We start from the raw sequence: 89,418 nt of genomic DNA, 5'->3' as shown, positions 1-89,418 counted from the left end.
CGGGATCCCCCACGGGCCATTTGCAGGTTTTCTCGGTCAGTTCCATCAGCGTCAGCTTCTTGGCCTTCTTCTCGACCTCGTTGACCTTGGCCGGCGCCTCGGGGCTGATCTCATTGGCCGAAGGTTGCGGGGGTAGAGGCTGACCGGCGGGGATGATCGGACGGCGGGCCGGGGTGACCGGTTTGGCCTCGGGCGCGGGGGCCGGGCGGGCCGGTTCGGTCTTGGGCGCGGGTTTTGGCTTGGCCTCAGCCTTGGGCGCGGGGGCCGGTTTTTCCTTGGGCTCGGCCTTGGCGGGGCTCGCGCCGGTGGCGCGGTTCGACAGGCCCAGACGGTGCACCTTGCCGATCACCGCGTTGCGGGTTACGCCGCCCAGTTCTTTTGCGATCTGGCTGGCCGACTGGCCCTCGCCCCACATCTTTTTCAGCAGCTCTACACGCTCGTCAGTCCAGGACATCATTTGCCTTTCAAAAGCGGAAAGCGGCCCCGGATTCGGGCCGCCTTGGGAAATCGTCTCAGCCCCCTATTTTAATCACTGCGGGCCGAGTTACAAGCGGTCTTCGAATCAGGTATGGGGCAGATCATGCAGAATCTCTCGAATCAGGACTCGCGCCGCTTCGGAGCGGTCAACTGGATGGGCCTCTATACGCTGGCGCAGCGCGAAACCCTGCGCTTTCTGGCGGTGTGGACACAGACCCTGCTGGCCCCTCTGGTCACGGCGGGGCTGTTCCTGCTGATCTTCAACATTGCCATCGGGCCGGGCCGCCCGGACGTGATGGGCGTGCCGTTCCTGACCTTTCTGGCGCCGGGCATCATGATGATGACCGTGATTCAGAACGCCTTTGCCAATACCTCGTCTTCGATGGTCATTGCCAAGGTACAGGGGAATATCGTGGACACGCTGATGCCGCCGTTGTCACCGCTTGAGATATTGCTGGGTTATCTTGCCGGAGGCGTCGTCCGGGGCGTCCTGATCGCCTTGGTTGTCGCTGCTGCCTTTGCGCTGGTTCTGGGTCTGCTGCCGCAGAACCCTTTGGTCGCGGTTGTGTTTGTGATCATGGGCGGCGCGTTCATGGGTGCGCTGGGCCTTCTGGCCGGGATATTTGCCAACAAGTTCGACCAGATGGCGGCGATCACCAATTTCATCGTCACGCCCCTGGCGTTCCTGTCGGGCACGTTCTACTCGGTCGAGGCGCTGCCACCCCTGTTGAACCGTCTCAGCCATGTGAACCCGGTCTTCTATCTGATCGATGGGCTGCGATATGGTATGATTGGTGTCTCAGACAGTTCTCCGCTGTTGGGCCTTGCGGTCTGCGGTGCGGCAACCGTGCTGATTTGTGGCCTGATCTGGCAGATGTTGCGCACCGGCTACAGGTTAAAGGCCTGAACGTAATCTCATGTTAACGTTCTTATCCGAAACGATTATTGCACCGGCTTTCGTCGGGTTCGTTTCCACAAGCCCGAACATGTGCAGTTTTCAAAGGACCTGAACATGCCCGCGATCGAACTCATAGCTGGCGGCGACTTTCAATCGCCCGGCGTGACAGGCGGTTACATTGTCGCGGACTCTTATGGTGCCTGGTCCGGCACCGAGGTCGAGGTTGGCGAGGAATCGCTATATTTCTCGGGTGGGGACGGGTCGAACCTTGTGATCGAGTTGGATGGCAATTCCGGCGTTACCTCGGTTGTCGAGCAGAGCTTTTTTGTCGCTGGTGATGACAAAAGCGCGACGCTGAGCTTTGATATCGGGGCGCGGAACACCAGCGGCACCACCGCAGATCCGGTGCTGGTTCAGGTGCTGGATGCCGGCAACAATGTCGTCTTCGCGCAAACGGTAAACCCAACCACCGTGGGCAGCTTCGACCGGGTCGAGTTTGAGTTCGATTTCGGCGCCGAGGGAACGTATACCCTGCGGTTCACCGAGCAGGGTAACAATAACAGTCTGGGGACAATCCTCGACAACGTGTCGCTGATGGTCTGTTTCACCTCGGGCACCAGAATCCTCACACCTGAGGGCGAGGTTGAAATAGACGATCTTGAGGTCGGTGACCTTGTCACAACGCTGGACGGCGCGCCCCAGCCGATTCAATGGATCGGATCAAAGAAGCTGGATCGCATTGACCTGTTGGCCAATCCGAAAATGCGCCCGGTAATGGTGCGCAAGGATGCGCTGGGTCCGGGGATGCCGAATGCGGATCTGCTGGTCTCACCTCAGCACCGTTTAATGGTGCGCTCGAAAGTGGCACAGCGGGTTCTGGGTGATTTCGAAGCACTTATACCGGCGCGGAAACTCACGCGGCTGCCGGGTGTTGATGTCGTCGAAACCTGCGAGGAGGTCGCGTATTTCCACTTTGCACTGGAACAGCATTCAATCGTGGTGGCACAGCAGGCCTATACAGAATCTCTTTATTTCGGGCCCGAGGCCCTGAAAGTGCTTGGGTCCGAGGCGATGGAAGAACTGACGCTCCTGTTCCCGGAACTTTTTGACGATCACGCCCACCCCGTGCCTGCGCGCGCCCTGCATTCCCACCGGAAGCAAATTGATCGGCTGTGCGAACGCCTGGTGCAGAATAGCAAACCGGCAGTGGAGCTTTCGGCATGACTGAAGATCCGATTGTCGAGATTGCGGAACCACTGGTTCTGGAAGCTGACAGAAGCTTGCTGGCGCTGGCAGGGGCCATATCGAAAGAACAAGGCATTCCTCAAGAAGTCGCGATCCGGGAAGTCGAAGCCTCGTATGTCCGCGCCGCCGAGGCTGAATATGGGCCAGAATATGAGTTCTGGGCGCAGATAAAAGCCGATGGAACGGTCCAGCTTGCGCAGGTTCTGAAAGTCGTGAAAGCGATGCGAAACGAGTATCGCGAGGTGGCGCTTGACGATCTGCGCAAGTCGCATCCGGAAGCTCGGCCCGGCCAGTATGTCGTGAACGCGCTTGCCCCGATTCATCCGCACAGGATTTCCGAATGGATGCAGCCCAGACAGACCCGGGTTGAGAACCTGAAAATCACCAGCCGGTGAGTTTCAGACCCTACTGCGCCTTCCGTGCCCGCGCCTCACGCCAGACCAGGATCAGCCCGCCTGTCAGGATGATGGCCGACCCGATCAGGCTGACGTTGTCCGGGACCACATCGAATACGGCAAAGTCGTAGAGGGCTGCAAAGATCAGCGTTGCATAGCTGATAGGCGCCACGAACGAAGCATCCGCCCGCGCCATCCCGTTCACGAAACAGGCCTGTGCGCAGGCCATCAGTACACCAATACCTGCCAGAGCGGTCCATTGCGCCGGTGTGGGCATCTGGAACACAAAACTCACCGCGACCGAGGCGATGGTCAGCCCCATCGCATTGTTCACCAGCAGAATCTGGATCGGAATTTCGCGGCCCGAGAGTTTCTTGATGAAAATCAGCTCCATTCCGATCACCACAGCCGCAGTCAGGGCCAGCAAGGCGGCGGGCTGAAAGCTTTCGGGTGTCGGCCGAAGCAGAATCAACGCGCCAGTCAGCGCTACGGCGGCCGCCAGCCAGCGCCACGGTCCGACACCCTCTTTCAGCAATGGAATCGCGAGAACCATCGCAAAAACCGGATTCAGAAAGGAAATGGCAGTCGCGTCCGCCATAGGGATGAACGCGACCGAGGCGAACATCAGCGTAATCCCCAGCCATCCGAAACTCGTCCGCCCGATGTGAAGCCCCCAATGGGGGCGGCGCAGTTGCGGGCGCAAAATACCGACCGCAGTGACAATCACCAGAAACGCAAACAGAAAACGCCCGTGGCTGATCTGCATTGGATGCAGTGGTGGCCCCAACGCGTCGGTGCCCAGCGCTTTGGCCAACAGGGTCGTCGCGGCTAGAAATGCGCTTGCAATAAAGATCAACAACGCCGCCAGCGGCGGATTATGGGGCTTGGCGATGAACATGCCCCAGCGGTGCGGCAGCAGGCAGGGAATAGCAAGCGCGAAATGCGCAAGCGACAGCGATCAGAGCGAAATTTCACACCCAATGATATTCGGTCTTTTCAGATGCGACGCGCCCCGCTATACGGCGAGCATGATCAAACACGCACATATCCTGCGCCTCCGACGCCGACGCCTGACCGCGTAACCGGCCCGTTTGATCCATTGCGGCCTGCAAATTGGCGTAAATCCCACCAAATCAGTTGACGAACCCGCACTTCGTGTATCACTCACGAGGTCTAATCTTTCGAAAAGGATGATCCGATGATCCCGTCCGTTCTGCCGACCTATAACCGCGCGCCCCTGACATTCGTGAAGGGCGAGGGCGCCTGGCTGACCGAGGCGGATGGCCGACGTTTTCTGGACCTCGGCGCGGGGATAGCGGTGAATGCGCTGGGCCACGCGCATCCGGCACTGGTTGCGGCCCTGACGGAACAGGCCCATGCGCTTTGGCATGTCTCGAACCTCTACAACATCCCGCAGCAGCAGGCGCTGGCTGACAAGTTGGTGGAGCATACCTTTGCCGATACAGTGTTCTTCACCAATTCCGGTACGGAATCCTGCGAACTGGCGGTCAAAATGGCCCGCAAGTATTTCTATGACAAAGGCCAGCCCGAACGGGTTGAGATCATCACATTCGATGGCTCCTTCCACGGGCGTTCCTCGGCTGGCATCGCCGCCGCCGGGTCCGAAAAGATGACCCAGGGCTTCGGTCCGCTGCTGCCCGGCTTTGTGCATGTGATGTTCGGCGACCTCGACGGCGTCACCAACGCAATCACCGACAAGACCGCGGCCATCATGATCGAGCCGATTCAAGGTGAAGGTGGCATTCGCCCTGTGCCTGACGCAGAACTCAAGGCCCTGCGTCAGATCTGCGATGACAACGACCTACTGCTGATCCTTGATGAGGTTCAATGCGGCGTGGGCCGGACCGGCAAGCTTTTCGCGCATGAATGGGCAGGCATCACGCCTGACATCATGATGGTCGCCAAAGGCATCGGTGGCGGCTTCCCGCTGGGTGCGGTTCTGGCGACCGAAGAGGCCGCCAGCGGTATGACCGCAGGCACCCACGGCTCGACCTATGGCGGCAACCCGCTCGGCTGCGCGGTGGGCTGCGCCGTGATCGATCAGGTTGCCACGCCCGCATTCCTTGAAGGCGTCAACCGCAAGGCCGGCCTGCTACGCCAGAAACTCGAAGGCCTGATCGCCGATCATCCCGAGGTTTTTGAAGAGGTCCGCGGGGCGGGGCTGATGCTGGGCATCAAATGCAAGGCACCCAATATCGATGTGGTCAACGCAGGCTATGACAATGAAGTCATCACTGTTCCCGCCGCAGATAACGTCATACGCCTGCTGCCCCCACTTACGCTATCCGAGGACGATATCGCCCAAGCCATGATCCGCCTCGACAAAACTGCCGAACAGATCGAATCCCAGCTCGCGACCGCCTGAGCTGCATCTTTTCCAAAATACTCCGGGGGTCCGGGGGCAGTGCCCCCGACCGTCGACAGACAAAAGCGACAAAATATGAACCACTTCCTTGATATCCACAAAACTGACGCAACCGCCCTGCGGGGCATGATCGATCAAGCGGGTGCCATGAAACAGGCCCGTCTCGGCCGCCCCAAAGCCGCGCCCGATGACGAGCAGCCGCTGAAGGATCGCATGGTCGCGCTGATCTTCGAAAAACCCTCGACCCGTACACGCGTATCTTTCGACGTGGGTGTCCGCCAGATGGGCGGGCAGACCATGGTGCTGTCGGGCAAGGATATGCAGCTGGGCCACGGTGAAACTATCGCCGACACCGCCCGCGTGCTGTCACGCTATGTCGACATGATCATGATCCGGACCTTTGATGAAACCATCCTGACCGAGATGGCCGAGTATTCCGACGTGCCCGTAATTAACGGCCTGACAGATCGCACGCATCCCTGCCAGATCATGGCCGACGTGCTGACCTTCGAAGAACATCGCGGCCCCATCGCCGGTAAAAAGGTCGTCTGGACTGGCGATGGCAATAATGTCTGCGCTTCATTCCTGCACGCTGCCGGTCAGTTCGGATTCGATTTTACCTTCACCGGTCCGGCCCAGCTGGACCCGGAAGAAGAGTTCATGGGGCTTGCCCGCCAGCAAGGGTCAAAAATCGTCATCGAACGCGATCCGCACAAAGCCGTCGAAGGCGCTGATCTGGTGGTTGCCGATACCTGGGTGTCGATGCACGATTCCCAGTCCGCCAAGGAACGCCGCCACAACATGCTGCGCCCTTATCAGGTCAATGCTGAACTGATGTCTCATGCCAAACCTGATGCACTGTTCATGCACTGCCTGCCTGCCCATCGCGAGGAAGAGGCGACATCCGAGGTCATGGATGGCCCCAACTCGGTCATCTTCGATGAGGCTGAAAACCGGTTGCACGCGCAAAAGGCGGTGATGCGCTGGTGTCTGGGCGTGTAAGAGGGCAGCACCATGCCTCATGTGAAACTGGAATTCTCGAAAGGTATCGAACAGATCCATGATGTTCAGGCTACCTGCGACCGGCTGTTCTCGGTGCTGGCAGATCATCGGGAATTCGACGCCAACACGATCAAAATCCGCGCCACGCCCGTTGCGTATTATCGCATCGGTTCAGAGCCTCAGAGCTTTGTCCACGCCACGCTGATGCTTATGCAAGGGCGCGACGAGGCGACGCGCACGGCGCTTAACGCCCTCATTCTGGATGTGCTGGCCGAAGCGATGCCCGAGGTCGGCAGTATCACGGTGCAAGACGTTCAGATGAACCGCGCGTCCTATGCCAAACGGCTGGCCGGGCCATAGTCGGTGCCCGGCTTCCGGCGGCGCATCCGCGTTCAGTTGCGCCGCCTGATATCCCAGACTCGGAGCTTTGCCAGCGTCGCCGCCCCCGCCAGCACCACAAGCGCACAAAGCGCCGTCTTGGTCATGACCTCCATCGTGCCTTCGATCAACATGGCGTGCACCACGCTGCCAAGGATAGTCACGCTGGCCAAGGCAGTGTGACCCAATCTCCAGACGCGGAACCGCAGGTTCAGACGATGCCGGAAAATCCCCAGCAGGGCCGCCCCAAACGCGGCCCACATTGCGACAACACCCCAGGCAGAGAATGGTGTTGGGGACACGAACAACAACGCGTCCACCACGTCCGGGGGGCTTGTTACCCATAGGCCACCGACATGGATGAGGATGGCGGCGACCAAACTCAAACCAATCAATCTGTGCAAGCGCCGGCTTGCCATCGGGGATAACCCCGGCAGGTCTCGTCCAGCCAGAAGCGGTTGCAGCAACAAAAACCCCATGCTGATAATCCCCGCAAACCCGGCAATGATGTATACCGGGTCACGCCATGCCAGCAGCGGGCTTGTTGCCGCCGCGATCAACGGGACTGTCAGCGCGGCGAACAGACCCGCCCAGGCGAAATAGGCGCGGCGCACTGGTGTCAGACAGGTCGCAAGACGAAATGAGCGGCTAGGGTCTTATCCTTTGAACGCGCCATGACGGGGCGTAGAAACACCGTCTCGAACTCACCGCTATCATAGGCAAGATGTCCGTGTGCCTGACCAAAGGCTGGCACGATTTGGGGCATCTCCAACCGGAACTCGCCATTCGCATCGGTCAGAGTTGCGCCATGGCTGCGTTGGTCGCGTTCATGCCCTTCGGTCGTATGCGCCCATATCTGGATGCGTTGACCGGGCAATGGGGCGCCATCCCCCGCACGCCGTACGGTGCCCGTCATCCAGAAACCACCGCCTCCGATCCGGTCGACGATGGGCGCGCCGGGCCGGTAGTTGTTGGACCCGCCCCGCATAGAAGGTGTCGGTTCAAGACCCGCGGCGCGGGCGGGTACAATCAGGCCAGATATCCCGGTTGCGATCGTTCCGACCCCGGTTGAGATAAACGAACGCCGCGTCATCTGTAGTCGTGTCATCGCATACATTCCCGTCAATCGAACCCTGTCTGAAGCCAGTCTTTGCGAACCGGCGAAACCCGATAACAAAGGATAGCACGATTGCCCGAGAATCCGAGGACCAGCAGACAGAGTATAGTGCGATCCGCTTCACGGCTGTGTGAGGAATTTATTAAGTCGCAGGCAATGCAAGGAGCAGATCGCACGATCACTGTGCGAATTTGCGCTTTTCTGAATTCGATCCAGCCATATATCGTTCAATGGCGAACAGAGCGCCGCCCGACTTGATCGAGCAAAGGGAGATCAGGAATGAGTTGGAACCCCACCCATAACCCCGAATGCGCCTCTGAAAACGATGCGCTTGAGACTTTGATCATCCCGCGCGCCCGTGACTTGGGTGGGTTTGAGGTACGCCGCGCGCTTCCATCGGTTAAGCGACAACTGGTCGGTCCTTTCATATTCTTCGATCAGATGGGCCCGGCAGAGTTCATCACCGAAGGCGGGATCGATGTTCGCCCGCATCCTCACATTGGGTTGGGCACCGTCACCTACCTGTATCAGGGTGAGTTTGAACATCGTGACAGTCTCGGCACGCACCAGATGATTTATCCCGGTGAGGTCAACTGGATGGTCGCCGGCCGTGGCGTGACACATTCCGAGCGCACAAGCGACGAAACCCGCGCACGACAAAACAAGCTGTTCGGTATCCAGACATGGCTCGCCCTGCCGGAAGCGCATGAAGACATGGCTCCCGATTTCGAACACCATAAGCAGGGTGCACTGCCTCAAATCGAAGACCATGGCGTCGACGCTCGCCTGATCCTCGGCTCGGCCTATGGCGAAACGAGCCCGGTGACGATGCTGTCCGAGACCTTCTATGTCGACGTGCAACTCGCCCCCGGCGCGTCGTTCCCTTTGCCTGACGATCACGAAGATCGCGGCGTCTATGTCACGCAAGGTTCGATCGAAGTGGCCGGTGACAAATTCGACGAAGGGCGCATGATGGTGTTTCGACCCGGTGACAAACTGTCAGTCAAGGCAGGAGCCTTTGGCGCACGGCTGATGCTGCTGGGCGGCGCAACCCTGAATGAGGATCGCTATATCTGGTGGAATTTCGTTTCCTCCTCGAAGGAAAAGATCGACACTGCGACGCGCGAATGGAACACCGCCGATTGGGCTAAAGGAGCCTTCCAGTTGCCGCCCGGCGACGATCAGGAGTTCATTCCCATCCCGGAAGAGCTTGAACGTACCCGGCCAAGGCTAGCCCGCGTATGACCTGACGTCACATTTGCCCCGCTGAATAATCCCGGTGATCCTTGAGCGTATAGCGGAGGATCGCCATGAATATTGTCGTCGCGGGCGCAGGTAGCATAGGTTGCTATTGCGGAGCATTGCTGGCCGATGCGGGTCATGCGGTCACTCTGCTGGGCCGCGCCCGAGTGTTGGACCCGATCCGCGAACAAGGTCTGACGGTGACCGACTTTTCGGGTTTACATGTCACCGTCCCGGCCAATCAACTGAGACTGAGCGACGATCCCGCCTGCCTCGGCGACGCAGAACTGGTCATCGTGACCGTGAAATCCGGGGCGACGGCTGAGATGGCTAGACTGATTGCAACTAACGCGCCAGCCACAGCCCCGGTTCTGTCCTGGCAGAACGGTCTTGAGAATGCCCGCACCCTGCGCGCCGCGCTTTCCGGGCGTGATGTGCGGGCCGGTATGGTCCCCTTCAACGTGGTGCCATCTGACACAGCTACTTATCATCGTGCCACTTCGGGTGAGATCGTCATCGAACACGGTCCGGGTGCGCTGGCCGATCACCTCAGCTCCCCTAATCTGCCTGTCACTGAAAGCGGCAGGATTGAGGCGGTACAATGGGGGAAGCTGGTGATCAACCTCAACAACGCGCTGAACGCCCTGTCAGGGCTAACCTTGCAAAACCAACTGCTTGACCGGGACTGGCGGCGTCTGATGGCTGATCAGATGGCGGAAGCGCTGAGCGTTCTGAAAGCGGCAGGCATCGATGTAGCTTCCACTACGCCGCTGCCAGCATGGATGACACCACACATCCTGCGGCTTCCAACGCCGATATTCTCGCGCATCGCAGCGCGGATGCTGACCATTGATCCCGATGCGCGAACCTCGATGGCCTATGACCTTATGGCAGGCCGCCCGACGGAAATTGACAGCCTGCAGGGTGAGATCATCAAGCTCAGCCAATTGCACGCGATCGAGACACCGATCAACAGCCGCGTCTACAAACTGATTGCGCAAGCCCCGGGCACATCTCTCTCAGCCTATCAGATTGCACCCTGACCCGCCGCTTCATCTGGCCAAAAATATCTCGGAGCGCGAGGCGGAGCCTCGCAAAACAACCGGATCAACTGAACGCGGTCAAAAGCCAGAAGATCGCCGCCGACATGATCGCTGCCGCAGGAACAGTGATCACCCAGGCCGCCACGATGGTCATGAAATGCGACCGGCGCACCAGCTTGCGCCGCCGACGCTCCTCGCGCGCCAGCCGCAGCTCGGCAGGCCTCTGACGGTTCGAGTACTTCCAACGCCGCTCGGCGTGCCACTCCCGGTAGAACCCGACGCCAAAGACTGCCCCGACGGCGATATGAGTCGAGCTGACGGGCAAACCCAGCCAACTGGCCACGATAACGGTGATGGCTGCCGACAGCGCCACGCAGAACGCTCGCATCGGGTTCAGTTTGGTGATCTGGCTGCCCACCATGCGGATCAGCTTGGGGCCGAACAGGAACAGGCCAAAGGAAATGCCGAACGCTCCGATCACCATGACCCAGGTCGGGATCGACACTTTCGAGGCAAAATCTCCGAACTCGGCCGCGTGAACGATCGCAGCCAGCGGGCCCACCGCGTTGGCCACGTCGTTGGCCCCATGTGCAAAGCTCAGGAACGCTGCCGAGATCACCAGCGGCAGGCCGAACAGCGTTTTCAATGACCGTGTCCGGTTCTCCAGCCCTTCGGATTTTCGCCGCACCCACGGTACCGTCGCGGCCCAAACAAGACCTCCCCCAGCCAGCCCGATCAGCACCGCATACTCCAGATCGATCTTGACGATCCGCTTCAGGCCCTTGACTGACAGATAGGTGGCAAAGGCTCCGGCCATCACCGCGACCAGAATGGGAACCCAACGGCGCGCGGCAGCGATCTTGTCGTCCTGATACTGAATCCTGTGTTTGATCAGCGCCAGAAATCCTGCGGCGATCACGCCACCCAGCACGGGTGAGATCACCCAGCTGGCCGCAATTGCGCTCATCGTGCCCCAACTTACGGCGCTGAAACCTGCCGCGGCGATGCCCGCACCCATCACGCCGCCCACAACTGAATGCGTGGTTGATACAGGCGCCCCGACCCAGGTGGCCAGATTGACCCACAGCGCTGATGAGATCAGAGCCGACATCATCGCCCAAATGAAGACGTTGCTATTCTGAACCGAGGCAGGGTCGATGATCCCCTTCGAGATCGTCGAGACCACATCGCCCCCCGCCAGCAGCGCCCCTGCGCTTTCGGCAATGGCGGCGATCAGGATGGCACCGCCCATGGTCAGCGCGTTTGCACCCACCGCCGGCCCCATGTTGTTGGCCACGTCATTGGCGCCGATATTGATCGCCATATAGGCCCCGAACGCGGCCGCCGCGACAACGATTAGCCCGCCATCTGCCTGTCCGAACAGAACCGCTGCGGCCAGTCCTGCCAGAGCGATAAAGGCCAATGCAATTCCGGGCGCCAGCAGGGGGCGTGCGACATGGGCATTGGCATACTCAATGCGCGAGATACGATGAAGGTCGCTGTCCAGCGCATGCCAGCGGGCTTTTTTGGGTAGATTTGACATCAGTACACAAGGGCCGTTTTGTTTGACGCCCGCCGCTATCTGTTTCCGGTGCCAGCGGCAACCGCGATGTCATCAAATAATCGTAGATTCGCTACATCTGCAGCAACAGATCGCGCAATTCAGGCTCCTGCACCCGTTCGGCGGCTACTTTGGGGGACACCCAGCAGCGCTTGCGCTGATCGGCTTCGGGATAGTCGTCGGCCAAATCCGTCACCTGAATGCGGTAAACGCTGGTGACAACCTGTTGCGCCGTCCCGTCGTCCAATCGCTTGTCGTAGGAGTAATGGCCTACCGGATCTTTCTGCACATCACTTGCCCGCACACCAGCTTCTTCCCAGGCTTCCTGCAAGGCGGTTTCAGGCCCGTTGAGCCCATCGATCGGCCAGCCCTTGGGGATGATCCATCGACCGGTCCCGCGGCTGGTAATCAGTAAAACATCATCCCCCGGGCCCGCGCTGCGCGTGCACAGGGCTGCCACCTGCACCCGTCTTGGGCGCTGGATCAGCGGGCGCGCGACCTCTTCCCAGATGCTGCGTATCCATTTCGTCATGTTCAATCTGCTCGGGCTTGAGTTTTTTTATACGTTGGAAAAGTTACATAATCATGTATTGCGGAGTTAACAATACACCCGCCGGATAACAGGGGAATGTGGTCGAATTTCATCGAAATTCGCATGTTTCTGCAACATTATGAGCAGTTTACGCCACGCCTTTCTGCCGCAATAAACGCAATCAAGGGGTGATTTCAGATTTTTCGACGTTTCGCGCGCAGGGTTGGATCGGCCTGTGTCGGGTCCTCGGGCCAGGGGTGTTTGGGGTATTGCGCCCGCATGTCCTTGCGTACATCCGCGTAAGACCCGGCCCAGAACCCCGGCAGATCGCGCGTGATCTGGATCGGTCGCTGAGCGGGGGACAAAAGTGTAATCTTCAAAGGTTCGCCACCAACCACCGGATGCCGCGTCACGCCAAAAAGCTCCTGCAGACGGATCGAGATTTCGGGCACCGCCCCGCCATAGTCGATCGGCACCTTGTGGCCCAATGGTGTCACGAACGAGCCCGGAGCACGACGATCCAACTCCTGCGTCTGGGCCCAGTCCAGCCGGGCGCGCAGGGCCGGCAGCAGATCGAAACGCTTCCAGCCGTCTGCGTTTCGGATGCCGGTCAGCATCGGCAGCAGCCATTCCTCAAGCGTCTCCATCAGCCCGGGTTCCGAGAAATCCGGCAGGTCTGCGCCTTCGGCCCGCACCAGTTCGACCCGGGCCGCCAACCGTGCAGAGGCGCCCTCAAGCCGTAGACCCAGGTCGCGCACCCCGTCCAGCATCGCCCGCGCTACGGCGTCCTCTGGCACATCCTTCCAGACGCGGTCATCCAGCGTGATCGCCCCGAACCGCTCCTGCCGCCGGGCCACCACCCGGCGCTCGCGTTTCGACCAGTCGCAGCTGTCGACCCATTCGACCTGATCGCCGAACAGGTCGCGGATATCGCGCTCCGAGATTTCCGCCGCCATCCGCACCCGCGCCTCGCGCGGGTTTCCGTCTGTATCGCTCACCACCAGATAACGCGCTGCCGCCAGCGTGTCGTCACTTTCCAGTACGACACCTTTTCCCCCGGACAGAACGTAGCGCGGCACGTCGCCCTTGCGCCGCTGCCCGATCCGATCAGGGTAGGCCAGCGCCGCCATCGCCGCCGGGCTCAGATCGCCCGCGTCGCGGGCTTGTGCACGCAGCCGTTTTACCTCACCCTTGATCCGATCCAGCGCGGCCATGTTGACCTGCCAGACGCGGTTGCGCTGAAACCTACGCACATCGCGCAGAGCTTCGAGCCGCAGCGACAAATCGACCGGCGCCCCCTTCAGCGGGTCCCGTTCAGCCATCAGTGCCGCCAAAGGTGCTGCTTCACCCCCCGCGCGCACCAGCATGTGCCCCAGACGCGGATGCAGCGGCAGTGCGGCCAGAGCACGCCCATGTTCGGTGATCCGCCCTTTGCCATCCAGCGCACCCAGCATCGTCAGCAAAGACCGCGCCTCGGTCAGTGCACCCTCGGGCGGAGGGGTCAGAAACGCCAGATCGCCCGGTTCAGCACCCCAGAGCGCCAGTTCCAGTGCCAGCCCGGTCAGGTCGGCGGCTTCGATCTCGGCAGGCGGGTAGGCGGCCAGCGCGCCCTCTTCGCCTTTGGACCACAGCCGGTAGCACACGCCTTCCGCCACGCGCCCGGCACGGCCCGCGCGTTGGGTTGCCTCGGCCCGCGTCACCCGCTCGGTCACCAGCCGCGACATGCCCGAACCCGGATCGAATCGCGCCCGCCGGGCTTGCCCCATGTCCACCACCACACGGATGTCCGGTATGGTCAGCGAGGTTTCGGCGATCGAGGTTGCCAGAACGACTTTTCGGCCTGCTTTCACCGGTGCAATAGCGGCGCGCTGGGCGGCGAAAGGCAATGCGCCGAACAAGGGCCGTAAGGTGCAATCGCCGGGCAGGCGGCTGGCCAAAGCGGCCTCGGCGCGTCTGATTTCCCCTTCGCCCGGCAGAAACACCAGCATTCCGCCCTTTGTTTCCCGCTCGGCCTGAACCACCAGATCGATCAGCGCATCCAACCGCTGCGCCTGCGCGCCCAGCGGTCGATCCAGCCACCGTGTCTCGACCGGATAGCTGCGCCCTTCCGAGGTGATCAGAGGCGCGTCCATCAATTGACCCACCGGATCGGCATCCAGAGTCGCGGACATCGCCAGCAGGATCAGATCGTCGCGCAGCGCGCCGGTGACCTCAAGGCACAGCGCAAGGCCCAAATCGGCATTCAGGGATCGTTCGTGAAACTCATCGAAGATCACGGCTCCAACGCCCGGAAGATCAGGCTCGGATTGCAGCATTCGGGTCAGAATCCCCTCGGTCACGACTTCAATCTGCGTGGTCTTCGATACCTTTGCATCACCGCGCACACGATAGCCGACGGTCTGGCCGACCGGCTCGCCCAGCGTTTCGGCCATACGCTCGGCTGCGGCCCGCGCCGCCAGCCGTCGCGGCTCAAGCATCACGATTCGGCCTTTGCACAGCCCGGCCTGCAGCATCGCGAGTGGTACGCGTGTTGTCTTGCCCGCGCCCGGAGGGGCCTGCAGCACGGCCCGGCCCGAGGTCTTCAGGGCTTCCAGCAATTCGGGAAGGGCATCATCTATCGGCAGCCGTGGTGTCATCAGGGCTTTATCAGCGAACTGGGGGCGGAGGTCCAGTTCCCCTGATCCCGAGGCAGCTTGGCTCTGGACAAATCCCCCGCGAGGGCGGCAAGTAGTCGTGCCGCAGAAGAATGGTTTCGGAATGCAGACAGACAGCCTTGCTGACAGGATATTGAACGGAGATCGCCGGGCGCTGGCCCGTGCCATCACGCTGGTTGAAAGCGGGCGGGCCGATCACCGCGCGCAGGCCACGGCGTTGCTGGATGAACTGGCCGGGGCCGGGCGACAAGCCTTGCGGATTGGGCTGTCGGGTACGCCGGGTGTGGGCAAATCCACATTTATCGAAAGCTTTGGCATGATGCTGACGGGGCAGGGGTTACGCGTCGCGGTTCTGGCGGTCGATCCCAGCTCGGCCAGGTCCGGGGGCTCAATCCTCGGTGACAAAACCCGGATGGAGCGGCTGAGCCGCGAGAAAAACGCTTTTATCCGTCCCTCTCCCAGCCAAAGCCATCTGGGCGGCGTTGCCCGCCGCACGCGCGAGGCGATCGCGCTGTGTGAAGCTGCCGGGTTCGACGTGGTGCTGATTGAAACCGTTGGCGTCGGTCAATCGGAAACCGTGGTTGCCGAGATGTCCGATCTGTTCCTGCTGCTTCTGGCCCCGGCAGGCGGGGATGAATTGCAGGGCGTCAAGCGCGGTATCATGGAAATGGCCGACATGGTGCTGATCAACAAGGCCGATGGCGATCTGAAGGCCACCGCCACCCGCACCTGCGCTGACTACGCCGGCGCGCTGCGCCTGCTGCGCAAACGCCCCCAAGACCCAGATGGGTTCCCCAAAGCGATGACTGTCTCGGCGGTTGAAGAACACGGGCTGGAACAGGCATGGGCCGAGATGCAGACCCTCACCGCCTGGCGGCGCGAGGCCGGGCATTGGGCAACCAGCCGGGCGACGCAGGCGCAATACTGGTTCGAGCAGGAAGTCCGCCATGCCTTGCTGGCGCGGTTGTCAACACCGCAGATGCGTGATCGGATGGATGAACTCGGCGCAAAGGTCAGCTCGGGCAATATCAGCCCTTCGGCAGCCGCCGAGCAGATGCTTTCCGACCTTTCCGGGCATTGACAACCTGACGGGGCGGTAAGGGTAAGGCGGCTGGCTGCGGTTCCAATGGTGTATTTTCTCTACATCTATTGCTATGCTTTCATGACGGGTTGCCGAGTTTTAAGTTGCGTCAAGCAGAGTTCGCAGTGCTCTGATATGTCACCGGATGGCCAGATGAACGGGACATTTCAAGATGCCCAATATCAACGGAACGAACGGCAATGACGATATCGATGTCACAAATGACAACGGTACGCTGAACGGCACGCCGCAAGGTACTCCGATCGATAACATCCGGGGCCGTGGCGGCAACGATGACATCGACATCACCGACAGCACCATCGCCAACAATGTTCTGGGGAACGCGGGCACCGACACGATTACAATCACCGGCAGTACCGTGGGCGGGCGTGTCGCAAGCGGGTCGGATGCCGACACAGTTGATATCAGCGGCTCGACCGTGGGTAACATCCGGTTGGGTGGTGGTGATGACACGCTGAATTTCATCAGCACATCTGTCTCGGGCGACATTCGTGGCGGCAGCGGCACCGATACGCTGAACCTGCCCGTTGGTACCGTGATCACGGATGATACATTCGGGACGATCACGGTTGAAGACGGGGTTGCCTATTCGGTCTCCAGCGGCACCTTTACGCTGCCTTCTGGCACGACGGTTACGTATTCGGCTTTCGAAAATGGCACCGGAATGCCCTGTTTTACGCGCGATACGCGGATCACGACGCAGCTTGGGCCGGAGGTGATCCAGACGTTGCGCCCCGGCGATCTGATCCCCACCCTGGGGCGGGGGCTGTGCCCGATCCGCTGGATCGGGAATCGAAGCTTTGATCGCAAGGCATTGCAGGACAATCCCCGGCTCTGGCCGGTGCGCATCCCGGCAGGTACGCTCGGAGGCGGGCTACCCGGTCGCGACCTGCTGGTCTCGCGCCAGCACCGGATGCTGGTGCAATCCAGAATCGCTCAGCGCATGTTTGGCGCAACCGAGGTCCTGATTCCGGCCATCAAACTTACCGCGATGCCGGGTATCTATGTCGATGAAAGCGTCGATCGCGTTGAGTACTTTCATCTGCTGTTCGACCGCCATCAGGTAATCTATGCCGAGAACGCCCCGACCGAAAGCCTCTATACCGGCCCCGAGGCGCTGAAGGCACTCAGCGCTGAGTCCCGCCGCGAGATATTCGAGATTTTTCCCGAGTTGGCCGATCTTGATTACCGTGCCGATCCAGCGCGCCCGATCCCCCGTGGGCGGCTGCAGGCGCAGTTGATCACGCGGCATTTGAAGAATAACAAGCCGCTGTTGCGGATACCCCCGAATTGAACTTCCAGGGAATTCGACTCGGGTGCAAAGATTTCGCCGCAGCCGTCTTGACCCTATGCGCGATTCCCACTAAACGCATCCAACCAGTTTTCGGGCGCGACTTCGGGTTGTGCCCCTTGTGATTTGGCCGAGGGTCTTGTACCCGGCCTCCAGAAACAAAGGAAGAAACCATGTCGCGCCGTTGCGAACTGACCGGAAAAGGCCCGATGACTGGCAACAATGTCAGCCACGCCAAAAACAGAACTCGTCGTCGTTTTCTGCCCAACCTGAACGACGTCACCCTGCAGTCGGAAACCCTGGGTCGTGGCGTCAAGCTGCGTATCTCGGCGGCTGCCCTGCGCTCGGTTGATCACCGCGGTGGTCTGGACGCGTTCCTGGCGAAAGCCAAGGATGACGAACTGTCCGCCAACGCGCTGAAAGTGAAGAAGGAAATCGCCAAGGCACAAGCCTCGGCCTGATCCTTCCTTACACGCAAGTTCCCGGCCCTGTACCCTGCGGTACGGGGCTTTTTTTGGTGCTGGTGCGAAGCTCCTCTCCCTGATTGTTTTCAATTCGAACATTAAATTTCACTTTCCGTGATTTTGTTCACAGACCGATCAGGGCACGCTTCATATGTTTGTGCATATTATCTTTGAGGAGGGGGACCTCATGCCATTAAAAGTAAAGAGTTTTCTGTCTATATTGCCCGCTTCGATTGCAGCTGTATTGGCACGTTGCACACAGATGCAACGGCGGGTGAACCGTCTGCATACCGGAATAAACGCCACAACGGTCAAACCGCCCAAACCCTAGGTTGGGCATACTGTCTCAGGCCCGCCTTTCCGCTTGAAGCAGACTGGCGGGCGGACGTATACCCGGGCTGCAATGACAGGTTTTTTCCGCAGCTTACTGCCTTTTGCGTTATCTCTGCTCGTGGCCTTCACTGGGCTGGGGATAGCCGAGTCGCGCGGGATTGACCGTGCGGTCGGGCAGATGGTGCTGTGTACCGGTAGCGGGCCTGTCGTGGTCTACATGGACGAAGACGGCCAGCCGACACGGGCGCCCCATTACTGCCCTGACTACGCGCTGAGTCTGCTGGGGGCGGTTCATCAGGCGCAGATTGATGTGCCTCTGGCCCCACCCCTGACGCAACCCGTATTTCTGCGCCGTTCCGAAAGCCAGATTTCTGCCCCGCTGCCGCAACGACCCGCGCGTGCGCCGCCTGTAACTGCCTGATCCAATCCTAAAGATAATCAGACAGTTAAATAAGGAGAGGCGCAATGACCCTCAAATCCACCCTGCTTGCAACCCTGACCACCCTGTCTCTGGCTTCAGGCGCGCTGGCCGCTGATGCCATCGTTGTTGAAGATGCTTATGCACGATCCTCGGGCAAATCCGCCAAGGCCGGTGCGGCGTTCATGATGATCGAGAACCACAGCGACAATGATGACCGGTTGATCGGGGTCACGTCGGATGTGGCAGGCCGCGTCGAGTTGCACACGCATAAGATCGATGAAAACGGCGTTGCCAAGATGATGCAGGTCGAAGAAGGCTTTGCCATCCCCGCCGGCGAAACTCACATGTTGAAGCGCGGCGGCGATCACGTCATGTTCATGGGGCTTAAAGCACCGTTCGAGCAGGGGGCGACGGTGCCCGTCACGTTGATCTTCGAACAGGCTGGTGAGATCGTTGTTGAAATTCCGGTCGATCTGGAGCGCAAGGACGACGGCGGCCACGGGTCGCACGGACACTCGCACTCGGACTAACGCCTGTCTTCGGGCCACCGTTCCGGTGGCCGTCATCCATGCGTCAGGCCGGGCATTGCCCGGCCTGTTGCGTCAGTGGTTGATGGTACGCATCCCCAGCCGGTCTGCGGCTTTCTTGAACCGTGCCGCCAGAAAGAACATCACCACCGCCGAGGTCAGCGCGAAGAAGGCGATTGCCCAGCCCAATGCCACCATCCCGCTGCCGGGCCAGAAGATCAGGACCAGACCGATGATCAGGGCAACAATGCCCGAGTTGCGCACCGTCGCGCGCTCGGGGGCCTGCGGATGCATCTGAGGCAGCGCCATCAATGAGCCAATGGCCACGAAAAGCGCCATCGCTCCCATCAGGGTGAACGCCAGCCATGCCACGCCCTGTGGCCAGATCAGCAGGATGAGTCCGATCAGTGCGGCGCCGATTCCGAATCCGCCAATCACACCACGCCGCCCAAAGCCCAACCAGGTCAGCGCGCCATCCAGTATCAGCAGCGCGCCCACCAGCCGCAGAAGCAACGAGATGCTGCCGGTCGGCCAGAACAGGGCCGCTATACCAACCAGTCCGGCCAGCACGCCACGCAGAAGAAAAGTCCACCAGAGGCTGGCCAGATTGGTGCTCAATGCGTCGCGGGCGTTGATACTGTCGTCGTCGAGGATTTCACTCTGCCGGGGAGGTTGATCGGTCATCTGTTTCTCACGGGTTGTGGTTTTTCAACAGCATAGACGAGGAAACCATCCGGTGTCTGCTCTAATCAACCACCGCGCTCCCCCAAAAGTTCCTCGACCCAGCGCGGCACTGTCCCGGTTGCGGGCCCCAGACGTGTTTCGTCAAAGCTCGACACCCCTGCCGAAGGCGCGAGATTCAGTTCCACCGTTCGCGCCCCTGCGGCCTGCGCCTCATGCACAAAGGCCGCCGCCGGATAGACCTGACCCGAGGTTCCGATGGCGGCAAACAGCGCAGCGCCCGCCAGATGGTCATAGATCTCATCCATTTGGTAAGGCATCTCGCCGAACCAGACGACATCAGGCCGGGCGGTCGGGCTGCGGCAGGCGGGGCAGGGTTCGCCAACCTCCATCTCGGGTGGGGATGGCCACCGATGCCCGCAGGTGGCGCATAACGCGCCGGCCAGAACCCCATGCATATGGATCACGTTCTCAGCGCCGCCGGCCTCATGCAGGCCGTCTACGTTTTGCGTAACGATGACCACCTCTCCGGGCCAGTCCTTCTGCAGTCGCGCCAGCGCCTTGTGCGCGGCATTGGGCTGCGCCTTGGCTGCCTGCACCCGCCTGGCGTTGTAGAACCGATGAACCAACGCGGGATTGCGGGCAAAGCCTTCGGGCGTGGCCACGTCCTCGATCCGGTGTTGCGCCCACAGCCCCCCTTCGTCGCGGAACGTGCCCAACCCGCTTTCGGCGGAAATTCCGGCCCCGGTCAGAATGACGATCTTTTCCATATCCGCCTCACGCGCTACACCCGTTCCCATGACACACCGTATTCTTTTCGTCTGTCTGGGCAACATCTGCCGCTCTCCGGCGGCCGAGGGCGTTTTTCGCGCCCGCGCCCCGCATCACCGAACCGACAGTGCCGGAACTTCGGGCTGGCATATCGGAGATCCGCCCTATGGCCCGATGCAAAAGGCCGCCCGCGCCCGCAATATCGACCTCAGCGACCTGCGCGCACGTCAATTTATGGCCGAGGACTTCCAGCGTTTCGACCTGATCATCGGCATGGATGCAGACAACATTGCGGGAATCGAGGCCCTGCGCCCCGAGGGCAACCACACCCCCGTCTGCTTGCTGACCGATTTTGCGCCTGATACAGGGGCCGATCACGTGCCCGACCCGTATTACACTCGCGATTTCGTCGGCGCACTGGATCTGATTGAGGCAGCGGTGGAGGGGTTGGAGGCGCACCTGCGAGGGCGGCAGTAAGTGCTCGGTTAGAACGACCTTTTCTCCCAGTTCGGGCGCGTGGCGGCTTTGAACCTATATCGATCGACGCTGCGCTCGGCACGAAAGTCCGGTCTTCAACCGACCGTCCCAACACTACGAGAACGAGTTCTGTTTGCCGGAGCTTTGTATTAACACCCAGAAATCGATAGGTTCCATTGAACTTCGAGTCATCGGTCACGGATGGGGGTTTGATATAGAACGCATACTGGTTTCCTCTTGCCTGCTCGGTCAGCCGGTTCGCTACAACGGAACCGATAAGCCAAATGAACACGCGGACGTTCTCACTCGATGGGCGCGCGAAGAGCGCCTCATACCGTTTTGCCCGGAGGTGGCTGTAGGATTCCCGACCCCTCGTCCGCCCGCTGAAATAGTTGGAAACACCCAAAGCTCTCACATTCGCTCGCAAGGCAAAGACGTCTTGAGTGGAGATGCCCGTGTTCTCGAAAAGTCCGGTGCGGACGTGACACATTTATATCTCAAGGCAGCCGACAAAACAGTGGCGCTGGCAAGGCAGCATGGATGCTCTCATGCCGTTTTGACCGACGGGTCACCCTCATGCGGATCAAGCTTCATCTATGACGGCACATTCTCAGGGACTGGGGTTCCCGGAATGGGGACGACTGCGACAGCGTTGTGCAATGCAGGAATCCATGTTTGGTCACAGGCGCAGATTGCTAAGCTGGACGCTATGCTGCGAACAAGTGCTTGAACGGCCCGATGTAAACGCCAATCCCTGGGAAAAGGACGAGGTCATTGAAACAAGCGGTGCTGATCGTCGATGTTCAACCCTGTTTTGATCCGCCGACCTGGCTTGTTGAGCGCGCGAGCCTTCTTTCAGCCGCTTTCCCGTCGGTCGCGACTGTCGAGCGCCATGACGAGGATATCGTCCCGTTTCAGAGACAACTCGGCTGGCATCCAGCGAAAGACGATCAGTCTCTGGTCGAGGCAAATCATGTGGTGATCAAACATGGATACGGACCGACCACCGAAGCCATAGATTTACTCAAGAGTTTCAACCCGGCGCGCGTTCTTGTTTGCGGCATCCAGGCGGAAACCTGCGTATTGGCGGCGGGGTTTGCGTTGTTCGATTCCGGTTTGCATCCGACTATCGTTGCAGATGCTGTCGTAGGCTCCAGTCTGGATAGGTCTGGCCAACTTGGTATAAAGCTCTGGGAACATCACTTTGGACAAGTGGTTCGCTCTTACAGAGAACTGCTTGATTGAGGGTTTAGCATGGGGCCTTTCAAGCGGTAGAGTACTTGCTTGCCGCTGCCAGAAGCCGACATTCGAGCGAACGCAGTGAAGGCGTACCTTTCCCCCGCTAGACGCAGGCATTCGTTACCCCATCACCTTCAACTGCCCACTGAGCCAGGGCAGCTGCGCAATCGCGGGGTCGACGATCTGGCTTTGCATCAGTCGCCGGGTCATGTCTGCAACCTCCTGTGGCACCTGATCCGACCAATCTGAGCGGGTGAACAGTGAGATCGTACGCGCGAATGCACCAAACGGGGCGGGGTGCGCCTCCATCCCGTCATGAAACCGTGCGGCGCGCATGTAACCCAGCGGCGTGGTGATCGCCCAGCCCAAGCCCCGCGCGACCATCGCCATCAGCGCGAGGTGCGAGCCGATTTCGAACCGTTCCTCGAACTCCATCTGATGGCGCGCCAGATGGCCTTCGATCTGACGGCTGATCAGCTGGTCGCGGGCATAGCGCAGAAAGGGTAGCTCCTGCATCGGTTGCTCGGCCCCGCTGGGCGCGACCAGAATGAAGGGATCTTGTACCAGAGGATACTCGATCACACCTTCCAGCACCTCGCCGGAATGGGCCGAAACGGCCATGTGCAGGCGTTGGGCTTCCAGCGCCTCAAACAGATCGAGGCTCGACAGGGTGATCAGCTTGAATTTCGACCGGGTGAGACTGTCGGCCAGCAGCGTCGCCAGCCGTGGAGTCAGGTCATTGTCGAAATCGTCGATCAGGCCGATGGACAGCGTGGTCAGATGCCCCAGATCCATCACTGCCAGCTCGCTCTGGGCCACTTGCAGCTCGCCCAACACCGCCTGCGTGCGCGCTAGAAAACTGCGCCCGGCCTGCGTCAGCCGCATCGGCCGCCGCCCGTGATCCACCAGATCGGTGCCCAGAGCCTTTTCTAGATTGCGCAATTGCTGAGACACCGAGGGCTGGCTGAGCCCCGTGATCTCGGCGGCCTGCGCCACCGATCCCGTCCGTGCCAGCGCCTCGAATACCTCAAGGCCCCGCAGGGTCAGCCCTTTCATCACCATCGCACACACCTTTCGCTGCGCCATTTCTGAGGCGCAGCGTGCATCAGGTCAAGGATTGCCTCGGACTTAGCTACAGATCGCCTGCGCCATCTGACCAAAGTTCTGATACCGATCCCACAGCGCATCATCGCGCGAAGATTGCGACATCTTCAGCTCTTGCGCCTGGTGGGGGTCGGTGAACCATTTTGCCACGGTCTTCTGATCACCACGCGTCAACGCCTGATCCGCCACGCGCTGAATGCAAGAACACCGCGCCCGCGTCGCCGCCTCACGGTCTGACGCCAAACACGCCCGCTTGATCTGCGCTGCGTCCACGACCGGAGCCACCGCCGTCAGCGATGCCGCACAAAATGCGATAAGGAGGAACTGTTTCATACTCGAGCCTCGTTTTTTGCCTGCCCGGACGGGTCTTCTGCCCCTCTCGGTCTGCGGCGGAGTATGAATCAAACTGGATTCGGGATCAATTGGGTGGTGCGAAAAAGTGAATACACGAGTCGGAAACACCCCACCCCGTAGGCCGGGCTTCAGCCCGGCACCTGTCAGGCCAGAAAAGGCAGCCACCGCTCCAAGGCTTCAATTAAAGCTTCAATCTTCTCTGGATGTTTGGCGACATAAGTATCCACAACGAGGGTGGAGCCCTTGGTGGTTCCAACTACGACCGCGGTGCCAATAGCCAGATTGACCTTCCCCGCACACCATTTGAGAAGACACGCCAAGCCTGACTTGAGCTTGCCTAAGATTGCCTCAATCCATTCTTTAGTAGGGCTTTCCTGTTCCAGCGCGTTCGAGAGCTCTTCTTCGGCTTCCCAAATGAGCGTGATCGCGCCCGATAGACGCTCATCTTCAATGCTCTCGGGAGGGTTATTCCCTCCGATGCCGTGGCGCGCAGTGGTTTGGACTATTAGTCCATTTTTTAGGCCAGATAGTGCTCTTTCGACCTCCCATCGAGCTTGAATTTGTTCAATTTCATCCGCAACTGCGTCGGCTCCAACGTTCCAAATACCATCATCGATCAGCGCGATCCGTCGTTGAAGCTCCCATTCAACCGGCCGTCCATCAATGAAACCCTGGCGCCACTCTCTCCAGAATGCAAAACTTGGACCTCGAAAAAACTCTGCAAAATTGCCCCGCTCTTCAAGGGGGACGACTGGTTCAAACCGCTCACTCCAAAGTGGTTTATCAAAAGCGCGATCCGACGGGGTTTTGAAATCTTCCAAACTGTTTCTATACAGCAGGCTGAAGGCACTGTCGTAGGCGAGCCGTGTTGACCTAAAATGAGAAGCCTCGTCATACAGCGTCTCTTCTGTGTCGGCAGCTGATGCAAAAGAGACCATGGATTTCTCGGTCGCCTGCTGCGCAAGTTGGCTACTACGGCTGTAGGCGCTTTGTGCAGCTATGTGAGCGGAGTTGCCGCGCAAGAGGATATTGTTTTGTTTGATGTTTTGTAGTCCACGCTCCAATGCATCGTGCGTTTCATCGCGATCAAAGTGCCAATGAGTAATAGCTCTTATGAGTAATCGAGCACTTGGGAACAATAATTCTCTGGTTGCGTCGCGATTGCCTTGCAAGTTGACCGTCGGAAAGTCTCTCAATGCCGCTCGAAGCGCCGCGCTAATACACTTCTGAGTACTCTGTGTCTCAAATTCGGCATCCAGCAGCTCATCATAATCAACTTGCGTCATAATAGTCCTAATTGGGTTGGCTCAGGCTTTAAATCACTAAACGTGCCACCTTGACCAACCCACGATTCCTCTACATATCCCCAACCCATGACAGACCTCGCTCATATCCGCAATTTCTCCATCGTCGCGCATATCGACCATGGCAAATCCACCCTTGCTGACCGGCTCATTCAAGAGACCGGAACGGTCAAGGATCGCGACATGAAGGAACAGCTGCTCGACAGCATGGATATCGAGCGCGAACGCGGCATCACCATCAAGGCCAACACCGTCCGCATCGACTATACCGCCGATAATGGCGAGGCATACGTGCTGAACCTGATCGACACCCCCGGCCATGTGGACTTTGCCTATGAGGTCAGCCGGTCCATGCGCGCGGTCGAGGGGTCGCTGCTGGTTGTGGACTCGACCCAGGGGGTCGAGGCGCAGACGCTGGCGAATGTGTACCAAGCCATCGACGCAGATCATGAGATCGTGCCGGTGCTGAACAAGATCGACCTGCCCGCGTCGGATTGTGACCGCGTGGCCGAACAGATCGAGGATGTGATCGGTATCGATGCCACCGATGCCATCCAGGTCTCCGCCAAGACGGGGCAAGGCATCCACGAGACGCTTGAGGCTATCGTGCAGCAACTGCCCGCGCCGCAGGGCAATCTGGACGCGCCGCTCAAGGCGATGCTGGTGGATTCCTGGTACGACGCCTATCTCGGCGTTATCGTTCTGGTCCGCATCATGGACGGTACGCTGAAAAAGGGGATGCGGGTCAAGTTCATGTCGAACAACACCCTGCATCATGTCGACCGCGTCGGTGTCTTCCGCCCTGAGATGGAGATGGTCGACTCGCTTGGCCCCGGTGAGATCGGCTTTCTGACTGCGTCGATCAAACAGGTCCGTGACACCCGCGTCGGTGACACCATCACCAACGACCGCAACGGCACCGAAGACGCTCTGGACGGGTTCAAACCCGCGCAGCCGGTGGTGTTCTGTGGCCTCTTCCCCGTCGACAGTTCCGAATTCGAAGACCTGCGCGACGCGATCGACAAGCTGGCCCTGAACGACGCCAGCTTCAGCTTTGAAATGGAAACCTCGGCCGCGCTGGGCTTTGGCTTCCGCTGCGGCTTCCTCGGGCTATTGCACCTTGAGGTCATCCGCGACCGCATCGAACGCGAGTATGATATCGAGCTTATCACCACCGCGCCCTCGGTGATCTATCACGTCTACATGAAAGACGGCGAGATGATCGAGCTGCACAACCCCGCCGACATGCCCGACCCCTCCAAGGTCGACCATATCGAAGAGCCGCGCATCAAGGCGACCATTCTGGTGCCGGATGAATACCTCGGCGATGTGCTGAAACTCTGCCAGGACCGCCGCGGCATCCAACTGGACCTGACCTATGCCGGCACCCGCGCCATGGTCGTCTATGACCTGCCGCTGAACGAAGTTGTCTTTGACTTCTACGACCGCCTGAAATCGGTGACCAAGGGCTATGCCTCGTTCGACTATCAGATGACCGGCTATACGCAGGACAATCTGGTCAAGATGTCGGTGCTGGTGAATGACGAACCGGTCGACGCGCTGTCGACCATGGTTCACCGCGACCGGGCCGAGATGCGGGGCCGGGCGATGTGCGAAAAGCTCAAGGACTTGATCCCGCGCCACATGTTCAAAATCCCGATCCAGGCCGCCATCGGAGGCAAGGTCATCGCCCGCGAGACCCTCTCGGCCCTGCGCAAGGACGTGACCGCCAAATGCTACGGAGGCGACGCCACGCGGAAACGCAAACTGCTGGACAAGCAGAAGGCGGGTAAGAAGAAGATGCGCCAGTTCGGGAAGGTAGATATCCCGCAGGAGGCGTTTATTTCAGCGTTGAAGATGGATAGCTGAAGGCTGTCCATTCTTATTACCGATTGTCAAAGGTACGATGCGTGTTGCTGATCGCTGGGGCTAACTATCTGACCACTATTGAAAATGGGTTGGTGACAGGGCAAAGATGTCACCATGAGTACATTGTATTTTTCTCACGAATTGCGTGAGTTCCGGCAAGCTGCTGGCTTAACGCGTAAAGATATGGCTCAAATACTCGCTATTAGCGACTACACTGTCCGCAGTTGGGAGAACGGTAAAGCCAATCCGCAAAGCAAGACGTTGTGGGGAATACTGGATCATCTAGCTTCCCCCGACTTGGGCCGTTTAGCCCGTGGAATTGATATCGATAGACTTAGAAGTATCATCGAAGACTACGCTAGGTCCCTTCAGCTATCACCTGTTGAAAGTGATCAATCAAAACTGCTCAGTATTGAGCGAACTCTTTCAGGTTCGGTGCTGAAAGCGGCCCAAACTGACTTTCGCTATGATGGTGACACGCGTGCGCTCGTAACCGCACCGTTCTATTCTGACTTAGCTCTTTTCGAAGCGGCAGATGGCGCTGCAGTAAAGGGTCTTCTGGATGATGCAATCGATGCGGCGGAGACGATTGTCTCGAAGTTGGAAGATGTGAATATAGAGCAGAGGTACCTTTCGGATACCCTGAAAGACTACGCAAGACAGTGTAAGGAAGCGATCCCCAATCCCAGAATTCTCGAACGTAAGGGCGGTCTAACACGCTATGTCTATGCTAGTGAGGACATCTCGAATTCAGTGAATCCGTTCCTTTTGAAAGAGATCGAACAGTTTCTTGACATCCACAATGAACTAATGAGAGGCCTCTTCGGCGAGGCATTGTCAGCTGCGCGGCAAATCAGTTCAGAGAAGGTCTCCGACGATGTTCTCGATGTGGCGTCCAGCCCGTTCGATGATGCGGTAGCCCAATTGGAGCGCATACGCGCCGACTGGAGGAAATTCGGGGCAGGTTCAGCATCTATCGATCCAAATGTAGTGGCGATCGTATCTGATGTTGGGAAGGAAGTCACAGAGCTTGAACTTGCAGCATCTCAAGCAAATGACCCCAATACCCGTTCGATGAGAGTCGCAAGACTGAAAGTTGCCGCTTTTCATGGCGCGCTCTTGATCGGTAGGCTATTGCTGCGAACAACAGGTGCCATATTGACCCATGGTTCAAACGTAGCTGCTATAGCTGGGATCGTCGAAATCGCGTCACCCGGTTCTATTAGGGCGGCTTATGAATTGTTGCGATCAGTGATACCTGACCTGCCACCTCTACCGGTGTTGTGACTACACTAACAATTTGCGAAGGGTTTTGTCGGCGTTCTCACGTCTTCAAGATTACGCAACTCGCCCGGCGGCACCGCCGGGCCGCGCCGACCCGCCCCCGTCAAACCGTAGGTTTGCCTCCGGCAAAACGGGCGGCGCGTTTGCGCCTCCCCTCGGGCCGGCGCTGCCCTCCGTTCTGTTGATCAGCCGTTGCAGACGCGTTTGCGCCCCGGGGCTTCGCCCGTTCGCGGCTGAATTCGTCCACTGGACGAATTCCGGGACGCCGCTCACCCCCTCGGGTCGGCGGGACCTTTTTGTTCTGCTTGGCAAGTGCAGTGCGTTCTTTGAATGGCCCATGACCCAGCCCAATCATCCGGGCCGTTTGGATGTAGAATCCGTCCTGCTTCTTTCTTTTGATTAGGTTGCGGTCAAGGCCTGCTGAGCGGAGCCTTTGCGTAGCTCAACCGAGCGTATTTCTGGTTGACCGCGGCTATAACACCGATAGCACTCGCAAAACCATAAAAAGTACAACGTGTTGCCAGCCATCCCCATTCGCAATTCAAGCAAGAAGCGTGATGGTGCCGGCCGCTTGCGCTATCACCTTCGCAGATTGGCGGAACGATGTTTCAATAAGATGAAGAAGAATGCCCGCCGTGTCGCCACCCACAATGATGGGATCGCCGAATATCACCTCGGATTCATCGATAACACATCAATCCGACTCTGATAACGCCATTTGTAGACATGACCTTGTTACAATTTTTTTCCTTGTAGAACTAACCAACAGGTAGGCTTGCGCGCTAATGGAGATATAAAATGAGTTTGAGACAAAGATCTCGAGGACTAGCAGGCAAAGTGGGAAACAAGCTAACGATTGGTTTCAAAAGCAAAGCTAGATCAGAACGTTTGAAATACCAACCGGAAGAAACTTCAAAGACGCCACCGCGCCAAGAAAGCAGTCGCCAGCAGACCGTCACCTACCCACATAAGGTTCTCGAACGCTATGGACTGCAGCCAAACGAAAATGGAACGCATTCGCTCGGGACGCGAGCCGCTATTCAGATCTTAACTAGCACCATTGCGAATGATCCTCGAGACCGCGAAGCCCAATCAAAGCTCATAGAAGTATTCAAACAGCTTGGTCGTCATACTGAAGCAATTGGTACCGCGAAAAAAGCACTAGCTCACTTTCCTGAATCATCAGAGTTCGTATTTGAGTTGCTGCACTGTCTGTTGCTTTTACCCGATCTCGACGAAGCCCAACGGATTGCGGAGGAATATGAACGGGTCTTACCTGAGATTTTGTCAGATTCTTTCAGACGCAAAAGTTTAGTCGCTGCGTTAGCCATTTCCGGGGCGATTGGAAGGGTTTCTAGAGGTCAATTGAACAAGTTCTTTCTGGTGCCCAGTCTTTCTGTAAATGCGGCGCTCACACGAGAAGCTGCTGAGACACTGGAAGACTACCTTTATGCAGAACTCCTTGAACTAGCAAAGAACTATGTAGAATCTCAAGGCGGTCAGTTCATTTTGGTTCATTTTGATCGCCTTGCGCAAGGCGGTGAGAAATCTGAAATCGAAAAGCAGATTGTTGAGGCTCACCTTCGTAGTCTGACTGGTGAGCTGGACTACAAAGAGTGGCTGATGTCTTGCCCTGACTACATTACTCAGATGTATTCCGAACTACCGCAATTCGATAATCGCTACTGGAATGAAATTCTGTTTGGCCCAAAAAACGTAGTCAAGAACTCGAGGATTACACTCAAGAGCTACTCTAGTGAATACGTCAATGTAAAGAACGGTCGCCGCGTTACTCCAAACGCTCCGAATAAATTCGACAACCGGTTGTTTCTATTCGGTACATCAGATGTCTTTTGTACGGGCGTTGAAGATGCTCATACATTGCCGAGCCGCGTTCAGGAATTGTTCGCCCAAGAGGACTTTGGCAGGATATTTCGCGTTGAAAACTGCGGAATAAGAGGTGCGTCAACAACTGATATTATCCTCAATTTACTTGCGACCACTATCGAGCGAGGCGATGTCGTAGTATTTGTCGGAACACATCGACTGGACGCTGGAGAAGTGCCAGGATTGTCCCCTCAAGTCATTGGCTTTCCCAGGCCACACGACTTGGGTGAAATCTATATGGATGAAAACCATTTCAATTGGCGTGGAACCAAGTTTGCCGCACGCGAAATCTTGTCGCGTGTTCACGCTTTGGGTGCTTTCGAAGTAAAAGATAATCTATCTGAGCGCCCAGGACATGAACGGACTGAGGCTGCTCAAGGTGCAGTAGAACTCGTCAAGTATCTACACTACTATCGCACTGCGACAAAAACGGAGTGCGGAAACCTAGAGAGCTATGAAGAATATCTGAGAGAGAATGCCGTAGATTGCGAAGGGACAGTTGGCAGTGTGGCGGTTAACTGCAATCCGATTACTCTGGGCCACCTCCACCTTCTTGAGTATGCAGCGCGGTCGGTTGATCAGCTCTATGTCTTCGTCATCGAAGAGGACAAATCCTTTTTTAGCTTCGCTGACAGATTGGAGCTTGTAACGCAGTCGGTCGCACACCTCAAAAACGTCAAGGTACTAAAGGGTGGTCGTTTTATTTGTACCGAACTGACTTACCCAGAGTACTACACCAAAGAAACAGAAAATGATGCCAAGGCTGATGCCGCGGAAGAGGCAAGTTATTTCTGCGAATACATCGCACCGGTCCTCGGAATTAAAACTTGTTTCCTAGGCAATGAACCTCACTGCATGATTACCAGGCAGTACAATGATCAGATGGCAGAAATATTGCCAACCTATGGCATCAAGCTGGATGTGATAGAGCGGATCAGCATCGACGACAGGATCGTGAGCGCGTCATACGTTCGCAAGCTTCTAAAGGAAAAAGACTTCGAAGGTATACGTAAGATTGTTCCAAAGCCTGTTTATGATTTTTTGATTGATACCTACATGCATTGTTAGCGCCGCGCGGCTAACAGCCAACTGCGAAACTTGCGCTGTCTCGCCGTTGGCTGCCGCATATCGTGGCCATGACTTGCATCCAGAGCAACAAGCTGCGACCGCGCCAATTTGCTGGACTTCAAGCAGTTTGGCTTACGTTCAAAGCTTGCTTGCCCAACTCGCCCATTGCCGCACACGCACGGGGCGCGATCGCGAGCGCATGATATTGCGCCGTTTGCCCGGTGCCACAGGAGAGGCACCATGAGCGACATCGGTCACAAACAGGAAAAATGTGCCCGCTGGACCGCCCGTTGACACAACAGGAAACCCACCCTCTTCAACCTGATTGACGATTTTTCCGTATGGGATGCCGTCGAACATGGCGTCCTCACGAATATAGCGCATCCAGGCCGCAGTACCGGCGCCAGCGCGCATTGCACCATACCCTTCGGTACCGTCAGTGACATACAGCCATGACTTGAGCGTCAGCTGTTTGTCCCAATGCAGCTTGCCGGAGGCCGGCACGTCAGTGTGATCAGTCCACTGAACAAACAGGTCCGAGTTGAATTCAAACTCCTGACCAGCAAAATACTTCTCGGATATCTGTTTGATCGTAGGCGAGCCGAAGAGCGCCATTGTTTCTGGAAAACGGTTGCGGTCAAGATTGTCCCGCACTAGGGACAAGGCATAGCTGTTGGCCGGCGTATCTTCGCGCGCGGAAACCGTGCTGGCCATGGTCTCGCCGTTTTCGATTAGATCATCATATTCTTTGGTAATCCGCGAAAGTCTGTCTGAGTCATAGATGGCCGGGAAAATCGCAAGTCCAAATGTGCGCAAGCTTTCAAGCACTTTTGCCTGAGAAACAGGTTGGTGGAATGTGAATGCTTCGAGAAACGCCTCCTCGTCCATACCGATCGACTTTGCACGCTCAATGCGGGCCGAAATCTCGGCCATAAGCTCAGTATCATTGCTGGCAATTGAAGCACTCTTGTCAGCAGAAATTTCTGCCGGATCATTGTCGCCGCCGGGATTGGAAATCACGCGTCCCGCGAGCGGATCTGAGACTTCATGAGCGTTATCCAGTTCCCTGGTGGCTATGATCGATTTCGGTTCGGGGTCAACACGTTTAGATTTTTTTCGAAAGATGCTTAACGCCATTTCTTTTCCTTTAACCTATTCTGTCTGATGAAGCGCAGATCACACTGCCTGCTCAATGCCGAGTAGTCGCTTTATCCATGCCTAAGTAAGTGAAAAAACTTCGACTTAGAGACGTTCGTCTTCATCCCATACATGATCAGTCTATTCGGTTTCGTTCTGTCAGAAGCTTACTCTTAGAATTGATGCAATCCTGTCAGCGTTGATCCAGTTCCCGCCTTTTTACGCGACGAGCATGTTCTAAATCGTCCGGCGTATCAATGTCGATTGCCCTCCAAGGTGGAATGACATGAGATTTCAGGCGGGTGGGGTAGAAACCGGGAGACTCAACAAAACTGCTGGTTCTACCCCAATAGAACGTGCCGTTTGACCCAAGTGTTCGTGGGTAATGCTGCGATTGCTTAAGGTTTAGCTCGGGCCACAGAGCTGTCAGGTAACCGTCCTTTTCGACCAATGCCTTGTAGGGGTGGATCGAAAAGTCCGACACACCCAGCACCCCATCGCAGCCATCCAGCTTGTCCAAACTTTCAACCAGATCAGCGGGTTCAAGAAATATGGCCATCGCGTAGATCATGCAGAAACGGTCGGGCCGGTTGTCCTCTTCGTAGCGGTGCAACAGCAAGTCCCTGCACGCCAGTGACGCAGGCGCGGTGTCCTGTGCTAACTCGGCAGGGCGCAGCTCGATGCTTGCGCCATACTGGCGCGCAACATCGGCAATCTCTTCGTCTTCTGTCGAAACGACCACTTCTGAGAACAGGCCAGAGGCGAGGCATGTCTCGACCGGATAGGCTAACAGAGGTTTTCCGTTTACATCCGCTATGTTTTTCCGCGGTATCCTTTTTGAACCACCACGTGCGGGGATTATGGCAATCGGCTTGCGTTCGAACGGCATCTGCTCAAAGCCTAGAACTGTTCAAGCATCTCACCCGACCTGTAGTCGCGGAGGTAGGGGCGTCCAAGGTAATTTTCACTGACCAGCCAAGAGCTTACACCTGTGCCGGGACGCTTAAAAACAAAGTCACTTTGTTGGATCGGATCACCGCGTTTTACATCCCGAACAAGATAGGCAGACTTGTAGTATTTTTTGGCGTCTTGCTGATCTCGGGCCGTAGGTTCTACGACCGGGTTACCCATCGCACGCTCACATCGCCTGATGCGTTCGACCCACTCGGCAAACTCGTCTGGCTCATGTGCTTTCCAGTGCCCGTTGGCAGGGATATCCCGCGACGTGGTCAGCCGCTTCTCTAATATCGCTGCGCCCATGCCAACGCTCATGAAATCCAGCCAATCGCTGCGCCCCTGCGGTGTGTAGCCAGCCACCATCCCAAGCTGGCGATACACGTCCATTGCCCGGAAGTTCATCTCGGCTTCGACGTCGGTATGGAAATCGTGCAGAACGATCAATTCCCCACCGCCCGCTTTCTTGTAGACATCTTCAAGTGCGATAAGATCAGCTCGCGTTATGGTACCTGTGTCGAAAATGAGCGGCTTGCCGTTTGCAGCCAATTGCTCGATCATTCGGCGGTGGCTGAGACTCCAGGTGCAGATTTTATTCGTTATCAGATTCAGCCGGTTTGTACGCTCGACCCCGCCCTCATAGTGGCACGTCACGATCATATCGAGGCCTCGGCCTTCAGCCGTTTGCTTGAGCTCGGCCCACTGATCGTCTGAGTATTCAAGGCCCTTAAACATTTCGACCATATTCTCTGTTCGAGGGCCGTTTTTCATCGTCGGATAAGTGTATTCGATGCTGTGATCCCCAAGCAGCTTCTCTGCCTCAAGCATCTGAAATTTTACCGCCTCCACGCCGCTATCGGCGGCGATATGGATCAGCTCTTTTGCGCGACCCATATCGCCGCCATTGGTCAATCCCAAGTCCGCCATCAAATAGATGGGCTGTGCGTCTCCAATGAGGCGACTTCCAAGCTTGACTGAGGGCATACTGATCTCCTTTATCTGCGGTGCTTCCTATCAGAGCGCTAGCGCGACTTCCAACGACTTCACCACATGGTCCTGCTGTTTTTCAGTCAGGTCCGGGTAGAGCGGTATGCTGATTGCGCGATGGTAATAATCTTCCGCGACCGGAAAATCGCCAGAAGCAAATCCAAGTCGCTGGTAATAGGGCTGAAGATGAACTGGGATATAGTGGAGGTTCACGCCGATGCCCGACGCACGCAGAGATTCGAATACTGATCTGTGGCGCTTGGGGTCAGCTTTAGGCAACCGTACTACGTATAGATGAAAGGACGATCTCGCCAAAGGATCGCGGCCAGGCAGAACGATCTCGGAATTCTTCAATAGCTGATCATATTCCGTGGCCAGCGCGTTACGTCTTTCGACAAACCGCTCCAAGCGAGTTAGCTGACTGCGCCCAAGCGCTGCCTGGATATCTGTAATGCGATAATTCCAGCCCAGTTCTATCTGCTGATAATACCACGGGCCATCGGATGCGCCGGTCATAAGGTCAGAATTGCGGGTGATCCCGTGGCTGCGCAACAACTCGAACCGGGACGCTATTTCAGGATCATTTGTAACCGCAACGCCACCTTCACCGGAGGTAACAATCTTTACCGGATGAAAGCTGAACACGGTGATGTCGGAATACTGGGACGATCCGACCGGGGCAGCATCATAGGAAGCACCAATTGCGTGGCTTGCGTCTTCAACGATCTTTATCCCATAGCTCCGCGCCAGCTTACTTATCTGCCTCATGTCCGGTGATTGACCGCACATGTGTACAGGCACGATAATCTTTGGGAGCGATCCTGATTTCTCGGCCTCAATAAGTTTTTGCTCGAGCGCTTTCGGGCACATATTGAAAGTGTCGGGGTCGATATCGACAAAATCCACATCGGCACCACAATAACGTGCGCAATTGGCCGAAGCGACAAACGTGACCGGCGAGGTCCACAGAATATCACCGGGCCCAAGCCCCAGTGCAGCAACAGAAATGTGCAAGGCTGATGTAGCCGAATTCACAGCAGACACGTATCGCGCATCAACCTTCTTGGCCACCGCCTCCTCAAAGGCGGGAATAGCTGGTCCTTGGGTCAGAAAATCAGACCTGAGGACCTCGACGACAGCATCTATGTCGTCCTTGTCGATATTCTGTCGCCCGTAAGGGATCATAAGGGTTTCTCTAACTCGGCTCGGTTTTGTTCAATCCAGGTGGCAAGTTCGGACTTTTCCATCCATTCCGTGTTCAGATCGCTGGAATACACAAAATCCTCTGCGACCCGAACACCATCTTTGATGCGATCCGCGGTCTGTGACCAGTTGTGCAGTGAAGGCAGGATCTTGAAGTGTTCGTCGTATTCATACGTAAACGGGGCGTCTTCGGCGCCAACCATTTGCTCGTGAATTTTCTCACCGGGCCGTATCCCAACAACTTCCGTGCCTGCGTTCGGCGCGATCACATTTGCGATATCTGTTACTTTCATCGATGGGATCTTTTTGACATAGATTTCGCCACCCACCATGTCCTCGAACGCGTGCCAAACCAGCTCTACACCCTGATCCAGAGTGATCATAAACCGCGTCATCCTTGTATCGGTGATCGGCAGAGAGTTTTCGTTACGCAATTTCATGAAGAATGGAATGACTGATCCGCGAGACCCCATAACGTTGCCGTATCGCACGACTGAGAACCGAGTCACGTGGCTGCCGGAATAGGAATTTCCAGCGACAAACAATTTGTCGGATGCGAGCTTTGACGCTCCATACAGGTTTATCGGACTCGACGCCTTGTCTGTCGAAAGCGCTACAACGCCTTTGACCCGCTTATCGATTGCCGCGTCGATGACATTCATTGCTCCATTAACGTTGGTCTTGATGCATTCAAACGGATTATATTCCGCAGTGGGGACGATTTTTGTTGCCGCAGCGTGCACGACATAGTCAACCGAGTCGAAGGCACGGTACAGCCGCTCACGATCCCTAACGTCGCCAATGAAAAACCGAACACGGGGATCGCCCTGGAACTTGCGGGCCATCTCCCACTGTTTCATCTCATCTCTTGAAAAAATTATGATCTTTGCAACATCGGTTTTTGCCAGGGTCATCGGCACAAAGGCGTTGCCAAAGGAACCCGTACCACCGGTAACCAGAATGGTGCTGCCGTCAAAATGGTTCAACATAGAATTTTTCCTTCAGCTGTTTGCATCACTTGGTTTTTCTCAAATCCAATGCAACGAATTTGCAATCCGAAAGTCACTGAACACTGTCCCACAGCTTTGCTTAGTCTTGTCCACATGGTTCTGGAAGCCATGAAATTGTTCGCTTCTTCACTATGAAACGCCCCATATTGATAATTCCAGTGACTAGTCCAGTACCTGAGACGTGATAGGACAAAAAAAAATCGTACACCACCATCTTCATCTGCAGTATCCCGGGTGCGAAATCTGCGGTATGGCAACGTCTGAGATCAAGCGATGCATAGTGAAGTCTAATTTAAAGAAATGATCCATGAAGCCGATATCGATACCCACAGTTTTCGAGCCCATTGGCACCCGCGAGAAGACTGTTCTTTTTTTGGGATATGACAGGGACCACACCACGTTAATTGACGCTCTGCTTGTCGCCAATTGCGAAGTCCACCATACAGAGGACGAAATTCCAGATACTCAGTACGACCTAGTGATAAGCTTCGGTTATCGGCACCTGATCCGGCAATCGAAGATTGAGAGCCTCGGATGCCCGATCATCAATCTGCATATTTCTTACCTTCCCTATAATAGAGGTGCGCATCCCAACTTTTGGTCATTCTTTGATGGAACACCGGCAGGAGTGACGATCCATCTGATTGACGAGGGTATCGATACCGGCCCAATCCTGTTCCAAAAACGCGTTGTGTTCACCGCGAATGAGATCACCTTTGCTCAGACTTATGACAGGCTCTTTAAAGAGATTGAGGCCCTCTTTATCGGCAGGCTTCCTGCGATCATCGCAGGCAACTGGACTGAACAAGAACAGGTTGGAGTTGGAACTCAACACAACTTATGCGACTTGCCTGTCGAATTCGCTGGCTGGAATTCTGTAATCGTTGATGAGATAAAGCGACTGCGTCAGATTACCGGGAACCACAATGCTTAACCCTATCTCAATCAATGGTCGACAGATCAGTGCAGAGCATCCACCTTATGTGATTGCCGAAGTTTCAGCGAACCACAACGGGTCGATTGATCGGGCCCTGGAAACCATCAAGGCAGCCAGCAAAGCCGGCGTCGATGCTGTCAAGATCCAGACCTATACGCCTGATACTATGACGATCAATTCGACGGCCAAGGACTTCATGATCGAAGATGGATTGTGGAAAGGTCGTACGCTTTATGATCTTTATGGTGAAGCACACACACCATTTGAATGGCACGCACGGATATTCGAATATGCCCGGTCTTTGAACCTGACCCTTTTCTCGTCTCCGTTCGATGAGACAGCTGTGGATTTGCTCGCGAGCCTGGACGCACCGGCGTACAAGGTTGCCTCATTCGAGTTGGTTGACCTGCCGCTGATTGCCTACATTGCAAAACAAAGAAAACCAATGCTGATGTCAACCGGTATGGCGTCCCTATCTGAAGTTGGTGAAGCCATCGAAACGGCCAGACAAAATGGCTGTAACGAAATTGCATTGTTTCATTGCATAAGCAGTTATCCAGCGCCGCTAGATCAAGCCAACGTTAGTGCCATCAAACTGCTCAGACGCGAGTTTGACGTCGAAGTGGGCCTATCCGATCATACAATGGGCAACCTTGCGAGCGTTGTTGCGACCTCGATCGGTGCGACGCTGATCGAGAAACATTTCACGCTTTCGCGTGCAGACGGGGGTGTGGACAGTACATTTTCTCTGGAACCAGATGAGATGAGTTCATTGATGGAAGATACGCGGTCGGCGTTCTCTGCGCTGGGAGACGGTGACTTCTCGAGATCGCCTGCAGAACACTCGAACAAAATATTTCGACGCTCTTTGTACTTTGTCGAAGATCTGGCAGCGGGTGAGACAATTTCAAGCAAACATATCAGGCGGATACGACCCGGATTTGGTATGCCTCCAAAGTTTTTTGAACAGATAATCGGTCAGAGAGTGTCCCATGCCGTCAAGCGAGGTGACCGCGTCACCGAAGATGTGCTAGTCAAAACGTAAGGCGCCGAAGCGATTACCGACATGAGAGCAGTAGCAATCCTGGCGCATCACATGGATGCGGATGCAAATTTGGGCTCCGAGTCCCGGGCACGTTTAGAGCGGGCAGCCGCATTGCATCATGAAAGTCCCTTCGATTTATTCCTCACTTCTGGATGGGCCTATCGGGAAGACTGCACTCAGAAGATCGGAGCCGTAATGGCCGACGAACTGCAGACTACTTATGCAATCGACCGTAGCAAAATCGTCGTAGACACTAACTCGCGTGACACTGTTGGGGACGCATACTTTTTACGAAGGAATGCGATCATACCCATGCGTATTCGCGATCTGGTGGTCGTGACATCAGATTATCACGTTGAAAGAACAGGTTTCATATTTCGATCATTTTTTCCGACTGGTGTGGAACTCAAAGTCGTGGGCGCGGTTTCTGGTTCGCTCGGGGACGAAGCTGTTTTGCTCAACGAACAGAAATCTTTAACGGCCTTCGAAAAGACCTTCGCGACGGTGGATTTCGCGGATGATAGACAGGTTTGTAAAGCCCTCAGCACGAAACACCCGTTCTATAACGGACAGATCTATGATCAGATACGCTGTTCGACTTAGGGCATCTAATTCGGCAATGGGCCAAGACACTTGGAATTGCCGTTTGAGTGTGAGTTTCCATTTGGTCGTGACTGAAAGTTTAAACCTCTGATCATGATGGCGACTTATGCGCCGAATGAAATGCATGAACTGCCTTGCTAAGACCTGTTACAACGCGCTATGCGGTGGCAAAGTTCGTCAGCGCCTTGTACAAATCCCGCCTGCACGTACTAAGGATTACCACTGCCTGAGGAGAGTCGCGTGACGAAGAGCAGCAAGTATTCGACACCGCAAGAAGCGTTTTGGGCCGGTGAATTCGGAAATGAATACATTCAACGCAACCAAGCCGAACGTCTGCTCGTTCCTAAGATAGCCGCATGGTCGCAGATGCTTAGAACTTGCGCGCAGCTAAATTCGGCAGCTGAATTGGGTTGTAATATTGGATTGAACCTTCTGGCGCTCAGCAAGCTGAAAACCGGGATTAAATTGCAAGGCGTTGAGATCAATGAGGCCGCGGCGGCGGAAGCACAGAAGATAGAAGGGGCGGAGGTGAGGGTGGGAACAATCACCGATCCCTTGGGGCTATCGCCCTCAGATTTGACGTTCACGGCCGGTGTACTTATTCATATCAACCCTGACAAGCTGCCTACCGTATATGAGAATTTGGTTCGAAACAGCAATCGATACGTGCTTGTAGCCGAGTACTTTGATCCAAATCCTGTCGCGATTCCCTATCGGGGTCACACGGACCGTCTGTTCAAGCGCGATTTTGCGGGTGAGTTGATCGATAGATTCGATATGAAACTGGTGGACTACGGTTTCTTCTACAAACGTGACCAGTTGGTTCCGCAGGACAATATCACATGGTTCCTGCTTGAAAAGTAATCTTAATAATGACGTCGTCTCAACTGCAACAGGAAGCGCTACCTGAAAGCAATGGCTTTATCCCCGAGGGGGCCGAGTTCGTTAAGCTGCTGAATAAGATTGAAAAAGAGATCCAGCCTTCCACCTGCAGGATCATGGGCTTCAACTATTGGCCAATTCTCCGTTTCCAAATTAACGCCAAGCGAAGAAACGGATTTATTGCAGGTGAGCGTGATCTACCAGAAGTAAAGAAGCCTAAGTCCAAGAAACTCAAGGGTCTATGGTCTGATTGGTTGTCACAGTTTTGGATCTATGCTGATGAATTGCGCTGGCTAGATGAAACGCTTGACGCGTTTCCCAGCGATATTTTCGATGATGTTCCTCAGTCTGATATTCTATACCTGAATCGTGAAGCCCAATACCGCAGGTTCGGCGATACGGCCCTGCAACCACTTACCGATGGTCTGAGATGGATTATCCAATCGGAAAAGTCTCAGCTGACATTGACTAGGCAAGACCCGCGAGAACAAGGTGAAAAGTTCCTAATCCCAACTCAGGTTCAACCTGAGACTAAACGCATTCGTCCTTTTGCTTTAGTGAAACCCAAGATCAGGCGGGATTATAGAGCGCGCCAAAATGTCTTGGTGAAGCTTAAGGAAATCAACAATATACTAGAGCAAGCAGCGCCAGATTTGCAGCTGAATGAGTTCTCAATCCTTGATCGCCTCGAACGTACGGCTTTTGAGATGGTCTATTATACGGCATTGTTCAAAAGAGTTCGCCCAAAAACCGTGTTCTTAAGCAGCTACTCTGGTGCAAACTATGTATGCGCAGCCGCGCGTCGTCTGGGAGTGACCGTCGTCGATATCCAGCACGGAGGCATGTACCCTGACCATCCTCTGGCAGCAAATTGGGCTCACACTCCTAAGCGGGGTTATGAGCTATTGCCAGATGTGTTCTGGTGTTGGTCCGAGGATAGTTCGCAATGGATCTCATCTACGATTGCAAATTATCATCGCACAATAGTTGGGGGAAATCCGAAAAGCGCCATAGAAGGCGCTTTGCAGGATCCAGCATCTGCTCCTGATTTGCCACCCAGGTCCACTGATGGAAGACCAAGGGTACTGGTCGCACTTCAATATGGAAAGAACGAGCTGATACCGACACATGTAAGAGAGGCTTACGAAACAACCAAAACAAGCGTGGCTTGGTATTTTCGGCTGCATCCTGCGGGCAGAGATCGCATGGCGGAGGCAATGCAAGCGCTCGATATCAGCGCTGAAGAGATTCTCAGGTTTAGCGATTGCACCGAATATCAGGCCATGGCACCGATGGACATATTGCTTACAGACGCATCCACGATAGTCTACCGGTCGCAGGATATAGGGTTGAAAACTGCGGTATGGTCAGAAATGGGGGCAGCCTATTTCTCTCATTTGATTCAGAATGGGACACTTAAAGCACTTGTCAGCAGCGACGAAATTGTAGAGTTTGTGTCCGGCCCCTTGAGACCGCGATCTGCGCCAAACTTATCGGATAGTAGCGAACGCCATTCACAAGAAGTTATTTTAGAGGCCTTTAACGCTCTAACCTGACACAAATGTAGCTCCAGAAGATACAGTAATGTGAGCGCGGAATTCACATCGTTCGTTGGAGCTAAAGCATTTCGGTATGAACTTGAACCGCGGCGGGGCTCGTGAAAATTCAGAGCTTGTTCATCCTTTTGGGGAGGGTGGGATACACGTTGGGTAGCCTCATCTGGCTGATCCAAGTTGAATGTTAGCACATCAACGGACTACGAACTATCGGGATGATGGTTTCGGGCGCTGGCGGATGATAGGCTGCAATGTGTTTAATTTCGATGCACCTGACTGATAAAAACTGCGGGGGCAACCGAGCAGTCGGGTCTCACTAATTTAAGGAATCAGTGCGCTTTAAAGACATTCGGGACCTATGTTTGCATTCGCGAAGCGAAGCCGACTTTGCAAAGTCCGCTTTCTGCGCTTGGCTGACTTTTCCAGTGCCCTCAACGCGAGCAGCTATTCAATCTTTGCACAGTTAATGTTTTAACGCAGTATTGAATTAAAATATCGGCCGGTCAGCCGTTCACTACGCCGAACCTATCCGTCTCGGGCGTACCGGCTGCTGCGGGGTAAGGCACGTTCGACTGCTTTCAATCACGTCGCTCGGCGACAAATTCCACCATGGCGCGGACACCGTCTGCGGTTGCAGTAGGTCTCGGTTCATAGCGCGCTTTGTCGTCCAGTTGGTGTTTTCCAGTGCGAACCAATATGGCCGCATCCAAGCCCGCCTTCAAAGCGCCCGCGATATCACATTCTGCATCATCGCCAATCATTGTTACGTCAGAAGGCTCCAGCCCCATGCTTTGCGCGGCAGAATGGAAGAACGTTGGCGAAGGCTTCCCAAACAGAAGAGTTTTCGTTCCACTTGAATAGCCAAGCGCTCGGACGAAAGCGCCAACATCAAGGCTCAATTCGCCGTCTGTATCGCGAAATATCATGCTCGACGCCAATGCAAGAAAGGGAGCTCCGTCTTCGATCAGTCGAAAGGCTGCGTTCAACCGTTCATACGTAAAATAGCGGCCGGCATCTCCAACGATAACCGCTCTTGGCGCCGGACTCCGAGCACGCTGCAAAATCCTCTTCTAGATCCGGATGGATCAGCAGATGTGGCTCAAATCCGTTTTCCTCCAACCAAGCACAGGAGGCCGCAGCTGGTGTCAGGAATTCGGTGGCATCTGCGTCTATTCCGAAGCCTTGTAGCTTATCGAGAATAGCGCGTTTCGGTCGTCGGGTTGAGTTCGTTAGAAAGCGAACCGGAAGCTCTGTGTTTCGAAGGGCTGAGACCGCCTCCGCAGCACCCGGTCGCGGCTCGCCACACTGATACAGAACACCTGCGATATCAAGCAGAACACCTTTGATCACACCTACCCGGCAAACATCAGAAACTCCTTTCTTTCAGGTCAACTTACCCAAGTGATGGTTCGCTCTTGACGCCCACTTAGCCATCACATAGGAAGGCGAAACATTGAGCGGGTATAGCTTAATGGTAAAGCCCCTGCCTTCCAAGCAGGCTATGTCGGTTCGATTCCGTCTACCCGCTCCAAAATAATCTTCTCGGACACATTGCCAGCAAAGTGGTTTCCTGCATCACGTTAAATCACTAATAATATTAAATAATTAATACTTTTTACACTTGCCTTCCAAGCTAATGACGTCGGTTCGATTCCCGCCACTCTCTCCAGCTTGTCCCCCATGTCAGTTGCGTCAAATGGCCTTAATCGGCTGCAAAGCCGTGCCTGCAGCTTGACCCCAACCGCCTGTGACGCCAAGAAGCTGTGATTGACGTCCGATCAGGGCGACCGACCAAGACACAAGGGCCAGACATGGCAAGAACAAGCTCCGCCAGCCCAGCGAATAAACCGGCTCCGGGTACTCAGGAAGAGCGTGCAAGCTCCAGAAAAATAGGTGTTCTGGCGTCGCTTTGGCCATTTATGAAGCCCTATCGGCTGTTGATGGCAGGCGCGACACTGGCGCTTATCCTGACGGCGAGCATGACTTTGACCTTGCCGCTGGCGGTGCGTCGCGTGGTCGACAATTTTCGCATCGAAGACGGCGAATTGCTGGATTGGTACTTTCTGGCCGCTCTTGGAATTGCGGGCATTCTCGCGATCGGAACCGGTATCCGGTATGCGCTGGTGACCCGGCTGGGGGAACGTGTTGTCGCGGACATCCGGAAGGCCGTGTTCGACCGTGTCATCGGCATGAGCCCCGAGTTTTATGAACGGATCATGACCGGTGAGGTTCTTAGCCGTATCACAACCGACACGACGCTGATTCAATCGGTTCTTGGGTCTTCGGTCTCGATCGCACTGCGCAATTTGCTGATGTTCGTTGGCGGGCTTGTTCTTATGCTGCTGACATCGGCGAAGCTGACCGGGATGGTGCTGTTGCTCATCCCGGCGGTGATTGTTCCCATACTGGTGTTGGGGCGCAGGTTGCGGACCATCAGCCGGGAAAATCAAGATTGGATCGCAGCTTCTTCAGGTAATGCGGGCGAGGCGCTTGGAGCGGTTCAGACTGTTCAGGCATTCACCCACGAAACCGCCAGCCGCGCGCAATTTGGCGAAATGACCGAAACATCGTATGCGGTATCTCTGCTCCGTATTCAGACTCGTGCGATCCTGACGGTTATCGTAATCTTCCTGGTGTTTTCGGGCATCGTCGGTGTGTTGTGGATGGGCGCGAATGACGTGCGCAACGGGATCATGACCGAAGGGGTTCTGATCCAGTTCGTGATCTATTCGGTCATCATGGCTGGGTCGGTCGCGGCCTTGTCCGAAATCTGGAGCGAGCTGCAACGCGCCGCCGGCGCGACCGAGCGGCTGGTCGAACTGCTGAACGCAGAAGATACCGTGAATGACCCAAAACAGGCGCAAGCGCTGCCCACCCCTTTGCGCGGGGAAATTCGTTTCGACGACGTGACTTTCCGCTATCCCGCGCGGCCGGACATAATTGCGTTGGACAACCTCTCATTGCTGGTCAAACCGGGGGAAACGGTGGCTTTCGTCGGGCCGTCCGGTGCCGGTAAGACAACTCTGATCCAAATGATCCAGCGGTTCTACGACCCGGATGCGGGGCAGGTCAGTCTGGATGGCGTGGATCTGCGTAAGATGGATCGTTCGGATTTCCGTCAACACATGGCATTGGTCCCGCAGGACCCGGTGATTTTTGCTGCTTCGGCGCGCGAAAACATCCGCTTTGGCCGGCTGGATGCAACGGATGCCGAGGTTGAGGCCGCCGCCCGCGCGGCTGCGGCGCACGAGTTCATCTCGGCACTACCTGAAGGATATGACAGCTTCGTTGGTGAGCGGGGCGTGATGCTATCCGGCGGTCAGAAACAGCGCATTGCCATCGCACGTGCTATCCTGCGCGACGCGCCGGTGCTGTTGCTGGACGAGGCGACCTCGGCGCTGGATGCGGAAAGCGAGCGCGCTGTACAGGGTGCCGTCGACAAGATGCGGGCGGGGCGGACGACACTGATCGTGGCGCACCGATTGGCAACCGTGAAGAAAGCGGACCGGATTGTGGTGCTTGAGGCGGGACGCATTGTGGCGCAGGGCACGCATGAGGATCTGGTGTCGCAGGACGGTCTCTATGCCCGTTTGGCGCGCCTGCAATTCACCGACGGTGTCGCCGCGGAATAAAGTGACGCTCCGGCACATCTCGTTTCGCCGTAGCGTCATTCTACATTTTCTCTGACCTGACAGCTAAGCCCTTGCTTGCGTGCGGTGTGTTTTGCTTCCATCTTGGAGGCGACAACAAACCCGCGCATGACACGGGAGAGAACAGGGGAGGAGCCACATGGCCTTTGTGGGACTTGAAGACAAGGCACGTATGGAGCAGGAGATGCCGTGGGAGGATCGGGATGTTCCTGTCACCTTTCATCAGCTTTTGTCGCGGACCGCAGGCAGGTTCCCGAACCACAAGGCGATCAGCTTTCAGTTGCTCTCGGGACCCAAGGACAAGGCCGAGACGCTGACGTGGTCGGAATTGTTGGGCAAGGTTAATCAGGCGGCGAACCTGTTTCGCTCGCTGGGCATCGGCGAAAATGACGTGGTCGCCTATGTTCTGCCGAACTGTAACGAGACGCTGGTTACCATGATGGGGGGCGCCGTCGCGGGGATCGTGAACCCGATCAATCCATTGCTCGAGCCGGAACAGATCGCCGCGATCCTGCGTGAGACCAGGGCGAAGGTTGTGGTCACGCTGAAATCCTTTCCGAAGACCGATGTGGCCCAGAAAGTGGAAGAGGCCGTACGGCACGCGCCAAGCGTCAACACGATTCTCGAAATCGACCTGAACCGCTATCTGACGCCACCCAAATCCTGGCTGGTGCCGTTCCTGCGCCCAAAGATGGGTGACAAGGAAAAGCTGGCTCACGCGACATACAAGAATTTCAATGCCGAGCTGAACAAACACCCGAAAACGTTGACCTTCGAGGACAGCAAGGAAGATCGCGTTGCCTGTTATTTCCACACCGGCGGCACCACGGGTATGCCGAAGGTGGCGCAGCACAAGTATTCGGGCCTGATCTACAACGGGTGGCTGGGGCAGACGCTGCTGTTTGATGAAAACGATGTCATCATGTGCCCTCTGCCGATGTTCCATGTCTTTGCGGTGCATGTGATCGTGATGGCTGCGGTGTCCTCGGGGGCGCATGTGATCTTCCCGACACCTGCCGGATATCGCGGGGACGGAGTGTTCGATAATTTCTGGAAGCTGATCGAGCGCTGGAAGGTTTCGTTCATTATCACGGTTCCGACCGCGATTTCAGCCAAGATGCAACGTCCGGTCGATGCCGATATTTCAAGCGTGAAAACGGCCTTTTCGGGCTCTGCCCCGCTGCCGGTTGAATTGTTCCGCCGCTTCGAAGAAGCCACAGGCGTGACCATCGTCGAAGGTTACGGTTTGACCGAAGCAACCTGTCTGGTTTCGTGCAACCCCGTGGACGGAGAGAAAAAGATCGGCTCGATCGGTATTCCCTTCCCCTACACGGATGTCAAAATCCTGCAGGACGGGCCGGACGGTCCGACCGAATGCGGCGCTGATCAGGTCGGTGAAATCTGCATCTCGAACCCCGGGGTTTGCGCGGGAAACACCTATACCGAGGCCGATAAGAACACGAATCTCTACCACTTCGACAGATATCTGCGCACAGGTGATCTGGGCCGGTTTGACGAAGATGGCTATCTGTGGATCACCGGTCGGGCCAAGGACCTGATCATCCGGGGCGGGCATAATATTGACCCTGCCGAAATCGAAGAGGCGTTGCTGGGCCATGAGGCGGTCGCTTTTGCCGGGGCGATTGGGCAGCCGGATGCACATGCGGGCGAGCTGCCTTGTGCCTTTGTCGAACTGGTCGACGGGGCCTCGGCCACGGAAAAAGAGCTGATGGACTACTGCAAGGTACACGTCCACGAACGCGCGGCTCAGCCGAAGCATCTAACCATTCTGGACGAGTTGCCAAAAACCGCTGTCGGCAAGGTGTTCAAGCCCGATCTGCGCAAACATGCGATCACCCGCATCTACAATGGCGCGCTTGAAACCGCTGGTGTGTCGGCGCGGGTTGTCTCGGTCACTGACGACAAGAAACGCGGGCTTGTCGCGCAGCTTGACGCGAACGGCTCCTCCGGGGACGATGTCTCAAAGGTGCTGGATTCGTTTACCCGGCCGTGGGAGTGGTCTGAATAATCCGGAGGGATAATGGACTATGAACGTCTGATCGACGAAGAGACCTGGGATTTTATCCGGCGCACGACCGAGAGCTATCCCGATGATACGGTCGAAATGTCCATTGCCGACCAGCGTCGTGTATACGACGCAATGTGTCAGGACTTCCGGCAGCCGCGCCCACCGGGCATCGATGTACAGGACAGGTCCGCCGATGGCGTGCCTGTTCGTATTTATACAGCCGGAGATCCCACGCGAACTGTGATCTATTTCCACGGCGGCGGTTTCGTCGTTGGCGGATTGGACAGTCATGACGATGTCTGTGCGGAACTGTGCGCGCAGACGGGCTATCGGGTCGTTTCCATAGACTATCGGTTGTGCCCCGAATACGCGCACCCTGCGCAGTTTCAGGACAGTTGGGCCGCCACGAACTGGGTGGTCAGGGAATACGACGATCCGATCGTGCTGGCCGGGGACAGCGCGGGCGGCAATCTGGCGGCAGCCGTTGCGCATTATGGCCGGGGACGACTGGATAAGGTGCTGGGTCAGGTGCTCATCTATCCCGGTTTGGGCGGAGATATGTCTCGGGGATCGTATCTTGAACATGCCAATGCACCCTTGCTGACACTGGACGATATCCGGTTCTATCAGACGGTCCGCTGCGAAGGCTCCGCGCCCGATGGCGACCCGACCTTCGCTCCGTTGCAGGATGATGACTTCTCGGGCCTTCCGCCGACAGTCGTGGTAACCGCAGATTGTGACCCGCTTCGGGATGATGGAGCCGCCTATTGCGACCGGATCGTGGCCGCAGGTGGACAAGCACATTCAATCAACGAGCCGGGGCTGGTCCACGGGTATTTGCGCGCCCGAACCTCGGTCAGGCGCGCCGCTGACAGCTTTGAGCGCATCTCGGTGGCGATTGAGGCGCTGGGGCAGGGGATCTGGTCTTACGACTGATCAGATCACACCAGAAACGGTTTGCCCTTCATGGTGTCGGCTACGGGCGCGCCCATCCGATGAAGGATGGTGGGTGCCAGTTGTAGCTGGTCGATCACGGTATCCGCCGCAGGACCCTGAGCGTTGCCAAAATAGTAAAGCGCTGTTTCCTGCTGCAATGGGCTACGTCCGCCATGGTGGCCACGTTCGTCCTGACCGTGATCGGCAGTCACTATGACGTCATAGCCAAGCTGCTGCCAGCGCGGGATGAAAGGGGCCAGCATTTCGTCCATGACGAAACAGGCGTGGTCCATTTCTTCACAATCGTGGAAGAACCGATGCCCCATACTGTCCAGCGTGCAGGTGTGCAGTATGCCGTAGTCCAGTCCAAACCGCAGGCAGAGATTTGTCAGTGAGGCAAACAAATCCACGTCGGATGGCGTCATCTGATTGGCTTTGCCGTACCCTGTCATCGAGTGGAACCGACCGTGGTTGATGGTCATGCTGTCGGGCTCGTCATATTCGACGTCACGAACGTAGTCGAAGGGGTGGCGATTGAAGAACTGCGACCAGTAGCTGTGTGTGACAGCGCCGGTCACGCCGCCTGCCTCACGCACCTGGCTGAAGACGTCTTTGTGACTTAGCCGGAACACGTTGCCGTTTCCGGTGCAGCCATGCTCCTGAGGCGTCACGCCCGTATGGATCGAGGCATAGCAACTGGCAGACGTTGATGGCAGCACAGCGCGCAGCTTCCACACCTGCGCGTCACCGCTATCTACCCAGCCTTCGAGATTGCCGAACAGTCGGCGAAAATTGCGCCAGGGGACGCCGTCCAGAATGATCAATAGCAGTTTGCGGTCCATATTCCGGCCCTTGTTACAGAGTGTTGTTGCAGGCGACCCTATGAGATTCGTCTATTCATGGCTGCACGTTTGCGCCCTAAATAGTAAAATCCCGACACCTGTCATCAGACAACATGCCGGGATCTCTGGACTTCACCTAAGTGCCGGATCAGTTCCCGGCACTCTCCATCTTGCGATGTGCGACGACTTCTTCCAGCCAGCCGAGATGCATCTCGGGCACCGAGCTCAGCAGCAGGTCGGTGTAGTCGTCGAAGGGGGGGCTCAGCACCTGAGATTTGGCGCCATAGCGGACCACGCGGCCCTGATACATCACCGCGATGCTGTCGCTGATGGCCCGGACCGTCGCCAGATCGTGTGTGATGAACAGGTACGCCACATCCTCAATTTTCTGCAGATCCAACAGAAGTTTCAGGATGCCATCCGCCACAAGCGGGTCGAGCGCCGATGTCACCTCGTCGCAGATGATCATCTTGGGCTTGGCCGCCAGTGACCGTGCGATACAGACACGCTGCTTCTGACCACCGGACAATTCCGCCGGATAACGGTCGATGAACTTTTCACCAAGCTCGATCTCATCCAGCAACTCAATGACCCGCTTGCGTTTCTCGGCGCCTCGCATGTTGAAGTAGAATTCCAGCGGACGACCAATGATCGTGCCGACCGTTTGGCGCGGGTTCATTGCCACATCCGCCATCTGGTAGATCATCTGCAATTCGCGCAGATCTTCTCGCGTACGCCCTTTCAGGTCGGGGCTGAGCTTGCGGCCTGCAAAGGTGATCTCGCCATCGCGCGGTGGCAGCAAGCCGGTGATCACCCGCGCAAGCGTGGATTTACCCGAGCCGGATTCCCCCACAACCGCCAGCGTCTGCCCCGGGTGAAGCTCGACATTGACATTGTGCAGCACGTCGAAATTCAGCCCCTTGTAGCGCGCGGTGATGCCGTCAACGCTCAGCACCGCTTCTGGTGTGGGCTTTTTCTCTTCATGCTCAATTGAGCGCACCGAGACCAGAGCCTGAGTATACTCTTCTTGCGGGTTGTTGATGATCTGATCGGTGCTGCCATACTCGACCGTATCGCCCATCCGCAGAACCATGATGTCGTCGCTGACCTGTGCAACAACGGCCAGATCGTGGGTGATATACAAAGCTGCGACGCCGGAATCGGCGATGGCCTCTTTGATCGCCATCAAAACATCGATCTGCGTGGTCACGTCCAGCGCCGTGGTGGGTTCATCGAACACCACCAGATCGGGTTCAGGACACAGTGCCAGCGCGGTCATGCAGCGCTGCAGCTGACCCCCTGACACCTGATGCGGATAGCGTTCTCCGATATTGTCCGGATCGGGCAGGCCGAGTTTGGCGAACAGTTCCCGCGCGCGGGCTTCGGCCTCTTTGCGCGAAAACTTCTTGTGCTCGACCGCTGCTTCGACCACCTGATCCATGATCTTCTTGGCAGGGTTGAACGACGCGGCGGCGGATTGCGAGACATAGGTTACCTCCCCCCCGCGCAGGTTGCGGATATCGCCAAAGGAAGACTTTAGGATATCACGTCCGTTCAGCCAAATCTCGCCACCGGTGATCTCGACGCCGCCACGGCCATAAGCCATCGAAGCCAGGCCAATGGTGGATTTGCCCGCACCGGATTCGCCGATCAGCCCCAGCACCTTGCCGGGCGCGAGGTCGAAATCGATCCCGTGCACGATCTCGATGTCGTGGGGCTTTTCGCCCGGAGGATATACCGTCGCGCCGATTTTCAGCCCGCGAACTTTGAGAAGCGGTTCACTCATCCCCGGCCTCCTTTCAGCGAAGTGGTTCGGTTCAGGACCCAGTCAGCCACAAGGTTGACCGAGATCGCCAGGGTTGCGATGGCCACAGCGGGATAAAGCGCCGCGCCGATGCCATAGACGATGCCGTCCTTGTTTTCCTTCACAATGCCGCCCCAGTCAGCCAGTGGTGGCTGAACGCCCAGACCTAGGAACGACAGGGTCGAAATGAACAACACCATAAAGATGAAACGCAGCCCGAACTCGGCCACCAGCGGTGACAGAGCGTTGGGCAGGATTTCCCGGAAGATGACCCAGCCACGTCCTTCGCCGCGCAGTTTGGCGGCTTCGACGTAGTCCATCACATTGATGTCCACAGCGACGGATCGCGACAGGCGATAGGGACGTGTGGCATCCAGCAGGCCCATCACGAGGATCAGGATCGGAACGGTCACGGGGACAATCGCCAGAATGACCAGCGCCAGAATCAGCGTCGGGATTGACATGACGAGGTCGACCGCGCGGCTGAGGGCCTGATCAGCCCATCCACCAAGAACCGCGGCAAGCAGACCAAGCGAGGTTCCGGTCAGGAAGCTAAGCAATGTCGCAGCAGCGGCGATGAAGATCGTCGTGCGCCCGCCATAGATCATGCGCGTCAACAGATCGCGACCGATATTGTCGGTACCCAACAGATGCTCGGGGCTGGGGGGTTCCCAGACATCACCGACAATTTCGGCCATTCCATATGGCGCAATCAATGGGGCTGCGATCGCCACAAAGAAATAAGCGCCGGTGAACATCAGGCCAATCAGTGCCGAAACAGGAATGTTCTTTATCATTTCGGATGCCTCAGTCTTGGATTGGCAAGGATTGACACGATATCTGCGACCATGTTCAGGCCGATATAGACGGCTGCGAACACCACGCCACAGGCCAGAACAACTGGAACGTCGCGCTTGGTCACGGCATCCACCAGATACTGGCCCATACCGGGATAGACGAAGACAACCTCGACCACGACAACACCTACGACCAGATAGGCCAGATTCAGCATCACGACGTTTACGATCGGTGAGATGGCGTTGGGAAACGCGTGCCGGGCAATGACCTGAAACGTGCTCAGGCCCTTCAGTTCAGCGGTTTCGATATAGGCCGATTGCATCAGGTTCAGAATGGCCGCACGCGTCATCCGCATCATCTGTGCCAGCACGACCAGCGTCAGCACGAAGGCAGGAAGCGCGACAGCGTACAGTTTTTGCCCCAAGGACATCGAGCTGTTGATGATCGCCAGCGACGAGAACCATCCCAGTTTCACCGAGATGAAGTAAATCAGTATGTAGCCAATCAGGAATTCGGGGACCGAGACCGTTGTCAGCGTGACAGCGGAAATCAGTTTGTCGGGCCAGCGATTGCGAAACCGAACGGCCAGCAGACCCAGAAAGATCGCCAGCGGAACCGAGACGACTGCGGCCACACAGGCAAGGAACAGTGTGTTCCCAAGGCGCTTTCCGATGCTCTCTGAAATATCAAGCTTGTTGGTCAGGGATTGACCCAGATCGCCTTGAAAAATTCCGCCCAGCCATTCGAAATAGCGGGTCAGGGCCGGGCGGTTCAGGCCCATTTCTTCACGGAGGTTGGCAAGAGATTCAGCAGTGGCGGACTGCCCCAGGACGGCTTGCGCTGCGTCTCCGGGAAGTGCTTCGGTCAGACCAAATATAAGGGCCGAAGCACCAAGCAGCAGGAGAATTCCCAGCGCGAGGCGCTGGGAAACCAGTTTAAGGATGGGGTGCATGTTTGTCCTTTACGCATCCAGCCAGCATTTGATCGGTGCCCACGAGTACATCAGGAACCCATTGGGGTCGTTCTTGTAGCCCTGAACCTGGGTGGAGACACCGTCAACGAAGTCATTGAACATCGGGGCGATCAGACCGCCCTTATCCCGAATGATTCGTGCCATTTTGGAGTATAGCTCGACGCGCTTTTCGACATTCAGTTCACCACGGGCTTCGAACAACAGCTTGTCGAATTCGGGATCGTTGAACCGTGTGTCGTTCCAATCTGCAGATGACAGATAAGCGGTCGTGTACATTTGATCCTGAACCGGGCGACCTGACCAGTAGGAGGCACAGAACGGTTTGTTGTTCCAGACCTCGGACCAATAGCCATCGGACGGGGTGCGTTCGATCTGGAGGTTGATCCCGGCAGCCGCTGCGGATTGCTGGAACAGCTGTGCCGCATCAACGGCACCCGCGAAGGCGGCATCCGACACATAGAGAACAATCGGAGATCCATCATGCCCGGACTTCTTATAGTGTTCGGCTGCTTTTTCCGGATCATATTTGCGCTGTTCAATCGTGTTGTCGAACAGAGGATACGATTCGTTGACCGGAATATCGTTGCCGACCGAACCAAAGCCGCGCAGGATTTTCTCGACCATCTCTTCGCGGTTGACGGCGTATTTCAGCGCAAGCCGCAGGTCATTGTTGTCAAACGGAGCTGTGTTCGTGTGCATCGGGAACACATAGTGCGCACGGCCTGATACTGATTTGATCTCAAGATTCGGAGCACGCTCCAGCAGGCTGGCCACCTTGGGGTCGACACTGTTGACCATGTGTACCTGGCCGGATTGAAGCGCCGCCATACGGGCCGTGGCATCGTTGATGACCAGAACCTCGACCTCGTCCACGTGACCCAGACTATCGTCCCAATAGTTCGGGTTCTTTTTGAATGTGTGGCGCACACCCGGTTCGTCGACTTCGATGATATAAGGCCCGGTGCCGATGCCGGCGTTGGGGTTGTCGAACCCGCCGTCGGGCTGAACGACCAGGTGCCAATCCGCCATAAGATAGGGAAGGTCAGCAGTGGGGTTTTCCATCTCAACCGTGAAAACATCCCCCTCGGCTTTCATCGACTTAATACCTTTGAGAACACCCAAGGCACCGGATTTGGAGTCTTCGTTGGCGTGGCGTTCGACCGTACGCAGGAAATCCTGGGCAGTAACGGTTTTGCCGTTCTGGAATTCCACGCCCGGACGAACTTTGAAATTCCAGGTTTTGGCATCGGCAGAACCCTCGACGCTTTCAGCCAGTCGATAGTCGATCTCGCCTTCGGCTGTGACGTCTACGATTTGTTCCCCATACAGACGCAGAACCATGCCGGGGACCTGCGTTGCAGCCACTGCCGGGTCCAGTGTGTTGGTGCTCTCGCCGCCCAGCATACCAATTTTCATTGTGCCGCCCTTGACGGGACCGGCCGCGCGTGCGGCATCCGCGAACATTGTGCTGGCCATCGCAGCGGAAACACCCAGGGCCGCCGCTTTTCCCATGAATTCACGACGGGTCAGTTTTCCGGCCGTGACCTGCTTTGACATGTGAGTGAGTTGTTCGTTCATCCAGAATTCTCCCAGTTGTTTGGATAGTCAGCCCGTTGAAGGGCTTTTTATTGACGCACGAGTCAAAGTAGGAGCATTTCAGGGTGACGGGCAAGTGAAAATCTCTTGGAAAAAGAAGGGAATCCTACAATTGACTGTGTTGGGTGGCATCCTCAGAGGCCTTAGGAAAACCCAAAAGCTCGTTTTCATAGCCACTTACTCTGGACCGAACGAAAAATTTGACTGGCGTCAGATCATCTTGCGCAAAACCCTGCATGGCACGGGTAAACTGCACCGAATTGCTGTTTATTGATTCTATTGGTGAGGCATCTGTAACGAAAGCACGAGCCGGCCTCGTGGATCGTCTCTGTCACGTATACGGTGGCGGTCGAGACCAGCTTGCCGAACTCGGCTGCATAGATGCGATGGGCTTGGCAGTCGCGTGTTGGGCTTGCTGCAGGCGACATTGATTGGGTCAGGACATAGGGTCAGCTTCGGATCGCGATCATCAAATCCATCACGTTCGTGCCCGTCGGCCCCGTGATCAGTAGTGCGCCTGCCTTGTCTAGGAAACTGCCGCTATCTGCGGTGTTCAGGTAAACCTGTGCTTTTTCCGACCATGTTTCACCGGTAACGATTGCCCCGGCCGCGTCGGTGGGTCCGTCTGTGCCATCGGTCCCGCCAACGATCACGGTTAAATCCGGTTGCCCTGCAATCTCGTGCGCCAGTGCAAGCGCCAGGGCCTGATTGCGTCCGCCGCGTCCTGGCGTGTCGGGCAGAACAACGGTGGGTTCTCCGCCAAACACCATGGCGCCCTTGGGCATGTTTCGCAGGCGTTTGCCGATTTGCGCTGCGACCGAGAGGTAATCATCGTGCATCGTTTCTTCGTTCGCAAGGACATCGAACCCGGCTTGCTCGGCCGCCAATGCCGCAGCGTTCCGGGCATGTGCATTTGATGCGATGATCGAGGTCCGGGCGGCGAAGCCCGGCTTGTCGGGCAGCGACCCGATTCCTGATCCGATCACGCCCAGCTCATCTCCGGGGACATCCGAGATCGCCAGAACGGTCACGTTTGCTCCGGGGAAAAGCGACAACAATCCGCCACCTTTGATCCGAGACAGCTTGCGCCGTTCGGCATTCATTGCGCCGATATCCAGCCCTTCGCCGAGCAATCGATGGTTGAGGGCAGCAAGATCATCCAGTGTTTTGCCCAGCACAAGATCCTCGGCCAGCGAAGAAGCTCCGCCTGAAACCAGCAGCAACAGATTGCTGTCGTGTTTCATGCCCTCAACCGCTTCGCGCAAAGCCCGGCCTCCCGCCAGACTGCGGGCATCGGGCACCGGGTGTGATGCTTCGATGACCATCACATGCCGGGGCAGGTCGTCGCCATGGCCATCTTTGGTAACAACCAAAGTGGGCAGAGCTCCGAAGCGTTCGGTCGCTGCGCGGGCCATGGCACCTGCGGCCTTTCCAACGGCCAGAATCTGGTCTGGCCGTTCAACCGCTTGGATCGCCTCCAACGTTGCGCGATAGCCATCAACCGCCGCGACACCTGCGCGCCAAATATCCTGAACCTGTCGAGAACCCTGCATCAGCTTTCCATCCAAATTGTCACTGGCCCGTCATTGACCAGCTCTACGGCCATGTCGGCTCCGAACGAACCGGTTTCGACCGGAATGCCCTGATCCGACAGTTTGCGTGCAAACGCCTCATAGAGCTGTTCGCCCTCCGCCGCAGGGGCTGCCTCGGAGAAGCCGGGTCGGTTTCCGCGGGATGTATCGGCCGCCAGTGTGAACTGGCTGACGACCAGCGCCGAGCCCCCGATATCCAGTATCGACCGGTTCATTTTTCCCGCATCGTCTTTGAAGATACGAAGCTTTGCGATCTTTTCGGCCAGTTGCGCGACCTGAGTTTCTCCATCGCCTTGCATCGCGCAAACCAGGATCATCAATCCAGGACCGGATCGCCCGATCACCGTTCCAGCGACTGTGACCGAGGCATTGGAGATTCTCTGAAGCAGCGCTCGCATATACTGTTCCTGTTTCGCTTTTTCGCGTGTTTGCTGGCCTATCCGCACCAGTCGACGACATCATCCAATAGGGCACGTTCTGTCCGGAAAGCGCGGCACGAATGGTGCTCGGTCAGCAGAGTGTTCAGAGCGTTAAGGTGCAATTCGCCATCTCCCTTCTGGCACGCCGCGCAGGATGCGCCCGCGTACGGGCATGTGCAAGAGGGCGCGAGGTGCCCTGTCAATACTCATGAACGCTATTGCTGTCCGGTGGCGACCAGATATCCGACACCAGCCGCTACGAGTAGCCCCAGAACCACCGCGATTGCAATCTTGATTGCGGACCAGGGTCGTTCACCCTGCACGCGGCCGGTCCGTCCATTGACTACGAAGCGATAGGTCTGGCCACGGTATTTATAGGCAGCCATCCAAACCGGCAGGAGGATGTGTTTGAATGTGACGTCGCGCACTTCGGTATCGACGGCGTGGATGCGTTGCCGGTCGCCACCGATATCAAACCGCACATCTCGTTCGATCACCCGCGCCATATGTGCGCGGGCCTCTTGATATCCTTGCTGCAGTTCGATCGTGTAGGCCTCAGCACGGAAGCCGGCGAGATATTCGGGCTGATAGGGCTCAAGCGCAGGTAAATCCCATGGTTCCAGCGCGTCAGTATATGATTTGGGCAAGGATTGAGACGCCAGCACCAGCACATCGTCAAAGAACCGCGTCACGCGGCCGGATTTTGGTGTCCAGCGCACCTTGGGAACTTGTTGCTGGACACGCTTCCCGTCGCGCATGACGGTCCGCGTCTCGTAATAAACCACGCCACGCTCGCCCCGATAGGTTGATTTCGTATCGGCGTCGAAGGTCCAGTACGGCACGTAAATGCCCTGCATCCTGCGGCCTTTGCGGGCGTATTCCTTCAATCCGTTGGGCGCAAACCAAAGCCGCCCCAACCAGTCGCCCATCGCTTTGTGCGCCGAGCGTTCGTCCAGCGCAAAAGGCAGAACACCGCGTGGTTTGATATGGCGGCTCACACCGGTATCGGTCACCACCGGAGTGGCACAGAACGGACACTCGGCTGCGTGGGTGTTCGGATCGAACTCAACCTGTGCGGCGCAGTTTGGGCAGGTGAGAACCCGGGTTTCTTCAATCTCGCTGTCGGGCAAACGGTCCGCCATGGCTGCGTCGAAATCCAGTTCGCGCAAACTGGCACCACCCCACGGGCCAGCGCCGATGGCTTCGGAATGACCGCAATGGTCGCACGTCAACGTCCCGTCACCCGGATTGAAACGATAATCCGCTCCGCATTGCTCGCAGGGAAAGCGGTGTTCGTCTTTCGCCATTACAGAACCCCGATCATCGGTTGCCGCCCGCCCGTTTAGGCACCGGGTGGCGGAGGTGGCAGGATCGTGAACAACTGCGCCAGTTCCTGAACGTCGCCAGCCTTTTTCCAGCCATCCTGACCGGCAGTCCAGACATGCGTATCGCGTGTGATCTCACCCTCCGTTGCCATACGACCCATTTTAGCTTTGGAGAACGGTCCGCTGGTCTGACCATCCACCGCAATGTGCCAGACATGTTCAACGGGCGGAGGTGGCGGCGGGGCGGCGTGCGCTGACGGCTGCGGAGCAGCGGGTGCGGAACCGCCCCATGGGCCGCGCGGCTGACCCGCTGCCATGTTCGACATCTGATGCGCCATCGCCATACCCATTCCCATCCCAAGACCGGCACCCATGCCGCCGCCTTGGCCGGGGTTGTTGGCCGCTGCTGTCATTGCCTCGGCTGCGGAATACTGCGTGAATTTCCCCAGATCGCCTGCTAACCCCATCGAGGTCCGCTTGTCCAAAGCCGCCTCGACCGCAGGCGGCAGCGAGATATTCTCGATGTAGAACTCGGGCATCTCCAGCCCGTACCCGTCCAGAACGGGTGAGACCTCGGCCGCGATCAGCTTGCCCAGATCAGCGGTGTTTGCGGCCATGTCCAGAACCGGTATCCCAGACCCGGCGATGACGCGGCTGAACTCCTGAACGATGATGTTTCGAATCTGAAAGCTGATCTCGTCCATCGTGAACTCGCCGTCGGTGCCGACGATTTCAACCAGGAATTTCGCCGGATCTTTCACACGCACCGTATAGGTCCCGAACGCCCGGATGCGGGTCGGGCCAAACTCGGGGTCGCGCAGCATGATCGGGTTCTTCGTGCCCCATTTCAGATCATTGAAACGGGTGGTGCTGACGAAATATATCTCGGACTTGAAAGGCGATTGGAACCCGTGATCCCAGTGCTGCAGAGTGGTCATGATTGGCATATTGTTGGTCTCGAGCATATAGAGACCCGGCGTGAAGACATCCGCCAGTTGACCCTCATGCACGAACACCGCAGCCTGACCCTCGCGCACAGTCAGCTTGGCACCGTATTTGATCTCGTGGCCCTCACGTTCGAACCGCCAGACCATAGTATCCCGGGTATCGTCGACCCAGTGGATGACGTCGATGAATTCTCCGGTCAGAAAATCGAATATTCCCATTGGATTTCTCCTGTCTTCGGGGTCAGAGCGACTGCCCCATCAATTCACGTGCAATGATACGGACCACCGGGCGGGCTTCGTCCGCGGTCATGCCCGGCTTGAGGCGCGGGTCATACAGAATGGTCAGCAGCTTCTCGTCATGGCTGGTGAGCAAGGCAAACTCGTCGTCATCGTTGAAGATCGACGGGCGCGCCGAGGGGCTGTCATTGGGCAGTCCCAATCCTTGCGCAATCTCTTCGTGAATACAGCTCAGGCGCACCAGATCCGGGTGTTCTGCCCGGATCAGGGCAACCGCGCGGGTGTATGTCTGCGGTGTGCTGTTCGAAGCCGACGTGAACACGAAGCAATAGAAGGAGCGGGGCAGGTTGTCGAAAAGGTCCAGTTGCGCTTGTCCGATGCCCGGGATCAGTTGCCGTAGCCGGGCCTGAACGTAAGCGGAGTCATCTTCACCGGCCACAAAGACATGAAAATTCGCGTTCCGCGCTGTGGTCGAGACCGAATGGCCGGTCAGCCGAGACAAACGGTTCGCATAGGCATCGATACGGGCTGCCTCTTGCTGACGCACGTCAGGCGCGACCGAGGGGCCGAACTCGGGTTGGATACGCACCGGCGCGGACCAGCGGCTGAGCTGTCGGCTGGTACGACCGCTGCCGCTCGAAACCGCCTGCCCGGGATACTCATTGTAAAAGGCGATGGTTTCGAAGTTTCGTGCCAGATCGTCGGCGTCGTATGGCGTGTCTGGCCCGCCCCCATCCGTTCGCAGCAATCCACGTGTCAACAGGTTGTTCTGAACACCTTCGTAATAGCGCGCAAGGTCAAGGCTGGCCGGGGAAGGCGCCTGATACGCATTGCTCAGCCCCTGCGGCGGGGCCGGGCGCGGCTCGGGAACGATGGACGTGGTTAACGCAGAATCGCAGCCAGCCAAAGCCAGCAGCGACAATCCCAATACTGCAGTTCTAGCGCGATGAACTGGCCGCACGCCCGCTATTCCCATTATCCGGGGACGGCCGTTCCGGCATTGTCGCCGATCCCGTCCTGCCGCGCCTTGGCCGAGGCGAGCGTATCGCGCAATTCGGCCTCCATCTTCTTCAATTCTTCCTCGGCTGCGGCGCGTTTGGCTTTGCCTTCGTCCGCAATCGCCAAGCTTTCATTGATGGTGCCGATCAGGTCCGCATTGGCTTGTTTGACGGCTTCGATGTCGAAGACACCACGCTCCATTTCCTCGCGGATCATCTTGTTGGACTCGCGCAGGTTGGCCGCGTTCGAGGTCAGCAGCTCGTTGGTCAGATCATTTGCGTCGCGCACAGCCGCGGCGGCCTCGGCGCTGCGCTGGATGGTGACGGCTTGTGCAAGCTGCGTTTCCCAAAGCGGTACGGTGTTGACGAGGGTCGAGTTGATCTTTGTCACCAGCGACTTGTCATTTTCCTGCACCAACCGGATCGAGGGCAGTGACTGCATGGTCACCTGACGGGTCAGTTTCAGGTCATGGACCCGGCGTTCCAGATCGTCGCGTGCCGCACGCAGGTCGCGCAGCTCCTGCGCCTTCATTACTTGTTGATCTTCTGGCGCGGCCTGAACCTCGGCCTCTTTTTCAGGAATATCGTGGCTGTCCAGTTCAGTCAGCTTTTCCTCACCCGCCGCGATATAGAGCGCCAGTTCGTCGTAAAATTCCAGCGTCTTTTCATACAAAAGATCAAGTGATTTGATGTCTTTGAGCAGCGTATGTTCATGTCCAAGCAAATCGTCGGTGATGCGGTCGATCTGGCTTTGTACATCCTCGTACTGCGCTGTGAACTTGGCGAACGGCGCGGCGCGGCCCAACAGCTTTTCCCACCAGCTCCGCTCGCGGCGAACATCCAGCTCGCTGACCGAGAAGCCACGGATCGTCGTCACGATGTTGCGCAGGCTGTCGCCCGCTGGCCCTACGTCCTTGTTGCGGACATCGGCCAGCATCGCCTGGCTGATTTCCTGCAGTTCCGCCTGCGCGGATGAGCCGAACGAGACGATCGAATTGGTGTCGCCCATGTCGATCTCGCCCATCCGCTTTCGGATTTCGGCGCCAACCGGTTCGTCGGCCTCTTCCAGGGGGACGATCTCGGCCTGTGGTTCGGGCAGGGCAACGGCCGTGACTTCCTGTACCAGCGTTTCGGCTTCAACCGCTTTGTTTTTGACCTTGTCGGACATGGGGTAATCCTCGCTCATATAATAGCCGGTCAGTCCAACCGGACGCCTTCGCGCTGCAACCGGTCGCGCAGCACATCAATTTCAACCGTCAGATCACTGCGGTCATCCAATAGCATTTTTCGCGTCCGGGCCGCGAAATTCTGTTCCAGATCATCCAGCAGGGCCGAATAGTCAGCCAGCGCCTGTGCGTCGCGGGTGCGGGCGTAGACATCTGCAAATTTCACCGTCGCATCGCGCGCACCTTGCAGATAGACCGTCAGGTACTTTCGCGCTCCCGCCAGATCGCGCGGATCTTCTTCGACCGTTCGGAACAGATCGCGGGCGGTGTCCTGAAACCGCTCGACACGTGCTTCGATCTGCCGGTCTCCGGCCCGTTTGATCGCGTCCGTCATTTGGTCAAGATGGGATTCTGCATCCTCGACAACACGCGCAACGCGGTCCTGTTGGAAGGTGTCGATGCCCTCCATGCCCTTGTCCTTCATGGGGTCCAGGCCAAAGGACACGGAATGCAGCGCTGTCGCGACGACGCCAAACAGAACCGGTGCCAGCAGGCTGGCCTGCGCAGCAGTTTCGGCATCCAGAAACTCAGTCCGGTACGAGGCCAAAGCCGCGCCGAGGCCCGTCAGGACGCTGGAGAATATCTTGCGGGGAAAGGCGGGTCGGCGTGCCGAACGTTTGGCATTATAGGCGGCTTCGGCGCGCAAGCCTTCGCGCAGCAGAAACGCTGCCGCCGTTAACAGCCCCGCCGCAACCAAGCCGATGGTCATGCCGATCGCGCCGTCATTCAGGGATAAGAAAACCAGCGGAATTGCCGGGACAAACAGCACATTCGCACGCGCGCCCGCCGGTTCGACCCGCGCCCCGTCGAACTGCCCGCGGGCGGGTTGATCCTGATCTGAGGGCGCTCCCTGAGGGCTGAATTTCCCGCCGAACCGTTTGGCCATGTCCTTACAAGCCCCCCAGCACACCGGTACAGACGCCGAACAACAGCACCAGCAGCGCTGCATAGGCCAATTTTTGTACTCCGGTCCCGGACATGGTGCCCCCCAACTGTGGCTGTCACGGAAAATTTAGGCGATGCGAGGGCTTGGCGCTAGGGGGAAGGTTGCTTAACCCGCGTCACTTGCGAGGTTTCTTGCCGATGGCCGGTCTTTTGCGCTGAGGCCAGGAGGGACGTTTTGCAGCTGGCTTACCGCGTTCCTCAGTTTCCAGACCCAATTGGTCACGCATGACACGGCGGCGGATTTCCTCGACCTCACCGGGTTTCAGATCACCCAGCTGGAACGGGCCATAAGAGACACGCAAAAGACGGTTCACCACGTAACCGATATCCTCGATGGCGCGACGGATTTCCCGATTCTTGCCTTCGCGCAAACCGATTGTCAGCCAGGCGTTTGCGCCCTGTTGACGATCCAGTGAGACTGTCATCGGTTGGAACCGCTCACCTTCAATCACCAGCCCTTTGCGGAGAGGTGCGAAATCCTCGTCCTTTGGACGCCCATTTACCCGCACCCGGTATTTTCGCAGCCATCCGGTCGAAGGGAGCTCCAGCTTGCGCTTGATCCCGCCATCATTGGTCAACAGCAGCAGGCCTTCCGAGTTCAGATCGAGCCGCCCGACACTCATGACTCTCGGCATGTCCTCGGGCAGGTCGTCGAAAATCGTCTTCCGCCCCTTTTCGTCGCGCGCTGTTGTCACGAGGCCCGGTGGTTTGTGATAGAGCCAAAGCCGTGAAGGCTCGGGTTCGGACACCAGTTTGCCATCGACGGTGATCCTGTCCTTGGCTGTTACATTCAGCGCTGGGCTGCTGATCGCCTTGCCATTAACGGTCACGCGACCTGCTTCGATCATGCGTTCAGCTTCGCGACGCGAGGCGACGCCGGCGCGGGCCAGCACTTTGGCGATCCGGTCGCCGGGAGGAGGGGTGTTGCTCATCCCTCGGCCATAACGCATCCCGGCGGCTTGCGAAAGGCGGGTTTCTGAGGCAGTCAGAGGCATGGAGTTCAGATCTCACATGAAACTGGCGCTGGAGCAGGCGCAGGCGGCGGCGGACCGGGGTGAGGTGCCGGTGGGCGCAGCCCTCATTGGACCGGGCGGGCAGGTTGTTGCGGCTGATGGAAACCGGACGCGCGAGTTGAACGATCCCACAGCTCATGCCGAGATACTGGTCTTGCGTGCCGCCTGCCGGGCAGCCGGGTCGGAACGCTTGCCCGATCACGATCTTTACGTAACGCTGGAGCCATGCGCCATGTGCGCCGCCGCGCTAGCTGCTGCACGCATTCGACGTGTGTACTACGGCGCATCTGATCCCAAATCGGGTGGCGTGGCGCATGGCGCACGCGTGTTTTCCCACCCGCAAGCGCACCACCGGCCCGAGGTTTATGATGGTATCGCCGCAGATGAGGCCGCTGCGCTGCTTAAGCAGTTCTTTGCAGCGCAGCGCGGATAGATCAGGCCGGTTTTACAACCAACTCACGTGGTATGTCGGCTAAGGGTTCGCCGCCTGTTTCGGTGACCACAAAGCTTTCGGTAATGGCCAGCCCCCATTCGGATGTCCACAGGCCAGGCATCAAATGGAATGTCATGTTTTCCTTCAGTTCTGTTGTGTCACCGGGCCGCAAACTCATGGTGCGTTCGCCCCAGTCAGGGGGATAGCTCAAACCAATCGGATAGCCGGTGCGGTTGGCTTTGACGTAACCGGCGCGGGCAAAACTGTCGTAGACGCAGGCGGCGACCTGCTCGCAGGTCGTGCCCGGGCGTGCCGCAGCCAAAGCATCCTCAATTGCCTGCAGTACCGCCGCTTCGGCCCGGCGAATGTCGTCAGGAGGATCACCCAGAAACAGGCTGCGACTGGCAGGGCAGTGATAACGGCGATAGCAGCCCGAAATTTCGAAATAGGTCGCCTCACCAAGGCTGAGCGGCCTGTCGTTCCATGTGATGTGCGAGGCCGAAGCTTCGGTCCCGGAAGGGGCGATGGGAACGATGGCCGGATAGTCCCCGGCCAACCCCGGTAACCCGGCAATACCAGCGGCCTGAACCTCGGCAACCAACCGGTTTTTGGGCAGACCCTCGTGGAAGGCGTCACGCAACACCTCGTGCATATGCGCAGTCAGTCGTCCTGCTTTGCGCATCATGTCGACCTCTGTGTCGCTTTTGACCGCCCGCTGCCAGTTTACAAGACCGGTGGCATCCGACAGCGCGGCCTCTCCGAACGCGTGCTGCAGAACGCGATGGCTGGCGGCAGAGTAATAGTAATTGTCCATCTCCACGCCCAGCCCGGATGTCCAGCCACGCTCTTGCAACACCCCTACCAGCGAGTCGACCGGATGGTGATCTGGGTGCTGGACATGTTCTTCGGGCCAATCCAGCAGTTCCGAGGCATCAAGCCAGGTGGTCTGCGCCGCGCCGGCCTTGTCCTGCGTCCGCCCCCACCAAAGTGGCGATCCGTTGGCTGGAAGGATCACCATCTGCGGCACGTAAAAGCTCCATCCGTCGTAACCCGTGAGCCATGCCATGTTCGACGGATCGGTGATCAGCAGAGTTTCAATCCCCTGTTGCCCCATCGCGGCGCGGGTCTTTGCGATACGGTCTGCATATTCCTGCGTGCTGAAATCCGAGGCGGGCATCAGAGAGAGATCGCCTTCATCACTTCGGGCTCGATCACGTCGACCCCCGGCAGACCATCGATCAAACGCTGAGCCGACTGTTCGAGAATCGGAAAGGTCTTGTAATGGCAGGGGATAACTGTCTTGAAGTTGAAGTATCGTTTAGCCGCATAGGCGGCGCCCTTCATGTCCATGGTGAAATGGCCGCCAGCCGACAGGATTCCGATGTCGGGTTTGTAGTAATCCCCCATCCACTCCATATCTGCCATGATATCCGTATCGCCAGAGACATATACCATGTGCCCTTCGGTCTCGATCATATATCCGACTTCGGTGCCGCCCGTGCGCAGACCGTCAGGGGTAGAGAACGTCGAGCTGTGCGAGGCAGGCACCATCGACACTTTGAGGCCATTCAGATCCACCGTGCCGCCCTTGTTGAACCCAACTGTTTCTAGACCCTCGGCTTCGGCCCAGTACCCCATCAGGTCGTATTGGCCGACCACCGGCACGTTCAGGTGTTTTGCGAGCGGGAGAACATCAACAACATGGTCGAAATGGGCATGGGTCAGCAGGATATGTGTCGCACCGGCGACTGCCGCATCATGTTGATCTTCGGCCAAAGCGGGGTTCCCGGTCAGCCAGGGATCGATCAACAGAACCTGCCCTTCGGTTTCGATACGAAAGCTGCCATGTCCCAGCCAGATGATATTCATAAGGAATCCTCCCATTTACCGCTTGGCGTCAGCCTAACATCGGCTATGTAAAAATCCATGGATTGGACACATGAAATTGACGGCTATTGCGAGCGCTTGTCGCCCGCGTATTGGGCCGAGCCGATAAACGCGGTAACCAATGCCGCGTTCCTGATTGCGGCCTTTGTGATGTGGCGCAGGGTGCGCGGGCAGGGTGCGCCGCTGGCGATGGTATTGGTCGCGATTCTGGCGATGATCGGAATTGGCAGCTATCTGTTTCATACCCATGCGCAGGTTTGGGCTGCGGTCGCGGATACGACGCCAATCCTGCTTTTCATTCTCGTCTACATCTACGCGGTGAACCGCGATGTCTGGGGGCTGAGCCCCAGGTACGCGCTTGGCCTGACGGCGCTGTTTATCCCTTATGCGGCGCTGACGATCCCGCTGTTTCAATTGGTACCGGGGCTTGGTGATTCCTCAGCTTACGCACCGGTCCCGCTATTGATCCTGATTTACGCTTTCTTGTTGCGCCGGACCGCCCCGGACACCGCACGCGGTTTGGCGGTCGGAGCATGTATCCTGATCGTGTCCATCACCTTTCGGGCGCTGGATGGCCCGATATGCGGGTATCTGTCCATGGGAACGCATTTCATGTGGCATATCCTGAATGCCATCATGCTGGGTTGGATGATCGAGGTCTACCGGCGTGCGGTCAGGACGGAGTCTGCTTGATGATCTGAGCAATACGTTCCCCGATGATGCGGCTGGATTTGCGGGACGGGTGGATCAGATCGAATGAAAAATACGAGGCATCGCCCGGATGTGCGACGTCCTGAACCGAGACGAAGGTAATCCCGTCTTCCATCTGCGCCAGTCTGGTGATGCGAGCTTCGAATTCATCACCTTCATCTTTGCAATGTTCAATTGGCGTAATCAGACCGGGGCTGCGCAGGTATCCGACATAGATGACCTGCGTTCCTCCATCACGAATCCGGCGCAGAAAGTCCGGTACCTGACCCCGTTGCCCGTCTTCGGAGATCATGGTGCTTATGACACCGCCGCATCTTATACAGCCGCAGCCCAGCATCAGGTCGTTGCCGCCCCCATTTACGATCGCCCAATCCCATTCCCCGGGCACGAACTGAGCTTGGACACCGGACTCCGGAGAGCCATCGACGCCAAACCCCGTGCGCAGCCAGGCTGCTGATGCCGAGCGATCCAGTACAGGCTCACCAATTGACCGTTCGACAACATCCGGGATTGAGTTGCCCGATGTGGCATTCCAGGCCAACAGGGAATCACCGACCGCGATGATCCTGGCGTCGGGCGCGTTGGCTGGCATCTCCTGACAGCATGACAGAAGGCCAAGGCATCCGAGCAGAACTAGCAATCTGTGCATGACCGAGCTGTCCAAACGCTATTGCGACATTCATAGAAAGCCGGGAATTGGTAAACGCACGGTTAACAACGGTTAACAGATGTGTCGTGTGTGTCAGTCCCGGAATGCTCCGGCCAGAGCTTCGGGCAGGTCGAATTCGTCCAGAACACGGGCCCGGCCTTCGGCAGACATCTTGAATGCGGTTTTCTCGACGATGCGTTGTATCTTTTCGTCTGAATGTTTGGCTGCGAAAGGTGCGAAATACCATTTCAGAAAGACGAAACAGATTACATCCTCAAGCGCCTGCACCTCGGCGTTGCGTTTGATTCCCTGCTTTCGCAGCATCTGACCGACGGCTTCGATCTGATCTGCACGGTATTCGGCCTGCTCCATAAATCCCTGCACGACATCCGCGTGATATACGCCCTGCGCTTTGCGCCACGCCAGATACCCCGCACGGCCCTCGGGGTATTCTGTGCGTTTCAGTTTCCAGCGTTCCACATGCTGTCCCCGGGCGGCGATCTGCAAGGCGTCCGATGCGTTGGGAAACAGCCGGTCGAGTTCCGCACTCATGCGCTGGCCATAAAGCAACTCTGATGGCTGTCCGTCCTCCATATGAGGGTCTTGTGCATTAGCCGCGTCAATCGCGTCCAGAACTGCTTGCTTGCGTGTGCCCATATTCCGCTCCGTTAGCTTGCCCGAACGATACCCGGCGGGTGGTTCGGTTTGTGGTCTGGTACCATGCTAGCGACTTGTCGGGGCGGGTACAGCCGTCAATTGTGGAAAAAGCGCCGGATCGGCGGGGGGCGGGCCGATCCGGCGTGCGGGCTGAGTTATTTCCCAGCCCGGGTCTGGTCTTTGGTGACAGGTTCCGAAACGGGCTCGGGGAAGCTCAGATTTCGGGTCAGGTTGTTCATGTCAATTCCCAAAGCCAGTGCGGGAGAGGTCAGAACTGCAGCGGACAAGATGAGGGCGGGGAGTAGAGTTTTCATGGGTTGTCTCCGGTTTCTTAACTTGGTCACGTTACTGAAATGAACAGTTCGGTTCAGTTTTCAATGCTAAAAGTGAACTAATCGGTTTACTTATTTGCATATCAGGCATTCAAAAATGCATGGCAGGCCGCGATCCGGGGCTTGAATCCACGTCCGCAGCCCGCTGGTCTTGCGACCGCTGCGGCAGACGGGTAAACGCCCCCTAACGCATATGAGGTTTTCCGATGTCGATTGACCAAAGCACCGCCGCCAAGGTGGCCAAACTGGCCCGGATCAAGGTCGAGGATGACGCGCTGCCCGCGCTGGCGTCCGAATTTAACACCATCCTTGGGTTCATCGAGCAACTGAACGAAGTGGATGTCGACGGCGTCGAACCGATGGTTTCGGTCGAGCCGATGCGCCTGAAGCGTCGTGAGGATGTGGTTACCGACGGGAACCAGCAGGACAAGGTGCTGGCCAATGCCCCTGACGCCCGCGAAGGCTTTTTCGCAGTCCCCAAAGTGGTGGAGTAAGACATGAGCGATCTGAATAAATTGGGCCTGGCCGAGGCCCGCGACGCGCTGCGTAAGGGTGATGTGACCTCGGTTGAACTGACCGAATCTTGCCTCAAGGCTATTGATGAGGCCGACGCGCTGAACGCTTTTGTCCACAAAACGCCCGAGATCGCGCTGGAACGCGCCAAGGCAGCGGACGCGCGGATCAAGGCAGGTGATGCGCCATCCATGTGTGGGCTTCCGATCGGCATCAAGGATCTGTTTTGCACTAAGGGGGTGTCGTCGCAGGCTGCGTCCAAGATTCTGGAAGGCTTCAGGCCGGAATATGAATCCACAGTCTCGCAGCAACTGGCCGACGCGGGCGCGGTGATGCTTGGCAAGCTGAACATGGATGAGTTCGCCATGGGCTCGTCCAACGAAACCTCTGTTTACGGAAACGCCGTCAGCCCGTGGCGGCGCGGGAACGATGACGCGCAACTCACCCCTGGCGGTTCGTCAGGTGGCTCTGCCTCGGCAGTCTCTGCCGATCTGTGTCTGGCCGCGACTGGCACCGATACCGGCGGATCGATCCGCCAGCCTGCCGCGTTTGTCGGCATTACCGGCATCAAGCCGACCTATGGCCGTTGCTCGCGCTGGGGTATCGTGGCCTTTGCGTCTTCGCTGGATCAGGCCGGGCCGATGACCAAGAACGTTCGCGATGCGGCGATTATGCTGGAGACCATGTGCGGCCACGACCCCAAGGACTCGACCAGTGCCGAACTGGCGGTTCCGAATTTCGAGGCGATGCTGACCGGCGATGTCAAAGGTAAAAAGATCGGTATCCCAAAGGAATACCGCATGGACGGAATGCCTGCCGAGATCGAAAAGCTGTGGTCTGATGGCGCTGAGATGTTGAAAGCCGCAGGCGCCGAAATCGTCGATATCTCGCTGCCCCATACGAAATATGCGCTGCCCGCTTACTACGTGATCGCGCCTGCCGAGGCATCATCGAACCTCGCCCGCTATGACGGCGTCCGCTACGGTCGCCGCGCGCATCTGGCGCAGGGCGATGGCATCACTGAAATGTACGAGAAAACTCGTGCGGAAGGCTTCGGCCCTGAAGTGCAGCGTCGCGTGATGATCGGCACCTATGTGCTGTCGGCTGGTTTCTACGACGCGTATTACAACCGTGCCCGCAAGGTGCGCACTCTGATCAAGAAAGACTTTGAAGATGTCTTCGCCGCCGGAGTCGATGCGATCCTGACACCCGCGACCCCATCCGCATCCTTCGGACTGGGTGAGATGACCGAGGCCGACCCGGTTCAGATGTACCTGAACGACGTCTTTACGGTGACCGTGAATCTGGCCGGTCTGCCTGGCGTTTCGGTGCCCGCCGGTCTGGACAAGCAGGGCCTGCCGCTGGGCCTTCAACTGATCGGGCGCCCGTGGGACGAAGGTGAACTGCTCAACACCGCCTATGCGCTGGAGACTGCCGCCGGGTTTGTGGCCAAGCCGGGTAAATGGTGGTAATCCTCTGACCCGCAGAACAACAAGAAGACGGAGCAGCCAAATGCGTACATTGCTTCTGATCCCCGCACTGGGGCTTATCGCGGCTTGTGACACCGTCGCACCTGTCGCCGGAACCGGATTCAATACTCCGGAATATCAGGCGCAGCGCGAGGCGCAACTGGCGGGGCAAGGGCAATCGGGGAACCCGCTGCTGCCTCCCGAGGCGATTTCGCAGCAGCCGCTGTCGGCGCAAGGAGGCGCGGGGACAGTTACGCCAGTCAACAATGGCAGTGCCGCTGATATCGCAAACCAGACCGCAGCTGCGCTGGCCAGCACGTCGGGTAAACCGGTACCTGCGGCCTCCGTTGCCAATAACGCCGGTATTTCTGACGAACAGGATTTCGATGCCGTTTCGAACCGCCGCAGCATCGACGCCGATGCCGCGCGGATCGAGCAAAACCGCCAGACCTATGAGGTCGTCGCGCCAACCGCAGTACCCCAGCGCGGGTCGGATGGTCAGCCGAACGTCGTACAATACGCACTCAGCACCTCTAACCCGGTGGGCACACAGCTCTACAGCCGAGCGGGTTTTAATCTGGAGGCAAAAGCACAGCGCAACTGCGCACAATTCGCCTCGCCCGATCAGGCTCAGATCGCATTCCTGTCCAACGGCGGCCCCCAACGCGACCGCAAGGGGCTGGACCCTGATGGTGACGGTTACGCCTGCAGCTGGGACCCCAGCCCGTTCCGCAGTGCCGTCAACAACTGACCTCTCACCTATCTGGCACCCGTCACCCAATTTCGGCCCCCGCCGGGACGGGCTGGAACCCTCGCTGATCGTGCTGCACTATACGGCGATGCGGAGTGCTTCCGCTGCGCTCGAGCGCCTCTGCGACCCCGGTCCCGAGGTATCAGCCCACTACCTGATTGGTTCCGATGGCACGCTTTGGCAACTCGTACGCGAGGAAGATCGCGCCTGGCACGCCGGGGCGGGAGAGTGGCATGGGCAAACAGACATCAACTCCCGCTCCCTCGGTATCGAACTGGACAATCGCGGTGATCATCCGTTCTCTGAGGTGCAGATGGCGAAACTGGAACAGCTTCTGAAAGATATCATGGGCCGCTGGTCGATTGCGCCCAAGGGTGTGATTGGCCATTCAGACATGGCGCCGGGCCGAAAATTCGACCCCGGCGCTCGATTCGACTGGCAGCGGCTGGAGCGTCAGGGCCTGGCCGCCCGCCGGGGGTATGATGAGGGGCCGTCTGATCCGCTGAGCGGGCTGTTCCGCGCGATAGCCCGAGATGCAGGTTTCACCGCAGATATCAACGATGAAGAACTTCTCGCTGCCGTCCGCCTGAGATACCGCCCATGGGCCAAGGGTTCGCTTGAGCCTGCGGATTTCACCCCATTGGGTCACGCTGCCCTCTGGACCTGATCCACCTCTTCATCTGGCCAAAAATATCCCGGGGATGAATTTGCCGCAGGCAAAGAAGGGGCTGGCCCCTTTGCACGCTCTCCTCTTGACGCCCTCCGGCCCAAAGCATACCCAGCCCAGGCGCGGAGGGCCGGATGGCCGCTGGGGCCGCATGGCCCGAGAGGAAAGTCCGGACTCCACAAGGCAACGGTGCCGGGTAACGCCCGGGCGGGGAAACCCGACGGAAAGCGCCACAGAAATCAGACCGCCCGGGATTTCGGTCCAGGGCAAGGGTGAAACGGTGGGGTAAGAGCCCACCGCGCCGCTGGCAACAGCGGTGGCACGGCAAGCCCCACCGGGAGCAATGCCGAATAGGGTCCCCGCGCGGGCCGGTCGGTGTGAACCGATACCGCCGCTAGGCACGCCTTGGCCGAGAGGGACCGGGTTGGCAGCTCGAGCCGCGCAGCAATGCGCGGCCTAGAGGAATGGTCATCGAAGGGGGCAACCCCGGAACAGGATCCGGCTTACAGGCCCTCCGCGCATATCCTGTTACCCGCCCGGGGGAGTGTAGGTGCCACCGAGTGCCGCGGCCTTCTCGGCGACGGCAACAAATTCCTGTGCCGACCAAGCGCGAACGGTCTCGATTCTGGCAACCGCACCTGTACCCGCGACGGCCATGCCAATTGCCACAGCATCGCTGCCTTCGGGCAGTTCGCTGATGACGACGACATCATTGGTGCCGGTGGTGATGTAAAAAGAGATCAGCTTGCCGCCTGCTTTCTCAAGCAAGGCCTTGACGGGCCCGGTGCGATCTTCCGGCTTCGCCAACATTCCTTTGACCCCATCTTGGGAATAAGACGCATAGGTAATGAAAACAGGCATATTTCTCTCCCTTACTGGTTATTAATTCGGAACCCCAAGACAGGCCGGTTCCATGGCCATGTTGCGCGCAGGATTGCGTGCAAATCGAAAAACCCGGACAGGGTCGCAGCCGGGCGTAACTATTGATGTGAGTGGTTTTGGGCGCCGGGTTTCGCATCCGGCTGGTGATTATCTCGATCCGCGAAGCTGGTTTCGCGCGTTGGCGTGACCCTATCACAGAATCGTGAGCGCACCAAATCGGCTGCTCTTGAAGCAGCGTCAGGAATTGTTCCCCGAGTGCGGCGAATCCGGTTGACTTGGGCGCATGAGCAGGTAAAAGCGCACGCTCATAAGGATTCAACCGAAAGGCCCCTGCCTTTTCGGACGCAGGAGATAACCATGGCGAAGCCGACGACAATCAAGATCCGTCTGAACTCGACCGCGGGCACGGGCCACTTCTACGTGACCAAAAAGAACGCGCGCACCATGACCGAGAAAATGACCATTCGTAAATACGACCCGGTCGCTCGGAAGCATGTCGAGTACAAAGAAGGCAAGATCAAGTAATCTGCTTTCTTGATCGGAACATCTGAAAAGGACTTTGCCTTGGCAAGGTCCTTTTTTGTTGCCACCGGTAATTCGCAACCCTCACGCCATCACAGATCATGTGACTCGCCGAAGGCGGGCGTTGCACGGGCGCATCAGCCAGTTGACCGTTCTGGACTCAGGCGGCTTGCATTTTCGTACACCCTGCCGCTACGCTTGAGGTAACCTTTCCAAAATGTTGACCGCCATGAAAAAAATCTTGTTGCCCGCTATCGCTGTACTGACTTTGGCAGCCTGCGAAGATCCCTTTAATCGCGAAGGCGTTGGTTTCACCGGGATAGATGGTGAACCGCGTACGGTTTCCGACGTGAAAGGCGCCGTGGCCTTCGTGCCGCCTGCAACCAACATTCCGGCGGAACTCGCCAAACTGCCCACGGTTCAGGTCGCATCCGATCACACCGAAATCTCCAAGATGGCGAAGGTCGCAATCGAAAATGGCGGTCGTACCGACACCAGCGCCGTTCAGATGTCAGGTCAGAGCACCAACCTCTTGCTTAGCACGGTCAGTGTAAACGGTACCTTGTTCGGTGTTTTGCGGACCGAGGAGGGAGACACCAGGGTCGACAATTCCATTGGTACCATCTTCGGCAACGAAACCGAGCGGTTTACCGGTTGCCTCCCTGCTGGAGAGGTCTATGGCAAAGGATCATCAAAACGAAGCTCGGGCTTTGCGGTCCCGCTAAACTGTAGCTGATCGCAAAATCTCTCGATGGAACCGTGCCGCTGCAGTGAGGCATCTGGTGCGGTTGGGCAATTCAAACACAAAACCTGCGGCGATCATCGCGGCAGGTTTTTTTGCTCTTAAGTAAGAAATCAGAGCTGAGCTTGGTGTTGCAAGCCATCAAATACCAGAAAAGAGTTTCTCGGGGGCGAGCTTTCGCTCTCAAAAGCGCGTAAGCACCGATCCAGAATGAAGAAACCCGAAATTACCGCGTTTTCGTGCTTTTGATTCTGAGAATGGAGCAGATGCGCTTTTAGACAATTGCGATCATACTTCGTATATCAGCCAGCGCGCCAGCGAGCGGCCCTTTTGTGACCTAACAATATCGAGACTGCTCCCGCGCATGTCGCCATCGGCATTGAAAGCAGAGGTGGCGGTATAGATTGAGGGCAGTCGATTGGGAAAGTTCACCGGGTGATTGTGGCCTCTGTTTCCCGCGAGCCATGGGTTTTGGAAGCTGTTCTTCTCAGCCTGATTTTACGGAATCTGTTGTGCGTTTGATCGAAATTTACGCTCTGCCGCCAACCAAGTCCCCAAAAAAGAAGACCCGCCTAACACAGCGTTAGGCGGGTCTTTCGCGTTTTGTATGAGTACAGTTTTACTCTCTGTTCCCCAGCAGCTGCAGCAGGAACATGAACATGTTGATGAAGTCCAGATACAGGTTCAACGCCCCCATGATCGCCGCTTTGCCCAGCCACTCCTGATCGCCTGCATGGGCCATCTGCAGGTAGGTCGTCTTGATCTTCTGCGTGTCATAGGCGGTCAGGCCCGCAAAGATCAGAACACCAAGAATCGACACTGCGAACATGATCGCTGGCGATTGCAGGAAGATGTTGATGACCATGGCCACGATAAGGCCGATCACACCCATCATCAGGAAAGTGCCCATGCCGGACAGGTCTTTCTTGGTCACGTAACCGTAGAGCGACAAGCCCGCGAACGCGATCGATGTCACAAGGAATACCTGTGCAATCGAAAGGCCGGTGAAGGCCACGAAAATCCAGCTCATCGACAAGCCCATGACAGCTGCGAAGGCATAGAAGAACAGCTGTGCACCGGCAGCCGACAGACGGTTGATGGCGGCGCCAAAGCCAAACACCATCGCGAGGGGAGCGAACATCACGATCCAGCCCAGGATGTTGGGGCTTAGCGTGACTGGATCACGGAAGATCGAAAGCAGCTGCGGGCTAGAGCCAACGGCCCAAGCCACAGCAAAGGTAATCAGCATACCCACGGACATTGTGCCGTAGACTTTGTTCATATGGGCGCGCAGGCCCTCGTCAATCTCGGCAGCGCGCGCGCCGGAGGCCGTCCGGATCGTGTCGAATTGTGCCATTTAAGGGTCTCCCTTCAATATTCTAGGCCCGGCCTGCGATTGCAGGTCGGTTTCTCAGTAAATATCGGAGAGTACGGCCCCCGTTTCAAGGGTTTTGCGACCAAATCTCAGCAAAACTGTCAGCAAATTTTGCGACTCGCGCAAAAAATTTGGCGACTTCTCGGTTGAAGTCGCCAAATCGTCGGTATTTTTAAATTAATACAGGTGTTTGTGCCAGTTCTCGGGTGCATCCCAGACCGGGCGGGCTGCCTCGGCACGTGCCTCAGAGCGGGTTATGCCAATGTCTTTAAGTGCACGATCGTCAAGCCGGGCGAGCGTGCGACGTTGCCGTGCGAGGCTAAGCAGGTCAAGCAGCCGTGCGCCAATTGCCTTACGTTTGATGCGTTGAGGGGTTGAGATGGCTATATGGGTCATGATCATTGCCCTTTCATGGTTGCTTGATGAAACGCGATGCTTCAATCAATTTCCTTGATCTATATGGGGCAATCTGACACATTTTGGAAATGAATATTTATGACGCAACTCATAAGGAATATTGAAATGCGAAATCTGGATATCACTACTTTACGATCTTTCGTAGCTGTTGCCGACCACGGCGGCGTGACCCGTGCAGCCGGATTTCTTCATCTCACGCAATCTGCTGTCTCGATGCAACTCAAGCGGCTTGAAGAGCTATTGGGGCTGGAACTTCTGGATCGATCTGGCCGGACCATTGCGCTCACCGCCTCCGGGGAGCAACTGCTTGCCTATGCGCGGAGGATGATCGCGCTGAACGACGAGGTGATTGGCCGGCTGACGGATCAGGCTTACGAGGGCGAGGTGGTGCTGGGTGTGCCGCATGATGTCGTTCACCCGTTCATCCCGCGGGTGTTGAAGCGTTTCAATTCCAGTTTCCCCAGAGTCAGCGTGAATCTCGTTACCTCCAACACGCGTGCATTGAAGGAAGAGTTCGCACGCGGAGGGTTCGATCTGATTGTGACGACGGAATCGGGTGCGGGCGAGGGTGCGGAAACCTTGCATCATATGCCACTTCGCTGGGTGGGCGCGCTGAACGGATCAGCGTGGCGGCAAAAACCGTTGCGCCTGGGGTTCTGCCGCAACTGCATTTTCCGTCCGGTTGCGACTGCCGCGCTGGATGACGCGGGGATCGAATGGGATATGAGCATCGACAGCGATTCCGACCGCACGGTCGAAGCCACTGTCAGCGCCGATTTGGCGGTGGGTGTTTTGCTGGAAGGAACCCAGCCCGGTCATCAGGAGCTGATTGATCATTCTGGTGTCCTTCCGGAATTGCCGGTGCAGTTCATCAACCTCTATGGCGCCGAGCGGGTGCGAGAGGAATATGTGGCTGAGCTTGCCAATCTTCTGCGCCAGAATTTCACCCGTCCGAGTGCACAACCACTTAAAGTGGCGAGTTGACAGTAATCACCACTTTGCCGGTGGATTTGCGGTCGCGCAGTAACTCCAGGCCTTTTGCTGCGGCCTGCAGGGGCAGGACGTGGCTGATGTGAGGTTTGATCCGCCCCTCCGAATGCCAGCGAAACAGAGTGTTGAAACTGTCGCGCACGATCTCGGGCCGGAATTTCAGATAACCGCCGATATAGACGCCGATAACGCTCAGGTTCTTGACCAGAAGATGGTTGGCAGGGATCTGAGGAACTTCCCCTCCGGCAAAGCCGATGGGCAAAATGCGACCCTCGGGATTGGTTGCGCGGAATGCAGCCTTGAAAACGTCGCCGCCAATGGCGTCGTAGACCACGTCAGCTCCGCCGAGCGCGCGTACGCGTGCGCGCAGGTCTTCACCCGCATCAATCAGGTAGTCCGCTCCGGCTTTCTGCGCTGCGGCCAGCTTGTCCCGACCCCGCGCTTGCGCGATGACCCTGGCCCCCATCAGTTTGCCGATCTCAACAGCGGTCAAACCGACACCGCCTGCGGCCCCCGTGACCAGCAATGTCTCGCCTGACTGCAGGCGCGCCCGATGCTCAAGGGCGATGTGGCTGGTGCCATAGGCAATCTGAATCGCGGCGGCGTCTTCAAAGCTCATGGTGTCGGGAAGAGGAATTGCCCGGTCCGCGTCGAAGACACCTGATTCGGCCAGCCCCCCCTGGCCCGAATAAACGGCAACGCGATCACCCGACTTCAGATTCGTGACATTGTTTCCAATTTCAACGACAATACCCGCGATCTCCATGCCCAATGTAAAGGGTGGTTCGGGCGTGTCCTGATAGGTCCCTTTCTGCATTAGAAGGTCCGCAAAGTTCAGACCGCAGGCTCGGATTGAAATGCGGACCTGATTGTCGTTGAGGGGCGCCTCCAGCGTTTCGCGCAACTGCGCAGGTGCCCCTTTGGTTTCGACCCGAAATGCCTGCATCACTGCTCTCCGCTCTTTTTCCGACATAGGCCGCGTGGCGTCCACATTTGTCAATTCCAAACGTAAGCGTCGCTCCGGAGATGGCGGGAAAGAGAAGCGACCTGTTCCCAATTTGGAAACTCTGATGTCCGATTTCGGCGGCACAACCGCAAACCACTGTCGACATTCCTTGATTCAACCGACTTGAAAAAAAAATCTATTGCGGCAATATTACGCTATAGTGCTGTTCGGGGGGCACGACCGGAATTAGGGAGTTCTTAAGCAGCAACCCGCTAGCTTGGCGGAGAGGGCTGCTATCGCCGTTTCCCGAACAGGTGTTTGTGTGTAAAGGAGACTACCAATGACCCATCACGTCGATGTCCATGTGGGCAAACGCGTCCGGCATCGCCGCTGGCTGATTGGCATGACCCAGCAGCAGTTGGCGCAGCAAGTTGGTATCAAGTTTCAGCAGATCCAGAAGTACGAAACGGGTGCCAACCGGATCAGCGCGTCGCGCCTTTGGGACATTGCCGAGGCATTGGATGTTCCAGTCAGCTTCTTTTTCGAGGGTCTGGAAGAAGCCCAGAAGACGGACGCCGACAAGAAATCGGTCCCCGCAGATTTGATGGGCGACAAGGAAGCGCTTGATCTTGTTCGCTCATACTATGCGATTCCGGAAAATCAGCGCCGCCGCCTGTTCGAGCTGGCCCGGGTGCTGAGCGACGTCGCCTGATACAATCACTTGACTTCGCGGGGTGCTGGACGCACGGGTAAGCCATGCAAAACATCCCACGAAGTGATCTTGAGATTGCCGAGGAAATGGCCGACGCAGCGCGGGCGGCCATTCTTCCTTATTTCCGTCAGTCAAACCTGAAAACCGACAATAAACGTCTTTCAGGGTTCGATCCTGTCACCATCGCCGATCGCGAAGCGGAAAAAGCGATGCGTGCGGTGCTGGCAAAGCACCGCCCTGAAGACGGGATTCTGGGTGAGGAATTTGGTCAGAGCGTCGGTACAAGCGGACGGGTCTGGGTCCTGGACCCTATCGACGGCACGCGTGGATTTATCAGCGGCACGCCCACATGGGGCGTGCTGATTGCACTGAGTGATGACACCGGACCGGCACTTGGTGTGATTGATCAGCCATATATCGGTGAACGCTTCATTGGTGACAAGGATCAAGCCATTGTCAAAGGGCCGATGGGTCGGGCAGCGCTTGGAACGCGTGAAACGCGATCTCTGGACCAGGCAATCATCTTCACGACCTTTCCAGAGGTTGGCAGCGAGACCGAGGCCTCCGCATTCAGGGCCGTTTCGCGGAGGGCAAAGCTGACGCGCTACGGAATGGATTGTTATGCTTACGCTTTGCTGGCTGCCGGGCAAATCGATCTGGTGGTTGAGGCAGGCCTGAACGCCTACGACATTCAAGCCCCCATTGCCGTAATCGAAGCCGCCGGAGGCATCGTGACCGATTGGCAGGGTGCCCCGGCACATAACGGCGGTCGCGCGCTCGCGGCGGCCAATGCGGACATTCACGCGGCTGCGCTGGAAATTCTAAAGCAATACTAAAACAAGTTGCCGCAGCCCTGTCGCCGCTTTACATTGAACGCGGCTGGTTCTTGTGCCCGTTTTCCACCAGCCTAACACTCCATGCATGAGACGGGCAGATGCGGGAGTGCCCTAAAATGACAGAATTTCTGATCCGTAACGCCGACATGATCGTGACGATGGATGATGACCGGCAAGAGCTTGCAGGGGCCGACCTGCTGGTTCGCGATGGAAAGATTGCGCAGATCGGCCCGGGTCTGAGTAGTAACGGTGAGGTTCATGATGCCACCGGATGTGTCGTAACACCCGGATTGGTGAACACGCATCACCATCTTTACCAAACTCTTACACGCGCGGTGCCCGGTGGGCAGGACGCGTTGTTGTTTGGGTGGCTGCGGACGCTCTATCCCATCTGGGCGCGCTTTGGGCCCGACGAGATGTTCATCTCTGCTCAGATTGGTTTGGCAGAACTGGCGCTTTCCGGTTGCACACTGAGCTCTGATCACCTCTATCTCTATCCTAACGGTGCTCGGCTGGAAGATACGATCCATGCGGCCGCCGAGTTGGGGTTGCGTTTTCACCCCACACGCGGTGCGATGAGTATCGGTGAAAGCGACGGCGGCTTGCCCCCCGATGCTCTGGTCGAAGCGGAACAAGCGATTCTGGAAGATATGATTCGCGTTGTGGATGCATATCACGACTCATCCGAGGGCTCGATGTGCCGGATTGGTTTGGCGCCCTGCTCCCCGTTTTCAGTCAGTAGAGACCTGATGCGCGACGCCGCGCTTCTGGCGCGCGACAAGGGTGTGATGTTGCATACACATCTGGCGGAAAACGATGAGGATATTGCCTACTCGCAAGACCAGTTCGGATGTCGTCCCGGGCAATATGCCGAGGATCTTGGCTGGACCGGGTCGGATGTCTGGCACGCCCATTGTGTCAAGCTGGATGGGGCCGAGATCGACCTGTTCGCACGCAGCCAAACGGGTGTTGCGCATTGCCCGTGTTCAAATTGCCGGCTTGGGTCCGGCATCGCCCCTATCCGCCGCATGAGGGATCACGGTGTGCCCGTCGGGTTGGGTGTCGATGGCTCGGCCAGCAATGACAGCGGTAACCTGGTGGCCGAGGCGCGCCAGTCCATGCTGTTGCAACGGGTCGCAAACGGTGCTGATGCCATGTCTGCTCGCGAAGCGCTCGAAATTGCCACCCGCGGCGGGGCGGATGTGTTGAACAGGCCGGATTGTGGCCGACTGATGCCCGGAAAACGTGCGGATATCGCGATTTGGGATGTGCGAGGTATCGAAAGCGCCGGCAGTTGGGACCCCGCTGCGCTGCTTCTGGCGGGCCCGACTCGCGTCAGGCACCTGTTCGTCGAAGGGCGCCAGATTGTCCGTGACGGTCAGATCGCCACCATCGACCTGCCGAAAGCTATCGAAACCCAGAACCGGCTCGCCCGGACGTTGGCGGAATAGCGGGTCCGCCCTTCATCTGGCCAAAAATATCCCCGCCGGAGGCATGGGCCAAGGCCCATTCCGATCAGTCAGATACTCTCTGCCCACCGATCCAGACATCCGCAATCGCGCGGTCATCGCCCATCATGATGGTCGGGAATACCGCTTCCCAAAGATCGTCAGAATGCGCTTCGCGCTGGGCGATGGCAGGAGTCGATGCGAGGTCCAGCACCACCAGATCGGCCTCCATACCCACGGTGATATTTCCAATGCGATCATCCATACGCAGGGCACGCGCCGATCCCACCGTCCCGAGCCAAAGCAACTGCGACGGATGTAAGGGATGGCCCCGCAACTGACCGATCTCGTAGGCTGCGGCCATCGTGCGCAGCATCGAGAAGCTCGAGCCGCCGCCGGTGTCGGTGGCAAGGCCAACCCTGTGCCCCTCACGGATCAGACCATTCATGTCGAACAGACCCGACCCTATAAACGTGTTCGACGTGGGGCAGTGGATCAGTCCGGCATCGACCTCGCGCAGGCGGTCACGTTCGCGGGTTTCCAGATGGATCGCGTGGCCATAGAGGCCGTTTCCCCCCAGCAGACCAAATTGCTCATACGTATCCAGATAGTCGCGCGCCTGGGGAAACAGGGACCGGACCCATTCGATTTCGTCGGTCTGTTCACTGAGATGGGTTTGCATCAGACAGTCGGGATGCTCAGCCCAAAGCGCGCCCATCGCCTCTAGCTGTTCCGGAGTTGATGTCGGCGAAAAACGAGGCGTGATGGCGTAGGAAATCCGATCAACCCCGTGCCACTTCTCAAGTAGTGCTTTGGATTGATCGTAGCCGGTTTGCGCAGTATCGCGCAGCCCTTCGGGCGCGTTGCGATCCATACAGGTTTTGCCCGCAACCACCCGTTGCCCGCGCAGCTGTGCGGCAGCAAAGAATGCGTCGACACTTTCCGGATGAATGGTGCAAAAGCTGCACATGGTTGTCGTGCCATGGGATGTTGTCAGTTGCAGATATCGATTGGCGATTTCGGCGGCATAGTCGGGGTCACCGAACTTCATCTCTTCGGGGAATGTGTAACTGTTGAGCCAGTCAATCAGCCGCTTTCCCCAACTCGCGATCATTGCTGTCTGCGGATAGTGGACATGGGGATCGATGAAACCGGCCATGATCAGGTGATCACCGTAATCTCTTACCCCGGCGTCGGGATGCGTGTCAGACAGATTGGATGCCAAACCCATAGCCGCGATGCGTCCATCCTCGATGAGGACCGCTTCGTGCACTTCGGTCGCGTCGGTGGGCTCAGCTTCGAACGGCGATCCGTTGAAGCTTAGTACGCGCCCTTTCAAAAGCGTCTTTTGCGCCATTTGCTGTGTTCTCCGCCTGTTTGGGGCCGCCATCCAGCATAGGGGCGCGAAAGATGTGGGTAAATTGGACCATTGTCATTGTTTTCCGGTAGCTGCTTCTTCTATCTAGGGGCAATCGACGAGACCAAAGGGGCAGCGCATGACGACAGGCAATGACGAAGCCAGACCCGATCTGCCCCGTGAAGAAGATGCCTATGCGCTGGATCGGCGGACTGTTGCGGCAATCCTCTATGCGGTGGATGTCGAAGATCGCGCCAAGCTGATCGAGCTGATGGAGCCGCTGCACGCGGCCGACATTGCCGACCTTCTGGAGCAGATCAACCCATATGACCGATCCCGCCTGATCCGGCTGTATGACAGGGAATTTGACGGGGATATCCTGTCAGAGCTGGATGAATCCGTCCGGGAAGAAGTGATCCAGGTCCTGAAACCGGACATTCTGGCCGAAGCCGTCCGGGATATGGAAAGCGACGATGTCGTTGACCTGTTGGAAGACCTCGAAGAGCCGCAGCAGGAAACTATCCTTGATGCGCTTGAGGATTCCGAACGGATCGCCGCAGAACAAGCGCTGTCCTACCCCGAAAACTCCGCCGGGCGCCTTATGCAGCGCGAAGTTGTCATGGCGCCCGAACACTGGACGGTGGGGCAGGCTATCGATTTCATGCGGGCCAATGACGATCTGCCCGAGCAATTCTACCATGTCATTCTGGTTGATCCGCGATTGAAACCCGTCGCGCAGGTCACGTTGGGCAAGCTGATGGCGACCCGGCGCGAGGTACCGCTGCACGACATCGCCGAAGAGGAGTTTCACGCAATTCCCGTCGATCAGGATGAAGAGGATGTGGCCTATGCATTCAACCAGTACCACCTGATCTCGGCCCCGGTGGTGGATGGCGACGGGCGACTGGTCGGCGTGATCACCATCGACGATGCGATGGTGGTGTTGGACGAAGAATACGAAGAGGACATGTTGCGCCTGGCGGGTGTTTCGAACGAAAGCTCGTTGTCCGATAGCGTAGCAGCGACCAGTAAGCGGCGCCTGCCGTGGCTCGGCGTCAATCTGGTCACCGCAATCTGCGGATCGCTGGTAATCTCGCAGTTTGAGGCCGCGATCGATCAGCTTGTCGCACTAGCGATCCTGATGCCAATCGTCGCCTCGATGGGGGGGAATGCCGGAACCCAATCGCTGACCGTAGCTGTAAGGGCGCTGGCAACGCGCGACCTGACTGGCTCGAACGTGGGGCGTGTGATCCGGCGGGAGTTGCTGGTGGGAATGCTCAACGGGCTGTGTTTCGCCATCATTTTGGGGACTGTGGGGATGATGTGGTTCGATTCTCCGCTGTTGGGCGTCGTGATCGGCTCGGCACTGGTCGTGAACATGATCATCGCGGGGTTTGCGGGTACGGTAGTACCGGTGGTGCTGGATCGTCTGGGCGTTGACCCGGCGCTGGCATCCGGAACTTTCGTGACCACGACGACGGACGTCATGGGGTTCTTCATCTTTCTGGGGCTTGCCAGCGTGGTGCTACTGTGACCGAGACAACTGATCTGACCGAAATCAAGGCTGCAGCCCGCAAGGCAGCTTTTGCACGTCGCAAGGCAGCGTTCAATGCGCGCATTCCAGGGGCGGCAGGGCGCTTGTCTGAAATTCTGGCGGGCCATCGAGGCGTCCCGATGTCCGGTTACATGCCAATCCGCACTGAGATCGATCCGTTGCCCGCGATGGCCGAAGCCGCCGCTTATGGGGCTGTCGGTGTCCCGGTCATTCAAGGCGCCGGGCAGCCCTTGCGCTTTTCGCGTTGGACCCCCGAAGGCGCGTTGAAAGAGGGGCCTTTCGGCGCGAAAGTGCCTGAGGAAGATGATTACTTTGACCCGGAAATCCTGATTGTGCCGCTGGTTGCTTTTGATGTGCAAGGTGGTCGCTTGGGTTATGGCGGTGGCTTTTATGACCGCACGCTTGAAAGGCTGCGCGCCAAACGCCCGACTCTTGCGATTGGCTTCGCCTTTGATGCGCAAGAGGCTGAGCAACTGCCACTGGAGCCCACAGATCAGCCCTTGGATATGGTGATCACCGAAAGCCGGGTGCTGACCTTCTGAACCCGCGCGCACCAGGCAATGGTCCGGTTCTGCCTTGTTATTGCCACTTGCGGCCCTTAGGACCGCATTCATGAAGATTTTGTTTCTTGGTGACGTCATGGGGCGCTCGGGTCGCGCCGCCATTCAGCAGCATCTGCCGCGTCTGCGCGATGAGTGGCGGTTGGATTTCGTCGTGGTCAACGGCGAAAACGCCTCGAACGGGATGGGGTTGAGCGGCGATCACGCCAAGCTGCTTTTGGACGCCGGGGCCGATTGTATCACTTTGGGCGACCATGCCTTCGATCAGAAGGACATGCTGCAGTACATCGAGAAAGAGCCACGCATTGTGCGTCCGGTGAACTTTGCCAAAGGCGCGCCGGGGCGGGGGCACCGGCTGTTCACCGCCCCGGGCGGGCGTAAAGTGCTGGTGGTTCAGGTGTTGGGGCAGGTGTTCATGAAGCGGCCATTCGATGATCCGTTTTCGGCCATTGAACCCATCCTGAAGTCGCACCCGCGCGGAGGGCAGGCGCAGGCGATCGTCGTCGATATGCATTGCGAAGCGACATCCGAGAAGATGGCCATGGGTCACTATTGCGACAAACGCGCCAGCCTCGTGGTGGGCACGCATACCCATGTGCCGACGGCGGATGCTCAGATTTTACCGGGCGGGACGGGATACCTGACCGATGCCGGGATGTGCGGTGACTATGACTCGGTCATCGGCATGGACAAGCAGGAACCGATGCGCAGGTTCATCACCGGGATGCCGAAAGCCCGGTTCACGCCCGCGAATGGTGAGGCGACCCTGAGCGGCATATTCGTCGAAACCGACGACCGGGACGGAAGTGCAAAATCTGTGCAGATGGTTCGCGTTGGCGGACGGTTGCAGCAGGCGACCCCCTGAAACGCACGTCAGACTTGCCCTGAGGTACACAATACGTGAAACTACCTGTCAGGCGCGTGTGCCAGGCCAGGGTTCGGACAGAATACCAAGAATGCAATTCCTTCAACTGACAGAGACGGGCAGCGCGATTCTGGCGCTGATGATCGTTGCGGGCATGTTCATCATGTTCCTGCGCGAGATCTATCCGGCCGAAGTCGTTGCCATAGGCGGTGCGGCCCTGATGCTGGCGACCGGCATTCTGCCCTATCAAAGTGCGCTGGCGGTGCTGTCCAACCCCGCACCATGGACCATCGGGGCGATGTTCATCATCATGGGCGCGCTGGTTCGAACCGGGGCGCTTGATGCGTTCACGTCGGTTGCGCAGAAGCAGGCACAGGTGAACCCACGATTTGCTATCGGGCTGCTGATGGCTTTTGTCGTATTCGCATCGGCGGTGGTGTCGAATACGCCGGTTGTCGTTGTGATGATCCCTGTATTCATCCAGATCGCCCGCACCTTGAATGTTTCGGCGTCGAAGTTGTTGATCCCGCTAAGCTATGCGGCGATCCTTGGGGGAACGCTGACCCTGATCGGCACCTCGACCAACCTGTTGGTCGATGGTGTGGCACGGGCGCAGGGCATGACGGCCTTTACGATTTTCGAGGTCACCCCGCTGGGTATCGCGCTGGTCATCTACGGCATGGTTTACTTGCGCTTCATTGCGCCGCGTCTGCTGCCCGAGCGTGACAGCATGGCTGAGATGCTCAGCGACCGGTCCAAGATGAAGTTCTTTACCGAGGCGGTCATCCCGCCCGATAGCAACCTGATTGATCGTGAAGTGACCGGGGTGCAACTGTTCAAGCGCCCAGGCGTACGCCTGATTGACGTGATCCGGGGCGATGACTCGCTGCGCCGGAACCTCAAGGGTGTAACGCTGAAAGTGGGCGACAGGGTGGTCCTGCGTACCGAGATGACCGAGTTGCTGAGCTTGCAAAGCAACAAAGAACTGAAACGCGTGGATCAGGTCTCGGCTGTTGAGACCAAGACCGTTGAGGTGCTGATCACGCCGGGGTGCCGGATGGTCGGGCGGACCCTGGGCGCGATGCGGTTGCGGAGGCGGTACGGCGTTTACGTGCTGGCTGTCCATCGCCGAAACCAGAATATCGGGCGCCAGCTGGAGGACCTGACAGTACGAGTCGGCGACACGCTGCTGCTGGAAGGGTCTCCGACAGACATCCGAAAGCTGGCCGCCGATATGGATATGGTCGATGTGACGCAACCCTCGGCGCGTGCCTTCCGTCGCAGCCACGCGCCCATTGCCATCGGTTCTCTGGCCGGGATCGTGGCACTGGCAGCGCTGGGCGTCGCACCGATCCTGCTCTTGTCGGTGTTGGCGGTGGCGGTGGTATTGCTAACCCGCTGCATCGACGCGGATGAGGCGTTTTCCTTTGTCGAAGGCCGATTACTGGCGTTGATTTTTTCCATGCTCGCAATTGGTGCCGCGCTCGACAAGTCGGGCGCGGTCACACTGATTGTCGAGGCAGTCGCCCCTGCGTTGGGCATGTTGCCGCCGTTCCTGATCATCTGGGCCGTATACCTGCTGACCTCGGTCCTGACCGAGTTGGTTTCGAACAATGCGGTCGCCGTTGTGGTCACGCCGATCGCGATCTCGCTGGCGCAGGCGGTGGGCATCGATCCACGTCCGCTGGTGGTCGCGGTGATGGTGGCGGCGTCGGCGTCATTCGCGACGCCCATCGGGTACCAGACCAATATGATGGTGTACGGCCCCGGCGGGTACAGGTTCACTGATTTTCTAAAGGTTGGTGTGCCGCTGAACCTGACGGTCGGTTTGTTAGCCTCGCTGCTGATCCCATTCATCTGGCCGCTCTGACACCGGCACGGATTCGCCGACCTGAGCGCACTGCTCTTGTAAATGCCGATCCGGCCACAATCTTTTCGATAAAGATGAATGAGAAAGGATGGGATCATGCCTTTTCCAAGACTCGGACAGGCCATTGTGGCCGGAGCAGTTGTATTGGCCTTATTGGGCAGCCAGAGCCACGCCGGATCGGTAACAGGCACCGCGACCTATCGCGAACGCATTGCCCTGCCGCCGGATGCTACATTGTATGTCGAACTACAGGATATCTCGCGCGCGGATGCCGCCGCCGTGACACTGGCGGCGCAGCGATATGCGTTGAACGGGGTGCCTTCCGAATTTGAGCTGTCATTTGATGACGCCCTGATCCGTGAAGGAATGACCTACGCTGTACAGGGAGCCATCTATCGTGGTGAGGAGCTGCTGTTTACGACAGATACGATTCACCCGGTACTGACCAACGGAGAGGGCAATTCGGCCGACCTCGTGCTGGTACAGGCAGGCGGCCAGAGCGTCGCGTCGCTGGAGGGGACCGAATGGACCGCCATCGGGATTGACGGGGCCGTTCTGGACACGAAACGCCCGCCGCAGCTTTCCTTCGCGCAAGGCGGAGCATTTGGCGGCACGGGTGGCTGTAACCGGTTCTCGGGGCAAGCCGAGATCAAGGGTAACAGCATTGAGTTCCCGGACAACATGGCCGCCACTCTGATGGCGTGCCCGCCAGAATTGGACAAGGTCGAGGACCAGTTTCTTGCCGCCTTGCAGAAGGTGACGACCTATGCGGTTGCCGGGGACAGTCTGGTTCTGCTCGACGCCGCAGGCGAACCGGTTCTGAAATTTGTGCGTGCCCCGTAGTCAGGCCACGGCGCGGGACCGTCCCGCATTGCGGCCCGAGAAGATGCAGCCCCCCAAAAATGTGCCCTCCAGTGCGTTGTAGCCATGGTATCCGCCGCCGCCAAAGCCCGCGACCTCTCCGGCTGCAAACAGGCCGGGGACGACCTGACCATCCTCGCCGACCATCTGGCTGTCGAGATTGGTCTGCAGCCCGCCGAGCGTCTTGCGGGTCAGCACGTGCAGTTTGACTGCAATCAGAGGGCCGTTTGACGGATCGAGGAATTTATGGGGTTTGGCCGTGCGGATCAGCTTGTCGCCGCGGTAATTGCGCGCGGCGAGGATTGCCATCATCTGAGCGTCTTTGGAGAACGGATTATCGACTTGCGAGTCGCGTGCCTCGATCTGTGCACGCAGGTGCGCTTCGTCGATCAGCCCCCCGCCCAACTGGTTCATGCCGCCGACCAGTTCGGTCAGCGTGCGGGCGACAACAAAATCCTCACCCTTCTCCTTAAAGGCTTCGACCGGACCAGTCGCCTTTGAGCCAGAGAGGATTCGCTGTCGAATGACCTCTTTCCAACTGCCCGAGGTGAAATCGGGGTTTTGCTCGGAACCCGACAGGGCAAATTCCTTCTTGATTACTTTCTGGGTCAGAACGAACCAGCTGTACTCATAACCGGTTTTAAGGATCTCGCGTAGCGTACCCAGAGTATCAAAGCCCGGCAGGCAGGGAGGCTGCAGACGATTGCCGCGCGCATCAAACCACATCGAACTGGGGCCGGGCAGGATGCGAATACCATGTGAGGGCCAGATCGGGTCCCAGTTGCGCACGCCTTCGGTGTAGTGCCACATCCGATCCCCGTTGATGACATGCCCGCCCGCCTGTTCGCTGATCGGTATCATACGGCCATCGACGTGAAACGGCACTCCGGCCACCATATCCTTTGGCGGTTCGCCCAATCGGTCGCGGGGCCAATTCTTACGCACCATCTCGAAGTTTCCGCCGATCCCGCCGGAGGTTACGATGACCGAAGGGGCGTAGACCTCGAACTCGCCAACTTCGTCTCGGTTGGTCTTGCCGCCCCTTTGGGCGCCGTCATCAGCCAAAACCTCTCCTGAAACGCCTTTGGCGGCGCCATTTTGCATAATGAGGTGACTGACCTGGTGACGGAACTTCAACTGAATCAATCCGGCGTCGACATGTGCACGAACGCGGCGGATAAAGTGTTCCAGCACGCCCGGACCTGTGCCCCATGTGATGTGAAACCGGGGGACCGAGTTCCCGTGGCCATCCGCAAATGACCCCCCCCGTTCGGCCCAGCCGACCACGGGGAACCACCGCAATCCCATTTCGTGCAGCCACGGGCGCATTTCGCCAGCGGCGAATTCTACGTAGGCTTCGGCCCATTTGCGGGGCCAGATGTCCTCGTCGCGGTCAAACTGGGCGCTTCCCATCCAGTCGCGCAGCGCCAGTTCGTGGCTGTCGCGGATACCCATGCGGCGCTGCTCGGGAGTGTCGACCATGAACAGCCCACCGAGGCTCCAGAATGCCTGCCCACCCAGAAAATGAGCGGGTTCCTGATCCAGCACGATTACACGTTTGCCCCGGTCTCCCAACTCGGCCGCTGCCGTCAAGCCCGCAAGGCCGCCTCCGATTACAATGGCGTCTGCTGTGTTGCTGGTCATCTGGTGTCCTTTCAGCGGCTGCGGAACCAAAGGATGAACGGGGTCACGACCACATACATTGTGATACCATAAACGGCGGCGGGTACGGCAAGCGGGCTGAAGCCCGTTGTGGTGCCAGTAATCAACGCTGCCAGAGTAATCCCCATCGCCGAATTCTGAATGCCAGTTTCGACCGAGATCGTTTTCGCCTCGTCCCACGTTAGATTGGCGACGCGCGCCAGACCAAGGCCGATCAGTAGCAGAGCGATGTTCAATGCGATCAACGCGGTCCCGATCGAGCTTAGGTTTTCAACGAAGAACTGCCAGTTGCCTGCTAGCGCCGCAATGACGATCAGGACGAACAGCACCGAAGCAAGTGTCGAAAGGGGGCTATCGATCCGAATGGCAAAACCCCTTGCAAAGTGGCGTATGCTGACGCCAATTGCGACCGGAAGGGTGGTGATCAGGAACAGTGCGGTGGCCAGGGTGCCGATGGATACTTCGGGGGCGGCCTCACCCATGAAATGATCAATGGACCATGCGGCCAGAATCGGTACCGTCACGATCGACAGCAGGCTGATCACTGCCGTCAGACTGACTGACAGCGCCACATCGCCTTTCGCGAATTTCGCAAGGATGTTGCTGGTTACCCCGCCGGGGCAGAAGCTCAGAAGCATGACGCCAACGGCGATCTCGGCGGGCAGCCCGAACAGTGTGACTGTCAAAAAAGCAGCCAGTGGGATCAGCACAACCTGGCTGACGGCTCCAATCGCGAAAGGGTATCCGCGCGTCAGAACGCGGCGGAAATCGGCCGCCTCAAGCCCGATGCCCAGCGACAGCATGATAATGGCCAGCGAAACGGGCAGGCCGACGTTTATGAGCAGGTCCAAGAACAACTCCTCCCAAAGTCATTCGGGCCAGCCTATGCGAGGGGTCACTGATCAGGCAACAACGCCGTTGGGTCACCCGTATCGCTGTGCAAACCTGCGCAGGATTTCTCCGGGTTGCGTGACGTCGGCGGCGTGGCAGATATCGATC

At 57.6% G+C, this 89,418-nt stretch carries 88 protein-coding genes, 1 tRNA gene and 1 other RNA gene (1 of these 90 cut by a window edge); 46 read left to right on the top strand and 44 right to left on the bottom strand.

Annotated features, from left to right (window positions below):
- The coding region (locus RA27_RS08860) for a GcrA family cell cycle regulator (RefSeq protein ID WP_039536734.1) at nucleotides 1-454 on the bottom strand (454 nt) is incomplete at its 3' end.
- 126 nt (nucleotides 455-580) lie between these two features.
- On the opposite strand from RA27_RS08860, the gene RA27_RS08855 reads away from it, so the two are divergent.
- From RA27_RS08855 to RA27_RS08845, 3 genes are all read left to right on the top strand, one after another.
- Nucleotides 581-1,384: an ABC transporter permease gene (locus tag RA27_RS08855; RefSeq protein ID WP_039537270.1), complete on the top strand. Its 804-nt coding sequence runs from the start codon at nucleotides 581-583 to the stop codon at nucleotides 1,382-1,384.
- Nucleotides 1,385-1,489: 105 nt separating this feature from the next.
- A complete protein-coding gene (locus RA27_RS08850; protein ID WP_052265205.1) occupies nucleotides 1,490-2,599 on the top strand; it encodes a Hint domain-containing protein in 1,110 nt (369 codons plus the stop codon).
- Nucleotides 2,596-3,015 carry a NusA N-terminal domain-containing protein gene (locus RA27_RS08845; protein WP_039536732.1) on the top strand — a complete coding sequence of 140 codons (420 nt, stop codon included), beginning with the start codon at nucleotides 2,596-2,598 and terminating at the stop codon, nucleotides 3,013-3,015. Before RA27_RS08850 ends, RA27_RS08845 begins: the two co-directional genes overlap by 4 nt.
- Before the next feature lie 10 nt (nucleotides 3,016-3,025).
- Here RA27_RS08845 and RA27_RS08840 read toward each other — a convergent pair whose 3' ends face one another.
- A complete protein-coding gene (locus RA27_RS08840; RefSeq protein WP_039536731.1) occupies nucleotides 3,026-3,913 on the bottom strand; it encodes a DMT family transporter in 888 nt (295 codons plus the stop codon).
- 300 nt (nucleotides 3,914-4,213) lie between these two features.
- Between RA27_RS08840 and RA27_RS08835 the strand changes: the two genes are divergently transcribed.
- The 3 genes from RA27_RS08835 to RA27_RS08825 all read left to right on the top strand — a co-directional run bounded on the left by RA27_RS08835 (nucleotide 4,214) and on the right by RA27_RS08825 (nucleotide 6,763).
- Complete coding sequence (locus RA27_RS08835) at nucleotides 4,214-5,401, top strand: aspartate aminotransferase family protein (protein WP_039536729.1); 1,188 nt, start codon at nucleotides 4,214-4,216, stop codon at nucleotides 5,399-5,401.
- Between the two features lie 75 nt (nucleotides 5,402-5,476).
- Nucleotides 5,477-6,403 carry an ornithine carbamoyltransferase gene (argF, locus tag RA27_RS08830; RefSeq protein ID WP_039536728.1) on the top strand — a complete coding sequence of 309 codons (927 nt, stop codon included), beginning with the start codon at nucleotides 5,477-5,479 and terminating at the stop codon, nucleotides 6,401-6,403.
- Nucleotides 6,404-6,415: 12 nt separating this feature from the next.
- Nucleotides 6,416-6,763 carry a DUF1904 family protein gene (locus RA27_RS08825; RefSeq protein ID WP_039536726.1) on the top strand — a complete coding sequence of 116 codons (348 nt, stop codon included), beginning with the start codon at nucleotides 6,416-6,418 and terminating at the stop codon, nucleotides 6,761-6,763.
- A gap of 32 nt (nucleotides 6,764-6,795) precedes the next feature.
- On the opposite strand, the gene RA27_RS08820 is transcribed toward RA27_RS08825, so the two are convergent.
- Together RA27_RS08820 and RA27_RS08815 are read right to left on the bottom strand one after the other, a co-directional pair.
- Complete coding sequence (locus tag RA27_RS08820; protein ID WP_039536724.1) at nucleotides 6,796-7,395, bottom strand: ferric reductase-like transmembrane domain-containing protein; 600 nt, start codon at nucleotides 7,393-7,395, stop codon at nucleotides 6,796-6,798.
- Between the two features lie 5 nt (nucleotides 7,396-7,400).
- The gene (locus tag RA27_RS08815; protein WP_039537264.1) at nucleotides 7,401-7,889 is read right to left on the bottom strand and encodes a twin-arginine translocation pathway signal; all 489 of its coding nucleotides are present in this window, start codon (nucleotides 7,887-7,889) and stop codon (nucleotides 7,401-7,403) included.
- Nucleotides 7,890-8,177: 288 nt separating this feature from the next.
- Here RA27_RS08815 and RA27_RS08810 point away from each other — a divergent pair, with 288 nt between their 5' ends.
- A complete protein-coding gene (locus RA27_RS08810; RefSeq protein ID WP_039536723.1) occupies nucleotides 8,178-9,143 on the top strand; it encodes a pirin family protein in 966 nt (321 codons plus the stop codon).
- A gap of 65 nt (nucleotides 9,144-9,208) precedes the next feature.
- The gene (locus RA27_RS08805) at nucleotides 9,209-10,183 is read left to right on the top strand and encodes a 2-dehydropantoate 2-reductase (RefSeq protein ID WP_039536721.1); all 975 of its coding nucleotides are present in this window, start codon (nucleotides 9,209-9,211) and stop codon (nucleotides 10,181-10,183) included.
- 64 nt (nucleotides 10,184-10,247) lie between these two features.
- Here the strand turns inward: RA27_RS08805 and RA27_RS08800 are convergent, their stop codons facing one another.
- The 3 genes from RA27_RS08800 to hrpB all read right to left on the bottom strand — a co-directional run bounded on the left by RA27_RS08800 (nucleotide 10,248) and on the right by hrpB (nucleotide 14,912).
- On the bottom strand, nucleotides 10,248-11,726 hold the full coding sequence (locus RA27_RS08800; protein ID WP_039536719.1) for an inorganic phosphate transporter: 1,479 nt from the start codon (nucleotides 11,724-11,726) through the stop codon (nucleotides 10,248-10,250).
- Between the two features lie 91 nt (nucleotides 11,727-11,817).
- Complete coding sequence (locus RA27_RS08795; RefSeq protein ID WP_039536717.1) at nucleotides 11,818-12,276, bottom strand: NUDIX hydrolase; 459 nt, start codon at nucleotides 12,274-12,276, stop codon at nucleotides 11,818-11,820.
- A 194-nt stretch (nucleotides 12,277-12,470) separates the two neighbouring features.
- Complete coding sequence (hrpB, locus tag RA27_RS08790) at nucleotides 12,471-14,912, bottom strand: ATP-dependent helicase HrpB (RefSeq protein WP_039536716.1); 2,442 nt, start codon at nucleotides 14,910-14,912, stop codon at nucleotides 12,471-12,473.
- Nucleotides 14,913-15,033: 121 nt separating this feature from the next.
- Here hrpB and meaB point away from each other — a divergent pair, with 121 nt between their 5' ends.
- The 5 genes from meaB (at nucleotide 15,034) to RA27_RS08765 (ending at nucleotide 19,071) form a co-directional block, all read left to right on the top strand.
- Complete coding sequence (meaB, locus tag RA27_RS08785) at nucleotides 15,034-16,011, top strand: methylmalonyl Co-A mutase-associated GTPase MeaB (protein ID WP_039536714.1); 978 nt, start codon at nucleotides 15,034-15,036, stop codon at nucleotides 16,009-16,011.
- Between the two features lie 172 nt (nucleotides 16,012-16,183).
- Entirely contained in the window at nucleotides 16,184-17,326 is a 1,143-nt protein-coding gene (locus tag RA27_RS23110) for a Hint domain-containing protein (protein ID WP_052265203.1), read from the top strand.
- 170 nt (nucleotides 17,327-17,496) lie between these two features.
- Nucleotides 17,497-17,784 (top strand): 50S ribosomal protein L28, encoded by a 288-nt coding sequence (gene rpmB, locus RA27_RS08775; RefSeq protein WP_008756960.1) that lies wholly within the window; start codon nucleotides 17,497-17,499, stop codon nucleotides 17,782-17,784.
- A gap of 406 nt (nucleotides 17,785-18,190) precedes the next feature.
- Nucleotides 18,191-18,541: a hypothetical protein gene (locus RA27_RS08770; RefSeq protein WP_039536712.1), complete on the top strand. Its 351-nt coding sequence runs from the start codon at nucleotides 18,191-18,193 to the stop codon at nucleotides 18,539-18,541.
- A gap of 44 nt (nucleotides 18,542-18,585) precedes the next feature.
- The gene (locus RA27_RS08765; protein WP_039536710.1) at nucleotides 18,586-19,071 is read left to right on the top strand and encodes a copper chaperone PCu(A)C; all 486 of its coding nucleotides are present in this window, start codon (nucleotides 18,586-18,588) and stop codon (nucleotides 19,069-19,071) included.
- Nucleotides 19,072-19,143: 72 nt separating this feature from the next.
- Here the strand turns inward: RA27_RS08765 and RA27_RS08760 are convergent, their stop codons facing one another.
- Nucleotides 19,144-19,752, bottom strand: a complete 609-nt coding sequence (locus tag RA27_RS08760; protein ID WP_039536708.1) for a DUF308 domain-containing protein — start codon at nucleotides 19,750-19,752, stop codon at nucleotides 19,144-19,146.
- A gap of 65 nt (nucleotides 19,753-19,817) precedes the next feature.
- Entirely contained in the window at nucleotides 19,818-20,519 is a 702-nt protein-coding gene (locus RA27_RS08755; RefSeq protein ID WP_039537259.1) for an NAD-dependent deacylase, read from the bottom strand.
- Nucleotides 20,520-20,547: 28 nt separating this feature from the next.
- On the opposite strand from RA27_RS08755, the gene RA27_RS08750 reads away from it, so the two are divergent.
- From RA27_RS08750 to RA27_RS08745, 3 genes are all read left to right on the top strand, one after another.
- Complete coding sequence (locus RA27_RS08750; RefSeq protein ID WP_039536706.1) at nucleotides 20,548-20,997, top strand: low molecular weight protein-tyrosine-phosphatase; 450 nt, start codon at nucleotides 20,548-20,550, stop codon at nucleotides 20,995-20,997.
- A gap of 133 nt (nucleotides 20,998-21,130) precedes the next feature.
- Nucleotides 21,131-21,727, top strand: coding sequence for a DUF523 domain-containing protein (locus RA27_RS23540; protein WP_206539987.1), 597 nt, complete (start codon nucleotides 21,131-21,133; stop codon nucleotides 21,725-21,727).
- Between the two features lie 44 nt (nucleotides 21,728-21,771).
- Nucleotides 21,772-22,242 (top strand): cysteine hydrolase family protein, encoded by a 471-nt coding sequence (locus RA27_RS08745; protein ID WP_039536705.1) that lies wholly within the window; start codon nucleotides 21,772-21,774, stop codon nucleotides 22,240-22,242.
- 114 nt (nucleotides 22,243-22,356) lie between these two features.
- Here RA27_RS08745 and RA27_RS08740 read toward each other — a convergent pair whose 3' ends face one another.
- From RA27_RS08740 to RA27_RS08730, 3 genes are all read right to left on the bottom strand, one after another.
- Nucleotides 22,357-23,298, bottom strand: coding sequence for a LysR family transcriptional regulator (locus RA27_RS08740; protein ID WP_039537255.1), 942 nt, complete (start codon nucleotides 23,296-23,298; stop codon nucleotides 22,357-22,359).
- A gap of 66 nt (nucleotides 23,299-23,364) precedes the next feature.
- Nucleotides 23,365-23,673, bottom strand: a complete 309-nt coding sequence (locus tag RA27_RS08735; RefSeq protein ID WP_039536703.1) for a hypothetical protein — start codon at nucleotides 23,671-23,673, stop codon at nucleotides 23,365-23,367.
- A gap of 164 nt (nucleotides 23,674-23,837) precedes the next feature.
- Nucleotides 23,838-24,980: a hypothetical protein gene (locus tag RA27_RS08730; RefSeq protein WP_039536702.1), complete on the bottom strand. Its 1,143-nt coding sequence runs from the start codon at nucleotides 24,978-24,980 to the stop codon at nucleotides 23,838-23,840.
- Nucleotides 24,981-25,067: 87 nt separating this feature from the next.
- Between RA27_RS08730 and lepA the strand changes: the two genes are divergently transcribed.
- The 3 genes from lepA to RA27_RS23105 all read left to right on the top strand — a co-directional run bounded on the left by lepA (nucleotide 25,068) and on the right by RA27_RS23105 (nucleotide 31,106).
- The gene (lepA, locus tag RA27_RS08725) at nucleotides 25,068-26,867 is read left to right on the top strand and encodes a translation elongation factor 4 (protein WP_039536700.1); all 1,800 of its coding nucleotides are present in this window, start codon (nucleotides 25,068-25,070) and stop codon (nucleotides 26,865-26,867) included.
- 114 nt (nucleotides 26,868-26,981) lie between these two features.
- The gene (locus RA27_RS08720; RefSeq protein ID WP_039536699.1) at nucleotides 26,982-28,154 is read left to right on the top strand and encodes a helix-turn-helix transcriptional regulator; all 1,173 of its coding nucleotides are present in this window, start codon (nucleotides 26,982-26,984) and stop codon (nucleotides 28,152-28,154) included.
- 795 nt (nucleotides 28,155-28,949) lie between these two features.
- The gene (locus RA27_RS23105) at nucleotides 28,950-31,106 is read left to right on the top strand and encodes a hypothetical protein (protein WP_082025043.1); all 2,157 of its coding nucleotides are present in this window, start codon (nucleotides 28,950-28,952) and stop codon (nucleotides 31,104-31,106) included.
- Nucleotides 31,107-31,244: 138 nt separating this feature from the next.
- On the opposite strand, the gene RA27_RS08705 is transcribed toward RA27_RS23105, so the two are convergent.
- The 5 genes from RA27_RS08705 to pseB form a co-directional block, all read right to left on the bottom strand.
- Nucleotides 31,245-32,243, bottom strand: a complete 999-nt coding sequence (locus RA27_RS08705) for a hypothetical protein (protein ID WP_039536695.1) — start codon at nucleotides 32,241-32,243, stop codon at nucleotides 31,245-31,247.
- A 193-nt stretch (nucleotides 32,244-32,436) separates the two neighbouring features.
- Nucleotides 32,437-33,132, bottom strand: coding sequence for an acylneuraminate cytidylyltransferase family protein (locus tag RA27_RS08700; RefSeq protein WP_052265201.1), 696 nt, complete (start codon nucleotides 33,130-33,132; stop codon nucleotides 32,437-32,439).
- Nucleotides 33,133-33,143: 11 nt separating this feature from the next.
- The gene (locus tag RA27_RS08695; protein ID WP_039536694.1) at nucleotides 33,144-34,181 is read right to left on the bottom strand and encodes an N-acetylneuraminate synthase family protein; all 1,038 of its coding nucleotides are present in this window, start codon (nucleotides 34,179-34,181) and stop codon (nucleotides 33,144-33,146) included.
- Between the two features lie 30 nt (nucleotides 34,182-34,211).
- Nucleotides 34,212-35,369 carry a UDP-4-amino-4,6-dideoxy-N-acetyl-beta-L-altrosamine transaminase gene (pseC, locus tag RA27_RS08690; protein WP_039536692.1) on the bottom strand — a complete coding sequence of 386 codons (1,158 nt, stop codon included), beginning with the start codon at nucleotides 35,367-35,369 and terminating at the stop codon, nucleotides 34,212-34,214.
- Nucleotides 35,366-36,376 (bottom strand): UDP-N-acetylglucosamine 4,6-dehydratase (inverting), encoded by a 1,011-nt coding sequence (pseB, locus tag RA27_RS08685; protein ID WP_039536690.1) that lies wholly within the window; start codon nucleotides 36,374-36,376, stop codon nucleotides 35,366-35,368. The genes pseC and pseB overlap by 4 nt, the downstream gene beginning before the upstream one ends.
- Before the next feature lie 328 nt (nucleotides 36,377-36,704).
- Here pseB and RA27_RS24890 point away from each other — a divergent pair, with 328 nt between their 5' ends.
- The 5 genes from RA27_RS24890 to RA27_RS08660 all read left to right on the top strand — a co-directional run bounded on the left by RA27_RS24890 (nucleotide 36,705) and on the right by RA27_RS08660 (nucleotide 41,420).
- The gene (locus tag RA27_RS24890) at nucleotides 36,705-37,331 is read left to right on the top strand and encodes a formyltransferase family protein (RefSeq protein ID WP_052265200.1); all 627 of its coding nucleotides are present in this window, start codon (nucleotides 36,705-36,707) and stop codon (nucleotides 37,329-37,331) included.
- Nucleotides 37,324-38,379 carry a pseudaminic acid synthase gene (pseI, locus tag RA27_RS08675; RefSeq protein ID WP_039536689.1) on the top strand — a complete coding sequence of 352 codons (1,056 nt, stop codon included), beginning with the start codon at nucleotides 37,324-37,326 and terminating at the stop codon, nucleotides 38,377-38,379. The genes RA27_RS24890 and pseI overlap by 8 nt, the downstream gene beginning before the upstream one ends.
- 51 nt (nucleotides 38,380-38,430) lie before the next feature.
- The gene (locus RA27_RS08670) at nucleotides 38,431-38,982 is read left to right on the top strand and encodes a YdcF family protein (protein ID WP_193746484.1); all 552 of its coding nucleotides are present in this window, start codon (nucleotides 38,431-38,433) and stop codon (nucleotides 38,980-38,982) included.
- A 240-nt stretch (nucleotides 38,983-39,222) separates the two neighbouring features.
- On the top strand, nucleotides 39,223-39,846 hold the full coding sequence (locus RA27_RS08665) for a pseudaminic acid biosynthesis-associated methylase (RefSeq protein WP_039536686.1): 624 nt from the start codon (nucleotides 39,223-39,225) through the stop codon (nucleotides 39,844-39,846).
- An 8-nt stretch (nucleotides 39,847-39,854) separates the two neighbouring features.
- A complete protein-coding gene (locus RA27_RS08660) occupies nucleotides 39,855-41,420 on the top strand; it encodes a hypothetical protein (RefSeq protein ID WP_039536684.1) in 1,566 nt (521 codons plus the stop codon).
- Between the two features lie 578 nt (nucleotides 41,421-41,998).
- On the opposite strand, the gene RA27_RS24580 is transcribed toward RA27_RS08660, so the two are convergent.
- Nucleotides 41,999-42,346: an HAD-IA family hydrolase gene (locus RA27_RS24580; RefSeq protein ID WP_206539986.1), complete on the bottom strand. Its 348-nt coding sequence runs from the start codon at nucleotides 42,344-42,346 to the stop codon at nucleotides 41,999-42,001.
- A gap of 531 nt (nucleotides 42,347-42,877) precedes the next feature.
- Here RA27_RS24580 and RA27_RS08650 point away from each other — a divergent pair.
- The 4 genes from RA27_RS08650 to RA27_RS08635 all read left to right on the top strand — a co-directional run bounded on the left by RA27_RS08650 (nucleotide 42,878) and on the right by RA27_RS08635 (nucleotide 48,035).
- Nucleotides 42,878-42,951 (top strand) — tRNA-Gly (locus RA27_RS08650).
- 280 nt (nucleotides 42,952-43,231) lie between these two features.
- The gene (locus RA27_RS08645; RefSeq protein ID WP_039536682.1) at nucleotides 43,232-45,052 is read left to right on the top strand and encodes an ABC transporter transmembrane domain-containing protein; all 1,821 of its coding nucleotides are present in this window, start codon (nucleotides 43,232-43,234) and stop codon (nucleotides 45,050-45,052) included.
- A 157-nt stretch (nucleotides 45,053-45,209) separates the two neighbouring features.
- On the top strand, nucleotides 45,210-47,099 hold the full coding sequence (locus RA27_RS08640; protein ID WP_039536681.1) for an acyl-CoA synthetase: 1,890 nt from the start codon (nucleotides 45,210-45,212) through the stop codon (nucleotides 47,097-47,099).
- Nucleotides 47,100-47,111: 12 nt separating this feature from the next.
- The gene (locus RA27_RS08635) at nucleotides 47,112-48,035 is read left to right on the top strand and encodes an alpha/beta hydrolase (RefSeq protein ID WP_039536679.1); all 924 of its coding nucleotides are present in this window, start codon (nucleotides 47,112-47,114) and stop codon (nucleotides 48,033-48,035) included.
- Between the two features lie 5 nt (nucleotides 48,036-48,040).
- On the opposite strand, the gene RA27_RS08630 is transcribed toward RA27_RS08635, so the two are convergent.
- From RA27_RS08630 to RA27_RS08565, 13 genes are all read right to left on the bottom strand, one after another.
- Nucleotides 48,041-48,877 (bottom strand): alkaline phosphatase family protein, encoded by an 837-nt coding sequence (locus RA27_RS08630; protein WP_039536677.1) that lies wholly within the window; start codon nucleotides 48,875-48,877, stop codon nucleotides 48,041-48,043.
- Nucleotides 48,878-49,025: 148 nt separating this feature from the next.
- Nucleotides 49,026-50,663 carry an ABC transporter ATP-binding protein gene (locus RA27_RS08625; protein WP_039536676.1) on the bottom strand — a complete coding sequence of 546 codons (1,638 nt, stop codon included), beginning with the start codon at nucleotides 50,661-50,663 and terminating at the stop codon, nucleotides 49,026-49,028.
- Nucleotides 50,660-51,475, bottom strand: coding sequence for an ABC transporter permease (locus RA27_RS08620; protein ID WP_039537243.1), 816 nt, complete (start codon nucleotides 51,473-51,475; stop codon nucleotides 50,660-50,662). The genes RA27_RS08625 and RA27_RS08620 overlap by 4 nt, the downstream gene beginning before the upstream one ends.
- Nucleotides 51,475-52,431 carry an ABC transporter permease gene (locus RA27_RS08615; RefSeq protein WP_039536674.1) on the bottom strand — a complete coding sequence of 319 codons (957 nt, stop codon included), beginning with the start codon at nucleotides 52,429-52,431 and terminating at the stop codon, nucleotides 51,475-51,477. The genes RA27_RS08620 and RA27_RS08615 overlap by 1 nt, the downstream gene beginning before the upstream one ends.
- A gap of 9 nt (nucleotides 52,432-52,440) precedes the next feature.
- Nucleotides 52,441-54,030: an ABC transporter substrate-binding protein gene (locus RA27_RS08610; protein ID WP_039536672.1), complete on the bottom strand. Its 1,590-nt coding sequence runs from the start codon at nucleotides 54,028-54,030 to the stop codon at nucleotides 52,441-52,443.
- A gap of 467 nt (nucleotides 54,031-54,497) precedes the next feature.
- Nucleotides 54,498-55,601: a DUF4147 domain-containing protein gene (locus RA27_RS08600; RefSeq protein ID WP_039536669.1), complete on the bottom strand. Its 1,104-nt coding sequence runs from the start codon at nucleotides 55,599-55,601 to the stop codon at nucleotides 54,498-54,500.
- On the bottom strand, nucleotides 55,601-56,038 hold the full coding sequence (gene dtd, locus RA27_RS08595; RefSeq protein ID WP_039536668.1) for a D-aminoacyl-tRNA deacylase: 438 nt from the start codon (nucleotides 56,036-56,038) through the stop codon (nucleotides 55,601-55,603). The genes RA27_RS08600 and dtd overlap by 1 nt, the downstream gene beginning before the upstream one ends.
- A gap of 236 nt (nucleotides 56,039-56,274) precedes the next feature.
- A complete protein-coding gene (locus RA27_RS08590; RefSeq protein ID WP_039536666.1) occupies nucleotides 56,275-57,366 on the bottom strand; it encodes a TFIIB-type zinc finger domain-containing protein in 1,092 nt (363 codons plus the stop codon).
- Between the two features lie 35 nt (nucleotides 57,367-57,401).
- The gene (locus tag RA27_RS08585; RefSeq protein WP_039536665.1) at nucleotides 57,402-58,550 is read right to left on the bottom strand and encodes an SPFH domain-containing protein; all 1,149 of its coding nucleotides are present in this window, start codon (nucleotides 58,548-58,550) and stop codon (nucleotides 57,402-57,404) included.
- Between the two features lie 22 nt (nucleotides 58,551-58,572).
- Complete coding sequence (locus tag RA27_RS08580; protein WP_193746483.1) at nucleotides 58,573-59,544, bottom strand: DUF2927 domain-containing protein; 972 nt, start codon at nucleotides 59,542-59,544, stop codon at nucleotides 58,573-58,575.
- Nucleotides 59,544-60,734 carry a toxic anion resistance protein gene (locus RA27_RS08575; RefSeq protein ID WP_039536663.1) on the bottom strand — a complete coding sequence of 397 codons (1,191 nt, stop codon included), beginning with the start codon at nucleotides 60,732-60,734 and terminating at the stop codon, nucleotides 59,544-59,546. The genes RA27_RS08580 and RA27_RS08575 overlap by 1 nt, the downstream gene beginning before the upstream one ends.
- 29 nt (nucleotides 60,735-60,763) lie before the next feature.
- Complete coding sequence (locus tag RA27_RS08570) at nucleotides 60,764-61,678, bottom strand: 5-bromo-4-chloroindolyl phosphate hydrolysis family protein (protein WP_039536661.1); 915 nt, start codon at nucleotides 61,676-61,678, stop codon at nucleotides 60,764-60,766.
- A 175-nt stretch (nucleotides 61,679-61,853) separates the two neighbouring features.
- A complete protein-coding gene (locus RA27_RS08565; protein ID WP_039536660.1) occupies nucleotides 61,854-62,732 on the bottom strand; it encodes a pseudouridine synthase in 879 nt (292 codons plus the stop codon).
- Between RA27_RS08565 and RA27_RS08560 the strand changes: the two genes are divergently transcribed.
- Entirely contained in the window at nucleotides 62,731-63,183 is a 453-nt protein-coding gene (locus tag RA27_RS08560) for a nucleoside deaminase (RefSeq protein WP_039536658.1), read from the top strand. The genes RA27_RS08565 and RA27_RS08560 overlap by 2 nt on opposite strands.
- 1 nt (nucleotide 63,184) lies before the next feature.
- Here the strand turns inward: RA27_RS08560 and RA27_RS08555 are convergent, their stop codons facing one another.
- Nucleotides 63,185-64,360: a M24 family metallopeptidase gene (locus tag RA27_RS08555; RefSeq protein WP_039536657.1), complete on the bottom strand. Its 1,176-nt coding sequence runs from the start codon at nucleotides 64,358-64,360 to the stop codon at nucleotides 63,185-63,187.
- Entirely contained in the window at nucleotides 64,360-65,052 is a 693-nt protein-coding gene (locus RA27_RS08550) for a metal-dependent hydrolase (protein WP_039536655.1), read from the bottom strand. The genes RA27_RS08555 and RA27_RS08550 overlap by 1 nt, the downstream gene beginning before the upstream one ends.
- Nucleotides 65,053-65,109: 57 nt before the next feature.
- On the opposite strand from RA27_RS08550, the gene RA27_RS08545 reads away from it, so the two are divergent.
- The gene (locus RA27_RS08545) at nucleotides 65,110-65,763 is read left to right on the top strand and encodes a ceramidase domain-containing protein (RefSeq protein ID WP_039536654.1); all 654 of its coding nucleotides are present in this window, start codon (nucleotides 65,110-65,112) and stop codon (nucleotides 65,761-65,763) included.
- Here the strand turns inward: RA27_RS08545 and RA27_RS08540 are convergent.
- From RA27_RS08540 to RA27_RS24380, 3 genes are all read right to left on the bottom strand, one after another.
- Entirely contained in the window at nucleotides 65,744-66,430 is a 687-nt protein-coding gene (locus RA27_RS08540) for an SGNH/GDSL hydrolase family protein (protein WP_039536652.1), read from the bottom strand. The two genes, RA27_RS08545 and RA27_RS08540, sit on opposite strands and share 20 nt — an antisense overlap.
- A gap of 93 nt (nucleotides 66,431-66,523) precedes the next feature.
- A complete protein-coding gene (locus RA27_RS08535) occupies nucleotides 66,524-67,087 on the bottom strand; it encodes a DUF4202 domain-containing protein (protein ID WP_039536651.1) in 564 nt (187 codons plus the stop codon).
- A gap of 155 nt (nucleotides 67,088-67,242) precedes the next feature.
- Nucleotides 67,243-67,401 carry a hypothetical protein gene (locus RA27_RS24380; RefSeq protein WP_193746482.1) on the bottom strand — a complete coding sequence of 53 codons (159 nt, stop codon included), beginning with the start codon at nucleotides 67,399-67,401 and terminating at the stop codon, nucleotides 67,243-67,245.
- A gap of 224 nt (nucleotides 67,402-67,625) precedes the next feature.
- Here RA27_RS24380 and gatC point away from each other — a divergent pair, with 224 nt between their 5' ends.
- The 5 genes from gatC (at nucleotide 67,626) to rnpB (ending at nucleotide 71,341) form a co-directional block, all read left to right on the top strand.
- Complete coding sequence (gene gatC / locus RA27_RS08530; RefSeq protein WP_039536649.1) at nucleotides 67,626-67,913, top strand: Asp-tRNA(Asn)/Glu-tRNA(Gln) amidotransferase subunit GatC; 288 nt, start codon at nucleotides 67,626-67,628, stop codon at nucleotides 67,911-67,913.
- A gap of 3 nt (nucleotides 67,914-67,916) precedes the next feature.
- Nucleotides 67,917-69,404 carry an Asp-tRNA(Asn)/Glu-tRNA(Gln) amidotransferase subunit GatA gene (gene gatA / locus RA27_RS08525; protein WP_039536648.1) on the top strand — a complete coding sequence of 496 codons (1,488 nt, stop codon included), beginning with the start codon at nucleotides 67,917-67,919 and terminating at the stop codon, nucleotides 69,402-69,404.
- 40 nt (nucleotides 69,405-69,444) lie between these two features.
- Nucleotides 69,445-70,152, top strand: a complete 708-nt coding sequence (locus RA27_RS08520) for an excalibur calcium-binding domain-containing protein (RefSeq protein WP_039536646.1) — start codon at nucleotides 69,445-69,447, stop codon at nucleotides 70,150-70,152.
- Nucleotides 70,136-70,819 carry an N-acetylmuramoyl-L-alanine amidase gene (locus tag RA27_RS08515; protein WP_241484022.1) on the top strand — a complete coding sequence of 228 codons (684 nt, stop codon included), beginning with the start codon at nucleotides 70,136-70,138 and terminating at the stop codon, nucleotides 70,817-70,819. The genes RA27_RS08520 and RA27_RS08515 overlap by 17 nt, the downstream gene beginning before the upstream one ends.
- 122 nt (nucleotides 70,820-70,941) lie before the next feature.
- Nucleotides 70,942-71,341, top strand: an RNA gene (rnpB, locus tag RA27_RS23115) — RNase P RNA component class A.
- A gap of 6 nt (nucleotides 71,342-71,347) precedes the next feature.
- Here the strand turns inward: rnpB and RA27_RS08510 are convergent.
- Nucleotides 71,348-71,680 (bottom strand): GYD domain-containing protein, encoded by a 333-nt coding sequence (locus RA27_RS08510; protein ID WP_039536645.1) that lies wholly within the window; start codon nucleotides 71,678-71,680, stop codon nucleotides 71,348-71,350.
- A gap of 378 nt (nucleotides 71,681-72,058) precedes the next feature.
- Here RA27_RS08510 and rpmG point away from each other — a divergent pair, with 378 nt between their 5' ends.
- Together rpmG and RA27_RS08500 are read left to right on the top strand one after the other, a co-directional pair.
- Nucleotides 72,059-72,226: a 50S ribosomal protein L33 gene (gene rpmG, locus RA27_RS08505; protein WP_010441901.1), complete on the top strand. Its 168-nt coding sequence runs from the start codon at nucleotides 72,059-72,061 to the stop codon at nucleotides 72,224-72,226.
- Nucleotides 72,227-72,452: 226 nt separating this feature from the next.
- Nucleotides 72,453-72,959: a lipoprotein gene (locus RA27_RS08500; protein ID WP_193746481.1), complete on the top strand. Its 507-nt coding sequence runs from the start codon at nucleotides 72,453-72,455 to the stop codon at nucleotides 72,957-72,959.
- Nucleotides 72,960-73,584: 625 nt separating this feature from the next.
- Here the strand turns inward: RA27_RS08500 and RA27_RS08495 are convergent.
- A complete protein-coding gene (locus RA27_RS08495; RefSeq protein WP_039536640.1) occupies nucleotides 73,585-74,322 on the bottom strand; it encodes a Bax inhibitor-1/YccA family protein in 738 nt (245 codons plus the stop codon).
- Nucleotides 74,323-74,517: 195 nt separating this feature from the next.
- Nucleotides 74,518-74,736 (bottom strand): DUF1127 domain-containing protein, encoded by a 219-nt coding sequence (locus tag RA27_RS08490; protein WP_039537234.1) that lies wholly within the window; start codon nucleotides 74,734-74,736, stop codon nucleotides 74,518-74,520.
- Nucleotides 74,737-74,862: 126 nt separating this feature from the next.
- Between RA27_RS08490 and RA27_RS08485 the strand changes: the two genes are divergently transcribed.
- On the top strand, nucleotides 74,863-75,741 hold the full coding sequence (locus tag RA27_RS08485; RefSeq protein WP_039537231.1) for a LysR family transcriptional regulator: 879 nt from the start codon (nucleotides 74,863-74,865) through the stop codon (nucleotides 75,739-75,741).
- Here the strand turns inward: RA27_RS08485 and RA27_RS08480 are convergent.
- Nucleotides 75,725-76,693 carry an NADPH:quinone oxidoreductase family protein gene (locus tag RA27_RS08480; protein WP_039536638.1) on the bottom strand — a complete coding sequence of 323 codons (969 nt, stop codon included), beginning with the start codon at nucleotides 76,691-76,693 and terminating at the stop codon, nucleotides 75,725-75,727. The two genes, RA27_RS08485 and RA27_RS08480, sit on opposite strands and share 17 nt — an antisense overlap.
- Nucleotides 76,694-77,033: 340 nt before the next feature.
- Between RA27_RS08480 and RA27_RS08475 the strand changes: the two genes are divergently transcribed.
- The 3 genes from RA27_RS08475 (at nucleotide 77,034) to RA27_RS08465 (ending at nucleotide 79,692) form a co-directional block, all read left to right on the top strand.
- On the top strand, nucleotides 77,034-77,405 hold the full coding sequence (locus RA27_RS08475; RefSeq protein ID WP_039536637.1) for a helix-turn-helix transcriptional regulator: 372 nt from the start codon (nucleotides 77,034-77,036) through the stop codon (nucleotides 77,403-77,405).
- 44 nt (nucleotides 77,406-77,449) lie between these two features.
- Nucleotides 77,450-78,241, top strand: coding sequence for a histidinol-phosphatase (gene hisN / locus RA27_RS08470; protein ID WP_082025042.1), 792 nt, complete (start codon nucleotides 77,450-77,452; stop codon nucleotides 78,239-78,241).
- 116 nt (nucleotides 78,242-78,357) lie between these two features.
- A complete protein-coding gene (locus RA27_RS08465) occupies nucleotides 78,358-79,692 on the top strand; it encodes an 8-oxoguanine deaminase (RefSeq protein WP_039536635.1) in 1,335 nt (444 codons plus the stop codon).
- A 64-nt stretch (nucleotides 79,693-79,756) separates the two neighbouring features.
- Here RA27_RS08465 and guaD read toward each other — a convergent pair whose 3' ends face one another.
- Complete coding sequence (guaD, locus tag RA27_RS08460) at nucleotides 79,757-81,046, bottom strand: guanine deaminase (RefSeq protein ID WP_039536634.1); 1,290 nt, start codon at nucleotides 81,044-81,046, stop codon at nucleotides 79,757-79,759.
- A gap of 139 nt (nucleotides 81,047-81,185) precedes the next feature.
- On the opposite strand from guaD, the gene mgtE reads away from it, so the two are divergent.
- The 5 genes from mgtE to RA27_RS08435 all read left to right on the top strand — a co-directional run bounded on the left by mgtE (nucleotide 81,186) and on the right by RA27_RS08435 (nucleotide 86,739).
- The gene (mgtE, locus tag RA27_RS08455) at nucleotides 81,186-82,580 is read left to right on the top strand and encodes a magnesium transporter (protein ID WP_039536632.1); all 1,395 of its coding nucleotides are present in this window, start codon (nucleotides 81,186-81,188) and stop codon (nucleotides 82,578-82,580) included.
- A complete protein-coding gene (locus tag RA27_RS08450) occupies nucleotides 82,577-83,143 on the top strand; it encodes a 5-formyltetrahydrofolate cyclo-ligase (protein WP_039536631.1) in 567 nt (188 codons plus the stop codon). Before mgtE ends, RA27_RS08450 begins: the two co-directional genes overlap by 4 nt.
- Nucleotides 83,144-83,213: 70 nt before the next feature.
- On the top strand, nucleotides 83,214-84,026 hold the full coding sequence (locus RA27_RS08445) for a TIGR00282 family metallophosphoesterase (RefSeq protein ID WP_039536629.1): 813 nt from the start codon (nucleotides 83,214-83,216) through the stop codon (nucleotides 84,024-84,026).
- A 91-nt stretch (nucleotides 84,027-84,117) separates the two neighbouring features.
- Nucleotides 84,118-85,896, top strand: a complete 1,779-nt coding sequence (locus RA27_RS08440; protein ID WP_039536627.1) for an SLC13 family permease — start codon at nucleotides 84,118-84,120, stop codon at nucleotides 85,894-85,896.
- A gap of 96 nt (nucleotides 85,897-85,992) precedes the next feature.
- Nucleotides 85,993-86,739, top strand: coding sequence for a YbaY family lipoprotein (locus RA27_RS08435; protein WP_039536625.1), 747 nt, complete (start codon nucleotides 85,993-85,995; stop codon nucleotides 86,737-86,739).
- Here RA27_RS08435 and RA27_RS08430 read toward each other — a convergent pair whose 3' ends face one another.
- From RA27_RS08430 to RA27_RS08420, 3 genes are all read right to left on the bottom strand, one after another.
- Complete coding sequence (locus RA27_RS08430) at nucleotides 86,740-88,401, bottom strand: FAD-binding dehydrogenase (protein WP_039536624.1); 1,662 nt, start codon at nucleotides 88,399-88,401, stop codon at nucleotides 86,740-86,742.
- An 11-nt stretch (nucleotides 88,402-88,412) separates the two neighbouring features.
- Entirely contained in the window at nucleotides 88,413-89,270 is an 858-nt protein-coding gene (locus RA27_RS08425) for a bile acid:sodium symporter family protein (RefSeq protein ID WP_039537224.1), read from the bottom strand.
- 72 nt (nucleotides 89,271-89,342) lie between these two features.
- Nucleotides 89,343-89,418, bottom strand: the final stretch of a protein-coding gene (locus tag RA27_RS08420; protein ID WP_039536622.1) for a glutamine amidotransferase. Its footprint extends 659 nt past the window's final position; 76 of the gene's 735 nt are visible here — the last part of the coding sequence; the start codon falls outside the window, past its right edge — the gene reads right to left on this strand; it ends in the stop codon at nucleotides 89,343-89,345.

Origin of the sequence: Ruegeria sp. ANG-R, assembly GCF_000813985.1 — a bacterium.
Taxonomy (GTDB): domain Bacteria; phylum Pseudomonadota; class Alphaproteobacteria; order Rhodobacterales; family Rhodobacteraceae; genus Ruegeria.
Note: the sequence above shows the minus strand (reverse complement) of the source record. Positions and strands in the feature narration are given on the sequence as shown.

Bases quoted from the DNA above. Each gene is read 5' to 3' on its own strand.
- RA27_RS08855 (WP_039537270.1), top strand. From the start codon at position 581: ATGCAGAATCTCTCGAATCAGGACTCGCGCCGCTTCGGAGCGGTCAAC.
- RA27_RS08850 (WP_052265205.1), top strand. From the start codon at position 1,490: ATGCCCGCGATCGAACTCATAGCTGGCGGCGACTTTCAATCGCCCGGC.
- RA27_RS08845 (WP_039536732.1), top strand. From the start codon at position 2,596: ATGACTGAAGATCCGATTGTCGAGATTGCGGAACCACTGGTTCTGGAA.
- RA27_RS08840 (WP_039536731.1), bottom strand. From the start codon at position 3,913: ATGTTCATCGCCAAGCCCCATAATCCGCCGCTGGCGGCGTTGTTGATC.
- RA27_RS08835 (WP_039536729.1), top strand. From the start codon at position 4,214: ATGATCCCGTCCGTTCTGCCGACCTATAACCGCGCGCCCCTGACATTC.
- argF (WP_039536728.1), top strand. From the start codon at position 5,477: ATGAACCACTTCCTTGATATCCACAAAACTGACGCAACCGCCCTGCGG.
- RA27_RS08825 (WP_039536726.1), top strand. From the start codon at position 6,416: ATGCCTCATGTGAAACTGGAATTCTCGAAAGGTATCGAACAGATCCAT.
- RA27_RS08815 (WP_039537264.1), bottom strand. From the start codon at position 7,889: ATGACACGACTACAGATGACGCGGCGTTCGTTTATCTCAACCGGGGTC.
- RA27_RS08810 (WP_039536723.1), top strand. From the start codon at position 8,178: ATGAGTTGGAACCCCACCCATAACCCCGAATGCGCCTCTGAAAACGAT.
- RA27_RS08805 (WP_039536721.1), top strand. From the start codon at position 9,209: ATGAATATTGTCGTCGCGGGCGCAGGTAGCATAGGTTGCTATTGCGGA.
- RA27_RS08800 (WP_039536719.1), bottom strand. From the start codon at position 11,726: ATGTCAAATCTACCCAAAAAAGCCCGCTGGCATGCGCTGGACAGCGAC.
- RA27_RS08795 (WP_039536717.1), bottom strand. From the start codon at position 12,276: ATGACGAAATGGATACGCAGCATCTGGGAAGAGGTCGCGCGCCCGCTG.
- hrpB (WP_039536716.1), bottom strand. From the start codon at position 14,912: ATGACACCACGGCTGCCGATAGATGATGCCCTTCCCGAATTGCTGGAA.
- meaB (WP_039536714.1), top strand. From the start codon at position 15,034: ATGCAGACAGACAGCCTTGCTGACAGGATATTGAACGGAGATCGCCGG.
- RA27_RS23110 (WP_052265203.1), top strand. From the start codon at position 16,184: ATGCCCAATATCAACGGAACGAACGGCAATGACGATATCGATGTCACA.
- rpmB (WP_008756960.1), top strand. From the start codon at position 17,497: ATGTCGCGCCGTTGCGAACTGACCGGAAAAGGCCCGATGACTGGCAAC.
- RA27_RS08770 (WP_039536712.1), top strand. From the start codon at position 18,191: ATGACAGGTTTTTTCCGCAGCTTACTGCCTTTTGCGTTATCTCTGCTC.
- RA27_RS08765 (WP_039536710.1), top strand. From the start codon at position 18,586: ATGACCCTCAAATCCACCCTGCTTGCAACCCTGACCACCCTGTCTCTG.
- RA27_RS08760 (WP_039536708.1), bottom strand. From the start codon at position 19,752: ATGACCGATCAACCTCCCCGGCAGAGTGAAATCCTCGACGACGACAGT.
- RA27_RS08755 (WP_039537259.1), bottom strand. From the start codon at position 20,519: ATGGAAAAGATCGTCATTCTGACCGGGGCCGGAATTTCCGCCGAAAGC.
- RA27_RS08750 (WP_039536706.1), top strand. From the start codon at position 20,548: ATGACACACCGTATTCTTTTCGTCTGTCTGGGCAACATCTGCCGCTCT.
- RA27_RS08740 (WP_039537255.1), bottom strand. From the start codon at position 23,298: ATGGTGATGAAAGGGCTGACCCTGCGGGGCCTTGAGGTATTCGAGGCG.
- RA27_RS08735 (WP_039536703.1), bottom strand. From the start codon at position 23,673: ATGAAACAGTTCCTCCTTATCGCATTTTGTGCGGCATCGCTGACGGCG.
- RA27_RS08730 (WP_039536702.1), bottom strand. From the start codon at position 24,980: ATGACGCAAGTTGATTATGATGAGCTGCTGGATGCCGAATTTGAGACA.
- lepA (WP_039536700.1), top strand. From the start codon at position 25,068: ATGACAGACCTCGCTCATATCCGCAATTTCTCCATCGTCGCGCATATC.
- RA27_RS08720 (WP_039536699.1), top strand. From the start codon at position 26,982: ATGAGTACATTGTATTTTTCTCACGAATTGCGTGAGTTCCGGCAAGCT.
- RA27_RS23105 (WP_082025043.1), top strand. From the start codon at position 28,950: ATGAGTTTGAGACAAAGATCTCGAGGACTAGCAGGCAAAGTGGGAAAC.
- RA27_RS08705 (WP_039536695.1), bottom strand. From the start codon at position 32,243: ATGGCGTTAAGCATCTTTCGAAAAAAATCTAAACGTGTTGACCCCGAA.
- RA27_RS08700 (WP_052265201.1), bottom strand. From the start codon at position 33,132: ATGCCGTTCGAACGCAAGCCGATTGCCATAATCCCCGCACGTGGTGGT.
- RA27_RS08695 (WP_039536694.1), bottom strand. From the start codon at position 34,181: ATGCCCTCAGTCAAGCTTGGAAGTCGCCTCATTGGAGACGCACAGCCC.
- pseC (WP_039536692.1), bottom strand. From the start codon at position 35,369: ATGATCCCTTACGGGCGACAGAATATCGACAAGGACGACATAGATGCT.
- pseB (WP_039536690.1), bottom strand. From the start codon at position 36,376: ATGTTGAACCATTTTGACGGCAGCACCATTCTGGTTACCGGTGGTACG.
- RA27_RS24890 (WP_052265200.1), top strand. From the start codon at position 36,705: ATGAAGCCGATATCGATACCCACAGTTTTCGAGCCCATTGGCACCCGC.
- pseI (WP_039536689.1), top strand. From the start codon at position 37,324: ATGCTTAACCCTATCTCAATCAATGGTCGACAGATCAGTGCAGAGCAT.
- RA27_RS08670 (WP_193746484.1), top strand. From the start codon at position 38,431: ATGGATGCGGATGCAAATTTGGGCTCCGAGTCCCGGGCACGTTTAGAG.
- RA27_RS08660 (WP_039536684.1), top strand. From the start codon at position 39,855: ATGACGTCGTCTCAACTGCAACAGGAAGCGCTACCTGAAAGCAATGGC.
- RA27_RS24580 (WP_206539986.1), bottom strand. From the start codon at position 42,346: ATGATATTTCGCGATACAGACGGCGAATTGAGCCTTGATGTTGGCGCT.
- RA27_RS08645 (WP_039536682.1), top strand. From the start codon at position 43,232: ATGGCAAGAACAAGCTCCGCCAGCCCAGCGAATAAACCGGCTCCGGGT.
- RA27_RS08640 (WP_039536681.1), top strand. From the start codon at position 45,210: ATGGCCTTTGTGGGACTTGAAGACAAGGCACGTATGGAGCAGGAGATG.
- RA27_RS08635 (WP_039536679.1), top strand. From the start codon at position 47,112: ATGGACTATGAACGTCTGATCGACGAAGAGACCTGGGATTTTATCCGG.
- RA27_RS08630 (WP_039536677.1), bottom strand. From the start codon at position 48,877: ATGGACCGCAAACTGCTATTGATCATTCTGGACGGCGTCCCCTGGCGC.
- RA27_RS08625 (WP_039536676.1), bottom strand. From the start codon at position 50,663: ATGAGTGAACCGCTTCTCAAAGTTCGCGGGCTGAAAATCGGCGCGACG.
- RA27_RS08615 (WP_039536674.1), bottom strand. From the start codon at position 52,431: ATGCACCCCATCCTTAAACTGGTTTCCCAGCGCCTCGCGCTGGGAATT.
- RA27_RS08610 (WP_039536672.1), bottom strand. From the start codon at position 54,030: ATGAACGAACAACTCACTCACATGTCAAAGCAGGTCACGGCCGGAAAA.
- RA27_RS08600 (WP_039536669.1), bottom strand. From the start codon at position 55,601: ATGCAGGGTTCTCGACAGGTTCAGGATATTTGGCGCGCAGGTGTCGCG.
- dtd (WP_039536668.1), bottom strand. From the start codon at position 56,038: ATGCGAGCGCTGCTTCAGAGAATCTCCAATGCCTCGGTCACAGTCGCT.
- RA27_RS08590 (WP_039536666.1), bottom strand. From the start codon at position 57,366: ATGGCGAAAGACGAACACCGCTTTCCCTGCGAGCAATGCGGAGCGGAT.
- RA27_RS08585 (WP_039536665.1), bottom strand. From the start codon at position 58,550: ATGGGAATATTCGATTTTCTGACCGGAGAATTCATCGACGTCATCCAC.
- RA27_RS08580 (WP_193746483.1), bottom strand. From the start codon at position 59,544: ATGGGAATAGCGGGCGTGCGGCCAGTTCATCGCGCTAGAACTGCAGTA.
- RA27_RS08575 (WP_039536663.1), bottom strand. From the start codon at position 60,734: ATGTCCGACAAGGTCAAAAACAAAGCGGTTGAAGCCGAAACGCTGGTA.
- RA27_RS08570 (WP_039536661.1), bottom strand. From the start codon at position 61,678: ATGGCCAAACGGTTCGGCGGGAAATTCAGCCCTCAGGGAGCGCCCTCA.
- RA27_RS08560 (WP_039536658.1), top strand. From the start codon at position 62,731: ATGGAGTTCAGATCTCACATGAAACTGGCGCTGGAGCAGGCGCAGGCG.
- RA27_RS08565 (WP_039536660.1), bottom strand. From the start codon at position 62,732: ATGCCTCTGACTGCCTCAGAAACCCGCCTTTCGCAAGCCGCCGGGATG.
- RA27_RS08555 (WP_039536657.1), bottom strand. From the start codon at position 64,360: ATGCCCGCCTCGGATTTCAGCACGCAGGAATATGCAGACCGTATCGCA.
- RA27_RS08550 (WP_039536655.1), bottom strand. From the start codon at position 65,052: ATGAATATCATCTGGCTGGGACATGGCAGCTTTCGTATCGAAACCGAA.
- RA27_RS08545 (WP_039536654.1), top strand. From the start codon at position 65,110: ATGGATTGGACACATGAAATTGACGGCTATTGCGAGCGCTTGTCGCCC.
- RA27_RS08540 (WP_039536652.1), bottom strand. From the start codon at position 66,430: ATGCACAGATTGCTAGTTCTGCTCGGATGCCTTGGCCTTCTGTCATGC.
- RA27_RS08535 (WP_039536651.1), bottom strand. From the start codon at position 67,087: ATGGGCACACGCAAGCAAGCAGTTCTGGACGCGATTGACGCGGCTAAT.
- RA27_RS24380 (WP_193746482.1), bottom strand. From the start codon at position 67,401: ATGAAAACTCTACTCCCCGCCCTCATCTTGTCCGCTGCAGTTCTGACC.
- gatC (WP_039536649.1), top strand. From the start codon at position 67,626: ATGTCGATTGACCAAAGCACCGCCGCCAAGGTGGCCAAACTGGCCCGG.
- gatA (WP_039536648.1), top strand. From the start codon at position 67,917: ATGAGCGATCTGAATAAATTGGGCCTGGCCGAGGCCCGCGACGCGCTG.
- RA27_RS08520 (WP_039536646.1), top strand. From the start codon at position 69,445: ATGCGTACATTGCTTCTGATCCCCGCACTGGGGCTTATCGCGGCTTGT.
- RA27_RS08510 (WP_039536645.1), bottom strand. From the start codon at position 71,680: ATGCCTGTTTTCATTACCTATGCGTCTTATTCCCAAGATGGGGTCAAA.
- rpmG (WP_010441901.1), top strand. From the start codon at position 72,059: ATGGCGAAGCCGACGACAATCAAGATCCGTCTGAACTCGACCGCGGGC.
- RA27_RS08500 (WP_193746481.1), top strand. From the start codon at position 72,453: ATGAAAAAAATCTTGTTGCCCGCTATCGCTGTACTGACTTTGGCAGCC.
- RA27_RS08495 (WP_039536640.1), bottom strand. From the start codon at position 74,322: ATGGCACAATTCGACACGATCCGGACGGCCTCCGGCGCGCGCGCTGCC.
- RA27_RS08490 (WP_039537234.1), bottom strand. From the start codon at position 74,736: ATGACCCATATAGCCATCTCAACCCCTCAACGCATCAAACGTAAGGCA.
- RA27_RS08485 (WP_039537231.1), top strand. From the start codon at position 74,863: ATGCGAAATCTGGATATCACTACTTTACGATCTTTCGTAGCTGTTGCC.
- RA27_RS08480 (WP_039536638.1), bottom strand. From the start codon at position 76,693: ATGCAGGCATTTCGGGTCGAAACCAAAGGGGCACCTGCGCAGTTGCGC.
- RA27_RS08475 (WP_039536637.1), top strand. From the start codon at position 77,034: ATGACCCATCACGTCGATGTCCATGTGGGCAAACGCGTCCGGCATCGC.
- hisN (WP_082025042.1), top strand. From the start codon at position 77,450: ATGCAAAACATCCCACGAAGTGATCTTGAGATTGCCGAGGAAATGGCC.
- RA27_RS08465 (WP_039536635.1), top strand. From the start codon at position 78,358: ATGACAGAATTTCTGATCCGTAACGCCGACATGATCGTGACGATGGAT.
- guaD (WP_039536634.1), bottom strand. From the start codon at position 81,046: ATGGCGCAAAAGACGCTTTTGAAAGGGCGCGTACTAAGCTTCAACGGA.
- mgtE (WP_039536632.1), top strand. From the start codon at position 81,186: ATGACGACAGGCAATGACGAAGCCAGACCCGATCTGCCCCGTGAAGAA.
- RA27_RS08445 (WP_039536629.1), top strand. From the start codon at position 83,214: ATGAAGATTTTGTTTCTTGGTGACGTCATGGGGCGCTCGGGTCGCGCC.
- RA27_RS08440 (WP_039536627.1), top strand. From the start codon at position 84,118: ATGCAATTCCTTCAACTGACAGAGACGGGCAGCGCGATTCTGGCGCTG.
- RA27_RS08435 (WP_039536625.1), top strand. From the start codon at position 85,993: ATGCCTTTTCCAAGACTCGGACAGGCCATTGTGGCCGGAGCAGTTGTA.
- RA27_RS08430 (WP_039536624.1), bottom strand. From the start codon at position 88,401: ATGACCAGCAACACAGCAGACGCCATTGTAATCGGAGGCGGCCTTGCG.